Here is a 111149-nt window from a genome sequence, read left to right on the forward strand (position 1 = left end):
CGGAACTGACAAGAGCGTGAAAAAGTTGCAAGCTGCAGGGCCTGAAACCCCCGTATTTGCGGCGGAAAGACGCGCATGTCAGTCCTCCCACCCGTCATCGTCGTCGTCCCAGTCGAATTCAGGCGCCCCGTCCTTTTGGAAAAGCTGCGGGAAATTCGCCTCGGCGCGGGCCATGTCGACGCGCAGCAGCTGGTCATAGCTGGTCGGGTCCAGCGGTCCCACCGCCACGACCTCGCGTCCCAGCAGCCATGACAGGCGCCCGGCATCCAGATTGCCGCGTTCAAAGGGTTCGCCACCGAAATGCGCGATCAGCGCGGCCAGAAAGCCCTCGTCTGCGCGGCGGTCGGCGGGTGCGCGGTCGCGAAACCGTTCACGGGCGACCAGTTTGGTGGCGCCCTTCTTGTTGGCGCGACGGATAATGAATTGGAAATCACTGCTGGGCAAACGGCCCGGAAAACCGCGATGTTTCAGCATGATGCCCCCTTTCTGATGGTCAGGGGGCGGGGGCCGGCGTAAAAGATCAAGGGGCCGGCATCGCGAAGGCGCGGGCCGGAACCTGCCGGCCCACACCCCCTGCGGCGATTACTTGCCGTATTTGCCCTGGAAGACGGGCTCTTGGGTGACGGCCGGCTGAACCATGACCGGCTCGGGCTGTTTGGGTGCGCAGGCGGCGACGAAGGCGACCAGAACGGCGCAGAAGGCGATTTTCTTGGACATGCGAGGATGCTCCTGTTGTGCGGGGCATGGCCCCGGCTGCTCGATTGACGGGCGGATGTCATATCCGCCGCCGCAGGCATCTTACGCTGCCCGCGACCGCCGCCATAGATACCGTCTGGGGCCGCAATCACAAGCCGCCCGCGCTGTGGCGTGGCTGCATCACAGCAAGCATCCGCCGATCGCCGGGCGTCCAAAGCTGTGCGGGTTGGGCCAGCGGGGCGGACGGGCAGGCGGGTCATGCGGCCTCCCACAGGCAGGCGTCCTGACCGGCGGGCAGGTCATAGGCCTCGAATACCTGAACCATCTCGGGGTTGACGGCGCCGAACAGGGTGGGGCGGTCGGCAATGCTGATGACGATCTCCACCGGACGCGGCGCCGGGGCGGCAATACGCGGCAGGGCGTAATGGCGGCACAGCCAGATCATGTCATCCTGAAGCGCCATCAGTGCAGGGTCCGGGGTGTCATCGGCGGGCAGGGCATCGCCGGCGCCCGCGTCCCCGTTACGGGCCAGCGGCAGCGGCGACGCCTGTGGTGACAGGGTCACCGTCACCTCGTCCGGGGCATCGGCCAGCCCGACCTGCCATGTCACCGGGTCGTCCAGAATGGCCATATCCTCATCGCTTAACCGGCTGCCCGGCTGTTGCGCGGGCGCGGGCAACAGATCCGCCAGATGCGGTGCCACGAACCGGAAGCGATAGGTCAGCCCATAGGTGCCGGGCGCGGTATGCACCACGTCCTGCCAATAGACCGTCATGCCCGACGGGACGGGCAGGGCGGTCTGGGTCACGTCCTCGGCGGCGGCTGGTGCCGCCACCATCAGACCCGCCGCCATGGCAAGGCTTGGCGAGAACCGCATCACAACGGAATATTGTCGTGTTTCTTCCACGGGTTGGACAGCTTCTTGGTGCGAAGGCTGGCCAGTGCCCGCGCCACCCGCTTGCGGGTCGAATGCGGCTGGATCACCTCGTCGATAAAGCCCTTTTCGGCAGCCACGAACGGGTTGGCAAAGCGCGCCTCGTAATCGCTGGTGCGGGCGGCGATCTTGTCAGCGTCACCCAGTTCCTTGCGATACAGGATCTCGACCGCGCCCTTGGCCCCCATCACCGCGATTTCCGCCGTCGGCCAGGCATAGTTGAAATCGCCGCGCAGATGCTTGGACGCCATCACGTCATAGGCCCCGCCATAGGCCTTGCGGGTAATCACCGTCACTTTCGGCACCGTCGCCTCGCCATAGGCGAACAACAGCTTGGCCCCGTGTTTGATCACCCCGCCATATTCCTGGCTGGTGCCGGGCAGAAAGCCGGGCACGTCGACCAGCGTCAGGATCGGGATCTCGAACGCGTCGCAAAAGCGCACAAAGCGGGCCGCCTTGCGCGAACTGTCGATATCCAGCACCCCGGCCAGCACCATCGGCTGGTTGGCGACGACACCGACGGTCTGGCCTTCGATGCGGATAAAGCCAATGACGATATTGCCGGCGAAATCCTTCTGGATCTCGTAAAAATCGCCCTCATCCGCGATTTTGGCGATCAGCTCTTTCATGTCATAGGGCTGGTTGGGGTTGTCCGGGATCAGCGTGTCCAGACTTTCCTCGATCCGCGCCGGGTCGTCGAAAAAGGGCCGCACCGGGGCCTTTTCGCGGTTCGACAGGGGCAGGAAATCGAACAGGCGGCGGATCTCGGTCAGGGCTTCGACATCATTGTCAAAGGCACCGTCGGCCACGCTGGATTTTTTGGTATGGGTGCTGGCGCCGCCCAGTTCCTCGGCGGTGACGACCTCGTTGGTGACGGTCTTGACCACGTCCGGGCCGGTCACGAACATATAGGACGTGTCGCGCACCATGAAGATAAAGTCGGTCATCGCGGGCGAATAGACCGCCCCCCCCGCGCATGGTCCCATGATCACGCTGATCTGCGGCACCACGCCGCTGGCCATGACATTGCGCTGGAACACCTCGGCATAGCCGGCAAGGCTGGCGACGCCTTCCTGAATGCGCGCGCCCCCCGAATCGTTCAGCCCGATCACCGGGGCGCCGTTTTGCAGCGCCATATCCATGATCTTGCAGATCTTTTGCGCATGGGTTTCCGAAAGCGAGCCGCCGAAGACGGTGAAATCCTGGCTGAAGACATAGACCATGCGGCCATTGATCGTGCCCCATCCGGTCACCACACCGTCCCCGGCGGGGCGGTCGGCCTCCATCCCGAAATCGGTGCTGCGATGGGCGACGAACATGTCGAATTCTTCAAAGCTGCCTTCGTCCAGCAGCAATTCGATACGTTCGCGTGCGGTCAGCTTGCCACGGGCGTGTTGCGCCTCGATCCGGTGCGCGCCGCCGCCAAGGCGGGCGGCCTCGCGGCGTTGTTCCAGCTGGTTCAGGATGTCTTTCATCACAGCCCCCCATTCGTGATATGGTCGCACAATAGTCACACACTGGCGGCCCGGAAAGCGAAAATGCGAATATTTGCAAAATACCGCGTGGCCTGACGTTGCAAAATGCAAACATGCTAAAATCCGCCGGTCGGGCGCGGCCCCGGTTCTGGGGCCTTGACGCGGTGGCGTCCGGGGGCCAATCCAGACGCCATGACAGACGCAGTGCTTACCATTGATCTTGACGCCATCGCCGCCAACTGGCGCGCGCTGGCCGGTCTTGCCCCCGCTGCCCGTGCCGGCGCGGTGGTCAAGGCCGATTCCTATGGCCTTGGCGCGGCCCGCGTGGCCAGCCATCTTTACGAACAGGGCGCGCGCCACTTCTTTGTCGCGCTGGCCGCCGAAGGGCAGGCGATTCGCCATCATATCGGGGATGACGCACAGGTGTTCGTGCTGTCCGGCCATATGGAGGGCGCGCCCCTTGAAGGGCTGGTGCCGGTGCTGAACAGCCCGCAGCAATATTTCCGCGACCGCGCCACCCGTGCGGGCCGCCCCTTTGCCATCCAGCTGGATACCGGCATGAACCGGCTGGGGTTTGAGCCCGATGAATGGGCGGGCCTGCGCGATGAAATTCTGGGTGCCGGGCCGTCGCTGCTGATGTCGCATCTGGCCTGTGCCGATGCCCCCGGCCACCCGATGAATGCCCGGCAACTGGCCGCGTTTCGCGACATGACCAAGGACTGCGATGTGCCGCGTTCACTGGCGGCGACGGGCGGGGTTTTGTTGGGACCGGATTATCATTTCGATGTCACCCGCCCCGGCATTGGCCTGTATGGCGGGCTGCCTTTTGCCGATGCCCGCCCGGTGGTGACGCTGTCGCTGCCGGTCATCCAGACCCGGATGGTCGCGGCGGGCGAAACCGTGGGCTATGCCAACAGCTGGACGGCGGCGCGCGATACCCGCGTGGCGACGGTCGCGGCGGGCTATGCCGACGGTATTTTGCGGGCGTTGTCCAGTGACGGCCAGACACCGCGCCTGTCGCTGATGGCGGGCGATCTGGCCTGTCCGGTGATCGGGCGTGTCTCGATGGATCTGCTGACGGTCGATGTGACGGCTCTGGCTGACATCCCTGCGGCGCTGGACCTGCTGTCGCCGCATCAGCCGGTGGACCGCGTGGCCGATGCCGCCGGCACCATCGGTTACGAGGTGCTGACCGCCCTTGGCCACCGCTATACCCGCCGCTATGCGCCGTGAGGGTTGACCCGCTGGCCCCTGTCCGCCTGACCGGCCGCGCCACGCTGGCGCTGGTGGCGGGGGGGGGTGCGGTGACGCTGTTCGCGGCTCGCGGGCTGGCCGGGGTGCTGCCGCTTGGCGGGCGGGCCTATCCGCGCGCGCTGGCGGCGCAGTTGCTGCATATCGGCTGGCTGTCGCTGCCGGTGGTGGGGCTGACGGCGCTGTTTACCGGCGCCGCGCTGGCCTTGCAGATCCATTCTGGCGGCGAACGGTTTCAGGCCGCCGATGTGGTGCCCGCCATCGTCGCCATCGGCATGGTGCGCGAACTTGGCCCGGTGCTTGGCGGGCTGATGGTGGCGGCGCGGGTTGCCAGTTCCATCGCGGCGGAACTGGGGACGATGCGCGTCACCGAACAGATCGACGCGCTGGAAACCCTGTCGACCGACCCGATGCGCTGGCTGGTGGCGCCCCGGCTGTGGGCCGCGATGCTGGCGGTGCCGCTGTTGGTCGGGGTGGGCGATGTGATCGGGATTCTGGGCGGCTTTCTGGTCGGCACGCAAAGCCTGGGGTTCAATCCCACCGCCTATCTGTCCAATTCCTGGGCCTATCTGGAACGCTGGGATGTGCTGTCGGGGCTGGTCAAGGGCGTGGCCTTTGGGCTGATCGTGGCGCTGTCGGGCTGTTGGTTCGGGATGCGCGCCGGGCGCGGGGCGGCGGGCGTGGGCCGGGCCACGACGCAGGCCGTGGTGGTGGCGGCGGTGGGCATTCTGGCGGCGAATTTTGCGCTGACGGGGATGTTCTTTTGACCCCTGAATTGCAGATACGCGGCCTGTCGCGCGCCTTTGGCCGCAAGCCGGTGCTGGACCGGCTGGACCTTGACGTGGCGCGCGGCGAAAGCCTTGTCATCATTGGCCAGTCGGGGACCGGGAAATCGGTGCTGCTGCGTTGTATCCTTGGGCTGGAACGCGCCGATGCCGGTCAGCTGCTGTGGCGCGGCCAGCCGCTGACCGGGGCCACGCGCGCCGCTTTCATGGCGCATTTCGGGATGCTGTTTCAGGGCGCGGCGCTGTTTGACAGCCTGTGCGTCTGGCGCAATGTCGCCTTCCGGCTGTTGCAGACGATGCCCGCCGCCCGCGCCCGCGCCATCGCGCTGGACAAGCTGGCCCGTGTCGGCCTGTCCGCCGATGTCGCAGATCTGATGCCGGCGGAACTGTCGGGCGGCATGGCCAAGCGCGTCGGTCTGGCCCGCGCCATTGCCGCCGACCCGCAGGTGATTTTTTTCGACGAACCGACCACCGGTCTGGACCCGATACGCGCTGCGATGATCAACCGGCTGATCCGGGGGATCGTGACCGAAACCGGGGCCACGGCGATCACCATCACCCATGACATCGGTTCCGTCCGGGCGATTGGCGACCGGGTGGCGATGCTGCATCACGGCGCGCTGCACTGGCAGGGCGCGGTGGCACAGATGGACCGGGCGGATGACCCTGAACTGCGGGCCTTTCTGGATGCCGCCGCGGGCGCGGACCTGCCGCCGCGTGGGGATGCTGTGACAGAATCATGAAACTTTTCCCCAGGATCAGGCATTTTGCCTTTGCGCCCTTGTGCGAATCCGTCCGTATTGCCAATTTATCCGCATAAGACCTTGACCGGAGAGTAATTTGGGTTCCACCCCGCCGACCCCCGCCGCCTCTGCCGAAACTCTGATCGAGTTTCCCGACAACCGCCTGCTGATCGACCTGTGCGGTCCCCATGACCGTCACCTTGCCCGGATCGAGGAAGCCCTTGGCGTGCATGTCCTGCGGCGCGGCAACCTGCTGGCCGTTGTGGGCGAACCCGACGCGCAGGCCGAGGCGGCGCAGGTGCTGCGCGGCCTTTACGCCCGGCTTGAGGGCGGGCGCAGCGTCGAGATGCCCGAGGTCGAGGCCGCCCTGCGCATGGGCCCCGCGCCGGTCGCGGATGCCCCCGCCACCCCGACCGAACAGCTGGAAATGTTCGCCGCCGGCCCGATCGAGCTGCGCACCCGCAAAAAGACCATCGAACCCCGGACCGAGGCGCAGAAGGATTACGTCCGCAGCCTGTTTGCCAATGAGCTGGCTTTTGGCATTGGACCGGCGGGGACCGGCAAGACCTATCTGGCGGTGGCGGTCGGTGTGACCATGCTGATCGGCGGCCATGTCGACCGCATCATCCTGTCGCGCCCGGCGGTCGAGGCCGGGGAACGGCTGGGGTTCCTGCCCGGCGATATGAAGGAAAAAGTCGACCCTTATATGCAGCCGCTTTACGACGCGCTGAACGATTTTCTGCCCGCCAAACAGATGGCAAAGCTGATCGAGGAAAAGCGGATCGAGATCGCGCCGCTGGCCTTCATGCGCGGGCGCACCCTGTCCAACGCCTTCGTGGTGCTGGACGAGGCGCAAAACGCCACCACCATGCAGATGAAGATGTTCCTGACCCGGCTTGGCGAAGGCTCGCGCATGGTGGTGACGGGCGACCGCACCCAGATCGACCTGCCGCGCGGCATAGAATCGGGGCTGGTCGAGGCCGAGCGTATCCTGAAGGGCATCAAGGGGGTGGGGTTCAATTACTTTACCGCCTCGGACGTGGTGCGCCACCATCTGGTGGCCCGCATCATTGAAGCCTATGACCGCGACATGGTCCAGAACCCGCGCCCGGTCGAGGGCCAGTATGCCCCCCGCCGCAACCCCGGCAGTTCCGCCCGCGCCCGCGCGGCTGCGGATGCTGTCGCACCGGCACCTGCCACAGCCGGCGATGGGGATGGCAATGCCTGACCTGTCGGCTTTTTTCGATGATGACGACGATGAACCGTCCGGTCCCGTCGATCTGGTGATCGAGGACCCGCGCTGGGACAGCGCCGGGCTTGAGGCGCTGGCACTGGCGGCATCGGCGGCGGTGTGCGGATTTCTGCGGCTGGACCCGGTGCCCTGTGTCGTGATCATGGGCTGTGACGATGCCCGCATCGCGGCGCTGAACGCGCAGTTTCGCGGCAAGGACCGCCCGACAAATGTGCTGTCATGGCCCGCAGTCGCGCATCGGCCGCACGCGCCGGGCGACTGGCCCGATATGCCGCAGGTCGCCATGTTGGGCGATATTGCCATCAGCTTTGACACCTGCCAGCGCGAGGCCGCGCAGCAGGCCAAGCCGGTCGATCACCACGTCACCCATCTGTTGGTTCACGCCATGCTGCATCTGGCCGGGTTCGACCATGAAAACGACCCCGATGCAGAGCGGATGGAAACCGTCGAGCGCGACATCCTGCGCCAGATGGGCATCAACGACCCTTACCAAGAGATCCAGGAATGAACGCCGAGCAACGCGACACCCCCGCCCCCCTTTCAGACGATCAGGCCGGACGCGTGGCGGCCAGCGTTGCCTCGGACCCGGCGGACTGGTCGGATGGGGTGGGGGGCGACGGGCGTGACCTGCCGGCCTCGAAAGGGTTTCTGGGGCGCCTGTTCGGGGCTTTCGGTTCGGGCGAGGACACGGACGCGCAGGTTGAAGACCACCCGCAACAGCCCGCCAGCCCGTCCGGCGCGGTGCCGGGCATGGTCAATCTGCGCCGGTTGCGGGTCGATGACGTGGCCGTCCCCAAGGCCGAGATCATCGCCGCCCCCATTGACGTGAAGCTGCCCGATCTGGTCGAGATGTTCCGCGAACACGGCTTTTCCCGCATCCCGGTGTTTCGCGGCACGCTGGACAGCCCGCTGGGGCTGATCCACCTGAAAGACCTTGCCCTGCGCCACGGTTTTGGTGCCGCCCCGGCGGGCAAATTCATGCTGCGCCCGATGCTGCGGCCCTTGCTGTATGTGCCGCCCTCGATGCCGATCGGGGTGTTGTTGCAGCAGATGCAGCAAAAGCGCAGCCATATGGCGCTGGTGATCGACGAATATGGCGGCGTGGACGGGCTGGTGACCATCGAGGACCTGATCGAGCAGGTCGTCGGTGAGATCGAGGACGAGCATGACGAGATCGAGGGCGGGCTGTTGCAGGCCGAAAAGCCCGGCCAGTGGGTCGTGCAGGCGCGCGCCGCCCTGTCCGATGTCGAGGCCGAGACCGGCCTGCCGCTGACGGATGAAGAGGAAGAGGAAATCGACACCATCGGCGGGCTGATCTTTATGCTGGCCGGGCGGGTGCCGGTGCGTGGCGAGGTGATCGCCCATGAAAGCGGCGCCGAGTTCGAGGTGCTGGAGGCCGACCCCCGCCGCATCAAGCGGGTGCGCCTGCGCCTGCCCGCCACGCCGCAGGGCTGAGCGGGGGCGCAGGCGGCCGCGATTATGCGCAGGGGGGCGGCGCAGGGGGGGCGCGGCACAGGGGGGTGCGGTGCAGGGGCGCTGCCCCTCTGGCCCCTGCGGGGCCATTCACCCCGGGATATTTGGGCCATGATGAAGGCCCGTCAGCTTTGACGATCTGTCAGGTTTCGCGGAAGATGTTGAAGTCACGTTCGATATCGGCGGTCTGACGCGCCCATTCGCTGTTGCGGGTGCGGGCCTGATGGTCCTCGAACGCGGCCTGATCGGTAAAGCGTTCTTTCACATGCCAGATCAGCGGATCGTCGGTTTCGGTGACTTCGAACATTTCGCAGCCCGGTTCGGCGCGGGTCAGGCGGATATGGTCGGGCAGGTATTCCCTGACGCGGTCGGCCTGTTGCCCGCTGTCACAGATCAGACGCCCCGACACGGTGATGGTTTCCGTCGCCGTATCAATGGCGCTGCCAAGTTCCAGATCGTGGTCCACGGGGTTTTCCATCTTCTGTCCCTTTTATGCGTCGGTGCGGCAGAAACGCGCGGCTGTAAAGGAAAACCCCGCCACGGGGGCGGGGTTCCTTGAGGTCATTCCCACTCGATCGTGCCGGGCGGTTTGGAGGTGATGTCATAGGTGCAGCGGTTGATGCCCTTGACCTCGTTGATGATGCGGGTCGCGGTTTCGCCAAGGAAGTCATGGGTGAAGGGGTAATAATCCGCCGTCATCCCATCTACCGAGGTCACCGCCCGCAGCGCGCAGGCATAGTCATAGGTGCGTCCGTCCCCCATCACACCGACCGTGCGCACCGGCAGGATGGCAACGAAAGCCTGCCAGATGTCATCATAAAGCCCGTGCTTGCGGATCTGGTCGATGAATACGGCATCGGCCTTGCGCAAGATCTCCAGCTTGTCGCGGGTGATTTCGCCGGGGCAGCGGATGGCAAGGCCAGGGCCGGGGAAGGGGTGGCGGCCGATGAACTGTTCCGGCAGGCCCAGTTCGCGACCCAGTGCGCGCACCTCGTCCTTGAACAGTTCGCGCAGCGGTTCGACCAGTTTCAGGCCCATCTTTTCGGGCAGGCCGCCGACATTGTGGTGCGATTTGATCGTCACCGAGGGGCCGCCGCTGAAGGACACGCTTTCGATCACGTCGGGGTAAAGCGTGCCTTGGGCCAGAAATTCCGCGCCCTCGATCTGGCCGGCATATTTCTGGAACACGTCGATGAACAGCCTGCCGATGGTCTTGCGCTTGACCTCGGGGTCGCAGACGCCTTCCAGCGCGCCGATGAACAGGTCCGACTCCTGCGCGTGGATCAGCGGGATATTGTAATGCTCGCGGAACATTTTGACGACATCTTCGCCCTCGTTCAGGCGCAGAAGGCCGTGATCGACGAAGACGCAGGTCAGCTGGTCGCCAATCGCCTCGTGGATCAGCACGGCGGCAACGCTGCTGTCGACGCCGCCCGACAGACCGCAGATGACCTTTTTGTCACCGACCTGTTCGCGGATCTTGCGGATCGCCTCGTCGCGATACGAGGCCATGGTCCAGTCGCCGGTAAAGCCCGCCAGCCGGACAAAGTTTTCCAGCATGATGCGGCCATTCGGGGTGTGGTGCACCTCGGGGTGGAACTGGACGGCATAGAAATGGCGCCCGGTATCACCGACAATGGCGAAGGGCGCGTTGGGCGAGGTGCCGATGACCTGAAAACCCGGCGCCAGTTCGGTGACGCGGTCGCCATGGCTCATCCAGACTTCTTCGCGGCCCGAGGCATCCTCGAACAGGCCGGCAAAGATGCCATCCAGACGGTGCCCCTGCGCGGGGCTGACAAAGGCGCGGCCAAATTCGGCGTGATGGCCCGATTCGACGCGACCGCCAAGCTGGGTTATCATCACCTGCTGGCCATAGCAGATGCCAAAGACCGGGATGCCCATGTCAAACAGCCCCTGCGGCGCGCGCGGGCTGTCCGTGTCGGTGACCGAGGCCGGGCCGCCCGAAAGGATGACGGCCTGCGGGGCGAAGCGTGTCAGGAAGGCGTCATCCACCGTGTTGAAAGGGTGGATTTCGCAATAGACGTTCAGCTCGCGCAGGCGGCGCGCGATCAGCTGCGTCACCTGAGAGCCAAAGTCGATGATGAGAAGGCGTTGATGCTGGGTCATGGCTGGCCTTTAGTCGGTGCCGGGTCGCAGGGCAAGGGGGCAGGCGGGGGAAGGGCGTGGTCAGGCCGCCGTGGCGATGGCGCAGGTGGCGTGGCCGGATTTGGGTATTTGGGCAACGAAGAAGGGCGGACCGCGTAACCGGCCCGCCCGCTTGGGAGTTATTTTTCCGGGACCAGCCCGCGCGGGGCAAAGCGCAGTACCAGCAGCAGCACCGCGCCCATGGCGATGAAGCGCATATGGGCCGCGCTGTCGAGCAGGTGATCCTTGAGTCCGCCGGCAGGCAGCGGCGCGGTCAGCGCGGCGATCAGGTTGGGGCCCCAGATTTCGGCCTTGATCCACAAGAACCAGATCAGCAGCGCGCCGATCACCGCGCCCCAGTTATTGCCCGAGCCGCCGACGATCACCATCACCCAGATCAGGAATGTATAGCGCAGCGGGTTATAGCTGGTCGGCGCCATCAGCCCGTCCTGGGTGATCATCATCGCCCCGGCCAGCCCGATGACAGCCGAGCCGATGATGAACACCTGAAGGTGGCGTCCGGTGACATCCTTGCCCATGGCCTCGGCCGCGGTTTCATTGTCGCGGATGGCGCGCATCATCCGCCCCCAGGGCGATTTCAGCGACAGTTCCGCCAGCAGGATCAGCGCGATCAGCACCAGCGTGAACAGCCCGGCATAGCACAGCTTGACCCAGATGGCCGATGCCTCGGCGGCGGAAAAACCCCATGCCTGCGCGCGGGCGACGAAGGCCGGGTCCTGTTGCAGCGCCAGCTCATAGGGGACGGGCCGGGGGATGCCGCTGACATTCTTGACCCCGCGCGACAGCCATTCCTCGTTCTTGAGGACGGCGACGATGATTTCCCCGATCCCCAGCGTGGCAATCGCCAGATAGTCCGAGCGCAGCCCCAGCGCCACCTTGCCGACCGCCCATGCCGCCGCGGCGGCAAACAGCGCGCCGACCGGCCATGCCACCAGCACCGGCAGGCCAAGCCCGCCGATATTGCCGTATTTGGCGGATTGGTTGGCCTCGATCGCGATGACGGCGGGGTCGAAAATCTGGCGATAGATGACAAAGCCCGCGATCAGGATGGCCGCCACGGCCAGCCCGCGACCCTTGGGCAGGCGGCGCCATGCGAAGGCAGCCAGCGCCAGCGTGCCCACACCCGCCGCCAGCGCCAGCAGCACACGCGGCCCGCCCGCAGACCATGCGCCCGGCACCGGCGGGACCGAGACCAGCACCGGGGCCAGCCCGCCAATGGCCAGAAAGCCCACGACGCCGACATTGAACAGCCCGGCATAGCCCCATTGCATATTCACCCCCAGCGCCGTGATCGCCGAGATCAGGCCCATATTGAGGATGGCCAGCGAGGTGTTCCACGAGCCGGAGAACATGCCGTTGCGCACCGTGCCTTCCAGCACGAACAGCACCGCAAGGATGGCAAACAGCACCGGTGCGCGCCAGATGCTGCTGGTTTCGGCCTGACGATTGGTCGCCATGATGGTGCCCTTTCTCAGACGGATTTGCCGCGGAACAGGCCGGTGGGCCGGAACAGCAGGACGGTAATCAGGATGACAAAGCTGACCGCGAATTTGTATTCGGTGGACAGCAATTGCAGCAGGCTGTCGGATTCAAAGCCCAGATATTTTGCCACCAGCTTCCACGGATAGGTCAGCGCGACCTCGGAAAAGGCGACGACAAAGCCGCCGGCGATGGCCCCCAGCGAGCTGCCCAGACCGCCGACAATGGCGGCGGCGAAAATCGGCAGCAGGATCTGGAAATAATTGAAAGCCTTGAAAGATTTATCCAGCCCATACAGCACGCCCGCGATGGTCATCAGCGCGGCGGCAATGATCCATGTCAGGCGCACCACGCGTTCGGGGTCGATGCCCGACAGCAGGGCCAGATCCTCGTTATCGGCATAGGCGCGCATGGCCTTGCCGGCCTTGCTGCGGTTGAGGAACCGAAACAAGGCCCAGACCGTCAGCACCGCGACGACCAGCGTCAGCAACTGGGTGGTTTTCAGGGCCAGCCCCTCGGACAGGCCGGACCATGCCCGGAAATCGCGCACATTGATCACGAACCGGGCGCCATCGGCAAAGCGGATCTCGTCCACGCCGATGACCAGCCGGGTCAGGCCGTTCATCAGGAACATCACCCCGACCGAGGCCATGACCATCACGATCGGCGCCGCCCGCACCCGGCGGTAATAGCGATAGACCACGCGGTCGGTCAGCAGCACCAGCGCCGCCGTGCCCGCAATCGCCACCGGCAGCGCCAGCAGCGCGGTCGGCAGTGGCCCCAGGCTGATGCCAAGCGCGCCAAGGCCCCAGGTCAGCAAAATGGTCAGCGCGGTGCCAAAGGCCATGGTGTCGCCATGGGCAAAGTTCGAAAACCGCAGGATGCCATAGATCAGCGTCACCCCCAGCGCCCCCAGCGCAAGCTGCGCGCCATAGGTGCCGGCGGGAATGACGATATAGTTCAGCATGGCCACAAGGGCGTTGAGGATGTCCATCAGCGGGCCTCCTTGCCGTGGCCGGTCAGTGTTTCATGTTTCATTCACTTACCCCCCCAGGAAGGTGCGGCGCACCTCGTCATTGGCCATCAGCTCGCGCCCCGACCCGGTATGGGCATTGGCGCCCTGCACCAGCACATAGGCCTTGTCGGCAATGGCCATTGCCTGACGGGCATTCTGTTCCACCATCAGCACCGGCAGGCCGGTGCGGGCGATTTCGATGATGCGGTCGAACAGTTCATCCATCACGATGGGGCTGACCCCCGCCGTGGGTTCATCCAGCATCAGCAGGCTGGGGCGGGTCATCAGCGCGCGGCCAACGGCGACCTGCTGGCGCTGGCCGCCCGATAATTCGCCCGCCGCCTGACGCCGCTTGTCGGCCACGGCGGGGAACAGCTCATAAACCTGCGCCATGGTGTCGCGAATATCGTCATCGCGGATGAACGCCCCCATTTCCAGATTTTCCTCGACCGTCATCGACGGGAAGATATTGTTGAGCTGCGGCACAAAGCCCATCCCCGCCTTGACCCGGTCCTGCGGGTTCAGCGCGGTGATGTCGCGCCCGTTCAGGCGCACGCTGCCCGATTTCAGGTCCAGCATCCCGAACAGCGCCTTCATCGCCGTCGATTTACCGGCGCCGTTCGGCCCGACGATGACCGCGATTTCGCCCTTTTCCACCGCGATGGTGCAGTCATGCAGAATGTCGGGGCCTTTGCCATACCCCCCGGTCATTGCCTCACCGATCAGGAACGGGTCGCCCGCATGGCCCGGACCCAGCGGACCCGAGCGGCGGGTGCCGTCGATCTGGGGCTGTTCGCCCTGACGGGTGACGCTGGCATCCTTGTTGCCGCGGCTGTCGAATGTGCCGGTCATGCGCCCACCATGTCCTTGTTTTTCAGGCCGGTGCCCAGATAGGCCTCGATCACCGCCTCGTTTTCCATGATGTGATCGGCGGGCCCTTGGGCCAGAACCTTGCCCTCGGCCATGACGATCACCGGGTCGCACAGCTTGCCGATGAAATCCATGTCATGCTCGATCACGCAGAACGTATAGCCGCGTTCCCTGTTCAGCCGGATGATCGCATCCGCGATGGTCATCAGCAGGGTGCGGTTCACGCCGGCGCCGACCTCGTCCAGAAAGACGATCTTGGCGTCGACCATCATCGTGCGGCCCAGTTCCAGCAGCTTTTTCTGCCCGCCCGACAGGTTGCCGGCCTTTTCATCCGCGACATGGCTGATGGTCAGGAAATCCAGCACCTCGTCGGCCTTGGCGCGCAGGGCGCGTTCTTGATCGGCAATGCGCCTGCGCCCGAACCATGTGTTCCACAGGGTTTCCCCCGCCTGCGCGCCGGGCACCATCATCAGGTTTTCGCGCGACGTCATCGAGGCGAATTCATGCGCCATCTGGAAGGTGCGCAGCAGGCCCTTGTGAAACAGCCGGTGCGGGGGCAGGCCGGTAATATCCTCGCCATCCATGATGACCTGACCCGAGGTCGGCTTTAGCACCCCGGCGATCACGTTGAACAAGGTCGATTTTCCGGCGCCGTTGGGACCGATCAGCCCGGTGATCGAGCCGGTCTCGATCCGCAGGCTGGCCCCGTCAACAGCACGAAAACCGCCGAAATGCTTGTGCAAGTCACGGACTTCGATCATGTATTTCCCTGTCCCTGTCCCTGTCCCTGTCCCTGTCCCTGTCCCTGCCAAAACAGATCAGATCTGTGTCGCAGGATGTTGTTATCGTTCAAAAAGGCGACCCGGCGCAGGGCCGGGTCGCGGTGTTTTATCAGCGGAAGCCGACGACGTCCATCTTGCCGTCCTTCATTTCAATCACCCGATACGTGCCCGAGCTTTCGCCCGGCCCGATCAGCTCGACCGAGGTGGCGCCGACATAGTCGATGTCCTTGCCCTCGGCCAGCAGTTCCAGCCCCTTGGCCAGTTCGCCGGGCAGGATCTTTTCGCCGGGGGCATTGGCGACCTCCATGACCTTGTCTTTGTAAACTTTGCCATCGGTCGATTTCGCCGCCTGCATGGCCAGCAGGATCAGCGCCGCGGCGTCATAGGATTCCCCGGCGAATTGCGAGGTGCCGTTGAACCCGGCCTCTTTGGCCAGCGCCTGGAACTTGTCCTGACCCTCGCCCTCGGCGGCGGGGGACTGGCCAAAGCTGCCGTCGATTTCGCTGCCGAATTTTTCGTCCAGAACCGTGCTGACCATGCCATCGGGCAGCACGAAGGTTTCAAAGGCACCGGTGTCCAGCGCGCCGCGCATCACGCCCGAACCGCCCTGGTCGATGTAACCGGCCACGACCAGCGCATCGCCCCCGGCAGCGGCCAGCGCCGCGACCTCGGCGGAATAATCGGCCTTGCCGTCGTCATGGGCGGTGTTGATGGTGACCTTGCCGCCTTTTTCCTCGAAGGATTTGACAAAGCTGTCGGCCAGACCCTTGCCGTAATCATTGTTGGTATAGGTCACGGCGACGGTTTCGATGCCGTGTTCCCTGACCAGATCGGCCATGACTTCACCCTGACGCGCGTCCGAGGGCGAGGTGCGGAAGAAAAAGCCCTTGTCGTCGATATCGGTCAGCGCCGGAGAGGTCGCAGAGGGCGAAATCATCACGATCCCGTTGGGCACCGCGACCTTTTCCAGCGAGGCGATCGTCTCGCCCGAGCACATGCCCCCGAAAATGCCCTTCACCTTTTCGGCGGTGACCAGACGTTCCACCGCGGCCACGGCGGCGGCGGCGTCGACGCAGGTGCTGTCGGCCTCGACCGGGGTGACGGTGGCGCCATCCAGCAGCTTGCCGCTGTCGCTGACCTCTTTCATCGCCATGACCGCGCCGTTGCGCATGTCGGGCGACATCGATTCCAGCGGGCCGGTAAAGCCCATCGAGACCCCCAGCTTGATCTCTTCACCAGATGCGGCACCGGCCAGCGCGGCAAGGGCGACCGAAGTCATCAGCAGTTTTTTCATGTCAGGCTCCCTGTTGTTGGAACATTGTCCTGACGGAAGGTTAGAAGCCCTGTCCTTAAAAGAAAAGTGCAATTGTCGGTCCGGGACTGGCGCTTTCGACCGTGGTTACGCTGCGTCGCGGCAACAATATTCTGTCGTCGCGCGCGGGCTTTGGCGCCGTGCAGGCGAAAGCCGCCCTGTTTTCAGCAGTTTGCGCCGCATGGCCCGGCGGCCCCCGGATGCCGCGTCGCCGCATGGCGACCGGGCGGCCCTGCTGTGCCGATGGTCCGGCCTTGCCATGACCGCACCCGCGCGGGCCGATGTTTTCGCGGCTTTGGGCGAAAATCGCCTTGAAAGGCGGGGGAAACCACGTCTTTGATGGGTGCTGCATCTGCACGATCGCCGGTGCATCCGACAAGCACGAAAGGGATAGACATGTCGAACCGCCATTCCGCCGCCCCGCAGACGCAAAGCTGGGACAAGGCCGGCTGGCGCGCCTATCCCCGTGTGCAGATGCCCGATTATCCCGACCCGCAGGCACTGGCCGCGGTCGAGGCACAGCTGGCCAAATACCCGCCGCTGGTCTTTGCCGGTGAAACCCGGCGGCTGAAGGCGCAACTGGCCGATGCCGCCGCAGGGCGCGCATTCCTGTTGCAGGGTGGCGATTGCGCCGAAAGCTTTGCCGAATTCAGCGCCGATAATATCCGCGACACCTTCAAGGTCATGCTGCAAATGGCCGTGGTGCTGACCTGGGGCGCACAATTGCCGGTGGTCAAGGTCGGGCGGATGGCCGGCCAGTTTGCCAAGCCGCGCAGCGCCGCCACCGAAACCGCCGACGGGCAGGAACTGCCCAGCTATCGCGGCGACATCATCAACGGCTTTGACTTTACCGCCGAGGCCCGCGTCCCCGACCCGCAGCGGATGCTGTCGGCCTATACCCAAGCGGCGGCCAGCCTGAACCTGCTGCGCGCCTTCTCGACCGGGGGCTATGCCGATATTCACCGGGTGCAGAACTGGATCGCGGATTTCACCTCTGGCCCCGAGGCGCAGCGCTATCGCGATATTGCCGAACGCATCAGCGATGCGATGGCCTTCATGCAGGCCGCCGGGGTGACCTCGGAAACCGCGCATGAACTGGGGCAGGTCGATTTCTATACCAGCCACGAGGCGCTGCTGCTGGAATATGAACAGGCGCTGGCCCGCATTGATTCGACCACCGGCCAGCCGGTCGCGGGTTCAGGGCACATGATCTGGATCGGGGACCGCACCCGTCAGGTCGATGGCGCGCATGTCGAATTCGCCCGCGGGGTGCAAAACCCCATCGGGCTGAAATGCGGCCCCTCGATCAGCGATGACGACCTCAAGGCGCTGATCTGGAAGCTGAACCCGGAAAACGAACCGGGCCGGCTGACGCTGATCGCGCGGTTTGGTGCCGGCAAGGTGGGCGATCACCTGCCGCGCCTGATCCGCACCGTTCAGGCCGAGGGCGCGAATGTGCTGTGGTCCTGCGACCCGATGCATGGCAACACCATCAAATCCGACAGCGGCTTCAAGACCCGGCCCTTCGACCGCGTCCTGCAAGAGGTGCGCGAATTCTTCGCCGTCCATGCCGCCGAAGGCAGCATCCCCGGCGGTGTGCATTTCGAAATGACCGGCAAGGACGTGACCGAATGCACCGGCGGCGTGCGCGCGGTCACGGATGAAGACCTGTCATCGCGCTATCACACCGCCTGCGATCCGCGCCTGAACGCCAGCCAGTCGCTGGAACTGGCCTTCCTTGTCGCCGAGGAACTGCGCCAGCGCCGCACCGGCCCGGCGGGCGCGATGGCCAAGGCAGGCTGACCGGCCCCGTCCCCACCCAAGGCCCCGAAAAAAGGCGGGGCCTTGGGTTGCAGGGGCGCGGGCGCCGCGATCACAAGGCGCCGGCCCCGTTGCGTCCTGACCCGGCGTGGCAGGACGCAATCCCAGCCTCGCGCCCCGCATCGGCTGTGGCCATCAGCGCCCGGCGCCCCCTCGCTTCTGTCCCAAATACCTCGGGGTAAGGGCCGCAGGCCCGAGGGGCAGCGCCCCTGACCGTGGCGGCAGCGCGCGCGGGCAGGCCGGATGGGTATTTGAACAACGAAGAAACCCGGTGGGACGGGGGTCAGTCCGGTCTGGCCCGCGGGGGCGTGATGCAAGCCTCAGCCGTCCTCCGTGGGCTTGGTTGTATCATCGCGGATAATGCGGAACCGGGCGCGGCGCTGTTCGGGCGTGGCATCCGGGCTGATCGGCGGCAGGCGGGGTGACAGCGCCGCCGGGGGGCGCCAGGCGCGGGTATCCTCATCGAAACCGTGGCGCGAGGGCGATGGGGTCAGCACCTTCGCCCCGGTGATGACCGGCGACAAGGCCGTATCGCTGAGGTCAAAGCGGCGGGGTGCGCGGCCCATCTGCCCTTCGGCCACGAGGCAGCCAAGGGCGCGGGTGATGTCGCCCAGATCCGAGCGCAGCGGCAACAGCAACAGCCGCCCGGTCAGCGCCGGTCGCCCGTAATCGGCGGGGCTGTCCAGCATCAGTTCCGCAATCTGCGGCGCCTTGAAAACGCTTTCCAGAATATCGGCCAGCCGCCCGCGCGATGTCGGGTTCATCATCGCGCAAAGCGGCATCCCGCGCACCTCCATCCCCATCAGGTCGACCAGATGCCGCCCCGCCAGCCGGAACCGGGCGGCGCCGGGGGCGATTCGTTCCAGAATGAAGGCATAGTCCAGCAACGGCCGGATGGCCTGAGGCTGAATCTGGCTGCGTTCGGGAACGGCGGCACCCTGACGCAGCCCGCACCAGTGGTCGCGCAGCCGGTTGCAGATGCCCGCCGCGGTTTGCGGGGTCAGTTGCACCACCTGCAACCCCGCACGCCCGTCATCGGGCGCAGCGGGGTCGGCGGGCGTATCGGGGCCACCGGACACCGCACGGTCATTACGCGCGGCATCCGGCAGGTTTTCGCCCCGCACCGCGCGGCCACCCTGTGCCCTGCCACCATCCCAGCGGCCCGCCCTGTCGCGGCCCTGGCCCATGCCGGTCCCTTCCGGCAGATCTTTCGGGGGATCGTCATTGTCCATGATCGTTCCGCGCCACCTTGTTTCGTCCCTGTTGCCGTCCTGCGCAGCCCGGCTGCGCAGGCAAGCGGCCCGCCATCCCGGCCACCGCCGGTTGCCGCGCCCACCGTCATCAGCCGGCAATCGCCTGCTTTTGCCGGTCGGCACGGTCGCCGCGCCCGTTGCACACGGCTGTTTCATCCGCCGCTGTTGCATCCTAACCCATTGTGCGGCTTGAAATGAATGGATTTCTTTTGCTTTGGTTAAAGGAATCCGGTCCACTGCCGGGGCCGCCCGGTGCCGGGGGCGTTGCCTTGGGGGGCGGTCGGACCGCAGGCGGGCAAGGGTCAGGCAGGGGGCTGGCCGGGGGATTGACCCCGCAGCCCCGCCTGCGCCATTGAAGGCGCGGAACAAGACGGAAAGGTGCCATGCCCCATATTGAACGGACCGGTTTGCTGATTATCCTGTCATCGCCCTCGGGGGCGGGCAAGTCGACGCTGGCGCGGCGGCTGATGGACTGGGATGCCGGGCTGTCCTTTTCGGTGTCGGCCACCACCCGTCCGCCCCGCGCGGGCGAGGTTGACGGCACACATTATCACTTTACCAGCCATGATGCTTTCCGCGATCTGGTCAGGCAGGGCGGAATGCTGGAACATGCCGAGGTCTTCGGCAATCTGTATGGCAGCCCCCGCGCCCCGGTCGAGGCCGCCATGCAGGCCGGGCGCGACACACTGTTCGATGTCGACTGGCAGGGCGGCCAACAGATCCGCGCCAGCGCGCTGGGGGCGCATGTGGTGTCGATCTTTATCCTGCCGCCCTCGCTGGCAGAGCTGGAACGGCGGCTGGTGTCGCGCGGGCAGGACGCGCCCGATGTGATTGCCGGGCGGATGCAGAAATCGCGTGCGGAAATCAGCCATTGGGCCGAATATGACTATGTTCTGGTCAATGACGACCTTGACCGGACCGAGGCCCGCCTGCGCGCCATCCTGACCGCCGAACGGCTGCGCCGGGATCGTCAGCGCGGTCTGGGGGCGTTTGTGCAGGATTTGATGCAGGAAGGGGGGGATTGCGCATGATCTGGGAACTGGATGGCCACGCGCCGCAACTGGGGCAGGACTCTTGGGTGGCGCCCGATGCGCAACTGATGGGGCGCGTCGTGCTGGAAAATGCGGCCAGCGTCTGGTGGGGCGCGGTGCTGCGCGGCGATAACGAGGAAATCCGCATCGGGCGCGGCAGCAATGTCCAGGATCTGTGCTGTCTGCATACCGATATGGGCTTTCCGCTGGTCATCGGCGCTGATTGCACCATTGGTCACAAGGCCATTCTGCATGGTTGCACCATTGGCGACGGGGCGCTGGTCGGCATGGGGGCCACGGTGCTGAACGGGGCGAAAATCGGTGCCGGGGCGCTGATCGGCGCGGGCGCGCTGATCCCCGAGGGCAAGGAAATCCCCGCCGGGGCGCTGGTGATGGGGCAACCGGGCCGGGTGGTGCGTGAACTGGATGCGGCGGCGCGTCAGGGCCTGCTGGCCTCGGCCGCGCATTACCGCGACAATGCCGCGCGTTACCGCGCCGGGCTGCGGGCGGTGCAGGGCTGAACCCGCGCGCCGGGGCGCGGGACCAGAACGAGGATAACGGAAACGGGGGGAAGGGCGGATGCGCCATGTCGCGATGCTGTTGCGGGCGGTGCCGATTCCGGCGCTGGCGGTTGATCGCCGGGGCCGGGTGCTGGCCGTCAACCCCGCCGCCGAGGTGATGTTCGGTCCCGACCTGACCGACCGCCCCTTCGTCACCGTAATCCGCACCGCGACCGTGAATCAGGCGCTGGACTGGGTGCTGTCGGACCATCTGTCGCCGCCCCCGTTCAGCCCCGATGCCACCCTGCCGCCCCCGCCCGAGGGCGGGCTGTCGCTGCGCGCCACGTTAAGCGCCCGTGGCGAGGACCGCGCCTGCGAGGTTACCGTCTCGCCGATCTCGGACGGGGCAGTGGTGGTGTTGCAAGACACCAGCGGCGTCGAACATGCCGAGGAAATGCGCCGCGATTTCGTCGCCAATGTCAGCCATGAACTGCGCACCCCGCTGACCGCGCTGATGGGGTTTATCGAAACCCTGCGCGGTCCGGCTCGCGACGATGCCGCCGCGCGTGACCGGTTCTTGTCGATCATGGAACGCGAGGCCAGTCGGATGAACCGGCTGGTGGCCGATTTGCTGTCGCTCAGCCGGGTGGAATCGAACGAAAGGCTGCGCCCGGCGCAGCGCGTCGATCTGGCCGGTATTCTGCGCGGGGCGGTGGCCACGCTGACCCCGGCGGCGCGCGATGCGGGGGTGGCGCTGGTGTTGGACGCCCCCGCCGGTGCGGTCTGGCTGCCCGGTGATTCCGACCAGTTGACACAGGTGTTTCACAACCTGATCGAAAACGCGGTCAAATATGGCGGCAGCGGCGGCGAGGTGCGGCTGCGCCTGTTCCACCTGCCGCACGAGCCGGTGCTGCGTGGCCCCGCCTGGTCGGTCGAGGTCGCGGATCGCGGCGAGGGGATCGAGGCCCGCCACCTTCCGCGCCTGACCGAACGCTTTTACCGCGTCGATACCCACCGCTCGCGCGAGAAGGGGGGGACGGGGCTGGGGCTGGCCATCGTCAAGCATATCGTGAACCGCCATCGCGGCCGCCTGCGCATCGACAGCCAGCGCGGGCAGGGCAGCCGGTTTACCGTGACGCTGCCGGAACGTCAGGACCGCCGCTGAGCCCGCCTGCTGGCGGCACCATCTGCGCTGGCTGAACCCTTGGCGGTTTTTCGCCAGCGCCCGCCAAAAGTGACCGCCGCCGCCCTTGTCAGCAGTGGCTGTCGGTGCGGTGCTGACCGCCGAGGCGATGTATTGCACCCTGCGCGCCCTGCTGCACAGCCATCTCAGCCCTGTTACCTGCCTGTCCTATTGGCGGCTGGGGGCGATAGTGCTGTTGGGCGCGTTTTCCGCCATGACGCTGATCAGCCTGTCGATGGACTGGCTGCTGTCGCGCGATCAGGCCTGACCGGGCCACGCCCCCCCCCCCCACGCCTGACGACCCGCGCTTGCGCCGGACCCGCGCTTGCGCCACGATGGGCCGGTTCCCGCAGCAAGGGGCGCCATGCCTGATTTTCGTCTTGTCAGCTATAATATCCGCAAGGCGGTGGGGACCGACTGGCGGCGCGACCCGGTCCGGGTCCTGAAGGTCATTGCCGAGATGTCGCCCGATATCGCCATCCTGCAAGAGGCCGACCGCCGCCTGCCGCCGCGCCCCTCGGCGCTGCCCCCCGAGGCCATTCACGGCCTGACCGGTCTGGTGCCGCTGCGCCCGCCGGGCCGTGGCCCCAGCCTGGGCTGGCACGGCAATGCCATTCTGGTGCGGCCCGAACTGATCGTGCAGCAGGTCCAGCCCATTGACCTGCCGGGGCTGGAACCGCGCGGCGCGCTGGCCGCCAGCCTGCGCCTGCCGGGCGGGTTGCTGCGGGTGACGGGGGCGCATCTGGGCCTGCTGCGGCGCAACCGCCGCGAACAGCTGACCGCGCTGCTGCACCACGCCGCCGATGCGCCGGAACCGGCACAGGTCATGGCGGGCGATTTCAACGAATGGTCACGGCAGGTCGGGCTGGGGCGGCTGGCGCGACGCTTTGACATCCACGCGCCGGGGCGCAGTTTTCACGCCAGCCTGCCCATGGCGGCGCTGGACCGCATTGCTACGGCTGGGCTGACGGTGGCGGGCGGCGGGGTGCTGGAAACGGCGCTGGCCCGCAAGGCCTCCGATCACTTGCCGATCTGGCTGGACCTCGACTTCCCGCAGCGCCCCGCCTGAAGACCCGGCGAAGCGCGGAACGGCTTGCGGGGCGCGGGCTGCCTGCGGGGCGCAGCGTCTCACGGGGCGCGGGCGGGTTTCTTCGTTGCCCAAATACCCCCGACACCCCGCCAGCCACCGACACCGCGCCCGCGACGGCGCGGCCCGGCATCCGCCGCCCATGCCCACGCCCACGCCTTTACAGGATGATCGGCACCAGCACCTGCGGCTCGATCACATTGACGCCGGGCAAGCCCGCGATCAGCGCCTCGGCGCTTTGTTCCAGCACCGGGAAGGTGCGGTAATGACAGGGGATCACGGTCTTGAAATTGAAATACCGCCGCGCGGCATAGGCGGCGCGCTTCATGTCCATGGTGAAATGGCCACCGGCGGACAGGATGCCGATATCGGGTTTGTGATAATCGCCCATCCATTCCATATCGGCCATGATGTCGGTATCGCCCGACAGATAGATCACATGCCCTTCACCGGCGATCATATAGCCCGATTCGTGACCGGCATAGATCGGCCCCTCGGCCCCGTCGATGGACGAGGAATGGCTGGCATTCACCATCGTCACCATCGCCCCGCCCAGATCGACCGTGCCGCCCTTGTTGAAGCCGACGCCCTCGATCCCGCGATGGGTCTGCCAGAAGGTGATCAGGTCATAGATCCCGACCACCGGCACCTGCATCGCCCTGGCCAGCGACAGCGTGTCGCCGGTATGGTCGCCATGGCCATGGGTCAGCAGGATATGCGTCACCCCCGCGGTGGCCTCGTCATGGCGGTCCTCGGGCATCATCGGGTTGCCGGTCAGCCACGGGTCGATCAGGATCACCGCGTCTTCAATTTCCAGCCGCCAGGCGGAATGGCCAAGCCAGGTCAGTTTCATCGTCTTTCCCCCATTTGCATCTGTGGCCCAACGCGACCGGCGCTGCGGGGTTGCATCCCCGCGCGCCGCGCGTCACCTTCACCGCATCTGAACAGGAGGCGCAGGATGCGGCAAGTCACCCTTGGCCGGCACGGCCCGCAGGTTTCCGAAATCTGTCTTGGCACGATGACATTCGGCAATGAAACCCCGCAGGACGTGGCCTTTTCGCAAATGGACCGGGCGCTGGATGCGGGGATCAGCTTTTTCGACACAGCCGAGATGTATCCCGTCAACCCGGTCAGCGACCAGACCGCCGGCATCACCGAACAGATCATCGGTCGCTGGCTGGCCCGGCGCGGCGCCCGCAACCGGGTTCAGATCGCGACCAAGGTCACCGGGCCGGGCAGTTCGGTCCGGCAGGGCAAGGGCTATGGTCCCGACAATCTGCGCGCCATGGTCGAGGCCTCGCTGCGGCGGCTGGGGGTCGATTGTATCGACCTTTATCAGCTGCACTGGCCGCTGCGTGGCTCGTATCACTTTCGGCAGATGTGGAATTACAACCCCTCGAAACAGGATAAGGCGGCCAATCTGGACCATATCGACGCGATGCTGGCTGTGCTGGCCGACCTGCGCGCCGAGGGCAAGCTGCGCGCCTTTGGCCTGTCCAATGACAGCGCCTGGGGGGTGACGCAATGGGCCACCCGGTCCGAGGCCGGGCAAGGGCCGCGCGTGGTGTCGGTTCAGAACGAATATTCGCTGCTGTATCGCGCCCATGACACCGACATGGCCGAGGCCTGCGTGAACGAGGACGTGACCCTGCTGGCCTATTCCCCGCTGGCGGCGGGGCTGCTGACCGGCAAATATCAGGACGGCGTGCCCGACCCCAGCCGTGCCGCGACCGATCTGGCGCAGGGCGGCAAGGGCAGCCTTGGCGGTCGCCGCACCGACCGCGCACTGGCCGCCGTTGCCGCGTTGCAGGCGGTGGCGCGCGATCACGGGCTGGACCTGCTGACGCTGGCGCTGGGGTTCCTGCGCCACCGGCCTTTCCCCATCGTGCCGATCATCGGGGCCACGACCGACGCACAGCTGGCGGCCCAGATCGCCGCATGGCAGACCGACCTGCCCCCCGAAGCGGTGCGGGCCGCCAATGCCGTCTGGCGCAGCCATCCCTTTCCCTATTGATCGCGGCGGGGCTGCCGCGCAGGCTTGCCCCGGCGGGATGCGGGGGCTAAACCGCCGCTGAACGTGAAAAGGAAGACCCATGTCCATCACCCAGGAAGAGGCCCGCAAGGTCGCCCATCTGGCCCGCATCGCGGTCGACGAGGCCGATCTGCCCGCGCTGGCCGGTGAACTGAATGCGATTTTGCATTTCATGGAACAGCTGAACGAGGTCGATGTCGAGGGCGTCGAGCCGATGACCGGCGTTGAAAAGATGCGGCTGAAGCGGCGTCAGGATGTCGTGACCTCGGGCGATATGCCCGACAAGATTTTGCAAAACGCCCCCGACGCGCGCGAGGGCTTTTTCGCTGTGCCGAAGGTGGTGGAATGAGCAATCTGAACGAACTGACCATTGCGGATGCGCGCGATGCGCTGCGCAGGGGTGAAACCAGCGCGGCTGAACTGACCGATGCCTGCCTTGGCGCGATTGCGGGGGCCGGGGCGCTGAACGCCTTTGTCTCGACCACCGCCGACAAGGCGCGGGACATGGCGGCGGCGGCGGATGCGCGGCTGAAATCGGGCGACGCGCCCGCGATGTGCGGCATTCCCGTCGGCATCAAGGACCTGTTCTGCGTCGAGGGTGTCGAAACCCGCGCCGCCAGCAACATCCTGAAAGGCTTTGTCCCGCCCTATGAATCGACCGTCACCCGGAACCTGTGGGCGGCCGGTGCGGTGATGTTGGGCAAGCTGAACCTTGACGAATTCGCCATGGGCTCGTCGAACGAAACCAGCGCCTATGGCGATGCGGTTAACCCGTGGAAGGTCGATGACCGCAGGCTGACGCCGGGCGGATCCTCGGGCGGGTCGGCATCGGCTGTGGCGGCTGACCTGTGTCTGGCGGCGACCGGCACCGATACCGGCGGCTCGATCCGCCAGCCGGCGGCGTTCACCGGGATTGTCGGGCTGAAACCCACCTATGGCCGGGTGTCGCGCTGGGGCACGATTGCCTTTGCCAGCTCGCTTGATCAGGCGGGGCCGATGACCAAGACGGTGCGCGACGCGGCGATCATGCTTGGCGCGATGGCCAGCGTGGATGACAAGGATTCCACCAGCGCAGACCGCCCGGTCCCCGATTACGAGGCCGCCCTGACCGGCGATATCCGCGGCAAGAAAATCGGCATCCCGCGCGAATACCGCATGGACGGAATGCCGCCCGAGATTGACGCGCTGTGGCAGAAAGGCGCCGATATGCTTCGCGATGCCGGGGCCGAGATTGTCGAGATCAGCCTGCCGCATACCAAATACGCGCTGCCCGCCTATTACGTCATTGCCCCCGCCGAGGCGTCGTCGAATCTGGCGCGCTATGACGGGGTGCGTTACGGCCACCGGGCGACATTGGGCAAGGGTGACGGCATCACCCAGATGTATGAAAAGACCCGCGCCGAAGGGTTCGGTCACGAGGTCCAGCGCCGGGTGATGATCGGCACCTATGTGCTGTCGGCGGGGTTTTATGACGCCTATTACAACCGCGCCCGCAAGGTGCGCGCGCTGATCAAGCGCGATTTCGATCAGGCCTATGCCAGCGGTATCGACGCCATCCTGACGCCTGCCACCCCCAGCGCCGCCTTCGGTCTGGGCGAGATGGCCGAGGCCGATCCGGTGCAGATGTATCTGAACGATGTGTTCACGGTGACGGTCAACCTTGCCGGGCTGCCGGGGATCTCGGTCCCTTGCGGGCTGGACGCCACGGGGCTGCCGCTGGGGCTGCAACTGATCGGGCGGCCCTGGGAAGAGGGCGATCTGCTGAACCACGCGCTGGTGCTGGAACGCGCTGCGGGGTTCACGGCCAGGCCGCAGAAATGGTGGTAAGCAAGCAGGCGCGGGGTCACCCCGCGCCTGTTTTCGCAACAGAAAAGGGGCAAAGATGCGTGGATGGGTGCTGATCGGGCTGCTGGCACTGGCCGGGTGCAATGAAAACGCGGGCTGGAACCCGAATTACACGATGGCGAACACGCCCTATGGCGATTACCAGCGCACGCGCGAGGTGGCGCTGACCGGTGCCGCCCCGGCCCCGGCGGTGATGCCCAGGGCACGCCCGTTCAAGGCCCCCACCGCGCAGGACCTGACCCGGAAGACCCCCGGCAAGGTTGTGGTCGCGACCCCGGTCGCCACTGTCGCGGTGGCCCCGGCCGCGTCCGCGACGGCCCGTCAGCGCTTTGCCGGGCTGGCGCAATATGCCGGGGCGGTGCAGCACCAGCCGGGCACCCGGCTGTACCCCCGCCCGCAGGCCGACCCGGCCCGCGCCGCCAGTGCCTGTCGCGGCTTTGCCACCGCCAATGCCGCGCAACTGGCCTTTCTGGCGCAGGGCGGCCCGGACCGCGACCCCGGCGGGATGGACCCGGATGGGGACGGTTTCGTCTGCGGCTGGGACCCGCGCCTGTATCGCGGCCAGCCGGGGCTATGAGCCTGCCATCGCCCAATCACGGCCCGCGCCGGGATGGGGTGCGGCCCTCGCTGGTGGTGATCCACACCACCTGTATGCCCTGCTGCGCCGCCAGCCGCGCCCGGCTGTGCGACCCGCAGGCACAGGTCAGCGCGCATTGGCTGATCGACCTTGACGGGCGGGCCGAACAACTGGTCGATGAAGGCCAGCGCGCCTGGCACGCCGGGGCCGGGATGTGGCGCGGGCTGGATGACATCAACAGCCACAGCATCGGGATCGAGCTGCAAAATACCGGTGACGCCCCGTTTCCCGAACCGCAGATGGCCGCGCTTGAGGCGCTGCTGCGCGACATCATGGCGCGGTGGTCGATCAGACCGGACGGGGTGATTGCGCATTCCGACATGGCCCCCGGTCGCAAGACCGATCCGGGGCCGCGCTTTGACTGGCGCCGGCTGGCGCGTCAGGGGCTGGCGTGGTGGCCCGTGGACGGGGTGTCGGTGATGACCCCGGACTGGCTGGACAGCGTGGGCTATCCGCCCGTGGAACATGATCTGCGCCGCGCGGCGGCGGTCTTGCGTTTCGGTGAATCCCGGTCAGGCTGACGGGTGGGGCGGGGGCTGTCTGCCCCCAATCGGCTGCGCCGATTTCCCCCGAGGATATTTGTGCCAAGCTGAAAGGGGCGGTCATGTCCGAAACCACGACGATCACCGAAACCACCGGTGCCTGCCATTGCGGCGCGGTGCGTTTCCGCGTCCGGCTCAGCGATGGGCTGAACACCGCGCGGCGTTGCAATTGCAGCTATTGCCGGATGCGCGGCGCGGTGGCGGTCAGTGCGCCGCTGCACGGGCTGACGATCACGCAGGGCGCCGATGCGCTGCGGCTTTACACCTTCAACACCGGCGCGGCGAAGCATTACTTTTGTCGCCACTGTGGCATCTATACCCATCACCAGCGCCGGTCGAACCCGGATGAATACGGGGTGAACGTGGCCTGCCTTGACGGGTTAAGCCCGTTCGATTTCGCCCATGTCGCGGTAATGAACGGGCAGACCCACCCGCGTGATGGCGGTGGCGGGATCGCCGGCTGGCTGCATTATCGGGCCGCGTCCGACCCCCTCGCGCCTGTCCCAAATACCTCGGGGTGAGGGCCGCAGGCCCGAGGGGCAGCGCCCCTGACCGCGCTTTGCCATTGACCGCCGCCGCCACAAGGGCCATATCCGTGCCGCGCGGATGGCCGGATGACCGCGGGGCCTCAGGGCCCCGAGGAAAGTCCGGGCTCCATCGGGACACGGTGCCGGGTAACGCCCGGCGGGGGTAACCCCAGGGACAGCGCCACAGAGAACAGACCGCCCCGGTCCGCCGGGGTAAGGGTGAAACGGTGGGGTAAGGGCCCACCGGGCCGCTGGTAACAGGGGCCGCATGGCAAGCCCCACCGGGAGCAATGCCGAATAGGGATCTTGCGCCGCAAGGCAGGGGTGTCCCGCCCCCAGAAGATCCGGGTTGGCAGCTTGAGCGTATCAGCAATGATACGCCCAGATGAATGGTCATCCATGGGGGGGCAACCCCCGGGACAGAACCCGGCTTACAGGCCATCCGCGCAGATGACCTGCTTTTGCCCCGCAAATGCGGGATTCGCGCTTGACTTGGGCTGCAAAACCGATAGAAGGCGGGCTTCCAAAGGAATTTTTGGGGTGTTTGCGGTCCGCGCGGCCGGTAACCCTGCTGGCTAGGAGCAAGGACAAATGGCGAAGCCGACGACGATCAAGATCCGTCTGAACTCGACGGCCGGGACCGGGCATTTCTATGTGACCAAGAAAAACGCCCGCACCATGACCGAAAAGATGACGGTCAATAAATACGACCCGGTTGTGCGTAAGCATGTCGAATACAAGGAAGGCAAGATCAAGTAAGATCGCGCCAGCCTGACAGATTGAACGCCGTCACCTTCGCGGGTGGCGGCGTTTTTTCTGTGCTGTGGCCCTGTCGTTGTGGCCCTGTCGCTGGCCTCGGGCATCACTTTGCCGCCCGCAAGCGTGGCGTGACCGCACCCGGAACGGGCATCAGCGGCCTGTCCGCAGGGCGGGTGCTAAAGGTCTGAATTGCAGGGGAAAGTCTGATGGTGCTGCGAGTGAGGATTGAACTCACGACCTCACCCTTACCAAGGGTGTGCTCTACCACTGAGCTACCGCAGCGCCGGTGTGGAGCGTCGTTTAACGGCCCTTTCCGACATGCGCAAGGGGGTTTGTGGGAAAATCTCGCATCGCGCGCGCTGGACGGCACGCGATGCCAGCGTTAACAGGGTTTTCATGACCAAAGAAACAACCGAACGCGGCGCTGGCCGCCCCGCGAAACCGCCCGCATCCGGCGCCTCGGCGCGCGAGGAACGACTGCGCGCGGCCTTGCGGGCGAATCTGCAACGGCGCAAGGCACAGGCCCGCGACCGGGCGGCTGGCGCGGATTCGGATAACGCGACCGAGGAATAAGAGCATGGACCAGATTATTGTTCGCGGCGGCGGCCCGCTGCATGGTGAAATCCCGATCGCGGGGGCCAAGAATGCCTGCCTGACGCTGATGCCGGCCACGCTGCTGACCGATCAGCCGCTGACGCTGACCAACGCACCGCGCCTGTCCGACATCCGCACCATGACCGAATTGCTGCAAAGCTTGGGGGCCGAGGTCGCCAGCCTTCAGGACGGTCAGGTGCTGGCCATGTCCAGCCACGCCCTGACCAGCCACCGCGCCGATTATGACATCGTGCGCAAGATGCGGGCCTCGATTCTGGTGCTGGGGCCGATGCTGGCGCGGGACGGTCAGGCGGTGGTGTCGCTGCCCGGCGGCTGTGCGATCGGCGCGCGGCCGGTGGACCTGCACCTGCGCGCGCTGGAAGGCATGGGCGCCGATCTGGAACTGCGCGACGGCTATGTCCATGCCAAGGCACCGGCGGGCGGTCTGAAAGGGGCGGTGATCGAGTTTCCGCTGGTCTCGGTCGGGGCGACGGAAAACGCGCTGATGGCTGCGACGCTGGCCCGTGGCACCACGGTGCTGAAAAACGCCGCGCGCGAACCTGAGATCGTCGATCTGGCCGACTGCCTGCGGGCGATGGGCGCCCAGATTGAAGGCGACGGCACCGACACCATCACCATTCAGGGCGTGGACAGCCTGCATGGCGCCACCCACCCCGTGGTCACTGACCGGATCGAGCTGGGGACCTATATGCTGGCCCCCGCGATCTGCGGCGGCGAGGTCGAATGCCTTGGCGGCCGGGTCGAGCTGTTGCAGGCTTTCTGCGAAAAACTGGACGAGGCCGGCGTCAGCGTCACCCAGACCGCGCGCGGCATCAAGGTCAGCCGCAAGAATGGCCGCGTCCGTGCCGTCAATGTCCGCACCGAACCCTTCCCCGGTTTCCCCACCGACCTTCAGGCCCAGATGATGGCGCTGATGTGCACTGCCGAGGGCACCAGCGTGCTGGAGGAAACCATCTTCGAAAACCGCTTCATGCACGCGCCCGAACTGGCCCGCATGGGCGCGCAGATCGAGGTTCACGGCGGCCACGCCACCGTCCGCGGCGTCGACAGGCTGCGCGGCGCCCCGGTGATGGCCACCGACCTGCGCGCCTCGGTCAGCCTGATCCTGGCCGGGCTGGCCGCCGAGGGCGAGACCGTCCTCAGCCGCGTCTATCACCTTGATCGCGGCTATGAACGCGTGGTGCGCAAGCTGCGCGCTGTGGGCGCCGATATCGAACGCGTGCGCGAGGGCGATCAGGGGGCGCGTCACGATGACTGATGCCAGCTTTCGCGATGCCGATCCCGATCAGCCGCTGGCCCTGCGCGCCGAGGATGGGCAGGATCTGCGCATCCTGTCGGCGCTGGTGCAGGACGCGGTGCTGACGGTTGACGACCTCAGCTATGACCCGCGCGCGCGCCGCTTTGCCGCGCTGATCAACCGCTTCCGCTGGGAGGATGCCGACCGCGCCCAAAGCGAACCCCGCGCGTTCGAGCGGGTGCGCAGCCTGCTGGTGGCCTCGGACGTGACCGGGGTGCGCAGCGATGGCATCGACCGCAAGGACGCATCGCTGGTGCTGTCGCTGTTGCAGATCGGGTTTCAGGAACAGGCCGATGGCACGGGCCGGTTGCTGCTGGATTTCTCGGGGGACGGGACCATCGCCATCGACGTGGAATGCGTCAATGTCGATCTGCGCGACGTGACCCGGCCCTATCGCGCGCCTTCGGGACAGATGCCCCGGCACGGCGACTGACCGGCCTCGCTTCTGTCCCAAATACCTTCGGGGGAACCGGCGCAGCCGGTGGGGGCGGACAGGCCCCTCCCCACACACACGCCGCATCCAGCCGCATCCAGCCGGGTCGCGCGCCCCGTTCCGGCCCGTTCCCGCCCCGCGCGCCATCGCGCTTGTGAGCCGGCGCCACAGCCGCTAACAATCGCCAGACACCAGACAGAAAGCCGCCGCCATGCCGCAGATCCTGACCAGCACGGACCCCGATTTCCCGACCCGCCTTGCCGCCATCCTGTCGGCCAAGCGCGAGGATTCGGTCGATGTCGGTGACGTGGTGGCCGGGATCATTGCCGATGTGCGCCAGCGTGGCGATGCCGCCGTGGTGGAACTGACCGCCCGCTTTGACCGGCTGGACCTGACCCCGCAGACGCTGCGCTTTACCCGGTCGCAGATCGACGACCTGACCGCGCAGGTCACGCCCGAGGACCGGGCCGCGCTGACGCTGGCGGCCTCGCGCATCCGGGCCTATCACGCCCGGCAGATGCCGCAGGATCAGCGCTGGACCGACCCCGAAGGCGCCGATCTGGGCTGGCGCTGGACGCCGGTTTCGGCGGCGGGCCTGTATGTGCCGGGGGGGACGGCCAGCTATCCGTCCTCGGTGCTGATGAATGCGGTGCCGGCACGGGTGGCCGGGGTGGAACGGCTGGTGGTCTGCGTGCCGACGCCGGGCGGCGTGGTTAACCCGCTGGTGCTGCTGGCCTGCGATCTGGCCGGGGTCGATGAAATCTATCGCATCGGCGGCGCGCAGGCGGTGGCTGCGATGGCCTATGGCACCGACACCATCCGCCCGGTCGACAAAATCACCGGCCCCGGCAATGCCTATGTTGCCGCCGCCAAGCGTCAGGTTTTCGGCCGCGTCGGCATCGACATGATCGCCGGCCCGTCCGAGGTGCTGATTATCGCGGATGCGGCCCAGAACCCGGAATGGCTGGCGCTGGACCTGCTGGCACAGGCCGAACATGACGCCGATGCGCAGTCGATCCTGATCACCGATTCGGCGCAGATGGCGCAGGATACCATCGCCGCCGTCCAGCGCCTGATCCCGACGCTGCCGCGCGCCGATATCGCCGGGGCCAGCTGGCGCGATCACGGCACCGTGATCGTCACCCGCGACCTGGCCGAGGCCGCCGCCCTGTCCGACCGCATCGCGCCCGAGCATCTGGAACTGTGCGTTGACGACCCCGAGGCGCTGATGGCCCGGACCCGCCATGCCGGGGCCATTTTCCTTGGCGGCTATACCCCCGAGGCGGTGGGCGATTATGTCAGCGGTCCCAACCACGTCCTGCCCACGGCACGGTCTGCGCGGTTTTCCTCGGGTCTGTCGGTGATGGATTTCCTGAAACGCAGCACAATCGCGCGGCTCAGCCCCGCTGCGCTGGCGACGATCGGTCCTGCGGCGGCCCGGCTGGCCGATTCCGAAGGTCTGGACGCCCATGCACGTTCGGTCCGCGCCCGTCTTGACGCGATCAACCAGAAGGAGCCCGAGGCATGAGCAACAGCCACCGCCTGACCCGCGTCGAGATCGACGAATCCTCGCTGGCCCCGGCCTCGCCCGAGATCGGGCAGGAACGCCGAGTCGCCATTTTCGACCTGCTTGAAGATAACAGTTTTACCTTGCCCGACCGCCCCGGACAGCCCACCCCGGACGGACCTTTCGGTCTGGATCTGGCGGTGCGCGACGGACGGCTGGTCTTTGCCGTCAGCGACGAAGCCACCGCGCCACTGGCCGAATTTCACCTGTCTTTCGGCCCGTTCCGGCAGGTGGTGAAAGATTATTTCCAGATTTGCGCCAGCTATTTCGAGGCCGTCAAGAAGCTGCCCCCCGCCCAGATCGAGGCCATCGACATGGCCCGCCGCGGCATCCATAACGAGGGCGCCCGCGTCCTTCAGGAACGGCTTGAGGGCAAGGCCGATATTGACATCGACACCGCGCGCCGGCTGTTCACGCTGATCTGCGCGCTGACCCCGGCGCGGTAAGGCCGTGGCCGGGGATTTCCCTCAGTCGGTGCTGTTTTGTTGCGACCACAATGCAACGCGCTCGCCCATGGCCGAGGGGATGATGAAAAAATTCTATGGCCGCCGCGCCTATGTTCAGTCGGCGGGGGTCAAGAATGACATGGAAATCGACGGGTTTGCCGTCGCCGTTTGCCGCGAAATCGGAATCGAGCTGGAAAATCACCGCTCGCGCAGTTTCGACGAGATGCGCGACTGGGGCGATGACCTGTCCAGTTTCGATCTGGTGGTGGCGCTGTCGCCGGCCAGCCAGCGTCAGGCGCTGGATCTGACGCATATTTATCATCTGGATGTCGAATACTGGCCGATTCTGGACCCGACCGGTCTGGTCGATGGCCGCGAGGCGCGTCTGAACGCCTATCGCGCCACCCGCGACCAGATCCGCGACCGCATGATCGCCCGTTTCGGGCCGCCAAACGATAAAATCTGAATTATTTTTTGGTTTGATCGGGGTTGATCCCGGTTTCGGGTGAACGGTTTGTTAGGGATTTCCCGCTAGACCGTGGTCACAGTCCCGCAAAAAGGTTTTGACCATGCCAGACACCAGCTTTACCCATCCTGACCTTGTTCAGGCCATGACGGCCATTGAAGAGGTCCAGTGCATCCTGCGGCTTGATCTGAACGGTCGGATCACCGCGGTGAATGATAATTACCTCAGGCTCTCGGGCTATGCCCGCGATGAACTGATGGGGCGCGACGTCTCGATGCTCAGCGATCCGTCCCAGCCCAACCCCGCCCGGTCCGAGGCATTCTGGAACGCCCTCAAGCGGGGCGAACCGCAGACCGGCGATTTCAAGCGAATCAATAAGTCGGGGCAGACATTCTATATCAACGCGCTTTACACGCCGGTATGCGATGCCAGCGGTCAGGTGACCGAGGTGGTGGCCTTTGCGGTCGACATCACGCAGGCAAAGCGGCAGGCACTGGATGCGCAAGCCAAGCTGCAGGCGATGTCGCAATCGCAGGCGATGATCGAATTTACCCCCGACGGCACGATCCTGGACGCGAATGAGAATTTCCTCAGGACCATGGGTTATCGGCTGGATGACATCAAAGGCCACCATCACCGCATGTTTGTCGACCCCGATGAACAGCGCAGCGCCGACTATCAGGCATTCTGGGCGGCCTTGGCGCGGGGCGAGGCACATGGCGGCGATTTCCGCCGTATCGGCAAGGGCGGGCGCACGGTCTGGATCTTTGGCTATTACAGCCCGGTGCGGGACGATATGAACAATGTGGTCAAGGTGGTCAAATATGCGTCCGACGTGACCGCCCGTGTCGATGCGGTGCGTGAACTGACCGCCGGGCTTCAGGCGCTGGCCGGGGGCCAGTTGCGCCATCGCATCAGCGATAAGGTCCAGGGTGAATTCGTTGAACTGCGCGACAGTTTCAACAAATCCCTGACGGTGTTTGCCGATCTGGTGGCCCAGATCCGGTCGCGCGCCGGCATCATGAAAAGCGAAGCGACGGAAATTTCGCGCGGGGCACAGGATCTGGCCCATCGGGGCGAAAGTCAGGCCGCCGCGCTTGAAGAAACCGCCGCAGCGGTCGAGGAAATTTCCGGCAATATCACCATGACCAGCGAATCGGCACAACAGGCCGATGGCGCGGCACGCGATGCGCAACAGGTGGTGCTGCGCGGGGCTGAAATCGTTGGAAAGGCGATCGAGGCGATCGAACGCATCGACGAACACACCCGGCAGATGGGCGAATTCACCCGCGTTATCGAAAGTTTCGCCTTCCAGACCAACCTTTTGTCCATTAACGCCGCGGTCGAGGCCGCCCGCGCCGGCGAGGTGGGGCGTGGTTTCGCAGTCGTCGCAAACGAGGTGCGCAACCTGGCGCAACAATCCGCGAAAGCGTCGCAAAATATTGGTGAGCTGATCTCGAAAAGCGAGAACGAGGTCAAGATGGGCGTCAAACTGGTGCGCGATGCCGGCACGGTGCTGGACCAGATCCGCACCGCTGCGGGCGGCGTGGTGGAAAATATCACCGGCATCGCCCACGCCACGACCGAGCAATCGACCGGCGTGCGTGAGGTCTCGACCTCGCTGTCCCAGCTTGACAGCGTCAATCAGGCCAACCTTGCCATGTCCGAGCAATATGCAACCGCCGCCGGCGCCCTGTCCGAACAGGTGGCAGAACTGAACGCGATGCTGGACCGGTTTGACGTCGACAACGCCCAAATTGCGGACAAACCGGCAAAGCCAGCCCGCAGCGCGGCCTGAGATGGCGAAAAGCAGTGGCGTGGCCCGCCGCGCCGCGTCAGACCACCACTGCGGCCCCGCTGGTTGCGGGGCCGACATGGCCACGGAACGCTGCAAACAGGTTGCGCCCGTGAATTGGGGGCAACACGGGTGCGGGGGCGGCATCGCGGTTTTCCACACCCTCGGTCAGGCAATCCAGCCGCCCGGACGGCGCATCCAGACACAACAGGTCGCCATCGCGCAGCCTGGCGATCAGCCCCCCCTGCGCGGCCTCGGGGCTGAGGTGGATGGCGGCGGGGATTTTCCCCGAGGCCCCGGACATGCGCCCGTCGGTGACCAGCGCCACCCGCAGGCCGCGTTCCTGCAACACCGCCAGAACGGGGGTCAGGGCGTGCAATTCCGGCATCCCATTCGCGGATGGGCCCTGAAACCGCATGACAAGGATCATGTCGCTGGTGAATTCATTGCGCGCAAAGGCCGCCCTGACCTCGGCCTGATCGGTAAAAATGCGGGCAGGGGCCTCGACCACCTGATGCTGTGGCTTGACGGCAGAGACCTTGATCACCGCCTGCCCCAGATTGCCGGTCAGCCGGCGCAAGCCGCCGGTCGGTGCGAAGGGGTCGCTGACCGGCCGCAGGATCTTGTCGTTCAGGCTGTCTGCGGCATGGGGTGCCCAAACAAGTTCGCTGTCGGGGCCAAGCCGCGGCTCTTGGCAATAGGCGTCCAGCCCCGTCCCGCAGATGGTGGTGACGTCGTCATGCAGCAACCCGGCCTGACGCAATTGCGCGATCATAAAGCCCAGCCCCCCGGCGGCGTGGAAATGGTTCACATCCGCCAGCCCGTTCGGATAGACCCGCGCCATCAGCGGCACCGATTGCGAGATTTCGTCGAAATCCTCAAGCTCAAGTATCACCCCCGCCGCCCGTGCCATCGCAGGCAGATGCAGGACGTGGTTGGTCGACCCGCCCGTCGCCATCAGCCCGACAATGCCGTTCACGAAGGCGCGTTCATCAAGGATCTGCCCAACCGGGGTATAGGCGTTCCCCAGCCGGGTAATTGCCGCCGCCCGCGCCACGCCCGCATCCGTCAGCGCATCGCGCAGTGCCGTGCCGGGCGTAACAAAGCTGGAACCGGGCAGTTGCAGACCCATGAATTCCATCAGCATCTGGTTGGAATTGGCGGTGCCGTAAAAGGTGCAGGTGCCGGGGCTGTGATAGCTGGCCATCTCGGCCTGCATCAACGCTGCGCGGTCGACCTCTCCGGCGGCGAATTTCTGGCGCACACGGGCCTTTTCGTCATTGGGCAGCCCCGACGGCATTGGCCCCGAGGGCAGGAACACCGCCGGCAAATGCCCAAAACTGGCCGCCGCCATCACCATACCGGGCACGATCTTGTCACAAATGCCCAGAAACACCGCCGCGTCGAAGGTGTCATGCGACAGTGCCACCGCCGCCGACAGCGCAATCACATCACGCGAGAACAGCGACATCTCCATCCCGGGGCGGCCTTGCGTGACCCCGTCGCACATGGCCGGCACCCCGCCCGCGACCTGCGCCGTGGCCCCGACCCGCGCCGCCGCCGCCTTGATGTGGGCCGGATAGTCCGCATAGGGCTGATGCGCCGAAAGCATGTCGTTATAGGCCGTCACAATGCCGATATTTGGCCCCTGCCCATCGGCCAGCGCCTGCTTGTCCGCCATCGCGGCATAGGCGTGCGCCTGATTGCCGCAGGACAGATGCGCCCGCCGCGGCCCGGTTTCGGCCATGCGGGCAATCCCGTCAAGATAGGCGGCACGGCTGCCGGCCGAGCGTTGGCGGATGCGTTCGGTGACTTTGGCGATGCGGGGATCCAGCGGCATGGCGGGCTCCTTTCGGTGGCTGGCGGGCATGTTAGGCCGTTAGCGATAACTGCGCAAGCGCCGTGCCTGCCGCCAACCGCCGCACCCCTTTGCCCCCCGTTGCCGTTGCCCCGTGGTCATGCGACAAGCGCCAAAAGACCAGAGGTTTTCCATGTCCAGCCCGTTGCCCGTCATCCGTCTGCGCCCCAAGACCAAACCGCAGGCCATTCGCCACGGTTTCCCGTGGGTTTTTGCCGACGAGCTGGTCACGGATCGCCGCACCCGCGCGCTGGAACCCGGCAGTTTCGCCGTTTTGGAGGATGCCGAGCGCCGCCCGCTGGCGCTGGTCACGGTCAACCCCAATTCGCGTATTATCGCGCGGGTGATGGATGCCGATACGCAGGCCGTGATTGATCGGGACTGGTTGCAGGCGCGGCTGGCGCGGGCCTTGCAGATGCGTGAACGGCTGTTTGACCAACCCTTTTATCGCCTGATCCACGCCGAAGCCGACGGTCTGCCCGGTGTCATTATCGACCGCTTTGGCGATGCCGCTGTGATCCAGCCCAATGCCGCCTGGGCCGATGCCATGGCCCCCCATATCGCTGATGCCCTGCGCGCGGTGACCGGGGTGCAGACCGTGGTGCTGAACGGGCAGGGCCGGGCGCGCGGGCTTGAGGGGCTGGCCGAACGGATGGAGGTTCTGTCCGGCACCACCCCCGACCCGATCGAGGTGCCGATGAATGGCGCCATCTATCTGGCCGACCTGATGGGCGGGCAAAAGACCGGGCTGTTTTACGACCAGCGCCCCAATCACGCCTTTGGCCAGCGGCTGGCATCGGACGCGCGGGTGCTGGATGTGTTCAGCCATGTCGGCGGTTTCGGGCTGGCGGCGCTGGCCGCCGGCGCGGTGCAGGCGACCTGCGTCGATGGCTCGGCCCCGGCGCTTGATCTGGCGCGGCGCGGGGCGCAGGCCATGGGGGTTGCCGACCGTCTGGTGCTGCGCCAGGGCGATGCCTTTGATCAGATGGAACAACTGGCCGCCGAATCGGCCCAGTTCGATCTGGTCATCTGTGACCCGCCCGCCTTTGCGCCGTCGAAACCCGCGCTTGAGGCCGGGTTGCGCGCGTATGAGAAAGTGGCGCGGCTGGCGGCGCCGCTGGTGGCGCCGGGGGGGTATCTGGGGCTGTGTTCATGCAGCCATGCCGCCGATCTGACCGCTTTCCGCAATGCTTCGGCGCGCGGGGTGGGTCGGGGCGGACGGCGGATGCAGCTGATCCATACCGGGCAGGCCGGTCCCGACCACCCGACGCTGCCGCAACTGGCCGAAACCGGCTATCTCAAGGCGCTGTTCTTCCGGCTGGATGGCTAGGATGCGCGCGGTTCTGGATGCCTGCGTCCTGTTCCCCACCATCCTGCGCGAGATCCTGACCGAGACCGCGGCATCCGGTCTGTTCCGGCCCCTGTGGTCGCAACGCATTCTGGACGAATGGACCGGGGCCGCGCTGCGCCTTGGTCCCGATCAGGCCCGCATCGCCGGGGTCGAGGCCGCGCTGCTGGCCCGCCGCTTTCCCGATGCCACCATCACCGGCGGGGACGAGGCCGCCCTGCGCGGGCTGGACCTGCCCGATCCTGCGGATGTGCATGTGCTGGCCACCGCGCTGGCCGGTGGGGCGGGGGTGATCGTGACCGCCAATCTGCGCGATTTTCCGCGCCGGGCGCTGGCGGCTGTGGGGGTGCGGGCCATCCATCCCGACCCGTTTCTGCTGGACTGTCTGGCGCGCGATCCGCAGGCGGTTCAGGAAGCCGTGGCGGTCACCCATGCGCGGGCGCTGGCGGCCGGTGGGCGGATGGAGGTGAAACCGATGCTTAAGCAGGCGCGTTTGCCCCGTCTGGCGCGGGCGATCTTGCCGTTAGCGCAAACATAAGTTACACGGGGTCGCCAGATGCTGAAGGACACCACCATGGTTTCACGCGTCATCCCGGTCGAAGATTTCGATCTGGTCGTTTTCGGCGCGACCGGCGATCTTGCACGGCGCAAGATCATGCCGGCGCTGTTCCGGCGTTACCTTGCCGGGCAGGTGCCCGAAGGGGCGCGAATCATCGGCTCGGCCCGCACGGGTATGGACGATGCGGCTTTTCGCGACGATATGCGCGCCGCGATCACCGAATTCAGCACGGTTGCCGACCCTGCGGCGCTGGACGGTTTTCTGAACCATCTGGGCTATGTCACGGTCGATGCGCGCGGCGATGGCGGCTGGGACGATCTGCGCGCACGGCTGCGTCCGGGGGTGGTGCACGCGTTCTATTTCTCGGTCGGGCCGGCGCTGTTCGGGGATCTGGCGCAGGGGCTGTCGCGGCATGGCATGGCGGATGATCAGGCGCGGATCGTGGTGGAAAAGCCCTTTGGGCGCGACCTTGGCTCGGCCCGCGCGCTGAACCAGGTGCTGGCGCGGCATTTCGACGAAAGCCAGATTTACCGCATCGACCATTACCTTGGGAAGGAAACGGTTCAGAACCTGATGGCGGTGCGCTTTGCCAATATGTTGTTCGAGCCGCTGTGGAATGCGCAATATGTCGATCACGTCCAGATCACTGTGGCCGAAACGGTCGGGGTCGGCGGTCGCGGCGATTATTACGACAAATCCGGCGCCATGCGCGACATGATCCAGAACCACATGATGCAGCTTTTGTGTCTGATCGCGATGGAGCCGCCCTATCATTTCGACCCGGATGCGGTGCGCGACGAAAAGCTGAAGGTGATCCGCGCGTTACAGCCGGTTGCCGCGCAGGATGTGGTGCGCGGCCAGTATCAGGCGGCGGATGGTCAGGCGGGCTATGCCCAGGATGCCGGTGACGCCGCCAGCCGCACCGAAAGCTTCGTGGCGATGAAGGTCGGCATTTCGAACTGGCGCTGGACCGGGACGCCGTTTTACCTGCGCACCGGCAAGCGGCTGCGCGCCCGCACCAGCGAAATCGCCGTGGTGTTCAAGGAACCGCCGCATTCCATCTTTGACGAGGCCGAACAGCCCCGCGCCAATGAACTGGTCATCCGCCTGCAACCCAATGAGGGGATGAACCTGAAGGTGATGATCAAGGAACCGGGGCCGGGCGGGATGCGGCTGGTGCAGGTGCCGCTGGATATGTCCTTTGCCGAGGCGCTGGGACCGGACGGCACCGATATGCCCGACGCGTATGAACGGCTGATCATGGATGTCATCCGCGGCAACCAGACCCTGTTCATGCGCGGCGACGAGGTCGAGGCCGCATGGCACTGGATCGACCCGATCATTCGCGGCTGGGAAGACAGCAGCGCCGCCCCCGAACCCTATGATCCGGGCACCAGGGGCCCCGAGGAATCGCTGCGGCTGATGCATCGCGACAATCGCCGCTGGCGGGAGATCCGGTCATGAGCGACGAATTCATCACTTATCCCGACCGCGAGATGCTGGCGATTTCGCTGGCCGACCGCATTGCCGGGCAACTGGCCCAACATCTGCGCACACAGGACCGCGCGACGCTGTGCGTGCCCGGCGGCACCAGCCCGGTTCAGGTGTTCGAGACCCTCTCGGGGGCGGATCTGGACTGGCAGCGGGTGACGGTGCTGCCCGGCGATGAACGGTGGGTGCCGGGCGGTCACAAGCGCTCGAACGGGCGCCTGCTGCGCCGGCATCTGCTGAAAGACAGGGCCGCGGCTGCGCGGATGGTCGATCTTTATGACGCCATCGCCACACCGCAGGACGCCGCGCCGGTGCTGTCGGACCGGGTCCAGCCCCTGCTGCCGCTGACCGTGACGCTGTTGGGGATGGGCCATGACATGCACACGGCCAGCCTGTTTCCCGGCGCACCGGGTCTGGCGGCGGCGCTGGCCCCCGACGCCCCGGCGGTTCTGCCGGTGACAGGCGCCAACACGGACGAGCCGCGCATCACCCTGTCGGCGCGGGCCTTGCGCGATTCGATCAGCACCCATCTGCTGATCTTCGGCCCCGAGAAACGCGCCGCGTTCGAGGCCGCCGCCAGCCTGCCCCCGACCGACGCACCGATCCGCGCGGTCATGGGCAATCTGGTGGTGCATTGGGCGGAATAAGGAACAGGGCATGACATTGCGTAACATCTGGCAAAACCTGCGCGACCATCGCGCGGCCACGCAATCGCAGGGTATCCGCGCGCTGTTCGCCGCCGACCCGGACCGTGCGGCGCGGTTCACGCTGCGCGCCGGGGGACTGGTTCTGGACTGGTCCAAGACCGCCATCGACGACGCTGCCCGCGATCTGTTGCTGACCCTTGCCCGCGACGCCGGGGTCGAGGCACGGCGGGACGCGATGTTTTCCGGCGCCCGCATCAACCAGACCGAGGACCGCGCCGTGTTGCACACTGCCTTGCGCGCCGCGAATGGCCCGGTGCTGGTGGATGGTCAGGATGTCATCGGACCGGTCCACGACACGCTGGCGGCGATGCGGCACTTTGCATCGGGGCTGCGCGACGGGCGCATTGCCGGTCAGGGCGGGCGGTACCGCGATGTGGTCAATATCGGCATTGGCGGGTCGGATCTGGGACCGGCGATGGCGGTTCGGGCGCTGGCGCCCTTTCATGACGGACCGCGTCTGCATTTCGTCAGCAATGTCGATGGTGCCGATATTGCCGATACGCTGGACGGTCTTGACCCGGAAACGACGCTGGTGATCGTGGCGTCCAAAACCTTTACCACCACTGAAACCATGACCAACGCCCAGACCGCGCGGCGCTGGATGGCGGCGCGCGTGGCCCAACCGGCGCGGCAATTCGTGGCGTTGTCCAGCGCCGCAGACCGGGTGGCCGACTGGGGCATTCCCGACGATCAGGTGTTTGGTTTTGCCGATTGGGTGGGCGGGCGTTATTCGGTCTGGGGGCCGATCGGGCTGTCGCTGATGATCGCCATCGGCCCGGATGATTTCGACGCGTTTCTGGCCGGTGCCCGCGCCATGGACGACCATTTCCGACAGGCCCCGCTGGCTGCGAATTTGCCGGTGGTGCTGGCGCTGGTGGGGATCTGGCATCACCAGATCTGCGGCTATCCGACCCGCGCGGTGCTGCCCTATGATAACCGGCTGGCGCGGCTGCCCGCCTATCTGCAACAGCTTGAAATGGAATCGAACGGCAAAGCTGTGGCGATGGATGGCAGCGATCTGTCCATGCCCGCAGGTCCCATCGTCTGGGGCGAGCCGGGGACAAACGGTCAGCACGCCTTTTACCAGTTGATCCATCAGGGGCGGCAGGTGGTGCCCTGCGAATTCATCCTGCCCGCGCGCGGCCACGAACCGGCGCTGGATCATCATCACCGTTTGCTGATGGCCAATTGTCTGGCGCAGGCGCAGGCGCTGATGCTGGGGCGCGATCTGACGGCGGCGCGGGCGCTGATGCAGGCCGCCGGGTTGTGCGGTCCCGAGCTGGAGCGGCAGGCGCGGCACCGGGTGTTTCCGGGGGACCGGCCCTCGACCCTGCTGCTGATCCCGCGGACCACGCCCTTCACGCTGGGCCAGATCATCGCGCTGTATGAGCATCGTGTTTTCGTCGAAGGGGTGATTCTGGGCATTAACAGCTTTGACCAGTGGGGGGTCGAACTGGGCAAGGAACTGGCCATGCGGCTGGAACCGCTGCTGGATGGGCAAGAGGTTCCGGGGCAGGATGGCTCGACCCGGCTGCTGGTGCGTGAAATCCGCACCATGCGCGCCAATCCTGAAGGGGGCGCTGGCGGCGACGCCTGACCGCCCGAGGTTCCCACCGGAGATCACTGGGCCGCAGGCCGTGGGCGCGGCACATCCGGGGCCGCCGTGATCGCAAAGCGCCGGGGCAGTCCCATCCGCCGCAATGGGCGTTTAGAAACCGTCAAGGGCGACCTGCGCCCTGCCGCTGCCAGCGCGTGTTGGTGGCTGACGGGCATAAGATAACGAAAGCTGGCCGCAGATGCCCACAGCCCTGAAAGGGGCCGATGATCAGTCGTGAAGAAATTTTTTCAAGGGCCAGAGGGTGTTAGGCGCGGTGGCCTTGAACGGGTGCCTGACGGATCATTCCCGCGGCAGACCGGGGCACCGCCCGCAGGCCGCCCTGCCTGACCGCGCGTGACGGACAGGCAGGGGGCAAGCGGCCTCAGGCCTCCATCGCTTCCAGCTCGTCGATGAAGCCTTCGATCATCGACAGGCCCTTGTCCCAGAAAGCAGGGTCGCTGGCGTCAAGCCCGAACGGGGCCAGCAATTCGCGGTGATGCTTGGACCCGCCAGCGCGCAGCATGTCGAAATATTTATCCGCAAAGCCTTCGGGGGCGGCCTCGTAAGCGGCATAAAGCGCGTTCACCAGCCCGTCGCCAAAGGCATAGGCATAGACATAAAACGGCGAATGCACGAAATGCGGGATATAGGTCCAGAAGGTTTCATATCCGGGCATATATTCGAACGCATCCCCCAGCGATTCATGCTGAACCTGCATCCACAGCGCGTTGATATCCTCGGGGGTCAGTTCCCCCTCGGCGCGGGCGGCGTGCAGGCGGCATTCGAAATCGTAAAAGGCGATCTGGCGCACGACCGTGTTGATCATATCCTCGACCTTGCCGGCCAGCAGGGCCTTTCGCTGAACCGGGTCGGTGGTGTGGGCCAGCAGCTTGCGGAAGGTCAGCATTTCACCGAACACGCTGGCGGTTTCGGCCAGCGTCAGCGGTGTCGATGCCAGCAATTCCCCCTGCGACGCCGCCAGCCGCTGATGCACGCCGTGGCCCAGCTCATGCGCCAGCGTCATAACGTCGCGCGGTTTGCCCAGATAGTTCAGCATCACATAGGGATGCACATCGGTCACGGTCGGGTGGGCAAAGGCGCCCGGCGCCTTGCCCGGCGTGACGCCCGCGTCGATCCAGCCGCTGGTGAAGAAGGGCTGTGCAAGATCGGCCAGACGCGGGTCGAACCCGGCATAGGCCGACAGCACGGTATCGCGCGCCTCGTCCCAGCCAATATCGCGCGGGGTTTCGGTCGGCAGCGGGGCGTTGCGGTCCCAGACCTGCAACTTGTCCAGCCCCAGCCATTTGGCTTTCAGCCGGTAATAGCGGTGCGACAGGCGCGGATAGGCCTTGGTGACGGCGTTGCGCAGGGCCTCGACCACCTCGGGTTCGACATCATTGGACAGGTGGCGCGCCGTCTGCGGGGTGGGCATTTTGCGCCACTGATCCTCGACCGCCTTTTCCTTGGCAAGGGTGTTGTGGATGCGGGCAAACAGCTTGACCGTCTTGCCAAACCCCTCGGCCAGGGCGCGGGCGCCGGCCTCGCGCCGGCTGCGGTCGTGATCCGACAGCAGGTTCAGCGTGGCCTCGATCCCCAGATCCGCGCCATCGACATTGAAGGTCAGGCCAGCGGTGGTTTCGTCAAACAGCTTGTTCCACGCGCTGGCGCCGACAACGGAATTGTCGTGCAAGAACTGCTCCAGCTCATCCGACAGTTGATAGGGGCGCATGGCGCGCATCCGGTCAAAGACCGGCTTATAGCGCGCCGGGCCGCCCTGTGCGGTAAAGACCGCCCTGTAAGTTTCATCAGGAATGCGGTTGAATTCCAAAGAGAAAAACACCAGTGGCGTGGTAAAGCGGGTGATCTTGTCCTGAAGGTCCGACAGCATTTTGGCGCGCGCGCCATCGGTGGTGTTCTGGTAATAGCGCAGACCGGCATAGGACATGATGCGCCCGCCGATCAGGTCGATGTCCTCGTATCGGGTGACGGCGTCCAGCATCTGCGCGGGTGTCAGATCGGCCAGTTTGCCCTGATAGTCGCGGGCGAAATCGGCGCAGGCCACCTCGAGCCGGGTCAGATCGGCGGCCAGTTCCGGCGCATCGGGCGCGGCATAAAGATCGGTCAGATCCCAGACCGGCAGATCAGCGGGGGCGGCTGGCGCGCTGTGCGCGGCCTCGGGTGCGCGGGTCGGCTGGGGGGCGGGGGCCAACGGGTGGCTCAGTGCATTCAGCATGTCTTATCCTTTCGTTAACCCCGATCTGTCAGTTGCCCTGTCGCTGTTCAAGGCGCGTGCAAGAAAATGTGTCAGGTATTCATCCGCCATGGCGCCCAAACAGATCCAGCGCGGCGTTCAGGAACAGGTCGCGCCGGGCGGGGGTGTCAAACAGCACCTCGTGCCGGGCGCCGTCGATGCTGACCAGCCTTGCGCCGGGCCAGTCCGCGATGCGCTGGCGAATGGCGGGGGGGCTGACGATCTGTTCGTCCGAACCAAGCGAGGCCAAGGCCGGCAGGTCAGGTGCGGGCAAGTGCGACAGCCGCGCCGATTCGGCCAGCGCGGTGGCGACCCAGCCAAAGGTCGCCCCGCCAAGCGTCAGATCGGGCCAGAAGGCGGCCTCGGTCACCAGACGGGACCAGTTTGCGGGGCAGGGGGTCAGCAGGTTATCAGCAAAGCCAGCGGACAGAACATAGGTCTGCTGACCCCGCCCGCCCGAGCCCGGAACCGTCCGCCTGCGCAGCCCGATGGCCGAGGCGGCCGCGGCAACCCCCTGCGCCAGCACCGGCGGCAGCGGGTTGCGGATCCCCCACATCGGCGCCGAAAACGCCGCGCTGACGACCGGCAGGCCGTCATGCAGCGCCGCCAGCCCGATGGCCCCGCCCATCGAATGGGCCAGCAGATGCCAAGGCTGCGGCAAAGACAATTTCTGGGCGGCGACGATCAGTTCGACGACATCGCGCTGATAATCGGCAAATGCCGCGACATGGCCGGGGCGCGGGTCATCCAGCAGCCGGTCGGACGCGCCCTGACCGCGCCAGTCGATCCCCAGAACCGCGAAACCGGCGGCCAGCAGATCGCGGGCCACCCGGTCGTATTTTTCCAGATATTCGGTCCGGCCGGGGAACAGCAGCACCGTCCCCCGCGCCGGCGGGCCGTCGGGCGCGCGCCACAGCGCCGCCCGCAGCCGCACCCCGTCATCGGCCCGCAGCCAGAAGGCGCGCGCCGGCGATTCGGCATCGCCGTCAAGCCGATGGAACGGGGCCGCCTGCATCGCCTCAGGCCAGCGCGGCGGCCAGCTTCATCGCGGTGCCCATGGCACCGTCCAGCTTCAGCTTGCCGGTCATGAACGCGGTGGTCGGGTTGACATTGCCTTCCAGAATGCCCTGAAACGTCTCGCGGCTGGCGGTCAGGGTGACGTCGGTCTCCTCGTCCCCGGCGCGGGCGCCGGACTGGTCGATGACGATGGCGCCTTCGCCCTCGATCACGAATTTCGCGCTGCCGTCAAAGCTGGAAATCTTTTTGTTCAGCGCCTCGACCGCGCCATTGATCACGTCACTCATATCCATTCCTCCTGTTCAAGCGACGGCTGGCACCTGCCCGCCGCCTTGGTTACAACCGTGACCATGACGAGGCGCAGCCCCCTTTACCATCGTGTCGTCGCGGCATTTAGCACCGCGCTGGTTACGATTTGGTTAATGATCGCGCTTTTTTCCACAGCATTTGCCGAAAATGCGCAAGACCCCGCGCGCGATCCGCTGGAAAGCCGCTTTCGCGCACTGGCTGAACCGCAGGGCGAGGGCTGGCGCATCGCCGAGGCCGACATCCTGCGGGCATGGGCGCAGTCGGGGTCAGCGGCGATGGACCTGCTGCTGCAACGTGGCGAGGCCGCGATGGACGAGGGCGACGCCATCACCGCCATCGGCCATCTGACCGCGCTGACCGATCACGCCCCCGGTTTTGCCGAAGGCTGGCGCGCACGGGCCGAGGCCCTGGCCCTGACCGGCCGCAGCGGTCCGGCGCTGGCCGATCTGTGGCGCTGCCTGTCGCTTGAGCCGCGCCATTTCGCCGCGCTGACCCGGCTGGGGGCGATTTTGGAAGACACTGGCAAGGACGATGCCGCGCTGGCCGCCTATGACCGGTCGCTGGCCATTCACCCGCACCAGCCCGAGGCGCTGGATGGCCGCGCCCGCATCTTGCAACGAAAACAGGGGGTGGCCCTATGAGCCGCGTGACCGCCGTTCTTGGCCCGACCAATACCGGCAAGACCCATTACGCGGTCGAACGGATGCTGGCCCACCGCACCGGGGTGATCGGCCTGCCGCTGCGCCTGCTGGCGCGCGAGGTTTACGACCGCATCGTCAAGGCGCGCGGCCCGTCGGTGGTGGCGCTGGTCACCGGCGAGGAACGTATCGTCCCCAACCGCGCCCAATACTGGGTCGCCACCACCGAGGCGATGCCCGAAATCGCCGCCGATTTCGTCGCCATCGACGAAATCCAGATGTGCGCCGACCCCCAGCGCGGGCATGTCTTTACCGACCGCCTGCTGAATATGCGTGGCCTGCACGAAACCCTGTTGCTGGGGTCCGACACCATGCGATCGGCCATTGCCGCGCTGGTGCCGGGGGTGCAGTTTTTGCGCCGCGAACGGTTTTCCACCCTGACATGGGCGGGGTCGAAAAAGCTGTCGCGAATGCCGCCGCGTTCGGCCATCGTGGGGTTCAGCGTCGATGACGTCTATGCGATGGCGGAACTGCTGCGCCGCCAGAAGGGCGGCTGTGCGGTGGTGATGGGGGCGCTGTCGCCGCGCACGCGCAATGCGCAGGTGGCGATGTATCAGGCGGGCGAGGTTGACTATCTGGTTGCCACGGATGCCATCGGCATGGGGCTGAACCTCGATATCCGCCATGTCGCCTTTTCCGCCACGCATAAATTCGACGGTCGCCGGATGCGGCCGCTGTTTCCGCATGAACTGGGCCAGATCGCGGGCCGCGCCGGGCGCCACACCGAACCGGGCACCTTCGGCGTGACCGGCGATGCCGAGATCCCCGAAGAAGGCGTGATTGCCGCGATCGAGGAACACCGCTTTGCCCCGATCCAGCGCCTGATGTGGCGCAATGCCGCGCTGGAATACGGCACGCTGGACCGGCTGGTCACCAGCCTCGAGGCCGCGCCCGCCAGCGAATGGCTGACCCGTGGCCGCGAGGCCGAGGATATGGCGGCGCTGAAGGCGCTGCGCGACCTGCCCGAGATCCGCGACCGCATTGCCGGTCCCAAAGATGTGCGTCTGCTGTGGGATGTCTGCCGCATCCCGGATTTTCGCGGCATTTCGCCGGCTGAACATACCGGTCTGCTGGCGCGGATCTTTGATTTTTTGCATGATCGCGGACAGGTGCCCTCGGACTGGCTGGCGGGTCAGGTTGACCGCATCGACCGCACCCATGGCAATATCGACGCGATTTCGCGGCGATTGGCATTTATCCGCACATGGACCTATGTGGCGCAGCGCCCCGGCTGGGTTCAGGACGAAAGCCATTGGCGCGACGCGACGCGCGCTGTAGAAGACCGATTGTCGGATGCGCTTCACGCGGCTCTGACGCAAAGATTCGTGGACCGGCGCACTTCGGTTTTGCTGCGGCGGCTCAAGCAGAAGGAAGCACTGGTGGCCGAGGTTAACGACAAGGGCGAAGTGGCGGTCGAGGGCGAATTCGCCGGCCGTCTTGAGGGGTTCCGGTTCAGGGCCGACCCGGCGGCGGCAGGGGATGAGGCAAAGATGCTGAACCGCGCCGCCTATGAGGCGCTGCGCCCCGAATTTCATCTGCGCGCCGACCGCTTCTATAACGCGCCCGATACCGAGCTGGATTTCACCGAACAGGGCGGGCTGATGTGGGGCGATGCCGCGGTCGGCAAGCTGGTCAGGGGTGACGAGCCGCTGAAACCCCGCGTTCAGGCCTTTGTCGATGACGAAGCCGGGGCCGAAATTGCCGACAAGGTGACGCGCCGTCTTCAGCATTTCATCGACCGCAAGATCGCGGCGGGCTTCGAGCCGATGATCGCTATGCAAAAGGACGAGGCCCTGACCGGTCTGGCCCGCGGCTTTGCCTTCCGTCTGGTCGAGGCGCTGGGGGTGCTGCCGCGCCAGCAGGTCGCCGCCGAGGTCAAGGATCTTGACCAAGAGGCCCGCGGCGCGCTGCGCAAGCATGGCGTGCGTTTCGGCCAGTTCACCGTGTTCATGCCGGCGCTGCTGAAACCCGCGCCGACCCGGCTGCGGCTGGTGCTGTGGTCGCTTACCGAGGGGCTGGACGAATTCCCCGAAAGCCCGCCCCCCGGTCTGGTCACCATCCCCAATATCAAGGACGTGCCGGAAGGTTATTATACGTTGTCCGGCTATCGCCCCGCGGGGGAACGCGCCATTCGCATCGACATGCTGGAACGTCTTGCCGATATGCTGCGCAGTCAGGACAGCCGCGCGGGTTTCGAGGCCAATGCCGACATGCTGTCGATCACCGGCATGACGCTGGAACAATTCGCGGATCTGATGCAGGGGCTTGGCTATCAGGCGCAGCGCGGCCTGCGTGAAAAGACCCGCCCCGCCATTGCCGAACCCGCGCCACAGCCCGGGGCTGACACCCCCGGCGACGCCCCCCTGACCGAGGAGGAACCGGTTCTGGCAGCGCAGAAACGGGCCGAATGGGACGCCCAACAGGCCGCCGCCAAAGCCGCCGCCGATGCCGGGGCCGAAGCCGGGGCCGATGCCCCCGCAGCTGAGGGTGCTGAGGGTGCTGAGGGTGCTGAGGGTGGCGAAGCCGCCGCGCCCGAGCAAGAGGTGTTTTACACCTTCACATGGGCACCGCGTCCGCGTGCCGGCGGCAACCGCCGCCCGCGTCAGGATGGCGACCAGCCGCGCGAGGGGCGTCAGGGCAAAGGCCCGCGCCGCGACCGCACCAGTGACGAAACCGGTCGTCCCAAGGGCAAGAAGGGCAAGCCCGGTGGCAAACCGCAGGGTGCCAAACAATTCAGCGCCCGCCCGCCCAGGGCCGATAAGCCCATCGACCCTGACAACCCCTTCGCGGTTCTGGCGGCGCTGAAAAACAAGTCGTGACGCAAGGTCGCAAACCCGCGCCCGCCATCGCCGGACAGGCCGATGGCGGGCGTATTCGTCTGGACAAGTGGCTGTTCCATGCGCGGTTTTTCAAAACCCGCGGGCTGGCCTCGGACCGCATTGCGGCGGGTGGGGTGCGGGTCAACGGCCAGCCCTGCCGCAAACCGGGGCGGTTTGTCATGCCCGGCGATCAGGTCACGGTTTCGGTTCAGGGTCACGTCCGGGCGGTGCGCGTTCTGGCGCCGGGAACCCGGCGCGGTCCCGCCCCCGAGGCCGCCTTGCTGTATGACGCGCTGTCGCAGACCCCGTCCGAACCCCTTGAATGATGCCGCGCAGCCCGCTAGGTGACAGGGCGCAAGTAACGCGAATGGGGTTCAGGCAATGACTTACGTCGTCACCGACAACTGCATCATGTGCAAATACACCGATTGCGTCGAGGTGTGTCCGGTCGATTGCTTTTACGAGGGCGAAAATACGCTGGTCATCCACCCCGATGAATGCATCGACTGCGGTGTGTGCGAGCCTGAATGCCCGGCTGACGCCATCCGCCCCGATACCGAACCGGACATGGAACCTTGGGTGGAATTCAACCGGAAATATGCCGATCAGTGGCCGGTGATCACCCGCAAAAAAGACCCGATGCCCGGTTATCAGGAAATGGATGGGGTTCAGGGCAAGCTGGAAAAATATTTCAGTCCCGCGCCCGGTGAAGGCGACTGATTCGCTTCACAACCGCGTGCAACAGCTGCCCCGATAACGGCAAATTGCTGTTTTTCATGGGGGTTTGGTTGCGATTGTGGCAATGTTTGCGCTGAACAGGCCGCTTTTTCAGCGGCCTTTTTTGTGATATATTATCGTTACATTCGTGGACTGGCCGGACCCGGCGCTGTCATTTGCCGGGCCGGTTCTGTCTGTTTTCCCGCGCCGTCTGCCCGGCGTGGCAAGGATAAAGATTAACAGGACGCGCCATCCGGCCCTTGGGTCGGGCGGGTCTGAACGTGTCGAAAGGCACCAACTGGAGAGCATCATGGCCAAAGCCAAGACCCCCGATTTCCGCCCCGATGACTTTGTCGTATATCCCGCCCATGGCGTCGGCAAGATCGTCTCGATCGAAGAGCAGGAAGTCGCCGGCATCAAGCTGGAAATGTTCGTCATTTCCTTTGAAAAGGACAAGATGACGCTGCGGGTGCCGACCCAGCGCGCGACCGAGATCGGGATGCGCGGTCTGTCCTCGCCGGATCTGGTCGAACAGGCGCTGACGACACTGAAAGGCAAGGCGCGGGTCAAGCGTGCCATGTGGTCGCGTCGCGCGCAGGAATATGAACAAAAGATCAATTCGGGCGATCTGCTGGCCATTGCCGAGGTGGTGCGCGACCTGCACCGCAATGACGAACAGCGCGAACAATCCTATTCCGAGCGTCAGCTTTACGAGGCCGCGCTGGACCGCCTGACCCGCGAGGTCGCAGCCGTCAGCGGCGTTGACGAGGCCAATGCCCAGGCCCGCGTCGACGAGGTTCTGACCAGCCGCGCGGCCTGAGATCGCGGACCGAAAGATAAAATCCGATGTAAAAAAGCGCCCTGCGGGGCGCTTTTTTCTGGCCTGTTAACCGGATGGAAAGCTTCGCGGGCGCAAACAGGGGGCATGATTGGTCTGTTCGCCCTGATTCTGTTCTGCCTATGCCTCCGGGCTGCTTTGGCGCCGTGCGGCGTCGCGCCCGCCGGGGCGGCTGTCCATCAGTCCGTGTTCCGGCTCTGCATCGTTTTCCGCGATCGGGGCGGCGGCGGGGCCGTGGCTGAACCGCTCGATCAGGGCGTTTTCCAGCACTTTGTTCAGGTCCTGACTGCGGCGGATATATTCGGGGTTTTCCTCGGTCGGCACCCCCGGCCGCCAGACATCCGCCAGTTCGCGCAGATTGGCGCGGTCAAGCCGGTAAAAGATCTTTTCCAGCTCGGACGCCTCGTATTCCGACAGGCCGACATTCTCCAGCACATAACGCCCGGCGCGCAGGCTGCTGTCGAACATTTCGCGCACGATATGATTGGCCCCGGCGGCGTAAAGGTCATACACGCCCACACGGTCGCGGGCACGGGCGATGATCACCAGATCAGGGCGCTCTTGCCGGACGTAACGCACCAGTTTCAGGTTCGCCTTGGGGTCGTCCAGCGCCGCCACCAGCACCCGCGCCTCGGCCAGACCTGCTGCGGTCAGGATCTCGGGGCGGGTGGGGTCACCGAAATAGCCCTTGAAGCCAAAGCGCCGCATCAGCTGGATGACCTTCAGGTCATGGTCCAGAACCGTTGTGCGAAAGCCCGACAGGGTGACCAGCCGGTTCACCACCTGACCAAAGCGCCCGACCCCGGCGATGATGATCGGTTCCTGATGCTCGATCTCGTCCGCCTCGGGGCCGCTGCGCGCCTCGGTCATGCGCCTGACGACCACGTCATGCAGGATGAACAGCATCGGCGTTGCCAGCATGGACAGGGCGATCACCATCAGGAACACCTGTGCCGATGTCTGGTCGAAAATGCTCAGCGACACGGCGTAGGAGATCAGGACGAAACCGAACTCGCCCGCCTGTGCCAGCGACAGCGTAAACAGGGTGCGTTCGCGCGCGGCCATTTTCATCAGCCGGGCGACGGAAAACAGAATGCCGGCCTTCAGCCCGATCAGCGCAATGGTCAGGGCCGGCACCAGCATCGGGTTTTCCGCCAGAATGCCGAAATTCATCCCCGCCCCCACGGTGATGAAGAACAGCCCCAGCAGCAGCCCCTTGAACGGCGCGATCTGGGCCTCCAGTTCGTGCCGGAACTCGGACCCCGCCAGCATCACCCCGGCCAGAAATGTGCCAAGCGCCGGCGACAGCCCGACAAGGTTCATCAGCGAGGCAATGCCAACCACGATCAGCAGGGAAAACGCAGTGTCCAGTTCGTTCAGCTTGGCGGCGTGAACGAAGCGGAACACCGGGCGGATCAGATATTGGCCGATCAGGATCACCACTGCCACCGCCGCCAGCGTGATCAGCGCCGCGCCCCAGCCCGGCAGGCTGGCCATCAGCGCGTGGCTGATATTGCCGTCATGTTCCCCCGGCATCGTCCCACCCGACAGGCCGGCCCCCGCCAGCAGCGGCAACAGGGCGATCATCGGGATCACCGCGATGTCCTGGGTCAGCAGAACCGCAAAGGCGTTGCGCCCGCCCGGTGTCTGCATCAGGTTCTTTTCCGACAGGGTCTGCACCACGATGGCGGTCGAGCTGAGGGAAAAGATCATCCCCAAGGCCAGCGCGACCCGCCAGTCCTGCCCCAGCAGCAGCATCAGCGCCGCGATCAGGAACATCGTTGCGGTCACCTGCAACCCGCCCAAGCCCAAAAGGCGATGGCGCATATTCCACAGCGCGCGGGGTTCCAGTTCCAGCCCGATCAGAAACAGCATCATCACCACGCCGAATTCGGCAAAATGTTGCAGGTCCGCCATTTCGCTGCCGGCCAGTCCGGTGACCGGCCCGATGACGATGCCGGCCATCAGATAACCCAGAACCGATCCCAGCCCCAGCCGGGCCGAGATCGGGACCGCGATCACCATGGTCATCAGATAGATTGTGGCCAGCAGCAGAAAGGTTTGCATTATCGTCCGTTCAGAATGGTCAATTGATAGGCGCGTCCGCTTTTCACATACTGCACCCGTCCATCGCCGATGGCATTGATGGTGCCCCCGTCGATCCGGTCGCCGATGCGCACCGTCACCACCTTGCCATTGCGCAGGCGGATCAGGCCACGGCTGGCCTTGCCGGCGCCAATGACCCCGATCAGCTGGGTGCGGCGTGTGTCCATCGCCCGGTTCTGGGTTGCGGCCCTGGCCACGCTGCCCGATGCCGCGACACCTTCTGCGCCCCGGATTTCGGGCTCGTTATCCAGCTCTTGCGGGACATAGGTCTGGTTGCGGGCCGCTGCGGCGCGTTCCTCGGCGGCGGCCTGTGCGCGGGCGCGGGCTTCGGCGGCGGCACGGGCCTGGGCCTCGGCCTTGGCGTCGGCGGCGGCGCGGGCACGGGCGCGGGCCTCGGCCTGGGCCTGAAGCTGTTCGTCCTGACGCAGCCGCGCCGCCAGTTCGGCCGGGCTTGGGTCGTCAGGGTCAGCCGGTGCTGCCGCGCCGGTGCCGGCCCGGGCCGGGGGCGCGGCGGTTTCGGGCTGGGTCGCGGCAGGCGGGCTGACCCGGCCCGAGCGTCGGGGCGGGATCGGGGAAGATGCCAGAACCTGGCTGGCGCTGTTGCCGGGGGACAGGGCGGTATCGGCAATGGCGGCGGCTATGGCGCCTTCGACTGCGCTGCCGGACAGATTGGCGGTCGAGGGGTTTCCGGCACCACCGGCCCTTGCCGCGCCCTGACCCCGCCGCGCCGGTCGCGCCGATACGCGAAGCCCGCCCGAGGTCGTCAGGGCGGGCGTGGCGGGGCTGTCGGGAAGGGCGGCGGTGCTGCCGGTGGCGCGATGCGTTGCCGGGGGGCGCTCGGACTGGTCCATTGCCTGCGTCAGTGCGCTGTCAATGGCACGGCTTTGGCCTGCGGAACCGGCGCGATCCGGGGCCGGGGCGGCGGACTGTCGCGGTTTGCGCGTGGGCCGAACCTGCGCCAGCACCACGGGCGCCGCCTGCTGGCCAAACATCATTGCGGTGTCCAGCAGCGCGGCATGGCGCGGGGCATCATCGGCCACACGCGCCAGCCGCAGCGGGTCATAGCTGCCGCCCGGCAAGGCCCGGCGCGCCAGATCCGTGCCGATGCTGGCGGTCAGGGCCAGCACCGGTGCCTGATCCGGTACCAGCGCGCCCTGACGAGCGGGCCGGGACTGGGGCCGGGGCGATCTGTTCAGTTGCGGGTCGGTTGCGGGCTGCGGGGCTGCGACCGGTGGCGCGGCAGGGGCGGCCCTCTGCGTGGGGCTGGTGGTGCCGGGGCGTTGTCTGGGGCGGCTGCCATCGACGCGCGGGGTGGGGGTGCGGCTGGCCTCGAACGGCAGCGGGTTTTGCGGCACGCTGGGGGCCGCATCGCGGGCTGCGGCGGGCGCGGCGCGGCTGGGGGCAGCACCCGGCCGGGCCGAGCGTGTCAGCCCGGTCGCGTTGCGTGGCGCGGCAGTGACGCCGTCCTGATCGGGCGCGGCAGTGCCGCTGGCCGCAGGGCGGGGGCCGGGGCGGCTGGCGGGCCGGACAGGGCTGCGCGGCGGTGTTGCCCCGGCCGTGGCTGCGGGCGGCTGGGTCGGGGCGGGGGCTGTGGTCCCGGACGGTGTGGTCTGGGCCGTGCCATCCGTTTGCGGGCTGTCGGCGCCGGCCTGTGCGGCGGGGGCGGCGCGGCGCTGTGCCTGCGGGATCGGGGCGGGCGGCACGGCGGCGCCGGTGGCGGTTGTCAGCGGCGAAATGGCGGCCGTGGCGCGCGGTGCGCTGGCGGTGGCGGGCCGGGGTTGGGGTGCCTCGGTCGCGGGGGGCGGTGCGGTGGTCGCGTTTGTGCGCGGTGCTGTCACCGCTGCGCGGTCAGGCTGTGCCGGGTCGGGGGCGGGTGACCCCGGCGCAAAGATCCAGACCGCAAGGATCGCCACCACCAGACCGGCCAGCAGCGGCAGGATGGCAGGCAGATCGCGGCGCGCACCGGCTTTGGCCGGGGCGGCGCTGTGGGGCGCGACGGACTTGACCGCGCGGGCCGCCGCGGCGCGGTCCAGCACGGCCTGCGCGCGGGCGGGCAGGGGTTTGACGGCCTCTGCGGGCGCGCTGGCGGGCGCGGCATGGCGGATCACCGCCCGGGTGGCGGTGGCATTGTCGGTTTGCGGGGGCTGGTCGGGCGCGGTGTCGGCCAGTGGCAGCGGAATGCTGGCAGCGGTGACGCCAGCCGCATCGCCGGGGTCTGGCAGGGCTTGGGTCGCCGCTGGCCCGCGCCCGTCAAAGCCGCCGATTTTGAGGGCGGTCGGTGCGGCGTCGGGGCGTTGCCGGTCAGCGGTGGGTGGCAACGGTGTCATCGTCGGTTCGGGGCTGGTGCCCGCGTCGGTCTTGGCGGCTGTGGCGGACGGGGCGATGTAATGCGGCGGTATGGCACTGATGGGCGCGGGCAGCGCGGCGTCATGTGCCGGGACCACCGGCGTCGGGGCCTTGGCTGGCGCAGCGACGGGCACAGCGGGCGTGGCGGCGGGGGCCGTGGGCCAGTCCGGCGCGTTTCCGGGTGTCAGGGTAAAGACCGGGGGGCGCGGGAACTGCTGCGGTTCGGGTGTCGCGGTGAAATCGCTGATGGCAAAGCCGTGACGGGTAACGAAATCGCGCGCCTCGTGCAGGGTCTGGCGCACCAGTGCGGCGACCTGCACCCCGGTGTCATCGGGCTGCCAGTCAAAGGCCAGATCCGCCACCGGATAAGGGGTCAGCCCGACCAGCGCGTCGCGCACCGCCTGGGGGCGCGGGGCCACGGTCAGCCGGGTATACAGCAACTGATCGGGCGGCAGGATCACCGTCACCGCCGGGTCGCTGCCATCGGCGGGGGCGATGGCGCGGCGCAGGGTTGCGACCTGTGGCGCGTCAAAACCGGCCTGTGCCACGGGCAGCCAGCGCCCGTCACGCCACACGTTCAGATGCACGGCGTCATCGGTAAAGGACAGGGCGTGGTGCCCGCTGTCGGTCTGCTGCATCGAATTGCCCTCGGGGGTGCCGGGGGTTGGCCGCCCGGTTGTGTTGTTGTGCTTAACCGACAGCTAACCCAAATCGGCTGATGAGGGAAGCATCACGCCAAAGTGTGATGAACGATTTCGCCCCTGCCGCGTTGATCCGCGACCCCGTTCCGATGGAGACGTCCACCATGTTCGACCCCCGCAAACCTGCCCTGATCGCCCTGCTGTCCATGGCCGCCGTTCCGGCCATGGCGCAGCAGGCCCCCGGCACCATGCCGCCCGCCGCCTATGACCATCAGGCCCCGGCACGCCTGACCGTTACCGGCATGGCCGAGATCCGTCAGGCCCCCGATCTGGCCATCCTCAGCGTTGGTGTCAGCGCGCAGGCCGACACGGCGCAGGCGGCAATGGCCGATAATGCCAAACGCCTGTCGCAGGTGATCGGCAAGCTGACCGAGGCCGGCCTGCAAAAGGCCGATATGCAGACCGCAGGCCTGTCGCTGTCGCCGCGTCAGGATTATTCGCAAGAGGGCAAGCCCCCCCGGCTGGTGGGATATGAGGCGCGCAATATGCTGGTGCTGCGGATCACCGATCTGGACGGGCTTGGCGCGGTTCTGGACAGTCTGGTCGCCGCCGGCGCGAATGAGATCAACAATATCCAGTTCGCGCTGAAAGACCCGGCCAGCGTGATGGATCAGGCCCGTGATGCGGCGGTGCGCGACGCCATCCACCGTGCCGGTATTCTGGCCGCTGCCGCCGGTCAAAAGCTGGGACCGGTGGTGTCGATCACCGAACAGGGCGACAGCCTGTCGCCGCCGATGCCGGTGATGCGTGCCATGGCCGCCGAGGCCGGGGGCGCAACCCCGATCGAGGCGGGTGAGGTCGCGCAGCAGGCGGCAGTTCAGGTGGTTTTTGGCCTGATGCCCGATGACGCCGATCACAAGGCGATTCCGCAAATGGGCCACCAGCCCGAACCGGGGGCGGCGGACCCCGCCGCTGGCCCGGCAACCGATGCGGGCGCGGATAATGCTGGCACGGATGTGGATACAGACACCGCCCCCGCGAACTGACGGCTGATGCCGGGCGATGTCCCGGAAAGGATTGCCCCGCGCCACGCTTTGCCGGCGCGGGGTTTTTGATGGCTCAGCCCGCGGCGGCGGCCAGCGCCTGATCCAGATCCGCGATCAGGTCGGCGGCGTCCTCGGTGCCGATGGACAGGCGCACCACCTCGGGTCCGGCCCCGGCGGCGCGCTGCTGATCCTCGGTCAGCTGGCGGTGGGTGGTCGACGCGGAATGGATCACCAGCGACCGCGTATCGCCCAGATTGGCCACATGGCTGAACAGCTTCAGCGCCTCGACAAAGCGCACCGCCGCGTCATAGCCGCCCTTGATTTCAAAGGTGAACAGCGCCCCGGCCCCCTTGGGACAGATGCGCGCCACGCGGTCGGACCACGGCGAATCCGCCAGCCCGGCATAGGTCACGCGGGCAACGCCCGGATGCGCGGCCAGATGCTGGGCCACCTTTTGCGCGTTTTCGACATGGCGCTGCATCCGCAGGGGCAGGGTCTCGACCCCCATCAGCGTGTAATGCGCCGCTTGCGGGTTCAGCGTCATCCCCAGATCGCGCAGCCCGATGGCAATGCCGTGGAAGGTGAAGGCAAGACTGCCGAAGGTTTCGTGGAATTTCAGCCCGTGATAGGCGGGTTCCGGGGCCGACAGGCTGGGGAATTTATCACTGGCCGACCAGTCGAAGCGCCCGGAATCGACCACCACGCCGCCGGTCACGGTGCCGTTGCCGGTCAGGTATTTGGTCAGCGAATGCACCACCAGCGTGGCGCCATGTTCGATCGGGCGGCACAGCCAGGGCGTGGCCAGCGTGTTATCCACGATCAGCGGAATACCGGCCTCGTCCGCGATTTTGGCCATCGCGTCCAGATCGGTGACATAGCCGCCGGGGTTCGAGATCGATTCGCAGAAAATCGCGCGGGTGTCGTCGTCGATTGCCGCGCGCACCGCGTCGGCGTCATCCAGATCGACAAAGCGCGCCGACCAGCCAAAGCGTTTGATGGTCTGGCCGAACTGGGTGATGGTGCCGCCATAAAGCCGGGTCGAGGCCACGATGTTCAGCCCCGGCCCCATCAGCGGGAACAGCGCCATGATCTGGGCCGCGTGCCCCGAGGAACAGCACACCGCCCCGGCGCCCCCCTCAAGCGCGGCAATGCGGTTTTGCAGCGCCGCCACGGTGGGGTTGGTCAGCCGGGAATAGATATAGCCGACCTCTTGCAGGTTAAACAGTTTCGCGGCGTGGTCGGCATCGCGGAACTGGTAAGCGGTGGTCTGATAGATCGGCACCTGACGGGCGCCGGTGGCGGGGTCGGGCGCGGTGCCCGCGTGAATGGCAGCGGTGTCAAAGCCCCAGTTATCGGCCATGGTTTGTCCTCCTCGGTCTGTCGCATTGCCGCGCAGGCTAGGGCGGGGCGCGCTGCGGCGCAATGCCCCGGTGCCCGGCCGTGGCCTGTTTGCGCGGCGACTGGCGGTGGCAACAGCGCATGGCTTCCCCCGCCCGGCACCGCGACGCGGCGGTTTTTCTGTGCCTGCTGCGTCCGGGGGAAAACAAATCCCCGGCTGGCCGGGGCGGGCACCGGATGCGCCATAAAAAAAGGGGCCTTGGAACAGGCCCCTTTCACCGGCGATGGGGCGGGTTATTCCTGAATGGTGACGCGCGCCATATAGTCGGGCTTGTCGACCGCGCCATTGGCGGCGGCATTGCCCTTCTTGACCGCGTTCAGCACGTCCCAGCCCTCGATCAGCTGGCCGACAACTGTGTATTGGCCGTCCAGAAACGGCGCCGGGGCCAGGTCGATAAAGAACTGGCTGTTGGCGCTGTCGGGGCTTTGGCTGCGGGCCATGCCAACGGTGCCGCGCTGGAACGAGACATCGTTGAATTCCGCCTTCAGGTCGGGCATTTCCGACCCGCCCATGCCGGCCATGCCGGTATCGCCGCCCTGACGGCCATATTGCACATCGCCGGTCTGGGCCATGAAACCGTCGATCACGCGGTGAAACACCACGCCGTCATATTTGCCGGCCTTGGCCAGTTCGACCAGACGGGCAACGTGGTTGGGGGCCTTGTCGGCGTAAAGATCCAGAACGATCTGACCCTTGGCCGTGCCATCGGCGGCGGCGACCTCGATCACCATGTTGGGGCCGGGGCCGTCGGTGACACCGGGCAGGCCCCCGGCCTGCGCCATGCCTGCCAGCGACACCAGCGCCGCACCCAGAACCAGCTTACGCATCGGCGGCCACCTTGACGCTGATCATGCGGTCGGGGCTTGCGGGCGGCTCGCCACGGGCGATCTTGTCGACATGCTCCATCCCCGCGATCACGCGGCCATAGACGGTGTACTGGCCGTTCAGAAAGTGGTTGTCCTTGAAGTTGATAAAGAACTGGCTGTTGGCGCTGTTGGGGTTCATAGACCGCGCCGCCCCCAGCGTGCCACGGTCATGCGGCAGCTTGGAAAATTCCGCCGGCAGGTCGGGCAGGTCGGACCCGCCGGTGCCCGCGCGCGACGGGTTCCAGCCGCTTTCCATATTGGCATGTTCCACATCGCCGGTCTGGGCCATGAAGCCGTCGATCACGCGGTGAAACGCAACATTGTCATAGGCGCCTTTGCGGGCCAGCTCCTTCATACGTTCGGCATGCTTGGGGGCCACGTCGGGCAACAGCTCGATGGTGACAGGACCATCCTTCAACTCGATGATGATGGTGTTTTCGGGGTCTTTGATCTCGGCCATCGCGGGCTCCTTCCTCGGGATGTTGCTTGGCGCCGGACGCTATGCGCGGCGCGTCGGAAAGGCAACGCCCCACCGATATGAAAGGTCCGTGACACCGCTGCGAGTTGACGAAAAGTTCATCATCCGCGATTACTGCGCCCCAGGAACATATCAACCCCGATACACAGCAAAAGGACCGGCCCCATGGCGGATTTCAACACGATCGACGATCTGGATCTGGACGGCAAGGTCGTGCTGGTCCGGGTCGATATCAACGTCCCGGTCGCGGACGGGCGCGTCACCGACGCCACCCGGATCGAAAAGATCGTGCCCACGGTCAAGGATATTCAGCAAAAGGGCGGGATGCCGGTGCTGCTGGCGCATTTTGGCCGCCCAAAGGGCCAGCGTGTCGACAGCCTCAGCCTGAAACAGGTGATCCCCGCGCTTGAGGCCGCCTTGGGCCAGCCCGTCGGCTTTGCCGAGGATTGCATCGGCGGTCCGGCCAAGCGCGCGGTCGCGGCGATGCAGCCGGGCGATGTGGTGCTGTTGGAAAACACCCGCTTCCACGCGGGCGAGGAAACCAATGACGCCACCTTTGCCGCCTCGATCGCGGCGCTGGGGCAGGCCTATGTCAACGACGCCTTTTCCGCCGCCCACCGCGCCCATGCCTCGACCGAGGGGGTGGCGCGGCTGCTGCCCGCCGCCGCCGGCCGCCTGATGGAGGCCGAACTGAAGGCGCTGGACGCGGCCCTTGGCAACCCCGAACGCCCGGTCTGCGCGGTGGTCGGCGGGGCCAAGGTCTCGACCAAGCTGGAACTGCTGTCGAACCTGATCGAGAAGGTCGACCATCTGGTCATTGGCGGCGGCATGGCCAACACATTCCTGGTCGCGCAGGGGGTCGAGGTCGGCAAATCGCTGGCCGAACGCGACATGGCCGATACCGCGCGCGACATTCTGGCCAAGGCGAAATCGGGCGGATGCCAGATCCATCTGCCGGTCGATGTGGTTGTGGCGCGCGAATTCGCCGCCAATGCCCCGTCCGAGGTGGTGCCCGCCAATGCCTGCCCTGCGGATGCGATGATCCTTGACGCCGGCCCGCAAAGCGTCGAGGCGATCCGCGCCCTGTTCGCCAATTGCCGGACGCTGATCTGGAACGGCCCGCTTGGCGCCTTCGAGATCGCCCCCTTCGACGCCGCCACCAATGCCGCCGCACAGGCCGCCGCGGCGCTGACCCGCGATGCGCAACTGGTCTCGGTCGCCGGGGGCGGCGATACGGTCGCGGCCCTGAACAAGGCGGGCGTTGCGGATGATTTCACTTATATTTCAACCGCTGGCGGTGCTTTCCTCGAATGGATGGAGGGCAAGGACCTGCCCGGCGTCACCGCCCTGATCGAGGCCCGTCGCTGAACGGACGCACCCGACCGGCCCTGCGCGGCGGTTCGCCCGCCCGCGCGATGAAGCCGCGATAAAAATGCCCCGCCCATTCGTTGGGCGGGGCATTTCCGTTTCCGAAACAACCGGGCGGGGCGGCTGGTTATTGCGCCGGGGCCGGGCTGTCATCGGCTGTCGGCACCTCGGGGGCGGCGGGGGCGGTGCTGGCCGGGTCGGCCGGTGCCGGAACCTGTGCCGAGGCCGGGTCCGACGTGGCGCGGGTGGCGTCACCCGGCGGCGGGGCATCGGCGGTGAACCACAAAAACGCCGCGGCGGCGACGCCAAGGGCCACCAGAATGGCAATGATCGCAGGCCAGTGGTTACTGGCGGCGCGTGGCGGGACCGGGTCGTTATGGGACATGCGGGCTTCCTTTCGCGGCGTTACCCGACCACAACCGCCCGCGCCCCGGCCCGGTTCCGCCCACCGGGGGGCAGCGGCGGCGAAAAACCGCCCCCACGGCGCCGATCTGCCAAGCCTCACAGGACGTTAGCGCGATCAGGATTGCGATGCGCGGGCAGTCTGCTAAACCCCCCGCCAAAGCGACATGCCAACCACCTGAAAGCGGAGTATCCGATGCAGATGACCGATACCGTCAAGAAAATCCTCGCCAATTACGAGGGTGAAAACCCCGGCGTGAAAGGCAATCTGGCCCGGATGCTGATGACCGGCAAGCTGGCTGGCACCGGCAAGATGATCATCCTGCCCGTCGATCAGGGCTTTGAACACGGCCCGGCCCGCAGCTTTGCCCCCAACGCGGCGGGTTACGACCCGCATTATCACTATCAGCTGGCGATCGACGCGGGCCTGAACGCCTATGCGGCGCCGCTGGGGATGCTCGAGGCCGGGGCAGACACCTTTGCCGGCCAGATCCCGACCATCCTGAAATGCAACAGCGCCAACAGCCTGATGTCGGGCACCGCTGGCAAGAACCAGGCGCTGACCGCCTCGGTTCAGGATGCGCTGCGCCTTGGCTGTGCGGCCATCGGCTTTACCATCTATCCGGGTTCGGACATGGCGCTGGATATGTTCGAGGAAATCGCGGAAATGCGCGCCGAGGCCGCCTCGGTCGGCATCCCGACGGTGATCTGGTCCTATCCGCGCGGCGAGGCGATCAGCAAGGACGGCGAAACCGCCATCGACATCGCCGCCTATGCCGCCCAGATCGCGGCGCTGCTGGGGGCGCATATCATCAAGATCAAACTGTCCACCGACCATCTGGAACTGCCCGAGGCCAAAAAGGTCTATGAGGATCAGCAGATCGACATCAGCACCATGGCCAGGCGCGTGCAGCACTGCATGGATGCGTCCTTTGGCGGTCGCCGCATCGTCGTCTTCTCGGGCGGGGCCAAGAAGGGCGCCGACAGCGTTTACGACGATGCCCGCGCCATTCGCGACGGCGGCGGCAATGGCTCGATCATCGGGCGCAACAGCTTCCAGCGCTCGCGCGAGGATGCGCTGGCCATGCTGGACAAGCTGGTGGGCATCTATCAGGGCAAGGAATAAGTGGCGCCTGAGCGCCCGGCTTTGGCCTGAAACAGAAAACCCCGCGTCACTGGCGCGGGGTTTTTGCTTTGCTGTGCGCTGTGCTGCGCGGGGTGGGGCGGCTGGTCAGATGCCGAAACCGCTGAACGGCATGTATCGCACCGGGTCGCCGGGCCGGATGTCGCAGGCGGCGTCGGGCAGTTCGACCAGACCTTCGGCCCATGAAATGCCGCTGATCCGCCCCGACCCTTCCGAGGCAAAGACCTGCACCCGCCTGTCATCGCCCATCCGCGCCCGCAGCCATTCGCGCCGCCCCGGTTTCTTGCGCTTTGCAAACCCGGCAGGCAGGACAAAGACCTGAGGCCGCAAAAACCCCCCGCCGCCCATCCGCGACAGTGCGGGCCGGGCAAAGATCAGCGCGCAGACAAAGGCCGCGACGGGGTTGCCCGGCAGGCCGATCACCGGCGTTCCGCCCCAGTTCGACAGCGCAAGCGGCCGCCCCGGCTTCATCGCGATGCGCCAGCTTGTCAGCGTGCCGTGTTGCGTCAGCAGCGCCGAGATGTGGTCCTCGTCCCCCGCCGAGGCCCCGCCCGAGGTCAGGATCACGTCACAGCTTTCCGCCCCGCGATCCAGCCCGGCGGCAATGGCCTGCCGGTCGTCGCGAATATGGCCCAGATCGACCGGCACACAGCCCCAGCGCGCCGCCAGCGCCAGCAACATCGGGCGGTTGGCGTCCCAGATCTGGTGCGGATATGCCGCCTGCGCGGGGTCGGGCAGCAATTCATCCCCGGTCGAGATAACCCCGACCCGCAAGCGCCGGAACACCGTCAGCGCGTCCACGCCCACCGCCGTGGCCAGCGCCAGATCGGCGGGGGTCAGGCGACGACCGGCGCGCAGCACGGGCAGGCCGGCCTCGACATCCTCGCCGGCGGGGCGGGTGTTGGCGCCGGGTTTGGGCAGCGGCGACAGGGTGACGCTGTTGCCGTCAAGGGTGGCGTCTTCCTGCATGGCGACGGTGTCGACGCCCTCGGGCAGGATGGCGCCGGTCAGGATGCGCAGCGCGTGACCGGCGGGCAGGACGCCGTCAAAGGGCTGACCCGCCGCCGCGCGCCCCGCCGCCAGCGGCAGGGTGGCATGGGCCGCGCCTGATGGCAGGTCGGCGGCGCGATAGCCATATCCGTCCACCGCCGCATTCGGTTGGGGCGGGTTGGCCCGCCGCGCCAAGGCATCCGCCGCCAGAATGCGCCCGTCGGCGCGGGCAGGGGGCAGGGCCTCGGTCGTGGTGACGGGGTGCAGCATGGCGTTCAGCCGCGACAGGGCCTCGTCCACGGGGATACAGTCGACACCGGCGGGCATGGCGCTGTTTTGCGCGGCCTGTGGCGGGGTGTCCTGCGGTGTGGCCGGGGGCGGCGGGGTCAGGATGTCGCGCAGCGTGGCCTCGTGGCCGACGCCAAGGGTCCAGCCCTCCTCGGCCAGCAGCTGGTCCGATGCCGAGGGCGCGAAAAGCGGCGCCAGCGCATCGCCCTGCGACAGCGCGAACAGCGCCTGCGCCATGCTGCGGGTCTGGGCCTCGTCCCGGCACAGGCCGTCGCGTTCGACCCGCGCCCGCGCATCCCCGTTGACCAGCGTGTGATAGGTTTCGGCAATCACCACCGGGGCATTGCCGGTATCGTCAAAGGGCCAGACCGCCACCTGTCCGGCATAATCGCGGCGCAAGCGGGCCAGCACCGGAATGCCGGTCAGCGCCTGCGCGCCCACCGCGCCCGCCCCGGTCAGTTGCCGCAGCGGCTTGGGGTTCAGCCCCGCCGCTTGTGCGGCCCGTTCGGTGGCGCGCAATTCCGCCAGCCCCTGTGGCAGGGGCGGGCGTTTGCGTGGCAGACCGTCGATATCCTGCCCGGTGCCATTGCCCCAGAACGGGCCGTCGCCCGCAAAGGCAGCATTGGCCTGCGCCGCGATATGCAGGTGGTTGGACCCGGTGTCATCATCGCGGATGCGGTCCGACAGCCAGTCCCACAGCGCCAGCGCATCGGCCTGACCGGTCAGCGCCGCCGCCATGCCGCGCGGCGCGGCAAAGTTGAAATCGGCCACGATCAACAGCCGCTGACCGGCGTCCAGCGCCGCGTCGATCAGCGCCCGCAGGCGGGTTTCGGCCCCGGCGCGGCTGACCGGGTTTTCGGCCTGCGTGCCCTGACGGTCAGTCACCGCCAGCCAGATCGCATTGGCCCCCTTGCCCGGTCGCGCGGCGGCGGACCAGTCCAGCGCGATAATGCGGTCAAAACGCATCGGCGGCCTCGCGCAGGACGAAATCGGCAATGGCGCTGACCTCGTCAATGCCAAAGACCGGGCGGTCGGCGGCCAGATCCTGCGGCATCGGGTGGTCGGTGGCATAGGCGCGCACCCAGTCGCTGTCTTGCCCCATCGGCGGGCGGGTGGCGGTGTCGATGCGGCGGCATTCGATCTTGGGCAGCGGGTCGGCCTTCCAGCCCTCGACCAGCACGATGTCGACCGGGTCCAGACGCGCCACCAGATCGCGCAGCTCGGGTTCGGGGGCGCCGCGCAATTCGGTCATCAAGGCCCATCTGTCGGGCGTGGCCAGCACCACCTGCCGCGCGCCGGCCTCGCGGTGGCGGTGGCTGTCGGTGCCGGGCTTGTCGGTTTCGGCCTGACAATGCGCGCGCTTCAGGGTCGACACCGCCAGCCCGCGCCGCGTCAGTTCCGTGACCAGCTTTTCGGTCAGCGTGGTCTTGCCGCTGTTTTTCCAGCCGGTAATGCCAAAGATCTTCATGTCAGACCTGCCATTTCGTTTGCCCGGTCCAGATCATCGGGCGTGTTGACGTTGAAAAACGGGTCATAAGGGTCGGATGGCCAGCCCGCCAGCCCGGCCTGATGTGCCTCGGTCCAGATCACCACCTTGCGCAGCCCGCTGTTCAGCGCCGCGCGCAGGTCGTCGCGCAGCGCCACCGGCCACAGGCCAAAGGTCGGCTGGCGGCGCATCACCCCATCCGCATCGTCCGACCCCGCCAGCGCCAGCCCCTTTGGCCCCGCCGCGGCGTGCAGGCGCCGGGCCAGATCGGGCGGAAAGAAGGGCGTATCGGCCGCCGCCGTGACAATCGCGTCAAAGCCTTGCGCGGCGGCCCAGTCCATCCCCGCCAGCACCCCGGCCAGCGGGCCGGGATGGTCGGGCAGGCTGTCGGGCAGCACCGGCAGGCCAAGGTCGTCAAACCGCGCCGCATCGCCATTGGCGTTCAGCGCCAGCGCCTGCACCTGCGGCGCCAGCCGGGCGATCACCCGCGCCAGCATCGGCTGGCCGCCAATGACCAGCCGGCCCTTGTCGCCGCCGCCCATGCGCCGCGCCAGACCGCCCGCCAGAATGACCCCCGCACATGCCGTGTCAGTCATCGCCACGCGCGCCCTTGCGCTGATGGCGCGGGTCTTCGCGCAGGCCGGGTTGCAGCCGGGCATCGCGGATCAGCCGGTCCTCGCCGGACAGGCAGACAAAGCGCTGGCCGCGCAGCCGCCCGATCAGCGTCAGCCCCAGCTGGCGGGCAAGGTCCACCCCCCATGCCGTGAATCCCGACCGCGAGGCCAGCACCGGAATGCCCATCCGCGCGCATTTCAGCACCATTTCACTGGTCAGCCGCCCGGTCGTATACAGCATCTTGTCCGCGCCCCCGGTGCCGGTGGCAAACATCCAGCCGGCGATTTTGTCGACGGCGTTATGGCGGCCCACATCCTCGGTATAGATCAGCACCTGATCGCCCCGGCACAGCACCGTGCCGTGAATGGCACCAGCCTCGAGATACAGCGAGGGCAACTGGTTGATGCGCGCCGCCAGGGCATACAAATCGCTGCTGCGCAGGGTCGATGGCGGCAGGGTGACGCCTTCCAGCCCCTCCATCATATTGCCAAAGACGGTGCCGACCGCACAGCCCGAGGTGCGCGTGGCGCGCGCCAGCCGGGCCTCGTGATCGGTGGGGGTGGCGGTGCGCACAATGACCGAATCCGTTTCCGCGTCGACATCGACCCCGGTGACCCGGTCGGTATCCGACAGCATCCCCTGATTGCGCAGAAACCCCAGCGCCAGCCAGTCGGGATGATCGCCAATGGTCATGGCAGTCACGATTTCGCGGCTGTTCAGCCAGATGGTCAGGGGCCGTTCCTCGACCACCGACAGGGTGACGGGGGCGCCGGTCTGGTCGTGACCCTGAACGCGCCGCGACAGGCGGGCATCGGACGGGTCGGGCAGGATGGGCAGGGGCAGATCTTGGGTCATGCCCGCCAGTTTGGCCCGCCGGCCCGACCGGCGCAACCGCCCGCAGCACCGGCTTTCGCGGTTTCCCAAAATGTCGCAGGCTGTTATGCGCAGGGGGTGACGGCCAAGGGGGGGGGGGATGTGAACGAAATCGGGCAGGGGCTGGCCGAGGCCGCGCGGCTGATCGCCACGCTGGACGCCGATCTGGTCCAGATCACCGGGCTGTCGCTGCGGGTGACGCTGGGGGCGACGCTGGTTGCCTCGGCCATCGGGCTGCCGCTGGGGGCGTGGCTGGCGCTGCGGCGGTTTCGCGGGCGGCGGCTGGCGATTGCGCTGCTGAATGCGCTGATGGGACTGCCGCCGGTGGTGGTGGGGCTGGTGGTTTATGTGCTGCTGTCGCGGGCCGGGCCGCTGGGGGTGCTGGGGCTGTTATTCACCCCCGCCGCGATGGTGATTGCACAGGTAATTATCATCACGCCGCTGATCGCCTCGGTCGCGCATCAGGCGATCCGGGAATTATGGTCAGATTACCACGATCTGCTGATTTCGCTGAACACGACGCGCTGGCAGCGGATGCAGGCTTTGCTGTGGGACGGGCGGCGGTCGCTGATCACCGCCTCGCTGGCCGGGTTTGGCCGTGCGATTGGCGAGGTCGGCGCGATCATGATCGTCGGCGGCAATATCGAACATCACACCCGCGTGTTGACCACGGCGATTGCGCTGGAAACCGGCAAAGGCGATTTCGGGCTGGCGCTGGCGCTGGGGTTTGTGCTGATCGGGCTGGCGATCACGGTTAATCTGGCGGTGCATCTGATCGGGCGCACCGAACGCGAGGGGCGCTGGTAATGTCGCAACCCATCCTGCCCGCGCGCCTGCGCGGCGCTGTCGTGATCCGTCAGGGCCGCAGCATTCTGGGGCCGCTGGACCTGACGCTGGAACCGGGCGGGGCCATTACCGTGGTGATCGGTCCCAATGGCAGCGGCAAGACCACGCTGTTGCGCGTGCTGCACGGGCTGGAGCGGATGCAGCAGGGCAGCCTGCGCTGGTCGGCCCCGCAGGACATCGCGCGCGCCGCGCAGGGCTTTGTCTTTCAGACGCCCACGATGATGCGGCGCAGCGTGATCGACAGCATCGCCTATCCGCTGCGGCTGCTGGGGGTGGGGCGTCGCGCCGCCCGCGCGCAGGCCGCGCAGCAGGCCGTTGCCGCCGGGATCGGCCATGTGCTGGACAGCCCCGCCCCGGCCCTGTCAGGCGGCGAGAAACAGAAGCTGGCGCTGGCACGGGTGCTGATCCGCCGCCCGCAGGTGTTGTTTCTGGACGAACCCTGCGCCAATCTGGACGGCAGCGCCACCGCCGCGATTGAGGCGCTGTTGCAGACCTGCCGCCGCGAGGGCACCCGCATCGTGATGTCGACCCATGACATGGGTCAGGCGCGGCGGCTTGCTGACGATATGCTTTTTCTGCATAACGGACGTATCGCGGAACAGGCCCCGGCAGACCGGTTTTTCGCCGCGCCCGCCAGCGCCGCCGCCCGCGCCCATTTGCGAGGAGACCTGTTACCATGATGAAACTGACCCGCCTGACCCGCGCCGCGCTGTGTTCGGTTGCGCTGATATCCTTTGGCGCCGCAGCCCAGGCCGAGGAGATGAAAATGGCCGTCACCACCAGCTTTGCCAATTCCGGCCTGGCCGAAGTGCTGTTGCCCGAGGTGAAGAAGGATCTGGATATCGACGTGCAATTGCTGATCGTCGGCACCGGGCAGGCGCTGACGCTGGGGGCGAATGGCGATGTCGATGCGGTGCTGGTTCACGCCAGATCCGCCGAACAGAAATGGCTGGCCGAGGGCAACGGCCCCCATCGCACCCCGTTCATGTATAATGATTTCATCCTGATCGGGGATGAAAGCGACCCGGCAGGTATCGCGCAGGCCGAAAGCGCCGTCGATGCGTTCCGCCGGATTGCCGGGGCCAGGGCCGATTTCGTCAGCCGGGGCGATGACAGCGGCACCAACAAGAAGGAACTGGCGATCTGGAAAGATGCCGGTATCACCCCGGGTGGCGATTGGTACAAGGCGGTCGGTCAGGGCATGGGCGCGGCGCTGAACACGGCCGCGGGCATGGGCGCCTATATCATGTCCGACCGGGCGACATGGCTGAAATTCGCCAATAAAGCCTCTCTGAAACTGGAATATGAGGGCGACCCGGTGCTGTTCAACCAATATGCCTATCTGCCGGTTTCGGGCGATAAGGGCGGCCATATCAAGACCGATGCGGCGGCGCGGCTGGAGGCGTGGCTGATCTCGGACCGGGCGAAGGCGCTGATCGAGGGGTACCAGATCGACGGCCAGCAATTGTTCGTCTTCAACTATGACCCTGCAAAGGTCGAAACCGCCGAACAGGTCAAAGCCACCAACACCAATGCCGCCCCGCAGGGCAAGGCGGTGAAAACCGCGCCGTAAGGGCAGGCCGGACCGGGGCGCTGCCCCGGACCCCGGGGTATTGGGACAACGAAGAAGGGCGTCGCCATCTGGCGGCGCCTTTTTCAGTCGTCGGGGCTGGCGTGAATGGCGAACTGGTCCAGTTGGGCGGCCTGTGCCCGGATGGCGTGATAGGTTTCGCGCACCCCGGCGGGGGTCAGTTCGCGGGCGACGGCCAGCACCGTATTGGGGTCGTGATCGGCGCACAGATCGGCCATATGGGCCAGCTCGGCCTGCGCGGTTGGCAGGGCGACCGCGCGGTCGGGGGCGCCATAGAAGGCGACGAAATGATCGGCCAGCGCGGTTTCAAGTGCTGCATATTCGTCAGGCTGGATGCGGGTGACCGCGATAAAGGTGGCACGGCCCCAGCTTTCCAGCCCCAGCCAGCCATTGGCAAAGGCCTGTCGCGGCTTGCCGGTCAGGTCGGCCTGTGTCCAGTTGGAAAATTCCCAGCCCCCCGAAATCGCCCATTCCCCGGTGCGGGCGGGGCTGGCAAAGACGTGGCGGTCGCTGTCGTCGACATGAATGACGCGGGCAAGCAGCATATCAGACCCTGTTGATCAATGTGGTCAGCGCCAGCGGCGCCTTGCCGGGGCGGATCAGCGCCATGTCCTGATCAAGCCCCAGCGCCTGCCCGCTGGAAATGTCGTGGATCAGCCCGTGCCAGTTGCGGGCCAGTTCGACACCCCCGCGCGGATCGTCAAGGTTATGAAGGTGAAACAGGCCGTGGCGCGCCCATGCCGAGAGCAGGTCAACGGGTGACAGGCTGGCGCAGCCTTCCTGATCCAGCGCGGTGTCCTGCGGGCGGTGGCCGGGTTCGGGACCTTCGGGCAGGGCGAAGGTCAGGTCCAGCAGGACGATCAGCCATGCGCCGTCATCGGGGGCGTGCAGGCCGATGCGCCCGCAGCGCCCGCCATTGGCGCGGATGGCCCCCGACCAGTCGAAGGTGATGCCGACCTCGGACGGGATCAGCACCCCCATCGCGTCGCGCAGCGCCACCGCGCAGGCGGGCAGGGCGCGGGCCGGGGCGGGGTCGCCGTCATCGGGGGCCAGCACCAGTGCCGCCCGCAGCGCCCGTCCGTCGCCATCGTCGATGCGCCAACAGATCAGCCCGGCATCGACCCCCTGACGGGCGGCGCGGATGGCCGCCGCCAGCGGGTCGCCGGGGGTCTGCCGGCCGGTCATCAGCGCGGGCAGATCGGGCTGGGTCATGCCACGCCGGCCTCGATCAGGCCGCGCGCGATATGGCGGAATGCCTGTGCCTGCGGGCTGTCGGGCTGGCTGACCACCACCGGCGCGCCGCCGTCACCGGCCAGCCGGATGTCCAGATGCAGCGGGATTTCCCCCATCAGCGGGGCACCCAGCTTGCGGGCCTCGGCCTTGACGCCGCCATGACCGAAGATGTGTTCCTCGTGGCCGCACTGGCTGCAGATATGGGTGGACATGTTTTCGATCAGGCCAAGGATCGGGACGTTCAGCTTCTGGAACATGTCGATGGCCTTGCGCGCATCCAGCAGCGCCACGTCCTGCGGGGTCGAGACGATGATCGCCCCGTCGACAGGGGTCTTCTGGGCCAGCGTCATCTGCACATCGCCGGTGCCGGGCGGCAGATCGACGATCAGACAGTCCAGCGCCCCCCATTGCACCTGAAACATCATCTGTTGCAGCGCGCCCATCAGCATCGGGCCGCGCCAGATCACCGCCTCGTCCTCACGCGTGAGCAGCCCAAGCGACATCATCGTGACGCCGTGGTTGCGCAGCGGCAGGATGGTCTTGCCATCGGGCGAGGCCGGGCGCCCCGACACCCCCAGCATCCGCGGCTGGCTGGGTCCGTACACATCGGCATCCAGCAGGCCGACGCGCCGCCCCTCGGCGGCCAGTGCGGTGGCAAGATTGGCCGAGACGGTCGATTTGCCGACCCCCCCCTTTCCCGAGGCCACCGCGATGATATGCGCCACGCCGGGAATGGGCTGCGGGCCTTGCGGTTTGGGATGGCCGCCGATCTTCAGGTCGGGCGGCGCCTTTTTCGGGCTTTCCGCCGTCATCACGATCTGGACATCGCGCAGGCCGGGCAGGGCCGACAGCGCCGCCTGCGCGCGGTCGCGCAAGGCTTTCATCGCCTCGGCCTGCGCGGGGTCGATATCCATCACAAAGCGGACCCGCCCGTCATCGACCGCCAGCGCCCGCACCAGCCCGGCATCGACCATATCGGCCCCCGAAGGCGTCGCCAAGCCGCGCAGCGCGGCCAGAACCTGATCGCGGGTAATGCTGCTGCTGCTCATTTTGCCGGCCCTTCGATGCTGCCGCTGACCTCGTGCGTCAGGCCGATTTCGGGGATACAGACCGTGGCGCGGGCGGTCAGCGTCTTGCCATTGGCCCCGGTGCCGGCCTTGCGCACGGCCTCCTCTATTGCCTGTTGCGAGGTCACGCCGACCTGTTTCAGAAACTTGCGCAGCGACATGTTGAAATCATCATCCATTTTCGGGCTTTCCTTTCCTGCCGCTTGTTTTTGAATATTTTATTGATCGCGGCGATAATCGTCGGTGGTGCGCGTGCGGGTCTTTCCGGGCTGTGCCATCGGCCCGGCCATCGCCGCCTGCGCGCGCACCCGGCAGTCGCCGCACATCTGGATCATCCGCGCCTGCGGACCCGAGGCAAAGGCCGGGTGCTGACCAGCCAGTTGGGTCACGATGCGCCGGACCGTCGATTTCACCCCGAACGGGGTGCCGCATTCGATACATGGGAAGGGCTCTTCCTCGTTCAGCACCTGCTGGCGCAGCGCATCATCGGACGGGTCAAGGCGCGGCACCAGCGTAATGGCATCTTCGGGGCAGATATGGGCGCAAAGGCCGCATTGCAAACAGGCATCCTCCTGAAAGCGCAATTCCGGGCGCTCGGGGTTGTCGCACAGCGCGCCTGACGGGCACAGCCCGGCGCAGGACAGGCACAGCGTGCAGGCGTCGCGGTTCAGCCGCACCGCGCCATAGGGCGCGCCCGCAGGCAGCGGCACCGGGCGGTCATCGGGCAGCAGCGCCCGCGCCGCCAGCCGCGCCACCTGACGCGATGCGCCCATGGCCAGCACCGGGCGCGCGGTCACCGGCTGGCGCGGCAGGTCGTAAAGCCGGTCGGACAGGGCGTCGGGGTCGCCGGTGTCGATGACCGTCACCCGCTGGCCCGCGCCCATCGCCTGTGCCAGCGTGACCTGAAAGCCGATCTGGTCGCTTTCCGACCGCGGCGCCGGCAGGATCGCCACCCCGGCAAAGCCCGCCGCCAGCGCCGCCAGCATCACTGCGTGGCTGACCCCGGACAGCGCCGGCACCTGCAACGGCAGCGTGTCAGCGGGCAGGCCGCGCCCGTGACGGGCCGCCAGCGCGATCATTTGTGCGCCGTGGTCGTCATGGATCAGCAGCACCGGGTCGCGCCCCCCCGCTGCCGTAAAGCTTTGCGCCAGCAGGCGGATCTGCGCCAGCAGGTGGTCCTGCGGCGGCGCGTCAAAGCGAATGGCCGAGGGCGGGCACAGCGCCGCGCAAACCCCGCAGCCTGCACAGATCAGCGGGTCGATGGCCACGTGATCGCAAGCGGGGGTGATGGCGCCGGTCGGGCATGCGTCAAGGCAGCGGCTGCACCCGGTCTGACCGGCGCGGGAATGGGCGCACAGCGCCGGGTCCAGCGTCACATGCAGCGGCTTTTCAAAGGTGCCGATATGCTGCGCGGCCTGAAACAGCACCTGCGCGACCTGCGCCGGATCGCCCGGATCGGCGCGCAGATAGCCGTCGCGTTTATGCGGTGCGGCAAACAGCGGTGCGGCGCCCGACAGATCCACGATCACGTCGCACTGGCTGGCCGCGCCATCGCGCGGGTCGGTAAACCCCGGCGTTCCGCGCCCGCCGCGCTGCGCGATCTGCAAGCGGTCAAAGCGCAGGCCGAACTGGCCAAGGCTGCCGGTGGCGGCGGTGATGCGGCCCCGGATCACCTCGATCCCCGGCTGACCGGGCAGCGGGTCGGGCGGCGGCGTGTCATCGGTCAGCAACAGCGTCACCGCCAGCGTCCCGGCCAGCTGTGCGGCGGCATCCAGCGCCATCTGGCCCGCGCCGATCAGCAGGCACGCCCCGCCCGAAGTCACGTCACGGGTCTTGACCGGCGGCGCCGGCATTTGCCCCAGCGCCAGCAGCGCGGCCATTTTCGGCCCCGCCTGCGCGCCCTGGTCGGACCATCCGGCGCGGTCGCGGATGTCAATGCACAGCGGTTCGGGCAGGTCCAGATCCTGTGCCAGCGCGGCAAAGCGGTCGGCCTCTTGCCCGCAGGCAATGATGGTATCGCCCGCGGCCAGCGCCTGCTGAACGCGCGGCAGGCCGGTCATGCACAGCGCATCGTGACAGCCCCCGCAGGACAGCCCGGTTGCGGCGGCCAGTGCGGCCGGGTCGGGGGACAGGGTGTTTTCACAACGGCACAGCAAAAGCTGGGTCGGGATGTTGGCTGGCATCTTGCTGGCATCCTTTCACGCGCCGGAACGCTGGTCCGGGTCGCCTTCAGACCACAGATAGGGACGCAATGTCCATAATGCCATGCTTTGGGGTCATGTCGGGGGGCACGGTCGGGGGGATGGCGGGGGCTGGTCAGCGCGGCGGTTTTGCGGCATCCTTGGCCCCCGCCGCATCGCGGACCCGGCCCTTCGCCCCAACCACCACCTGACCCGAGTTGCCATGACCATTGCCACCGCCTCGATGCCGATCGGAATTGTCGTGCGCCGCACGCCGGGGGTGACGCGGTGGGCGAAATGGGCCTGGACGGTCAGCGGCATCCTGCCCGGTGCCGGTCCCGCCGACTGGCAGCTGCTGCGCCGCGATGGCGAGGCGGTCGAATACCACGCCTGCACCCTGCCGCTGGTGCTGTATTCCAGCGATACCGAGGCCTATCTGGTCACCCTGTCCGGCGCCACGCCCGGCCTGATTGTCGTCCTGCGCGAGGCCGGGGGCGCGGCTGATCGCCCGTGGCAGCCGCATCTGGTGACGGCCTCGGCCTATGACGGGCAGGATTACATGGATTCCGGGGCCTCGCTGGTGGCCTATGTGCCGATGCCGGCGGCGCTGGCGGGCTGGGTGCAGGCGTTTTGCGACCGCCATCACGTCGACGAAGTTTTCGTCAAGCGCAAGCGCGACCGCAAGCGTGTCGATCTGGTCGAGGACGGGCGCGGCGATCCGCGCATCGCGCAGGCGGGCGATGTATACCGCGCCCCGCGCCCGGCACGGCGCCGCGATCCGGGGGGGCATGATGTCTGATCCCGCAGGGTTCTGGTCCCGCCGCCGCGCCGCCGTCGCCGCCGAGGAACGCGCCCGCCGCGCCGCCGACGAGGCGCAGCAGCAGGCGCAGCAACAGGCCGCGCTTGAGGCCGAACTGGACACCCTGCCCGAGGCGCAGCTTCTGTCCCGCCTTGGCCTGAAACCCCCCGAGGATCTGACCGCCGGGGATGATTTTTCCGCCTATCTGGCCCGCGCCGTCCCGCAATATCTGCGTGACCGGGCGCTGGCGATGTTGTGGCGCAGCAACCCGGTGCTGGCCAATCTGGACGGGCTGGTCGAATACGGGCTGGATTACACCGACAAGGCGGTGGTCAGGCCGGGCATGCAGACCGCCTATCAGGTCGGCAAGGGCATGACCGCGCATGTTCAGGCGCTGGCCGAAAAGGCCGAGCGTCTGGCGCAGGCCGCCGCCGAAGGGCAGGGGGCCGCCCCCGGTACTGCGGGCGCGGTGGGCAATGCGGCTGGTGGTGATGCGGTTGCGGTGGGCGCGGCGGGGAAAGATGCGGTTTCTGGCGATGCGGTTTCCGGCGATGCTGCCTTTGGCGATGCTGCATCCGGCAATGCGGTTTCCGGTGATCGGGCGCCGTCGTCATCTGTGATGCTGTCGCGCGGTGGTGACGGGGCGGGACCGGCCGCCGCGACCGACTGGACCACCGCGACTGCCGCACCCGGCCAACCCTTGCCCGACACGACACCCGACACCACAGCCGCCAAGGGGGTCGCGCCTGTTGCCGCCGACAGGCCCGACCCGGCCAGCCCCGCGACCGGCGCCCATGCCGACCCCGTTCCGCGCCATATGCGCTTTACCTTCCCGTCCAAGGAAAGCTGATGTCCGATTGCCCCGCTATGTCTGATACCGCCTCCAACGCTGCCCCGCCGCCCGCCCCCGAGGATTCGCTGCGGGCCGATATGTATGGCTTTCTGGCCGCACTTCTGCGCCAGCCGCCCGATGCGGCCCTGCTGGCGCGTTGTGCCGGGCTGCGCGGCGACGATTCCGGCATCGGGCAGGCGGTCACGGCGCTGGCCGCGCAGGCCGCCGCCACCGACCCGGCAAGGCTGCGCGCCGAATATGACGCGCTGTTCATCGGTCTGGGCCGGGGCGAGCTGTTGCCCTATGGCAGCGTCTATCTGACCGGGTTCCTGAACGAAAAGCCGCTGGCGCTGTTGCGTCAGGACATGGCGCGGCTGGGTCTGGCGCGGCAGGACGGCGTCCCCGAACCCGAGGATCACATCGCCAGCCTGATGGAAAGCATGGCCGCGCTGATCACCGGGCGCGTGGGCGCGGGCGCCGATCTGGCCGGGCAGGCGGGGTTTTTCGCCCGCCACATCGCCCCCTGGGCGCCGCATTTCATGGCCGATCTGGCAGCGGCCAGCGCGGCGCGCTTCTATGCCCCGGTCGGGAAACTGGGCGCGGCCTTCATGGCGGTCGAGGCGCAGGGCTTTCGGCTGGGGTGACGCGCCGGCAGGAAAAACTTGAAAAACCGGCATTCGGGGCGCTAAGGTGGCGGTTAACGCATAACAGGGAACGCATGATGACAACCTCTGGCACGTCCCGCGCCGGGACACATCCTGACATATCCCGCAGCGGGACCGTGGGCGCGGATACCGCCCCGCAAAATGCCGGTCGCCGCGCGCTTTTGAAGCTGGCTGCCGCGGGCGCGCCGCTGGTCGCGATGGCGGGGGCGGCACAGGCCGCGCCGGTGGAAGCCGACGCGCCGGTGCAGGATGGCGTCCTGCGCGACACCGAACAAACCCGCGCCTATTACGCCGCCGCGCGGTTCTGACCGCGCAGGCGGGCCGCGCCCGCCCCTGATGCGGCCCCGCACTGACCCCCGGCCCCTGTTGGGCGGGGTGTCCCCCGGTCGCCGGACCCAGCCCCCGGTGCCCCGCCAATGACCCAGCCCGCCGGCCCGTCCGGCGACAGCAAGGAAACCGATCATGCTGAAGAAAAAGACCAATGGCGCCCCGCGCGCCGCCAACCGTCCCGCGCTGCTGGCCGCGGTGTCGGACCGCCAAGTCGATCGCCGGGCTTTCCTGCGTGGTTCCGGTCTGGCGGTGGGGGGCTTGGCCGGGTTCGCGGGCATGGGCGGCATGGTCACGCAGGCCCGCGCCGACGCGGCGGCCAGCGTCGGGCAGATCAAGACCGTCAAATCGGTCTGCACCCATTGTTCCGTCGGCTGCACCGTGCTGGCCGAGGTTCAGGACGGGGTCTGGATCGGTCAGGAACCGGCCTATGACAGCCCGTTCAACATGGGCAGCCATTGTGCCAAGGGCGCATCGGTGCGCGAACACGCCCATGGCGAGCGGCGGCTGAAATACCCGATGAAAAAGGAAGGCGGCGTCTGGAAGCGCAAAAGCTGGGACGAGGCCATCACCGAAATCAGCGACCGGATGCTGAAAATCCGCGAAGAAAGCGGCCCCGACAGCGTCTATTGGCTGGGCTCGGCCAAGCACAGCAATGAACAGGCCTATCTGTTCCGCAAATTCGCCGCCTATTGGGGCACCAATAACGTCGACCATCAGGCCCGGATCTGCCATTCGACCACGGTGTCGGGGGTGGCCAATACCTGGGGCTATGGCGCGATGACCAACAGCTTTAACGACATGCACAGGTCGAAAAGCTTTATCATCATCGGCGGCAACCCGGCCGAGGCGCACCCGGTCTCGCTTCAGCACCTGCTGAAGGGCAAAGAGGAAAACCACGCCCCGCTGATCGTCTGCGACCCGCGCTTTACCCGCACCGCCGCCCATGCCGATGAATATGTCCGCTTCCGCCCCGGCACCGATGTGGCGCTGGTCTGGGGGATCTTGTGGCACATTTTCGAAAACGGCTGGGAGGACAAGGACTATATCCGCACCCGCGTGTTCGGCATGGACGAGGTCCGCGCCGAGGTCGCCCGCTGGACCCCTGCCGAGGTCGAGCGCGTGACTGGCGTGCCCGGCGCACAGCTGGAACATGTGGCCCGCACGCTGGCGCATAACAAGCCCGGCACGCTGATCTGGTGCATGGGCGGCACCCAGCACCATAACGGCAACAACAACACCCGCGCCTATTGCATCCTGCAACTGGCGCTGGGGAATATCGGCGTTGCCGGGGGCGGCACCAATATTTTCCGCGGCCATGACAATGTGCAGGGCGCCACCGATGTGGGCGTGTTGTCGCATGACCTGCCGGGCTATTACGGGCTGACGCCGGGCGCGTGGTCGCATTGGTCGCGCGTCTGGGGCGAGGATCTGGACTGGCTGAAATCGCGCTTTGTCACCATCAGGGGCGATGACGGGCAGGACAAGCCGCTGATGAACGAAAACGGTATTCCCGTCAGCCGCTGGATTGACGGCGTGCTGGAGGATGCGGCCAATATCGACCAGCCCGAAAACGTCCGCTGCATGGTGCTGTGGGGTCACGCCCCGAACAGCCAGACGCGGATGACCGAAATGAAAACCGCCATGGAAAAGCTGGATATGCTGGTCGTTGTCGACCCTTATCCGACGGTGTCGGCGGTGCTGCATGACCGCAGCGACGATGTCTGGCTGTTGCCTGCGGCGACCCAGTTTGAATGCCATGGCTCGGTCACGGCGTCCAACCGCTCGATCCAGTGGCGCGATCAGGTGGTGGCGCCGCTGTTCGAGGCCAAGATGGACCACGAAATCATCAAACTGTTCGCGGATAAATTCGGCTTCAGCGACCGGCTGCTGCGCAATATCCGGGTCGAGGGCGACATCCCGGTGATCGAGGATATCACCCGCGAATTCAACCGTGGCATGTGGACCATCGGCTATACCGGCCAGTCGCCCGAACGGCTGAAGGCGCATATGGCCAATCAGCACACATTCGACCGCACCACCCTGCGCGCCGTGGGCGGGCCGTGCGATGGCGAATATTACGGTCTGCCATGGCCCTGCTGGGGCACGCCCGAGATGAAGCACCCCGGCACCCCGAACCTTTACGATATGTCGCTGCCGGTGTCGCAGGGCGGGCTGACCTTCCGGGCGCGTTTTGGCGTGGAATACGAAGGTCAGAACCTGTTGGCCGAAGGGGTGTATTCGAAGAATTCCGAGCTTAAGGACGGCTATCCCGAATTCACCTATGAAATGCTGGTTCAGCTTGGCTGGGACCGCGAACTGACCCCGCGCGAACGCTATTGGATCGCCCATGTGGCGGGCATCGAAGGGTTCGAGCGCAACTGGGAAGAGGTGGGCGAGGCCGAGGGCATGGCCTATCCGTCCGATTTCAACGCCCGTGCCAGCGCGATCAACTGGAAAACCGACCTGTCGGGCGGCATTCAGCGGGTGGCGATCGCGCATGAATGCGCCCCCTTCGGCAATGCCAAGGCGCGCTGCATCGTCTGGACCTTCCCCGACCCGATCCCCATCCACCGGGAGCCGCTGTATACCGACCGCCGCGATCTGGTGGCCGATTACCCGACCTATACCGACCGCAAGATGTATCGCCTGCCGACCCTGTATCAGTCGATTCAGGTCAGGGATTTCAGCAAGGATTTCCCGATCATCCTGACCTCGGGCCGGTTGGTCGAATACGAGGGCGGCGGCGACGAAACCCGGTCCAACCCCTGGCTGGCCGAGTTGCAGCAGGAAATGTTCGTCGAGATCAACCCCCGCGATGCCGGCGATCTGGGCATCCGCGATGGCGGTCAGGTCTGGGTCGAAGGCCCCGAGGGGGGCAAGGTCCGGGTCAAGGCAATGGTCACCGAACGCGTCGGCAAGGGCGTGGCCTTCATGCCCTTCCATTTCGGCGGCTTCTATCAGGGGCAGGATCTGCGCGACAAATACCCCAAGGGCGCCGACCCCATCGTGCTGGGGGAATCGACCAATACCGCACAGACCTATGGCTATGATTCCGTGACCCAGATGCAGGAAACCAAAGCCACCCTGTGCAAGATCAGCGCCGCGTAAGAAGGAGGTATCATCATGGCCCGCGTCAAGTTCCTGTGTGATGCCGACCGCTGCATCGAATGCAATGCCTGCATCACCGCGTGCAAAAACGAACACGAGGTTCCCTGGGGCATCAACCGCCGCCGCACCATCACCATTGGCGATGGCAAGCCGGGGGAACGCACCATTTCGGTCGCCTGTATGCATTGTTCGGACGCGCCCTGCATGGCGGTGTGCCCGGTGGATTGTTTCTATCAGACGCCCGACGGGATTGTGCTGCATGACAAGGATCTGTGCATCGGCTGCGGCTATTGCTTTTACGCCTGTCCTTTCGGCGCGCCGCAATATCCGCAGGCCGGCAATTTCGGCAGCCGGGGCAAGATGGACAAATGCACCTTCTGCGCCGGTGGTCCCGAAGAAACCAATTCGCAGGCCGAGTTCGAGAAATACGGCCGCAACCGCATTGCGGAAGGCAAGCTGCCGATCTGTGCGGAAATGTGTTCCACCAAGGCGCTGCTGGCCGGCGATGGCGACATGGTGTCCGAAATTTACCGCGAACGGGTGATCGCGCGCGGATTTGGTCAGGGTGCATGGGGCTGGGATCAGGCCTATAAGGATGCCAGCGGCACCGGCACCGCCAGCTATGCCACGCAGGCGCAAACCCAATGAGGCCGGTCATGCGACAGATGCTGACAGCGGCCCTGATGGTCGGGCTTGGCGGGGCGGCGCTGGCGCAGGACGCGCATCCGCCGCTGCCCATGCCCGATGCGGGGCCGGTCGCGCAGGCGCCGTCATCCTCGGTCCGGCTGGATCAGGCGGGCGAAGTGCTGGTCCCCGCCGCGCCGCATTCCGCGCCCGCCGCTGCGGGGGCGATGCCGGGGCGGGTGATCTCGGCCACGGGCAGCTCGGGTCCGGTGGGGGGGTATGGCGCGGATGCGCTGGCCTCGTCCTCGGTGCGGCTGGATGACGGGGCCAGCGCGTTTCAGGGCGCGCCGACCCGCGATCAGGTCAGGGGCCGCGCCGATGCGGTTCACGGCAGCAATCTGGATCTGGTCAGACAGATCCTGTTTGGTGCCAATATCGTGCCGCGTCAGGCCGGGCCGGGACCGGTCGACCCGATGGGACGGGCCAGCAATGCCGACCCCTGGCGGGCGATCCGCATGGGCGATGAGGATCTGCGCATCTCGGCCCGTGGTCCGCAGGCGCAGGCGGTGATTCAGACCAGCGGCATGGAATGGCTGGCCTTCCGCAAGGGACCGCTGGCGCATTGGGGCGGCTGGCTGTTGCTGGGGACGCTGGCGCTGCTGGCGGTGTTTTACCTGATCCGCGGCAAGATCAGGATCGACGGCGGCAAAGCGGGCACCACCATCCAGCGCTTCGATTTCATCGAACGCTTCAGCCACTGGCTGATGGCCGGGTCGTTCCTGCTGCTGGCCGTGACCGGCCTGTTCCAGCTGTTCGGGCGGCTGTTCATTCTGCCGCTGATCGGCGGGGCGTCTTTTGACCGCATCTATGTGCCGATGTCGGCGGCGGGGAAATGGGTCCATAACAATGTGTCATGGGCCTTCATGATCGGTCTGGTGCTGACCTTTGTGATGTGGGTGGCCCATAACATCCCCAACCGGCTGGACTGGCAGTGGATCAGGCAGGCCGGGGGGCTGTTCAGCAAGAACCTGCATCCGCCCGCGCGCAAGTTCAATGCCGGGCAAAAGCTGATCTTCTGGTCGGTGGTGCTGCTGGGGGCGTCGGTCTCGGCCTCCGGGCTGGAGCTGCTGTTCCCGATGCAGCTGCATATCTTTGGCCACACCTTCGATTTCCTGAACGCCACCGGCCTGCCGCAGCTTCTGGGTCTGGGCGAATTGCCCGGCACCGCGATGCCGTGGCAGCAGGAAATGCAACTGGCGCAGGCGTGGCACGCCATCGTGGCGATGCTGTTCATGGCGATCATTCTGGCCCATATCTATATCGGCTCGGTCGGGATGGAAGGCGCCTTTGACGCCATGGGCAGCGGTCAGGTCGATGAACAATGGGCGCGCGAACACCACAGCCTGTGGTATCAGGACGCCAAGGACGCCGAGGCCCAGGCCCACCACCCCGATGCGCATCGCGCACCAGCCGAATAAAGGGGACCGGAATGAACGCCATGTACAGCGCCTTTATCGCCATTGCCGTGTTTGCCGTTGCGGCGTGGTTGGGGCTGCATCAACTGCCCCTGACCACGGCCGATGTCACATCGGCCCCGGACTCGGTCAGGCTGGACCCGCCCGCCAGCCATTAATGCCCGGCATATCAGTCAGTATCAGGCCCCGCCTTGGCGGGGTCTTTTTCTTTGCCACGCCTGCCGCATATGAAAAAGGGCCGGGGAAAACCCGGCCCTTCTGGTGTCTGCCTGGTCCGCGGATCAGTCGCGGTTGCCCATGAATTGCAGCAGGAACATGAACAGGTTCAGGAAGTCCAGATACAGCTTCAGCGCGCCCATGATGGCCGATTTGCCAAGGAAGTCGCTGTCCGAATGCGCCAGTTGCAGATAGGTGTTCTTGATGCTTTGCGTGTCATAGGCGGTCAGCCCGGCAAAGATCAGCACACCGATCACCGAAATGGCGAATTGCATGGCGCTGGATTGCAGGAAGATATTCACGATCGAGGCCACGATCAGCCCGATCAGACCCATCATCAGGAAGGTGCCCAGACCCGACAGGTCGCGTTTGGTGGTGTAACCATACAGCGACAGACCGGCAAAAGCGATGGCCGTCACCAGGAAGGTCTGCACGATCGAGAAGGAGGTATAGGCCGCAAAGATCCAGCTGATGGAAATGCCCATCAGCGCCGCAAAGCCGTAAAACAGCAGGGTCGCACCCTGAACCGACAGCCGGTTCAGCGCCGCGCCAAAGGCAAACACCACCAGCAGCGGCGCAAACATCACCACCCATTTCAGCGGCGACAGATACAGCGTCTTGCCGAATTCGGTCAGATAGTGGCCATTGCCAAGCGCATAGGGCGTCGGGTCCGCCGACAGCGCCAGGGTCGAGATCCCCCAGGCGGCCAGCGCGGTCACCAGCATCCCCACGGCCATCAGACCGTAAACCTTGTTCATATAGGCGCGCAGGCCCATGTCGATCTCGGCCTGACGGGCGGATGTGCCCGTGCGCGGGATCGTGTTGAAGTCAGCCATCAAAGCCTCCCCGTTAAGTGGTCGTTACCGGCCCCGGACAGGGCGTTCCGGGCAGATATCGGCAGGGCAGAGGGCATTTTCAATGCTGTTCCCGCCGATATAACAGGTTTTTTATAGGGTAATGACCACCTTGCCGGTGCTGCGCCGCTGCGCCAGCGCGTCATACCCCTCGGTCAGGCGGTCCAGCGGCAGGACAAGGCCGCTATGCGGGCGCAGCTTGCCCTGCGCATATAAATCAAACAGCTCGGTCAGGCTGTCGCGCAGCAGCGCCGGGTCAAGGTCGCGATAGCCGCCAAGGTAAAAGCCGTGAATGGCGATATTCTTGACCAGCGCATGGTTCAGGGGCAGGGCCGGGGGCGTGCCGCCCGCAAAGCCGATAACCAGAAACCGCCCGCCCCGCCGCAACGCGCCAAAGGCCGCCAGCCCCGGCGCATCGCCCACCGGGTCATAAACCACGTCGATGCCGCCCGCGTCCCGCAGCGCGGCTTTCAGGTCGGGGGTGGTGTCGCTGTCGATCACATCGGTCGCGCCGGCCTGCCGGGCCAGCGCGCATTTATCGGCGCCCCGCGCCACTGCGATGACCTGCGCCCCCAGCGCCGCGCCGATTTCCACTGCCGTCAGCCCAACACCACCCGCCGCGCCAAGCACCGCCAGCCGGTCACCGGCGCGCAGCCCGCCGCGCCGGGTCAGCGCCATGTGGCTGGTGCCATAAGCGACCTGAAACCCGGCCCCATCCGCGAAAGACATCGAATCGGGCATGGGGATGCAGTGGTCCTGCGCAAACACCGCCTGTTGCGCCAGCGTGCCGCGCGACCAGACGCTGACACGAGTGCCGGGGGTCAGCTGACAACCGGGGCCTGCGGCCTCGACAATGCCGGCGCCCTCGATTCCGGGGATGAACGGATAGGGCGGCGTTTCCTGATATCGCCCCTCGCGCATCAGCAGATCCGCGAAATTCAGCGCCGCCGCCTGCATCCGCACCCGGACCTGCCCTGCGCCGGGCTTCGGGGGCGGGGCATCGGCGGGCGCGGTCTGTAACAGCGGGCCTTGGCCGGGGGCGGGAATCAGGGCATTCTGCATCTGGTCGGTCATCCTGGCTGCGTGTCAGGGGTGTTGGCGGCGAAGGTTTCGCAATTCGGACCGCTTGTCCAGTTCCAGACCTGTCTTTTTAGCTAGGTTTTGAGCAATTAACCCTCTCTGTGCTCGCAAGGCGAATGGAACTGGTTTATACGACCTTTGATTGTATGAGGGGGTGGCTATGACCCATGTTGTCGATATTCATGTCGGAAAGCGGATCCGGCACAGACGCTGGCTGATCGGGATGACCCAACAGCAACTTGCTGAAAAGGTCGGGATCAAGTTCCAGCAGATTCAGAAATACGAAACCGGGATGAACCGGGTTTCGGCCTCGCGTCTGTGGGATATTGCCCACGCGATGGAGGTGCCGGTCAGCTTTTTCTTCGATGGCATCGAAGAGGTCCCGGCCACCACAGCGGCACCCGACCACGACATTCTGGCCGATAAAGAGGCGCTGCAACTGGTCCGGGCCTATTACGCCATGCCCGAAAGCCAGCGTCGCCAGATCTTTGAACTGGCCCGCGTGCTGTCCTCGGACGCCGCCTGAGGCTGCACCCGGCCTGCCCCGGCGCCGTCCGGCTGCCGCGGGTGCTGGCCTTGCGCCCGTATCCGGTCTATGACCGCGGGTAAATGGTCATCGGGGGCAGGCATGATCTCAGCCGCTGAACTGCTTGATATCCGCCGCACGGCCCATGCCCTGGCGGATGCGGCCCGCGCACAGGCGCTGGCCCTGTTCCGCACACCGGGGCTGGGGGCCGATAACAAGGCCGCCGCCGGGTTCGACCCGGTCACCGCCGCCGACCGCGCGGCCGAGGCCGCGATGCGCCGCATCCTTTCACAGCACCGCCCCGATGACGCCATCTTGGGCGAGGAATACGGCCCGCAGGACGGGCGATCCGGTCTGCGCTGGGTGCTGGACCCGATCGACGGCACCCGCGCCTTTATCAGCGGCGCCCCCACATGGGGTGTCCTGATCGCGCTGGAGGATGGCACCGGCCCGGTCTATGGCCTGATCGACCAGCCCTATATCGGGGAACGGTTCGAGGGCGGGCCGGGTCTGGCCGAACTGTCCGGACCGCATGGCACCCGCGCGCTGGCCACCCGCGCCACGGCGGATCTGGCGCAGGCCACGCTGATGACCACCTTTCCCGAAATCGGCACCCGGGCCGAGGCCAGCGCCTTTGGCCGGGTGCGCGACCGGGTGCGGCTGACGCGTTATGGGCTGGACTGTTATGCCTATGCGCTGTTGGCGATGGGGCATGTCGATCTGGTGATCGAGGCCGGGCTGCAACCCTATGACATCTGTGCCCCGATCGCGGTCATCCGCGCCGCCGGGGGGGTGGTGACCGACTGGCAGGGCGGCCCGGCGCATGGCGGCGGGCAGGTGCTGGCGGCGGCGAACCCGGCGCTTCACGCACAGGCGCTGGCACTGTTGCAAAACCCGGGACCGGGCGGGCAAATTGGTTGAAAAGCGCGCGGTTAGCGCCTAAACAACGCCGGTAACGCCCGCAGTCAGGGGACCGCCGATGACCGACGACAGCCAGCGCCGCGACCCCGAGGCCGAGGACGATTTCACCCATTCCCCCGAGGTATTCGACCAGATCGTCGAGGCCATCGACGACAAGGACCAGCCAGCGCTGGACGAATTGCTGGAACCGATGCATCCGGCGGATATTGCCGATGTCATCGAACAGCTTTCGGCCTCGGACCGGCGCGAATTCCTGACCCTCTATTCCGGCGAGATCGACGGCGAGATCCTGTCCGAGATCGACGAATCCATCCGCGAAGAGGTTCTGGACCAGCTGCCCCCCGAGGTGGTGGCCGAGGCCGTCCGCGAAATGGACAGCGACGATGTCGTCGACCTGATCGAGGATCTGGAACAGCCCGAACAGGACGCGATTCTGGCGGCGCTGGACGAATCGGACCGTGTCGCGGTGCGCCAGTCGCTGACCTATCCCGAATATTCCGCCGGCCGCCTGATGCAGTCCGAGGTCGTGGTCGCCCCCGAACACTGGAATGTGGGCGAAACCATCGACTTTCTGCGGTCCGAGGACTGGCTGCCCGAACAGTTCTATCACGTCATTCTGGTCGATCCGCGCCAGCACCCGGTGGGCTATGTGACGCTTGGCAAGCTGCTGGCATCGCCGCGCTCGGCCCGGTTGCGCGACCTGACCGAGGACAGTTTCCGCACCATCCATGTCGCGCAGGACGAAGGCGACGTGGCCTTTGCATTCAACAAATACCACCTGATTTCGGCGCCGGTGGTCGATGATCACGACCGTCTGGTCGGGGTGATTACCATCGACGACGCCATGTCGGTTCTGGACGAGGAACACGAAGAAGATATCCTGCGTCTGGCCGGTGTCGGCGAGGATTCCAGCATCTCGGACACGGTGCTGGAAACGGTGCGCCAGCGTCTGCCATGGCTGGTGGTCAATCTGGGGACGGCAATTCTGGCCTCGATGGTGATCGCGCTGTTCGAAGGCACGATCAGCCAGCTGGTCGCGCTGGCGGTGCTGATGCCGATCGTGGCCTCGATGGGGGGCAATGCGGGCACGCAGACGCTGACCGTGGCGGTGCGCGGGCTGGCGACCAAAAGCCTGACCTCCAGCAATGTCTGGCGGATCGTCCGGCGCGAAGGGATCGTCGGCCTGATCAATGGCGCGGCCTTTGCGCTGGTGATGGGGGCGGTCGCCTGGTTCTGGTTCGAAGGGGTGTCGCTGGGGGCGGTAATCGCGGTGGCGATGGTGGTGAACCTGTTCATCGCCGCGCTGGCGGGCATCCTGATCCCGCTGGGGCTGGACAAGGTGGGGGCCGACCCGGCGCTGGCATCGGGAACATTCGTGACCACGGTGACCGATGTGGTCGGGTTCTTTGCCTTTCTGGGGCTGGCGTCATGGATGCTGCTGTAAAACAGGCGCTGCGCCGGCAGGCGGCGCAGGCCCGGCAGGCGCGGGGCGATCAGGCGGCGGCGACGGCGCGGCTGGCCGGGGTTTTGCAGGCCTATCGCGGGCTGGTGCTGGCCGGATACTGGCCAATGGGCGACGAAATCGACCCGCGCCCGGCCATGGCCACGCATCGCGGGCCGGTCTGCCTGCCGGTGGTGGCGGGCAAGGGGCAGCCGCTGATCTTTCGGCGCTGGCGCCCCGGCGACGCGCTGGAGGCCGGCAGTTTCGGCACCAGCCACCCGCGTCCTAACGCCCCGCAACTGCGCCCGCAGGTGCTGATCGTGCCGATGCTGGCCTTTGACGATCAGGGCAACCGTCTGGGTTATGGCGGCGGGTTTTACGATCGCACGCTGATGCGTCTGCACCGACAGCAGCCGGTGACCGCCATCGGCTTTGCCTGGGGGGTTCAGCAATTCCCCGCCGTCCCATCGGGGCAGCACGATGTCGAGATGGACATCATCGTCACCGATTCGGGTCTGTGGCGATTCTGAAGCTGCCCGGTTAATCAGAAGTTCAGGTTTGGTTTTTCATCCTGCGGTTGCTGCGGCCCTGCCGCGCCTGCGACAAATTATTTCCGCCCGGCCCGGTGCGGATCTGCGAATCATCAGATAGTCGCGCTAACCCCCCAGATTACCTGCGCGAACCCGCCCCGCGCCGCACAAGGGGCTGTGGCGGGCGCTGGCATCGGAACGCTGTCAAGAAAACTCTCTGCTTGCCGGGGCGGGATTCTGGCGTCAGCTTGTAGGGCATTGGGAAAAAAACACCACATATAGACGACCCGGCCACACGTCGCGGCAACGGGGGACAGCACAGGGGGATGGCTATGCGGATCGAACGGCGTTTCACCACCGTCGCGGGCGGCGCCTATGACGAGGTCGCCTTTACCACCACCAGCAGCGAGATCCGCAACCCGGACGGCACCGTGGTGTTTTCCAACAGCTCGGTCGAGGTGCCAAAGGGCTGGTCGCAGGTCGCCAGCGATGTCATCGCACAGAAATATTTCCGCAAGGCCGGTGTCCCGGCGGCCCTGAAACGGGTCAGGGAAAAGGGCGTGCCAGAGTTTCTGTGGCGGTCGGTGCCGGATGAAAAATCCATGGCCGGCCTGCCCGAAGATGCCCGTTATGGCGGCGAAACCAGTGCCCGTCAGGTGTTTGACCGTCTGGCCGGGGCATGGGCCTATTGGGGCTGGAAAGGCGGGTATTTCAGCACTGAAAACGACGCCCGCGCCTATTACGACGAAATGCGCTTTATGCTGGCCCGCCAGATGGCCGCGCCCAACAGCCCGCAATGGTTCAACACCGGCCTGCATTGGGCCTATGGCATTGACGGGCCGGGGCAGGGGCATTTCTATGTCGATTATCAGTCGGGCAAGCTGGTCCGCTCGGACAGCGCCTATGAACACCCCCAGCCCCATGCCTGTTTCATCCAGTCGGTGCGCGACGATCTGGTCAATGAAGGCGGCATCATGGACCTGTGGGTCCGCGAGGCGCGGCTGTTCAAATATGGCAGCGGCACCGGCACCAATTTTTCCAGCCTTCGCGGCGAGGGCGAGCGCCTGTCAGGCGGCGGCAAATCCAGCGGCCTGATGGGGTTTCTGAAGATCGGGGACCGCGCGGCGGGGGCGATCAAATCGGGCGGCACCACGCGCCGCGCCGCCAAGATGGTGATCTGTGACATGGATCATCCCGATATCGAGCAGTTCATCAACTGGAAGGTGATCGAGGAACAAAAGGTCGCCAGCCTTGTCGCCGGGTCCAAGATGCACGAGGCCCGCCTGAACGAGGTCTTTGCCGCCATTCGCGGCTGGGACGGCGATATGGCCGATGCGACCGACCCGGCCAGCAACCCGGCGCTGAAAACCGCCATCCGCGCGGCGAAAAAGGCGATGATCCCCGAAACCTATGTCAACCGGGTGCTGCAATATGCGCGGCAGGGTTTCGACAGTATCGAATTCCCGACCTATGACACCGACTGGGACAGCGAGGCTTATGTCAGCGTCTCGGGTCAGAACAGCAATAATTCGGTGCGGGTGACGGATGCGTTCCTGCGCGCCGTGCGCGACGATGCGCCATGGGAATTGCTGCGGCGCACCGATGGCGGCGTGGCCAAAACCATCAGCGCGCGCGACTTGTGGGACCAGATCGGCCATGCCGCATGGGCCTGTGCCGACCCCGGCATTCAGTTCCACGACACCGTGAACGCCTGGCATACCTGCCCAAAGGACGGGGCCATCCGCGGGTCCAACCCGTGCAGCGAATATATGTTTCTGGACGACACGGCCTGTAACCTGGCCTCGATGAACCTGCTGACTTTTTTGCAGGACGGGCGCTTTGATGCGGGCGGGTACATCCATGCCACGCGGCTGTGGACGCTGACGCTGGAAATCAGCGTGCTGATGGCGCAATTCCCCAGCAAGGAAATCGCGCAGCGCAGCTTTGACTATCGCACGCTGGGTCTGGGTTACGCCAATATTGGCGGGCTTTTGATGAATATGGGCCTGGGTTACGATTCCGCGCCGGGGCGGGCGCTGTGCGGGGCGCTTAGCGCGCTGATGACCGGCGTCGCCTATGCCACCAGCGCCGAAATGGCCGGCGAGCAGGGCGCTTTCGCCGGCTATCGCCGCAATGCCGACCACATGCTGCGGGTGATCCGCAACCACCGCGCCGCCGCCCATGGCAGTGGTGCCTATGACGGGGTGAACGTCGCCCCGGTGGCGCTGGACGCCGCCAATTGCCCCGACCCCATGCTGGTCGATCTGGCCCGCAAGGCCTGGGACGAGGCGCTGACCCTTGGCGAGGAACACGGCTTTCGCAACGCCCAGACCACCGTCATCGCCCCGACCGGCACCATCGGTCTGGTGATGGATTGCGACACCACCGGGATCGAGCCGGATTTCGCGCTGGTCAAGTTCAAGAAGCTGGCAGGCGGCGGTTATTTCAAGATCATCAACCGGTCCGTGCCCGCCGCGCTGGAAAAGCTGGGTTACGGTTCCGCGCAGATCGAGGAAATCATCGCCTATGCCGTCGGTCATGCCAGCCTTGGCAATTGCCCGGCCATCAATCACACCAGCCTGACCGGCCACGGATTTGGCCCGCGCGAGCTGGAAAAGCTGGACGCCGCGCTGGCCAGCGCCTTTGACATCCGCTTCGTCTTTAACCAATGGACCCTGGGCGAGGCCTTTTGCCGCGAAACCCTTGGCATCCCGGCGCAGAAGCTGAACGATCCGTCCTTTGACCTGCTGCGCCATCTGGGCTTTACCCGCGCCCAGATCGAGGCCGCCAATGACCATGTCTGCGGCACCATGACGCTTGAGGGCGCACCGCATCTGGACCCGGCCCATTACGCCGTGTTCGACTGTGCCAATGCCTGCGGGAAAAAGGGCAAACGCTATCTGTCGGTCGAGGCCCATATCCGCATGATGGCTGCTGCGCAGTCCTTTATCAGCGGCGCCATTTCCAAGACCATCAACATGCCCAATTCCGCCAGCATCGCTGACGCGCTGGCCGCTTACGAACTGTCATGGTCGCTGGGGATCAAGGCCAATGCGCTGTATCGCGACGGCAGCAAGCTGTCGCAACCGCTGGCCAGCGCGCTGGTCGAGGATGATGACGAGGCCGCCGACCTGCTGGAAACCGGCAGCCCGCAGGAAAAAGCCGCCGTGATTGCCGAAAAGGTGGTCGAAAAGATCATCGTCAGGGAAATGGTCCGCAGCCACCGCGAAAAGCTGCCCGGCCGGCGCAAGGGCTATACCCAGAAGGCGGTCGTGGGCGGGCACAAGGTCTATCTGCGCACCGGCGAATATGACGACGGCACCCTTGGCGAAATCTTTATCGACATGCACAAGGAAGGTGCCGGTTTCCGCGCGATGATGAATAATTTCGCCATCGCGGTGTCGGTTGGCCTGCAATACGGGGTGCCGCTGGACGAATTTGTCGACGCCTTCACCTTCACCCGCTTTGAACCGGCGGGCATGGTTCAGGGCAATGACAGCATCAAGAACGCGACCTCGATCCTTGACTATGTGTTCCGTGAACTGGCGGTCAGCTATCTGGACCGCACCGACCTTGCGCATGTCAAACCGCAGGGCGCGCGTTTCGACGATATGGGCGGTGGCGAGGCCGAGGGCCAGCCGCAACTGGTCCCGGTCTCCGAAGAAAAATCGCGCAGCATCGAGATGCTGAAACAGATCAGCAGCACCGGCTATCTGCGCAAGCGCCTGCCGCAGGATCTGATGGTGCTGCAAACCAGCACTTCGGCCCGCGCGCTGGACAGCCACGGCGAACAGGCGGTGGCGGTCGATACCAGCACCGTGGCTGTCGGCATGGATGCGCGCGCACAGGCCCGGATGCAGGGATACGAGGGCGACCCCTGCGGCGAATGCGGCAATTACACGCTGGTGCGCAACGGCACCTGCATGAAGTGCAATACCTGCGGCGCGACCAGCGGTTGCAGTTAAGACCGGGCGCGGCGGCCGCCGCGTCCTGACCCCCCATCGCCCGGCCTGCCGGGCGGCGGAAGCCTGTCCGAGCAGGGAACGCGCGACAGACGCGACCGAAAAACGGCCCGCTTGCGGTTCACCGCAGGCGGGTTTTTTCCTGCCCGACCGGCCCGCAATCAAAGGATCACCCCGTCATTGCGTCGGGAAATGGCGATCAGAAGGTCGGCGGGGTCACGGCGCTGACGATGACGCAGGGCACATCCCCGATATTGCGGAACCGGTGCGGCAGGCGGCTGTCGAACAGATAGCCATCCCCCGCGCGCAGGATCTGGACCTGATCCCCGACGGTCACTTCCAGCTCGCCCTCGATGATGATGCCGCCCTCTTCGGCGTCATGCTGGTATGGCTCGCCGGTATCGGCGCCGGGGGCATAGGTTTCATGCATGATTTGCAGCATGTTACGTTCCGCCAGCCCCAGCAGCCGGATCGACAGCCCGTCCACCGGTCCCCCCGTCGGCCCGTCATGCATGGCCGAGGTGCGCACCAGCCGCAATTGCTGGCGGGTGAAAAACACCTGCCCGGCCTCGGGGGTGTCATCGGTGAAAAAGCTGGCCAGCGACAGCGACATCGCATCCAGCAGCTTTTTCAGCGTCGAGATCGAGGGCGAGGAATTGTTCTGCTCGATGGTCGAGATCATGCCATTGGTGACCCCCGCCAGCGCCGCAAGCTGACGCTGCGAGATCCCCCGCTCGGTGCGAAGCTGTTTCAGGCGGCTGCCGACATCGAAATCACTCATGCCGATGTTCTGGGTCATTTCCACGCAAAAGGAAAGGGGGCGGGTCCGGGTCGTGCCCCGGCCGCCCCCCGCCTTCAACCGGCATAGACATAGCTGGTCTTGACCGCGGTATAGAATTCCGCCGCGTAACGCCCCTGTTCGCGCGAGCCATAGGACGAGCCTTTGCGCCCGCCAAACGGGACATGGTAATCCACCCCGGCGGTGGGCAGGTTGACCATCACCATCCCCGCCTGCGCGCCCTGCCGGAAGGCGCGGGCCTGCGACAGGCTGGCGGTGCAGATACCGGCGGACAGGCCGAAATCGCTGTCATTGGCCAGCGCCAGCGCATGGTCGAAATCATCCGCCACGATCAGGCTGGCACAGGGACCAAAGATTTCCTCGCGGCTGGAGCGCATGTCATTGCGGGCGTTCAGGAACAGGGCAGGGCGCTGATACCAGCCTTCGGTGGCGGCATTGACGCGCTGTCCGCCGATCACCTCGCAGCCCTCGGACCGGGCCAGATCGACATAGGACAGGTTGCTGTTCAGCTGACTTTCCGACACCACCGGCCCGATCTGCGTCTGCGGGTCCAGCGCATTGCCAACCCGCAGATCCTGCATCCGCGCGGCCAGCTTGTCGGCAAAGGCCCCGGCCACCGGGCGATGCACGATCAGGCGCGACGAGGCCGTGCAGCGCTGACCGGTGGAATGGAAGGCGCCGTTCAGACAGGCCTCGACCGCCAGATCCAGATCGGCATCGCCCATCACCACCATCGGGTTGCGACCGCCCATTTCCAGCTGAACCTTTTTCAGGCTGGCCCCGCAGGCAGCGGCAATCCCGCGCCCGACGGGGACCGATCCGGTAAAGGAAATCGCGTCGATACCGGGGTGGTCGACCATCGCCTGACCGACAGTGCGGCCCCGGCCCATGACCAGATTGACCACCCCCGCCGGGGCACCGGCCTCGTGGATCAGGCTGGCCAGAACATGCGCGCAACCCGGCGTCAGGTCAGCGGGCTTGATCACCACGGTATTGCCGTAACACAGCGCCGGGGCCAGCTTCCACGCCGGAATGGCGATGGGAAAATTCCACGGCGTGATCAGCCCGACCACACCCACCGGCTCGCGCGTGACGGTGACATCGACACCGGGGCGCACCGACGCCAGCGCATCGCCCGCAACCCGCAGCGCCTCGCCGGCAAAAAAGCGAAAGATCTGCGCCGCCCGCACGGTTTCGCCAATCCCCTCGGGCAGGGTCTTGCCCTCTTCGCGCGATAACAGCCGCCCGATCTCGTCCTTGCGGGCCAGCAGGGCCTGCGCCACGCGTTCCAGCAGGTCGGCACGGACCTGCGGTCCCGCCGCCGCCCATCCGGGCAGGGCCGCCCGCGCCGCCGCCACGGCCTGATCGACCTGCGCGGCATCACCCTGCGCATAGAGGCCGATCACATCCGCACCATCCGAGGGGCTGATATTCTGAACCGCCTCGGGGCCTTCGACCCATTCGCCGCCGATCAGATTGTGAAACATGGTCATGTCGGGTTCCTTGCAAAACACGGCAAGGCGCTGTCGGACAGGGCGCAGCGCCGCTGTCATCGCCTTGGCACAAATATCCTCGGGGGTGTGGGGGCAGACAGCCCCCACCCGCCATGGCCTGACACAGGCCGCGCCATCGCGATGGCAAAGGGCGGGAAGGGCGATGCCGGGGGCAGGACAGGCCGCCCCCGGTCAGGAAGGTTTAATAAAACGCCTGCAAACCGGTAATGGCGCGGCCCAAAATCAGGGCGTGCACGTCATGGGTGCCCTCATAGGTGTTCACGGTCTCAAGGTTGACCATGTGGCGCATGACCTGGAATTCCTCGGAAATGCCGTTGCCGCCATGCATGTCACGGGCGACGCGGGCGATTTCCAGCGCCTTGCCGCAATTGTTGCGCTTGATGATGCTGATCATCTCGGGCGCGGCTTTGGCGTCGTCCAGCAGGCGACCGACGCGCAGGCTGGCTTGCAGACCCAGGGTGATCTCGGTCAGCATATTGGCCAGCTTCAGCTGATGCAGCTGGGTTTGCGCCAGCGGCTTGCCGAACTGCTTGCGGTCCAGACCGTATTGGCGGGCGGCGTGCAGACAGAATTCGGCCGCGCCAAGCGCGCCCCAGCTGATGCCATAGCGGGCGCGGTTCAGACAGCCGAACGGCCCTTTCAGCCCCTCGACATTGGGCAGCAGCGCGTCTTCACCGACCTCGACGCCTTCCATCACGATCTCGCCGGTGATGCTGGCGCGCAGGCTCAGCTTGCCGCCGACCTTGGGCGCCGACAGCCCCTTCATGCCTTTTTCCAGCACAAAGCCGCGGATCTTGCCGCCATGGGCCTCGGATTTGGCCCAGACCACGAACACATCCGCGATCGGGCTGTTCGAGATCCACATCTTGGTCCCATTCAGCACATAGCCGCCATCGGTCTTTTTCGCCGTGGTCTTCATGCCGGCGGGGTCGGACCCGGCATCGGGTTCGGTCAGGCCGAAACAGCCGATATATTCCCCCGAGGCCAGCTTGGGCAGATATTTCTGGCGCTGCTCTTCGCTGCCATAGGCATAGATCGGATACATCACCAGCGACGATTGCACCGACATCATGCTGCGATAGCCGCTGTCAACGCGCTCGACCTCGCGGGCGATCAGGCCATAGGCGACATAGGACGCGCCGATCCCGCCATATTCCTCGGGGACGGTAACCCCCAGCAGGCCCATTTCGCCCATTTCGCGAAAGATTTCGGGGTCGGTGACCTCGTCGCGATAGGCGGCGATGACACGCGGTTGCAACTTGCCCTGCGCATAGGACCGGGCCGCGTCGCGCAGCATCCGTTCCTCTTCGGTCAACTGGTCCTCCAGCAGGAAGGGGTCTTCCCAGCCAAAGCGGTTCAGGTCGGGGGCGTCTTTGGGTTTCAAAGCCATGGGGTCCTCACTTGCGGGCGTCGATGGCAGCCTCGACCGAGGCTTCGATAATGTCCAGTGCCTCGTCCAGCTGTTCCATCGGAATGGTCAGCGGCGGCAACAGGCGGATGACGTTATAGCGGGTGCCGCAGGACAGCAGGATCAGCCCGCGCTTTTCCGCCTCGGCCACGATGGCGGCGGTCAGGGGGGCGTCGGGGGCGTTGCTGTCGCGGTCGGTCACCAGCTCGAACGCGTTCATGGCGCCAAGGCCGCGCACCTCTCCGATGGCCTCCATCCCCTGACGGTTGGCCAGCTGGGTCAGTCGGGCGCGGATCGTGTCACCGATCTGGGCCGCACGGGCGCACAGGTCTTCGTCCGCGATCACGTCCAGAACGGCATTGGCCGCCGCCACCGCCAGCGGGTTGCCGGCATAGGTGCCGCCGACGCCGCCGACGCCGGGCGCGTCCACGATTTCGGCCTTGCCGGTCACCGCCGACAGCGGGAAACCGCCCGCCAGCCCCTTGGCCATGGTCACCAGATCGGGGATCACGCCGCTGTGCTGGATGCCATACATCTTGCCGGTGCGGGCCATGCCGGCCTGAACCTCGTCCGCGATCAGCACGATGCCATGCTGGTCACAGATTTCGCGCAGCTTTTGCAGGAACCCCTGCGGCGCAATGGTGAAACCGCCTTCGCCCTGAACCGGTTCGATAATGAAAGCCGCGATGCGTTCCGGGTCGACCGAGGTGGTCAGAATGCGTTCCAGATGGCTGATCGCCTCGGCCTCGGATACGCCATGGAAAGCGTTGGGGAAGGGGGCGTGGATGATCTCGGGCGGCATGGCGCCGAAGCCCTTTTTATAGGGCGCGACCTTGCCGGTCAGCGCCATCCCCAGCAGGGTGCGGCCATGGAAGGCCCCGGAAAACGCGATCACACCCGACCGCCCGGTAAAGGCGCGCGCCATCTTGACGGCGTTTTCGACCGCCTCGGCGCCGGTGGTGACCAGCATGGTTTTCTTGGCGAAATCACCCGGCGTCAGCGCATTCAGCCGCTCGGCCAGGGTTAGATAGTTTTCATAGGGCGCGACGTGGAAACAGGTATGGGTAAAGGCCTGCGCCTGATCGGCCACGGCGGCCATCACGCGCGGGTGGCGGTGGCCGGTATTGTTCACCGCGATCCCGGCGGCGAAGTCAAGGAAACGCCGGCCATCGGCATCCCACAACTCGGCATTTTCGGCGCGCACGGCATAGATGCCGCGGGTCGACACACCGCGCGCCACAGCGGCGTTGCGACGGTCGAGCAGGGCTGCATTCGACATGATCTGGACCTTTCCTGATTCGGCTGACGGGCAGGATATCCGTGCCGTTCAATATATCAATCACTTTGTTTAACGGGGCGCGGCACCGGCGCCCCGAAGATGGCTCAGAACAGCTTTTCGGGCAGCCACAGCGCGATCTGCGGGAACATCACCACCAGCGCCAGACCGACGATCTGCAACAGCACAAAGGGCAGCGCCGCCCAATAGATGTCATAGATCGACACCTCGCGCGGGGCGACCGAGCGCATATAGAACAGGTTATAGCCGAATGGCGGCGTCAGATAGGCGGTCTGCATCGACAGCACGAACAGGATGGCGAACCACACCGGGTCATAGCCCAGATCGCGCACGATCGGCAAAAACAGCGGCACGGTGATGAACAGGATGGCGAAATCATCCAGGAACATACCCAGAATAAAGAAGGTCGCCAGCATGATCACGATCACCGCCATGCCCGAAAGCTGAAAGTCGTCAATCAGGTCCGACACGATGGCACCGGCGCCAAGCCCCAGATAGATCTTGGAAAAGAACACCGCCGCGATGGTGATCCAGATCAGCATCCCGATAATCTTGGTGGTGTTCATCAGCGCATAGCGCAGCGTCGGCCAGTCCAGCCGCCGCCGCAGCCCGGCCAGCAGCATCGCCCCCGCCGCGCCAATGGCCGAGGCCTCGGACGGCGAGGTAATGCCGCCCACGATACAGCCCAGAACCGTGGTCACCAGCAATGCCGGCGCCACCAGAAACCGCAGCGAGGCCAGCTTTTCACGGGCCGAGGCGCGTTCCTCGGGCGGGGCGGGCGGTCCCATTGACGGGTCGATGCGACAGCGGATCAGGTTATACAGAATATAGATCCCCGCCAGCATCAGCCCCGGCATCACCCCCGCGGCGAACAGTTTGCCCACCGATTCCCGCGCCAGAAACGCATAGATGATCATCAGAACCGATGGCGGTATCAAAAACCCCAGCGCGCCCCCGGCCATGATCGTGCCGGTCACCAGCCGCTTGTCATAGCCGCGTTTCAGCATCGAGGGCAGGGCGATGATCCCCAAACTGACCGTGGCCGCGCCCGACACCCCGGCCATGGCCGCGATAATGGCACAGATCAGCACCGTGCCGACCCCAAGCCCGCCGGGAACGCCGCCCATCAGCTTGTAAAACATCTCGAACAGGTCGTCGGTAATCCCCGACCGTTCCAGCACCAGCCCCATGAAGATGAACATCGGCAGCGCGACCAGCAGGAAATTGTCCATCGAGCCATAGACCGAGGCCAGCAACAGGTCCAGCCCCCCGCCGCCATACAGCAGATAGGCGCTGCCCATCCCCGAAATCATCAGCGCCCAACCCAGCGGGGCGCCCATCACGATCAGCACCAGCATCGAGGCGAACATGATCCCCGTGATGGCCAGCGGATCCAGATCTGCCATGGCAGTTCCTTCCTGTCGGATTTTATCGTTGACGCCCGCCCGGCCCGCAGCCGGAGGGGCGGGCCTTACGCGTCAGGGCGCGCGGCGCTGTCGGTCAGGGGCGCGTCGTCGTCTTCGTCCAGATGCACCTCGCGCGGGTCGTCCAGCGGCAGGTTCAGCACCTTGGCAACCGCGCGCACCACCTCGGCGACGCTTTGCAGCATCAGCAGGGCGATGGCCAGCGGGATCAGCGACTTGATGTAATACAGCGGCGGCTGCCAGACGCTGCGGTTGGAAAACTCGCGCGTTTCCCATGACCGCTGTGCAAAGTCGATGGACTGCCAGAACACCACCGCCAGCACCGCCAGACCCAGCGTGAACACGATCATGTCGCAAAACGCCTGAAGCCGCTCGGGCATGGCACCCCAGACGACCTCGCTGCGGACATGGGCCTGTTCGCGCAGGGTATAGCTGGCCCCAAGGATGGCAAAGGCGCCAAACACCATGGTGGTGAATTCATGCGCCCAGATCGTTGGCGAACCAAGGAAATAGCGCATGACCACTTCGTAAACCAGCACCCCCACCATCACCAGCACCAGACCCGAGATGACCCGCCCGACAAGCTCGGACAGGCCATCCTGGATCAGCAGATAACGCCGGATTGCCGTCACTTCAGGCGGCCCTTTTCCCTGGCATTGGCGGTCAGGATGTCGACCGCCTGCTTGTTGCGGTCCGATTTCGCGGCTTCTTCCTGCCAGACCACCTGCGCGGCCTCGGTCAGACGGGCCGAATCTTCGGCGGGCAGCTCGGCAAAGTCGAATTTTTCGCCGGCGTCGATGATGGCCTGATTGCCGTCTTCCAGCCACTGGTGGATGTCGCGGGCATATTGGTCGATGCCCTCGGCCAGCACCTTGCGCTGTGCGTCATCCAGCTTGTCGTCCCAGAATTTTTCATTGGCGATCGCGGTTTCGATCCAGCCGGGATTCAGCAGGTTCAGGAAGGTGTAATTCTTGCCGGTCTCGTTCAGCTTCAGCTCTTCATATTCCATCGGGCCGCCATAGATGGCGCCGTCGATCACACCGGTTGACATGCCGATATACAGTTCCTGCGCCGGCAGATAAACGGTCGCGATGCCGACGTTTTGCAGCATCTTGGCGATCTGGCTGGTGGCGCGGATCTTCATCGACTTGAGGTCGTCCAGCCTGGTCACCGGCGATTTGGTCAGCAGGTCGTAATCGCTGCCATAGCCGCGCCCGACCACCTTGACCCCATGTTCGGCATAGGCCTGCGCGACCAGATCGCCAAGGCCCTTGTTTTCGAACACGTCACGGGCCTCTTCGGTGCTGGTCCACGCGCCGGGCAGTCCGGCTTCGATATTGCCGATCTCGACCGTGCCGGGCCAATAGCTGCCGACGCCATAGGCGATATCGACGGTGCCGCGCGACACGCCCTCGACCATCTGGTCGCTGGCGACCATCTCGCCGCCGCGGAAATACTGGATCTTGACGCTGCCGCCGCTGGCTTCCTTGACGTAATCCTGAAACTTCTTGGCGATATCGTCGATCTCGGTGCCATAGAAGGTCTGGAAACGGACCCGCACCGTATCGGCGCTGGCGGCATCGACGATGAACATGGCGGCCAGGGCCGGGGCGACGTATTTCAGATAGCGCATGTATCCTCCCTTTCGTTGTTCTTAGATGTCCCCCGTTGCAGGACAGCCTGCCGCAGGTGACACCGTGCGGCGCAGCCCCTCTGCCTGCGCCGGTCTGCCTTGATCAGAACGCATAGGTGTTCAATTTGTCAATCAAACTTTTAAAAAATCATTCACCTGCGCCGTGATCTGCCCGTTTTTTCGGCAGCACGCACAGCATTTCATATAACAGATTCGCCGCGATCATGGCGGTGTTGCCCGACGGGTCATAGGGCGGCGAGACCTCGACCAGATCGCAGCCCACAAGGTTCAGCCCGGCACAGCCCCGCACGATTTCCAGCGCCTGAATCGTGGTCAGCCCGCCCATTTCCACGGTCCCGGTGCCGGGCGCGAAAGCCGGGTCCAGCGAATCGATGTCAAAGGACAGATAGACCGGCGCATCCCCGATCCTGTCGCGTATCTGCTGCATCAATGGGGTCAGCGACCGGTGCCAGCATTCCTCGGCCGGGACCACGGTCCAGCCCTGCTGACGGCCCCAGTCGAAATCACCGGCGGCATAGCCGGTGCCGCGCAGCCCGATCTGAACCACCTTGTCATTTTGCAGACAGCCCTCTTCCCACGCGCGGCGGAAGGGACAGCCATGGGCCTCAGCTTCGCCAAACATGTGTTCGTTGGTGTCGGCATGGGCATCGACATGGATCAGCGCCACCGGCCCGTGCCGTTCCGCCATCGCCCGCAGGATCGGCCAGCTGAGGGTGTGATCGCCCCCCAGCGTCAGCGGGATCGCCCCCTGCGCCAGCACCTGACGGTAATGACCCGCGATCAGCCCCACCGATTTCTTCAGATCGAAGGTATTGATCGCCACATCCCCGATATCAGCAACCTGCATCCGGTCAAAAGGGGCGGCGCCGGTGGCCATGTTATAGGGGCGGATCATCCGGCTTTCATCGCGGATCTGGCGCGGTCCCAGCCGCGTGCCGGGCCGGTTCGAGGTGCCGATATCCATCGGAACCCCGATGAAACAGGCATCCAGCCCCGCCGCGCTGTCAGCGGCGGGCAGCCGCATCATCGTCGCAGGCCCCCCGAAACGCGGCATCTGGTTGCCCCCCAGCGGCTGATTGAACCCTGCCATCCCTGCCTTCCCCACGGTCACGACAGCACCAGCCTGTCGGGTCAGGGCCGCCGGGTCAAGGCGGCTCAGCCGCTGGGGGTCAGCATCCGGCGATACATCTGGGTCAGATAGGCCTCGGCCTCGGGGAACAGGTTCTTTGCCTTGTGGGGCGATAATTCCTCGATCTGGATCTTGAAATCAGCGTAATGCTGGGTCGTTGCCCAGATCGAATAGAACATGTGATAGGGGTCGACCGGCGCGATCCGGCCATCGTTGATCCATTGTTCGACCAGCGCGATCTTGCTGTCGAACACCGAACGCAGCGGGTCGAACACCTGCTTTTGCGCGCGGGGCACACCCATCAGCACCTCGTTGGCAAACAACCGGCTTTCGCGCGGAAAGTTCTGCGAGATTTCCAGCTTGCGGCGCACATAATCACAGATCTCGGCAATGGGGTCGTCATTGTCGCGCATCATGTTCAGCGGCCCGATCCACAGCAGCAGGGTGCGGGACATCAGCTCTTTGTGGATCTTTTCCTTGCTGCCGAAATAATACAGCAGCGATGGCGTCGACATACCCGCATGTTCCGAGATCTTGTTGATCGACGCCCCCCGGAACCCGTCACGGGCAAAGATATCCAGTGCGGCGTTCAGAATGATTTCGGTCTTTTCGCGCTGGATGCGGGTCTTGCCGCGCTTGTCGGATGAGGGGGGCATACGGGTCTTTTGGGGCTGGCTGCGGCGACACCATGGCGCCTGCGCCCCCATAGCCCAGTCCGCGCCGGGATGGAACGCCCTGCGGCAAAAAGGCCGGGCCAAGGGAAGGCCCGGCAGGTTGGGAAAGTCGTGTGCTGACCTCAGGATTTCCAGTGCGGGATGATCTTTTCGCCGTAATCCGCGATGATCTTTTCCTCGTTGCCGCTGTCCAGATAGATGTTGAACTGGGTGACGCCCGCGGCCTCCAGCGCCTTCAGTTTGGCGATATGTTCGTCGACCTCGCCCAACACGCAAAAGCTGTCGATCACGTCATCGGTGATGAAATCAAGATAGGGGTTATCGCTTTGACCGTGCTTGGAATAGTCATAGCCCTTGCGGTCCTTGATATATTCGGTCAGCGATTTCGGGATGTCCTGACGCTCGGTGCCGTATTTTTCGACGATATCGGCGACATGGTTGCCGACCATGGCCGGGAACCAGCGGGTCGCGGCGCGGCCCTCGGCACGGTCGCCGGTCCATGCCGGCGCGGCGGCCTGAATCTGAAAGCCCGACATATCGCGCCCCGCCGCCTGACCGGCGGCTTTGGCCTGATCGCCAAGCCATTTACAGATTGCCGGCTCGCCGACCTGCAAGATGACCCCGTCGCCCACGCGGCCCGCCGTGTCCAGCGCCTTGGGACCATAAGCCCCGATCCAGACCGGCAGGTCATAGCCGGTGGCCCAGGGAAATTTCACCGGTTCGGGGCAGTCGCCGTAAATCGCCTCGTCGCCGCGCACCAGGGCCTTGACGACGCTGGTGAATTCCTCGACGCGGGCCAGCGGCGCGGGTTTTTTGCCCATCACCCGGACAGCGCTGTCCCCGCGCCCCAGCCCGATCAGGAAGCGCCCGCCCGATTGATGCGCCAGCGATCCGAATAGGCTGGCGGCCTGTGACCAGTCGCGGGTGTTGGGGTTGGTCACGCAAGGGCCGAACATCATCTTTTGGGTGTGCTCCATGCACATCGCCATCGCCGGATAGGATTCGCGCCACAGGATGTGGCTGTCGTAAAACCAGCAATAGGTAAAGCCCGCGTTTTCGGCCTGCCGGACCAATGCACGGGCGCGGTCAGGCTGAACGAAGCCCTTGAAGGTAATGGCGAAATCCATAATCTGTCTCCCTGTTTTTTTGATGTGTCCGGTCAGTGATCCGGCGCGCAGATGCGGATGCCGGCATGGGTAAAGGGCACCGCCTTCGAGATATTCAGCCGGATCAGGATGGGGGTGATCGCCTCGATACAGCGGGCCGCGCGCGCGTCACCGGCATTATAGGCGGTGACATCCAGCCTTTCGCACAGCGCCATGACCTGTTGCCGCGCGGCCAGATCGTTGCCACAGACAAGAATGTCGCAATTGATCGCGGCATCCGTATCGTTCAGCACCTTGGCGGACACGTTATGCAGCGCGCCGATGACCGCGATGTCAGGCCCCAGCAGCGCCTGCGCGGCCTCGGTCGCAGAGCCTTCGGCCGGCATGGTGACCGATTTCGGGTCGCCCTCGGTCAGTGGCACGACAATATCGACGACGATCTTGCCGGTCAGATGTGGCCTCAGGGCGCGCAGCGTGGCCTCATGCGCGGCAAAGGGCACTGCGATGATGACGAAACTGTCGGCGGCGGCGACGGCGGCGGCGTTATCATGGCCGCTGACCGGGGCGGCACCCGCGGGCAGGCCGGCGCTGATCTGCGCGGCAATATCCGCCGCGCGGGCCGCCTCGCGCGAACCCAGCGCAACGGGCAGGCCTGCGCGGGCAAAGCGTTTGGCCAGCCCCTGACCTTGCGGTCCGGTGCCGCCGATAATGGCAATGGTCATCTGAACGTATCCTCCTTGACGGGTCGTAAAAGGTCGCGGGCGCGGGCCTGCGGGCGGGGCTGCCAGTCCAGCCCCCGCACCACCACCACGGGCGTTTTGGCCGCTTTATGCATGACCAGCCCGGCAGCGGCGGCGATCTCGTCCGCGAGGGCGGGTTCGGTCACGGCCAGCTTGCGGCCCCAGGCGTCTTCCTGACCCTGTTCGCGCCGGGTGGCAGGCAGTTGCGACAGGCCAATGGCGACATTGACCTGCCCGATCCGCCATGGGCGCCCGAACGTGTCGGTCATCACCACTGCCAGCGTCTGGCCAAAGCGCGCCTGCAACGCCGCGCACAGGCTGGCGGCGCTGGCATCGGGGTCCTCGGGCAGCAGGATCACCGTATCGGGCGTGTCGGTATTGGATTCGTCCACCGCCGCATTGGCGCAGATAAAACCCAGCCGGTGCTCGCAGATCATCGTGCCGCTGTCCTGTCCGGGGTGGCGAAAGGCGCGCACCACCTGACGGCTTTCGCGCAGCACGGCCTCGACCTTGCGGGGGTCCTTGTTCAGTTCCGCACCATAGCGGCGGGCACTGCGCGAGGGGCGGATATCGGCCAGCGCCAGCACCCGGCCTTCGGCCTTGGAAAACACTTTCTGCGCCACGCAGATCACATCGCCCGCGCGCGGCGGGGCGTGCCGGTCCAGGGCATCGCCGATAATCGCGGCCAGATCGTCGCCGGGGCGAATGTCAGGGATGCCGGGCAGGGCGCGGATGGTGACGCTGTCCATTCAGCCCCCCTTTTGCAGCCGGGGCAGGTCGGCAGCGGTGTCGACATCGTGACGCAGGCTGGCAAAAGGCAGCACGACCGGCCTGATCCCGCGCTGCATGGCCCGGCGGTAATGACGCAGGAAGGACCGCGGCCCAAAGCCGAAATCCAGCACCTGCGGCGGGCTGATCATCAGCGCGTTGGTCCCCAGATCATGTGCCGGGCACAGCCCGACCGCCGCGCCATCGGGGCGCCACGCCAGCAGCCGGTGCAGATCGTGCAGGCCGGGGGCTGCCAGATCGCCGGGCAGGATGCACAGCCGCCGCCAGCCGCCCGCCACGGCACAGGCGGCGGCGCAATGGGCGGCGGCGTTCAGGCCGCGTGCTGCGCCTTCGGGAATGATCTGTGCGCCCTGCGCCCGCGCCAGCGCCGCCATATCGGGGCTGGCCGTGACCACGGAAATGTCAAAGAACGGCATCTGCCCGCGCAGTTGCACCAGCTGTTGCAACAGCCCGGTCAGCAATTGCCGTGCCAATGCGGCCCGCGCATGATCAGACAGCACCGGGCGCAGCCGCGTCTTGGCCAGCGCGGCATCCTTGACCGGAATGGCAACCAGAAGATCGCGCATCACGCTGCCCCCCGCTGCGCCGCCAGCCGCTGGCCAAGGGCGATGATACCGCCTGCCAGCCGGGCCTTTGCGGCTAGATCGGGCATCAGAATGTCATCGGGGATGGCGGCTGGTCCCTCGGCCTCGATCAGCGGGGTCAGGTGGGCATCCAGCCTGTCGATCACCAGCGCATCGGCCAGATCGCGATATTGCCGCGCCACGCCCACCGCATCGGCACGCAGCCCCAGATCCGTCATCATCCGGTCCGCAGGGCCTTTGACGACCTTGCCCGCGATAAACGGGCTGACCGCGATCACCGGTGCCGCCGCCCCGGCGATGGCCGCGGCAATGCCCGCAATGCCAAGGATCGGTGCAATGCTGACCAGTGGGTTCGAGGGGGCAATGACGATCAGATCTGCATTGGCGATCGCCTCCAGCGCCTCGGGGGTGGGGCGGGCGCTGTCGATGCCGTCAAAGGCAATGCGCCGGATGCGCGGCGCACAGCGCTGGCGCACGAAATAGTCCTGAAACCCGATCCAGCCCGCATCGGTCAGCACCCGCGTCTGCACCACGTCATCCGAGGGCAGAACGATACGCTGCCCCACCCCCAGCGCGCGGGCGATATCGGTCGCGATATGCTGGGGACGGTCACCCTGCGCGCGGCGCTGACTGCGATAGATATGCACCCCCAGATCGCGGTCGCCAAGCGACATCCAGACCGGATTTCCCAGCCGCTCCAGCATGTCCAGCGCGCGGTGCCCCTCGTCAGCGACACCCCAGCCCTGATTGCGGTCAATCAGCCCGGCCAGGGTATAGGTCAGCGTGTCGATATCGGGCGAAACCCACAGCCCGTGAAAGGCCGCGTCATCCGCGATATTGCCGATCACGGTCAGGTCTGTGCCGGGGCAGGCGGCCAGCCCTTCGGCCATTCTGGCGCCGCCGACACCGCCCGCCAGCAAGGTAACAGCCAGCGGGGCAGGCTGTGATCTTTGGGCAGTGGGGGTCATGCGCGTGCCCTTTCGGGAAACATGGTCAGAAAATCCAGCGGCGCGGCGCCGGCGCGGTCGACCAGCGGGGCAATCTGCTGCGGGTCGTGGTCGGTGTAATCCTCGATCAGCGCATAGGTGGTGCTGCGCCGCACCGGCACCCGCCCGGCCGACCGGATGAGGTGCACCATTTCCGCCGCGGTGATTTCCTGCCCGAACCCCGCCCCAGCCGCGCGCGAGATGCTTTCATTCATCAGCGTCCCGCCAAGGTCATTGACCCCGCGCGACAGCATCTGGCGGGCGCGTTCCGGTCCCAGTTTGGTCCACGAGACCTGAATATTGTCGATGAAACCGTGCAGCATGATGCGCGACACGGCATGCATCTTGTCGACCTCGTCCACGCTGGGGCCGGGGCGGACATCGCCCTGCGCGCCCTTGTAAAGCGGCGATTCGGTGTGGACGAAAGACAGCGGCACCAGTTCGGTAAACCCGCCTGTGTCGCGCTGAATATCGCGCAGCAGGGCGATATGGGCGGCCCAATGCTGTGGCCCGTCGATATGGCCATACATGATTGTCGCCGTGGTCGGGATGCCGGCCTGATGCGCGGTGCGGATGATCTGAACCCATTTTTCCGCGCTCAGCTTGTTGCGGGTCAGGCGGCGGCGGATGTCGGTGTCCAGAATCTCGGCTGCGGTGCCGGGCATCGACCCCAGCCCGCATTCGCGCAGATCGGCCAGAAAATCGGCATAGGACATGCGCCTTTTGGCGGCGCCATACCAGATCTCGAAGGGGGAATAGGCGTGGATATGCATATCGGGCAGGGCAACTTTGATCGCCAGCAGCAGGTCGCGGTAATAGGTGCCGGGCAGGTCGGGATGCAGCCCGCCCTGAATACAGACCTCGGTCGCGCCCCGGTCCCAGGCCTGCTGCGCCCGCGCCACCACCTGGCTGGTGGACAGCCATTCCGCGCCGGGCTGTTCGGCCCGTTTGGCAAAGCCGCAGAATGTGCAGCCCATGTAACAGATATTGGTGAAATTGATGTTGCGGTTCACCACAAAGCCGACGCGGTCGCCATTGGCCCGCGCCCGCAGCCGGTCGGCCACCGCATAGATGGCGGGCAGGTCGGCGCCCTGCGCGGCAAACAGGGCGCGGCCCTCGGCCTCGGTGATTGGGCGCCCCTCAAGCGCGCGGTCCAGAATGCGGCGAATCGCGGGGCTGGTGGCAAAGCCGTGATGCAGGGTCATGGTCAGGCTCCGATGGCTTGGTGGGCGGCCAGACCGTCGGGGCGGGCCATGCCGGTGATGCGGGGCTGAAGCGCCGGGTCGACAAAGCCGCTGCCGGGGCGCAGATAGGCCGGATACAGCGGCAGCCGCTCGGTCAGGGCAAAGCCCGCGGCGGCACAGTTATCCGACAGGGCGCGCAGCTGTGGCCAGTCATGCTGGGGGTTGATAAAGTCGATGGTGACGGGCGAAATCCCGCCCCAGTCATTGATGCCCGCGCGCAGGTAATCCATGTGCCGCGCCGACAGGTTGGGCGGGGCCTGAAGGCTGATCCCGGCGGGCAGGATCAGCCGCGCCACGGCAAGGGTGCGCAGCATATCGGCCAGCGACGGTTCGGGGTGGCTGGCCATCGCGATATCCGGCTTGCGCTGGAAATTCTGGATAATGACTTCCTGAATATGGCCATGCTGGCGGTGGCTGGCGGCGATGGCCTGAAGGGCCTCGATCCGGTCGGCCCATGTCTCGCCGATGCCGATCAGCAGGCCGGTGGTAAAGGGCACCTGCTGCGCCCCGGCGCGGTCCAGTGTGCGCAGGCGCTGCACCGGCATCTTGTCGGGGCAGCCATGATGCGGGCCGCCCTTGCGGGTCAGCACCCGGCTGACGGTTTCCAGCATCATCCCCATCGAGGCCGAGACCGGACGCAGGCTGGTGATTTCGGCCTCGGTCAGGGTGCCTGCATTGACATGCGGCAGCAGCGGGGTCTCGGCCAGCACCATGGCGCACATATCACGCAGATAGTCGGTCATCCGCGTATATCCCAGCCGCGCCAGTGCCGCGCGGGCCTGGGGATAGCGCGCCTCGGGCCGTTCCCCCAAGCTGAACAGCAGCTCTTTACAGCCCTGTTTTTCGCCGCGCCGGGCGATGGCCAGCACCTGCCGCGGGGTCAGAATGCGGGCATCGGGCGAATCGGGATGCTTGACGAAGGTGCAATAGCCGCAAGTGTCGCGGCACATATTGGTCAGCGGCACGAAAACCTTGCGCGAATAGGTCACCACGCGGCCCCATTGGGCGTCGCGCACCGCCGCCGCGCGGGCCATCAGGCCGGACAGGTCGGCATGTTCAAACCAGGCTGTGTCGCTGTTCGCAGTCATCACGGTCCCCTTTTCGCAAACGCTGGCGCAAAGCAGGGCAGGCTGTCAATAATTTTTTATTAGCTGGTAAAATAAGCATAGGAAGGCAGCAGAAAGCACCTTATTTGCGCAGCGCAGAAAAACAGCGCTGCAAAGCGGCGGAAAATATTCTTGACTGGTTGATAAAATATTTTCCACGTTAACCCTGTGCATATGCGACCCGCATAGGCCGCGATACCGGCAGGCACCGCAATGACGGCTGCCACAGACAGGGACGGGAAGACCATGACGACCGACCGCAATCCGAATGACCTTGGGGCCTGTTGGATGCCCTATACGGCCAACCGGCATTTCAAACGCAACCCGCGCCTGATCACCGGCGCACAGGGGCTGTATTACCAGACCAGCGATGGCCGGCAGGTGCTTGATGGCACCGCCGGGTTGTGGTGCGTCAATGCCGGCCATGCCCATCCCCATATTGTCGCGGCGGTTCAGCGGCAGGTGGCACAGCTTGACTATGCCCCGGCCTTTCAGATGGGCCATCCGCAACAGTTCGAACTGGCCTCGCGAATCGCGGAACTGGCACCGGGCGCGCTGAACCATGTGTTCTTTACCAATTCCGGCTCGGAATCGGCGGATACGGCGCTGAAAATGGCGCTGGGGTATCACCGGGCGCGCGGCGAGGGCCAGCGCACCCGGCTGATCGGGCGGGAACGTGGCTATCACGGGGTCAATTTCGGCGGCATGTCAGTGGGCGGCATCGTCGCCAACCGGCGTATGTTCGGCGCGCTGCTGGCGGGGGTGGATCACCTGCCGCACACGCATCTGATCGACCGTAACGCCTTTACCCGTGGTCTGCCGGAACATGGCGCGGAACTGGCCGACGATCTGGAACGGCTGGTCGCGCTGCATGGCGCGGAAACCATCGCCGCCGTCATTGTCGAGCCGATGGCAGGGTCCGCCGGGGTCATCCTGCCGCCCAGGGGATACCTGCAACGCCTGCGCGAGATCACCCAAAAGCACGGCATCCTGCTGATCTTTGACGAGGTGATCACCGGGTTCGGTCGTCTGGGCCATGGCTTTGGCGCCGATTATTTCGGCGTTCAGCCCGACATCATCACCTGCGCCAAGGGCCTGTCGAACGGGGTGGTGCCGATGGGCGCGGTGATCGTCAGCGACGCGGTCCATGACGCCTTCATGACCGGGCCTGACCATCTGATCGAATTCTTCCACGGCTATACCTATTCCGGCCATCCGCTGGCCTGTGCGGCGGCGCTGGCGACGCTGGATGTGTATCGTGACGAAAACCTGTTCCAGCGTGTCACCGATCTGGCGTCATATTGGCAGGAGGCACTGTTTTCGCTGCGTGATCTGCCCCATGTCATCGACATCCGCGCCATCGGCCTTGTCGGTGCGGTCGAACTGGCGCCGCGCGCGGACGCGCCGACCAGACGTGCGCTGGATGTGTATCTGCGCGCCTGGGAAAAGGGCAGCCATCTGCGCACCACCGGCGACATTATCGCCATGTCGCCGCCGCTGACCATCGGCAAGCCGGAAATCGACCGCCTGATCTCGGATCTGGCGGCGGCGATTCGCGACACCGACTGACGAAAGGGGGCAAACGTGACCGAGCAATTTTCAAATATGCGCATTGATGGCGCCCGCCTGTGGGACAGCCTGATGCAGATGGCAAAAATCGGCCCCGGCCTGCGCGGCGGCAATAACCGCCAGACCCTGACCGATGCCGATCGCGCCGGGCGTGACCTGTTCGCGCAATGGTGCCGCGATGCCGGCATGACCATGGGGGTCGACAGCATGGGCAATATGTTCGCCCGTCTGGAGGGCACGCAGCCCGATCTGGACCCGGTGATGATGGGCAGTCATCTGGACACCCAGCCCACGGGCGGCAAATATGACGGCGTGCTGGGGGTTCTGGCCGGGCTGGAGGTCGTGCGCACCATCCGCGACCGCGGCATCCGCACCCGTCGCCCGATCGTGGTCGTGAACTGGACCAATGAAGAGGGCACGCGCTTTGCCCCGGCGATGCTGGCCTCGGGGGTGTTTGCCGGGGTGCATACGCAGGACTGGGCCTATGCGCGCAGCGATGCGCAGGGCAAGCGCTTTGGCG

Annotated in this window: 107 protein-coding genes, 1 tRNA gene and 1 other RNA gene (1 of these 109 cut by a window edge); 58 read left to right on the top strand and 51 right to left on the bottom strand. The window is 66.1% G+C overall.

All coding sequences use genetic code 11. The features are described 5' to 3' along the window. Positions 1-78: 78 nt before the first annotated feature. From ACFXP9_RS02535 to ACFXP9_RS02550, 4 genes are all read right to left on the bottom strand, one after another. Complete coding sequence (locus tag ACFXP9_RS02535; protein WP_397205555.1) at positions 79-474, bottom strand: hypothetical protein; 396 nt, start codon at positions 472-474, stop codon at positions 79-81. A 108-nt stretch (positions 475-582) separates the two neighbouring features. Beyond that, complete coding sequence (locus tag ACFXP9_RS02540) at positions 583-717, bottom strand: hypothetical protein (RefSeq protein WP_397205553.1); 135 nt, start codon at positions 715-717, stop codon at positions 583-585. 235 nt (positions 718-952) lie between these two features. Beyond that, positions 953-1573 carry a DUF6497 family protein gene (locus ACFXP9_RS02545; RefSeq protein WP_397209956.1) on the bottom strand — a complete coding sequence of 207 codons (621 nt, stop codon included), beginning with the start codon at positions 1571-1573 and terminating at the stop codon, positions 953-955. Continuing rightward, positions 1573-3105 (bottom strand): acyl-CoA carboxylase subunit beta, encoded by a 1533-nt coding sequence (locus ACFXP9_RS02550; RefSeq protein ID WP_397205550.1) that lies wholly within the window; start codon positions 3103-3105, stop codon positions 1573-1575. Before ACFXP9_RS02550 ends, ACFXP9_RS02545 begins: the two co-directional genes overlap by 1 nt. A 192-nt stretch (positions 3106-3297) precedes the next feature. Between ACFXP9_RS02550 and alr the strand changes: the two genes are divergently transcribed. The 6 genes from alr (at position 3298) to ACFXP9_RS02580 (ending at position 8591) form a co-directional block, all read left to right on the top strand. Continuing rightward, on the top strand, positions 3298-4338 hold the full coding sequence (gene alr / locus ACFXP9_RS02555; protein WP_397205549.1) for an alanine racemase: 1041 nt from the start codon (positions 3298-3300) through the stop codon (positions 4336-4338). An 11-nt stretch (positions 4339-4349) separates the two neighbouring features. Then, entirely contained in the window at positions 4350-5123 is a 774-nt protein-coding gene (locus tag ACFXP9_RS02560; RefSeq protein ID WP_397205793.1) for an MlaE family ABC transporter permease, read from the top strand. Beyond that, positions 5120-5884 (top strand): ABC transporter ATP-binding protein, encoded by a 765-nt coding sequence (locus ACFXP9_RS02565; protein ID WP_397205548.1) that lies wholly within the window; start codon positions 5120-5122, stop codon positions 5882-5884. The genes ACFXP9_RS02560 and ACFXP9_RS02565 overlap by 4 nt, the downstream gene beginning before the upstream one ends. A 97-nt stretch (positions 5885-5981) precedes the next feature. Continuing rightward, the gene (locus ACFXP9_RS02570) at positions 5982-7112 is read left to right on the top strand and encodes a PhoH family protein (RefSeq protein WP_397205546.1); all 1131 of its coding nucleotides are present in this window, start codon (positions 5982-5984) and stop codon (positions 7110-7112) included. After that, positions 7105-7644 carry an rRNA maturation RNase YbeY gene (ybeY, locus tag ACFXP9_RS02575; RefSeq protein WP_397205544.1) on the top strand — a complete coding sequence of 180 codons (540 nt, stop codon included), beginning with the start codon at positions 7105-7107 and terminating at the stop codon, positions 7642-7644. Before ACFXP9_RS02570 ends, ybeY begins: the two co-directional genes overlap by 8 nt. Next, positions 7641-8591, top strand: a complete 951-nt coding sequence (locus ACFXP9_RS02580) for a transporter associated domain-containing protein (RefSeq protein ID WP_397205542.1) — start codon at positions 7641-7643, stop codon at positions 8589-8591. The genes ybeY and ACFXP9_RS02580 overlap by 4 nt, the downstream gene beginning before the upstream one ends. 160 nt (positions 8592-8751) lie before the next feature. Here the strand turns inward: ACFXP9_RS02580 and ACFXP9_RS02585 are convergent, their stop codons facing one another. The 7 genes from ACFXP9_RS02585 to ACFXP9_RS02615 all read right to left on the bottom strand — a co-directional run bounded on the left by ACFXP9_RS02585 (position 8752) and on the right by ACFXP9_RS02615 (position 16215). Continuing rightward, complete coding sequence (locus tag ACFXP9_RS02585; RefSeq protein WP_397205540.1) at positions 8752-9087, bottom strand: putative quinol monooxygenase; 336 nt, start codon at positions 9085-9087, stop codon at positions 8752-8754. An 83-nt stretch (positions 9088-9170) separates the two neighbouring features. Beyond that, positions 9171-10736: a glutamine-hydrolyzing GMP synthase gene (guaA, locus tag ACFXP9_RS02590; RefSeq protein ID WP_397205538.1), complete on the bottom strand. Its 1566-nt coding sequence runs from the start codon at positions 10734-10736 to the stop codon at positions 9171-9173. A gap of 158 nt (positions 10737-10894) precedes the next feature. Then, the gene (locus ACFXP9_RS02595) at positions 10895-12232 is read right to left on the bottom strand and encodes a branched-chain amino acid ABC transporter permease (protein ID WP_397205536.1); all 1338 of its coding nucleotides are present in this window, start codon (positions 12230-12232) and stop codon (positions 10895-10897) included. A gap of 14 nt (positions 12233-12246) precedes the next feature. Continuing rightward, positions 12247-13248 carry a branched-chain amino acid ABC transporter permease gene (locus ACFXP9_RS02600; RefSeq protein ID WP_397205534.1) on the bottom strand — a complete coding sequence of 334 codons (1002 nt, stop codon included), beginning with the start codon at positions 13246-13248 and terminating at the stop codon, positions 12247-12249. Positions 13249-13296: 48 nt separating this feature from the next. Next, positions 13297-14121: an ABC transporter ATP-binding protein gene (locus ACFXP9_RS02605; protein WP_397205532.1), complete on the bottom strand. Its 825-nt coding sequence runs from the start codon at positions 14119-14121 to the stop codon at positions 13297-13299. Further along, a complete protein-coding gene (locus ACFXP9_RS02610; protein WP_397205530.1) occupies positions 14118-14900 on the bottom strand; it encodes an ABC transporter ATP-binding protein in 783 nt (260 codons plus the stop codon). The genes ACFXP9_RS02605 and ACFXP9_RS02610 overlap by 4 nt, the downstream gene beginning before the upstream one ends. Positions 14901-15030: 130 nt before the next feature. Then, positions 15031-16215: an ABC transporter substrate-binding protein gene (locus ACFXP9_RS02615; RefSeq protein ID WP_397205528.1), complete on the bottom strand. Its 1185-nt coding sequence runs from the start codon at positions 16213-16215 to the stop codon at positions 15031-15033. 414 nt (positions 16216-16629) lie between these two features. Here ACFXP9_RS02615 and ACFXP9_RS02620 point away from each other — a divergent pair, with 414 nt between their 5' ends. Further along, a complete protein-coding gene (locus ACFXP9_RS02620; protein ID WP_397205526.1) occupies positions 16630-18036 on the top strand; it encodes a class II 3-deoxy-7-phosphoheptulonate synthase in 1407 nt (468 codons plus the stop codon). Positions 18037-18374: 338 nt separating this feature from the next. Here ACFXP9_RS02620 and ACFXP9_RS02625 read toward each other — a convergent pair whose 3' ends face one another. Next, positions 18375-19286, bottom strand: a complete 912-nt coding sequence (locus tag ACFXP9_RS02625) for a PAS domain-containing protein (RefSeq protein ID WP_397205524.1) — start codon at positions 19284-19286, stop codon at positions 18375-18377. A 404-nt stretch (positions 19287-19690) separates the two neighbouring features. Here ACFXP9_RS02625 and gmk point away from each other — a divergent pair, with 404 nt between their 5' ends. From gmk to ACFXP9_RS02650, 5 genes are all read left to right on the top strand, one after another. Further along, positions 19691-20338 (top strand): guanylate kinase, encoded by a 648-nt coding sequence (gmk, locus tag ACFXP9_RS02630; RefSeq protein WP_397205522.1) that lies wholly within the window; start codon positions 19691-19693, stop codon positions 20336-20338. Next, complete coding sequence (locus ACFXP9_RS02635) at positions 20335-20859, top strand: gamma carbonic anhydrase family protein (protein ID WP_397205520.1); 525 nt, start codon at positions 20335-20337, stop codon at positions 20857-20859. The genes gmk and ACFXP9_RS02635 overlap by 4 nt, the downstream gene beginning before the upstream one ends. A gap of 58 nt (positions 20860-20917) precedes the next feature. Then, positions 20918-22003, top strand: coding sequence for a sensor histidine kinase (locus ACFXP9_RS02640; RefSeq protein WP_397205518.1), 1086 nt, complete (start codon positions 20918-20920; stop codon positions 22001-22003). Between the two features lie 85 nt (positions 22004-22088). Further along, positions 22089-22289, top strand: coding sequence for a hypothetical protein (locus ACFXP9_RS02645; RefSeq protein WP_397205516.1), 201 nt, complete (start codon positions 22089-22091; stop codon positions 22287-22289). A gap of 96 nt (positions 22290-22385) precedes the next feature. Beyond that, a complete protein-coding gene (locus tag ACFXP9_RS02650; RefSeq protein ID WP_397205514.1) occupies positions 22386-23090 on the top strand; it encodes an endonuclease/exonuclease/phosphatase family protein in 705 nt (234 codons plus the stop codon). A gap of 178 nt (positions 23091-23268) precedes the next feature. On the opposite strand, the gene ACFXP9_RS02655 is transcribed toward ACFXP9_RS02650, so the two are convergent. After that, positions 23269-23961, bottom strand: a complete 693-nt coding sequence (locus ACFXP9_RS02655) for a metal-dependent hydrolase (protein WP_397205512.1) — start codon at positions 23959-23961, stop codon at positions 23269-23271. Between the two features lie 105 nt (positions 23962-24066). Here ACFXP9_RS02655 and ACFXP9_RS02660 point away from each other — a divergent pair, with 105 nt between their 5' ends. From ACFXP9_RS02660 to rpmG, 8 genes are all read left to right on the top strand, one after another. After that, entirely contained in the window at positions 24067-25122 is a 1056-nt protein-coding gene (locus tag ACFXP9_RS02660) for an aldo/keto reductase (RefSeq protein WP_397205510.1), read from the top strand. Positions 25123-25201: 79 nt separating this feature from the next. Further along, positions 25202-25489: an Asp-tRNA(Asn)/Glu-tRNA(Gln) amidotransferase subunit GatC gene (gatC, locus tag ACFXP9_RS02665; RefSeq protein ID WP_397205508.1), complete on the top strand. Its 288-nt coding sequence runs from the start codon at positions 25202-25204 to the stop codon at positions 25487-25489. Then, the gene (gene gatA / locus ACFXP9_RS02670) at positions 25486-26967 is read left to right on the top strand and encodes an Asp-tRNA(Asn)/Glu-tRNA(Gln) amidotransferase subunit GatA (RefSeq protein ID WP_397205506.1); all 1482 of its coding nucleotides are present in this window, start codon (positions 25486-25488) and stop codon (positions 26965-26967) included. Before gatC ends, gatA begins: the two co-directional genes overlap by 4 nt. 55 nt (positions 26968-27022) lie before the next feature. Beyond that, complete coding sequence (locus tag ACFXP9_RS02675; protein WP_397205504.1) at positions 27023-27562, top strand: hypothetical protein; 540 nt, start codon at positions 27023-27025, stop codon at positions 27560-27562. Beyond that, entirely contained in the window at positions 27559-28143 is a 585-nt protein-coding gene (locus ACFXP9_RS02680; protein ID WP_397205502.1) for an N-acetylmuramoyl-L-alanine amidase, read from the top strand. Before ACFXP9_RS02675 ends, ACFXP9_RS02680 begins: the two co-directional genes overlap by 4 nt. Before the next feature lie 83 nt (positions 28144-28226). Further along, positions 28227-28685: a GFA family protein gene (locus ACFXP9_RS02685; protein WP_397205500.1), complete on the top strand. Its 459-nt coding sequence runs from the start codon at positions 28227-28229 to the stop codon at positions 28683-28685. Positions 28686-28766: 81 nt separating this feature from the next. Next, positions 28767-29141: RNase P RNA component class A (rnpB, locus tag ACFXP9_RS02690), an RNA gene on the top strand. 141 nt (positions 29142-29282) lie between these two features. Next, on the top strand, positions 29283-29450 hold the full coding sequence (gene rpmG, locus ACFXP9_RS02695; protein WP_011750518.1) for a 50S ribosomal protein L33: 168 nt from the start codon (positions 29283-29285) through the stop codon (positions 29448-29450). A gap of 207 nt (positions 29451-29657) precedes the next feature. Here rpmG and ACFXP9_RS02700 read toward each other — a convergent pair. Beyond that, positions 29658-29732: transfer RNA gene (locus ACFXP9_RS02700), tRNA-Thr, on the bottom strand. Between the two features lie 114 nt (positions 29733-29846). Here ACFXP9_RS02700 and ACFXP9_RS02705 point away from each other — a divergent pair. The 7 genes from ACFXP9_RS02705 to ACFXP9_RS02735 all read left to right on the top strand — a co-directional run bounded on the left by ACFXP9_RS02705 (position 29847) and on the right by ACFXP9_RS02735 (position 36072). Next, positions 29847-30023 (top strand): hypothetical protein, encoded by a 177-nt coding sequence (locus ACFXP9_RS02705; RefSeq protein WP_397205498.1) that lies wholly within the window; start codon positions 29847-29849, stop codon positions 30021-30023. A 4-nt stretch (positions 30024-30027) separates the two neighbouring features. Continuing rightward, on the top strand, positions 30028-31323 hold the full coding sequence (murA, locus tag ACFXP9_RS02710) for a UDP-N-acetylglucosamine 1-carboxyvinyltransferase (protein ID WP_397205497.1): 1296 nt from the start codon (positions 30028-30030) through the stop codon (positions 31321-31323). Then, positions 31316-31795, top strand: coding sequence for a DUF2948 family protein (locus ACFXP9_RS02715; protein WP_397205495.1), 480 nt, complete (start codon positions 31316-31318; stop codon positions 31793-31795). The genes murA and ACFXP9_RS02715 overlap by 8 nt, the downstream gene beginning before the upstream one ends. Positions 31796-32006: 211 nt before the next feature. Further along, positions 32007-33323, top strand: a complete 1317-nt coding sequence (gene hisD, locus ACFXP9_RS02720; protein WP_397205493.1) for a histidinol dehydrogenase — start codon at positions 32007-32009, stop codon at positions 33321-33323. After that, a complete protein-coding gene (locus tag ACFXP9_RS02725; RefSeq protein WP_397205491.1) occupies positions 33320-33808 on the top strand; it encodes a UPF0262 family protein in 489 nt (162 codons plus the stop codon). The genes hisD and ACFXP9_RS02725 overlap by 4 nt, the downstream gene beginning before the upstream one ends. Positions 33809-33812: 4 nt before the next feature. Further along, positions 33813-34274 carry an arsenate-mycothiol transferase ArsC gene (locus ACFXP9_RS02730; protein WP_397205489.1) on the top strand — a complete coding sequence of 154 codons (462 nt, stop codon included), beginning with the start codon at positions 33813-33815 and terminating at the stop codon, positions 34272-34274. Between the two features lie 103 nt (positions 34275-34377). Continuing rightward, positions 34378-36072 carry a methyl-accepting chemotaxis protein gene (locus tag ACFXP9_RS02735; protein ID WP_397205487.1) on the top strand — a complete coding sequence of 565 codons (1695 nt, stop codon included), beginning with the start codon at positions 34378-34380 and terminating at the stop codon, positions 36070-36072. Between the two features lie 37 nt (positions 36073-36109). On the opposite strand, the gene edd is transcribed toward ACFXP9_RS02735, so the two are convergent. Continuing rightward, a complete protein-coding gene (gene edd, locus ACFXP9_RS02740; protein ID WP_397205485.1) occupies positions 36110-37909 on the bottom strand; it encodes a phosphogluconate dehydratase in 1800 nt (599 codons plus the stop codon). A gap of 151 nt (positions 37910-38060) precedes the next feature. Here edd and ACFXP9_RS02745 point away from each other — a divergent pair, with 151 nt between their 5' ends. From ACFXP9_RS02745 to pgi, 5 genes are read left to right on the top strand one after another with little or no spacing between them, the layout of a single operon-like run. Beyond that, positions 38061-39257, top strand: coding sequence for an RSP_2647 family RNA methyltransferase (locus tag ACFXP9_RS02745; RefSeq protein WP_397205484.1), 1197 nt, complete (start codon positions 38061-38063; stop codon positions 39255-39257). Position 39258: 1 nt separating this feature from the next. Then, positions 39259-39813, top strand: coding sequence for an RSP_2648 family PIN domain-containing protein (locus ACFXP9_RS02750; RefSeq protein WP_397205482.1), 555 nt, complete (start codon positions 39259-39261; stop codon positions 39811-39813). 36 nt (positions 39814-39849) lie between these two features. Continuing rightward, positions 39850-41298, top strand: a complete 1449-nt coding sequence (zwf, locus tag ACFXP9_RS02755; RefSeq protein WP_397209982.1) for a glucose-6-phosphate dehydrogenase — start codon at positions 39850-39852, stop codon at positions 41296-41298. Next, on the top strand, positions 41295-41972 hold the full coding sequence (gene pgl / locus ACFXP9_RS02760; RefSeq protein ID WP_397205480.1) for a 6-phosphogluconolactonase: 678 nt from the start codon (positions 41295-41297) through the stop codon (positions 41970-41972). The genes zwf and pgl overlap by 4 nt, the downstream gene beginning before the upstream one ends. Positions 41973-41988: 16 nt before the next feature. Beyond that, entirely contained in the window at positions 41989-43629 is a 1641-nt protein-coding gene (gene pgi, locus ACFXP9_RS02765; RefSeq protein ID WP_397205789.1) for a glucose-6-phosphate isomerase, read from the top strand. Between the two features lie 382 nt (positions 43630-44011). On the opposite strand, the gene ACFXP9_RS02770 is transcribed toward pgi, so the two are convergent. The 3 genes from ACFXP9_RS02770 to ACFXP9_RS02780 all read right to left on the bottom strand — a co-directional run bounded on the left by ACFXP9_RS02770 (position 44012) and on the right by ACFXP9_RS02780 (position 47184). Next, a complete protein-coding gene (locus ACFXP9_RS02770) occupies positions 44012-45862 on the bottom strand; it encodes a M3 family oligoendopeptidase (protein ID WP_397205479.1) in 1851 nt (616 codons plus the stop codon). A gap of 79 nt (positions 45863-45941) precedes the next feature. Further along, positions 45942-46895: an alpha/beta fold hydrolase gene (locus ACFXP9_RS02775; protein WP_397205477.1), complete on the bottom strand. Its 954-nt coding sequence runs from the start codon at positions 46893-46895 to the stop codon at positions 45942-45944. Positions 46896-46899: 4 nt separating this feature from the next. Beyond that, on the bottom strand, positions 46900-47184 hold the full coding sequence (locus ACFXP9_RS02780; protein ID WP_397205475.1) for an SCP2 sterol-binding domain-containing protein: 285 nt from the start codon (positions 47182-47184) through the stop codon (positions 46900-46902). 135 nt (positions 47185-47319) lie between these two features. Between ACFXP9_RS02780 and ACFXP9_RS02785 the strand changes: the two genes are divergently transcribed. The 5 genes from ACFXP9_RS02785 to ACFXP9_RS02805 all read left to right on the top strand — a co-directional run bounded on the left by ACFXP9_RS02785 (position 47320) and on the right by ACFXP9_RS02805 (position 52260). After that, positions 47320-47847, top strand: a complete 528-nt coding sequence (locus ACFXP9_RS02785; protein WP_397205473.1) for a tetratricopeptide repeat protein — start codon at positions 47320-47322, stop codon at positions 47845-47847. Then, positions 47844-50723, top strand: coding sequence for a helicase-related protein (locus ACFXP9_RS02790; RefSeq protein ID WP_397205471.1), 2880 nt, complete (start codon positions 47844-47846; stop codon positions 50721-50723). The genes ACFXP9_RS02785 and ACFXP9_RS02790 overlap by 4 nt, the downstream gene beginning before the upstream one ends. Next, positions 50720-51049 (top strand): RNA-binding S4 domain-containing protein, encoded by a 330-nt coding sequence (locus ACFXP9_RS02795; protein ID WP_397205469.1) that lies wholly within the window; start codon positions 50720-50722, stop codon positions 51047-51049. The genes ACFXP9_RS02790 and ACFXP9_RS02795 overlap by 4 nt, the downstream gene beginning before the upstream one ends. A gap of 55 nt (positions 51050-51104) precedes the next feature. After that, positions 51105-51443: a ferredoxin FdxA gene (gene fdxA / locus ACFXP9_RS02800; RefSeq protein WP_397205467.1), complete on the top strand. Its 339-nt coding sequence runs from the start codon at positions 51105-51107 to the stop codon at positions 51441-51443. Between the two features lie 307 nt (positions 51444-51750). Then, positions 51751-52260 (top strand): CarD family transcriptional regulator, encoded by a 510-nt coding sequence (locus ACFXP9_RS02805; protein WP_397205465.1) that lies wholly within the window; start codon positions 51751-51753, stop codon positions 52258-52260. Between the two features lie 138 nt (positions 52261-52398). On the opposite strand, the gene ACFXP9_RS02810 is transcribed toward ACFXP9_RS02805, so the two are convergent. Then, positions 52399-54345, bottom strand: coding sequence for a monovalent cation:proton antiporter-2 (CPA2) family protein (locus ACFXP9_RS02810; protein ID WP_397205463.1), 1947 nt, complete (start codon positions 54343-54345; stop codon positions 52399-52401). After that, positions 54345-57368: a hypothetical protein gene (locus ACFXP9_RS02815; RefSeq protein WP_397205461.1), complete on the bottom strand. Its 3024-nt coding sequence runs from the start codon at positions 57366-57368 to the stop codon at positions 54345-54347. Before ACFXP9_RS02815 ends, ACFXP9_RS02810 begins: the two co-directional genes overlap by 1 nt. Positions 57369-57475: 107 nt before the next feature. On the opposite strand from ACFXP9_RS02815, the gene ACFXP9_RS02820 reads away from it, so the two are divergent. Continuing rightward, positions 57476-58417, top strand: a complete 942-nt coding sequence (locus tag ACFXP9_RS02820) for an SIMPL domain-containing protein (RefSeq protein ID WP_397205460.1) — start codon at positions 57476-57478, stop codon at positions 58415-58417. A gap of 73 nt (positions 58418-58490) precedes the next feature. On the opposite strand, the gene ACFXP9_RS02825 is transcribed toward ACFXP9_RS02820, so the two are convergent. From ACFXP9_RS02825 to ACFXP9_RS02835, 3 genes are all read right to left on the bottom strand, one after another. Further along, entirely contained in the window at positions 58491-59777 is a 1287-nt protein-coding gene (locus ACFXP9_RS02825) for an O-acetylhomoserine aminocarboxypropyltransferase/cysteine synthase family protein (RefSeq protein WP_397205458.1), read from the bottom strand. 272 nt (positions 59778-60049) lie between these two features. Then, entirely contained in the window at positions 60050-60643 is a 594-nt protein-coding gene (locus tag ACFXP9_RS02830) for a peptidylprolyl isomerase (protein ID WP_397205456.1), read from the bottom strand. Then, the gene (locus ACFXP9_RS02835) at positions 60636-61142 is read right to left on the bottom strand and encodes a peptidylprolyl isomerase (RefSeq protein ID WP_397205454.1); all 507 of its coding nucleotides are present in this window, start codon (positions 61140-61142) and stop codon (positions 60636-60638) included. Before ACFXP9_RS02835 ends, ACFXP9_RS02830 begins: the two co-directional genes overlap by 8 nt. A 183-nt stretch (positions 61143-61325) precedes the next feature. Here ACFXP9_RS02835 and ACFXP9_RS02840 point away from each other — a divergent pair, with 183 nt between their 5' ends. After that, entirely contained in the window at positions 61326-62528 is a 1203-nt protein-coding gene (locus ACFXP9_RS02840; protein WP_397209959.1) for a phosphoglycerate kinase, read from the top strand. Positions 62529-62655: 127 nt separating this feature from the next. Here ACFXP9_RS02840 and ACFXP9_RS02845 read toward each other — a convergent pair whose 3' ends face one another. After that, on the bottom strand, positions 62656-62913 hold the full coding sequence (locus ACFXP9_RS02845) for a hypothetical protein (RefSeq protein ID WP_397205450.1): 258 nt from the start codon (positions 62911-62913) through the stop codon (positions 62656-62658). 213 nt (positions 62914-63126) lie between these two features. Between ACFXP9_RS02845 and ACFXP9_RS02850 the strand changes: the two genes are divergently transcribed. Next, positions 63127-64056 carry a class I fructose-bisphosphate aldolase gene (locus tag ACFXP9_RS02850; protein ID WP_397205448.1) on the top strand — a complete coding sequence of 310 codons (930 nt, stop codon included), beginning with the start codon at positions 63127-63129 and terminating at the stop codon, positions 64054-64056. Between the two features lie 105 nt (positions 64057-64161). Here the strand turns inward: ACFXP9_RS02850 and ACFXP9_RS02855 are convergent, their stop codons facing one another. The 4 genes from ACFXP9_RS02855 to ACFXP9_RS02870 are packed head-to-tail and all read right to left on the bottom strand — an operon-like array spanning position 64162 to position 68308. Beyond that, entirely contained in the window at positions 64162-66318 is a 2157-nt protein-coding gene (locus tag ACFXP9_RS02855; RefSeq protein WP_397209961.1) for a molybdopterin-binding protein, read from the bottom strand. Then, positions 66308-66820 (bottom strand): molybdopterin-guanine dinucleotide biosynthesis protein B, encoded by a 513-nt coding sequence (mobB, locus tag ACFXP9_RS02860; protein ID WP_397205445.1) that lies wholly within the window; start codon positions 66818-66820, stop codon positions 66308-66310. Before mobB ends, ACFXP9_RS02855 begins: the two co-directional genes overlap by 11 nt. Then, on the bottom strand, positions 66817-67434 hold the full coding sequence (gene mobA, locus ACFXP9_RS02865) for a molybdenum cofactor guanylyltransferase MobA (RefSeq protein ID WP_397205443.1): 618 nt from the start codon (positions 67432-67434) through the stop codon (positions 66817-66819). Before mobA ends, mobB begins: the two co-directional genes overlap by 4 nt. Then, complete coding sequence (locus ACFXP9_RS02870) at positions 67427-68308, bottom strand: formate dehydrogenase accessory sulfurtransferase FdhD (protein ID WP_397205441.1); 882 nt, start codon at positions 68306-68308, stop codon at positions 67427-67429. Before ACFXP9_RS02870 ends, mobA begins: the two co-directional genes overlap by 8 nt. A 120-nt stretch (positions 68309-68428) precedes the next feature. Here ACFXP9_RS02870 and ACFXP9_RS02875 point away from each other — a divergent pair, with 120 nt between their 5' ends. From ACFXP9_RS02875 to ACFXP9_RS02885, 3 genes are read left to right on the top strand one after another with little or no spacing between them, the layout of a single operon-like run. After that, positions 68429-69133 carry an ABC transporter permease gene (locus ACFXP9_RS02875; RefSeq protein ID WP_397209963.1) on the top strand — a complete coding sequence of 235 codons (705 nt, stop codon included), beginning with the start codon at positions 68429-68431 and terminating at the stop codon, positions 69131-69133. Beyond that, a complete protein-coding gene (locus ACFXP9_RS02880) occupies positions 69133-69852 on the top strand; it encodes an ATP-binding cassette domain-containing protein (protein WP_397205437.1) in 720 nt (239 codons plus the stop codon). Before ACFXP9_RS02875 ends, ACFXP9_RS02880 begins: the two co-directional genes overlap by 1 nt. Beyond that, on the top strand, positions 69852-70745 hold the full coding sequence (locus tag ACFXP9_RS02885; protein ID WP_397205787.1) for an ABC transporter substrate-binding protein: 894 nt from the start codon (positions 69852-69854) through the stop codon (positions 70743-70745). Before ACFXP9_RS02880 ends, ACFXP9_RS02885 begins: the two co-directional genes overlap by 1 nt. Positions 70746-70828: 83 nt before the next feature. Here ACFXP9_RS02885 and ACFXP9_RS02890 read toward each other — a convergent pair whose 3' ends face one another. The 5 genes from ACFXP9_RS02890 to ACFXP9_RS02910 are packed head-to-tail and all read right to left on the bottom strand — an operon-like array spanning position 70829 to position 75246. After that, positions 70829-71308 carry a DUF6505 family protein gene (locus ACFXP9_RS02890; protein WP_397209965.1) on the bottom strand — a complete coding sequence of 160 codons (480 nt, stop codon included), beginning with the start codon at positions 71306-71308 and terminating at the stop codon, positions 70829-70831. A 1-nt stretch (position 71309) separates the two neighbouring features. Next, positions 71310-71975 carry a biotin/lipoate--protein ligase family protein gene (locus ACFXP9_RS02895; protein ID WP_397205433.1) on the bottom strand — a complete coding sequence of 222 codons (666 nt, stop codon included), beginning with the start codon at positions 71973-71975 and terminating at the stop codon, positions 71310-71312. Further along, positions 71972-73045 (bottom strand): Mrp/NBP35 family ATP-binding protein, encoded by a 1074-nt coding sequence (locus ACFXP9_RS02900; protein WP_397205432.1) that lies wholly within the window; start codon positions 73043-73045, stop codon positions 71972-71974. Before ACFXP9_RS02900 ends, ACFXP9_RS02895 begins: the two co-directional genes overlap by 4 nt. After that, complete coding sequence (locus ACFXP9_RS02905; protein ID WP_397205431.1) at positions 73042-73242, bottom strand: DUF6494 family protein; 201 nt, start codon at positions 73240-73242, stop codon at positions 73042-73044. Before ACFXP9_RS02905 ends, ACFXP9_RS02900 begins: the two co-directional genes overlap by 4 nt. A gap of 39 nt (positions 73243-73281) precedes the next feature. Then, positions 73282-75246 (bottom strand): 4Fe-4S binding protein, encoded by a 1965-nt coding sequence (locus ACFXP9_RS02910; RefSeq protein ID WP_397205429.1) that lies wholly within the window; start codon positions 75244-75246, stop codon positions 73282-73284. Between the two features lie 220 nt (positions 75247-75466). Between ACFXP9_RS02910 and ACFXP9_RS02915 the strand changes: the two genes are divergently transcribed. The 8 genes from ACFXP9_RS02915 (at position 75467) to ACFXP9_RS02950 (ending at position 83234) form a co-directional block, all read left to right on the top strand. Continuing rightward, positions 75467-76042, top strand: coding sequence for a DUF3305 domain-containing protein (locus ACFXP9_RS02915; protein WP_397205428.1), 576 nt, complete (start codon positions 75467-75469; stop codon positions 76040-76042). Beyond that, complete coding sequence (locus ACFXP9_RS02920) at positions 76035-76892, top strand: DUF3306 domain-containing protein (protein ID WP_397205426.1); 858 nt, start codon at positions 76035-76037, stop codon at positions 76890-76892. The genes ACFXP9_RS02915 and ACFXP9_RS02920 overlap by 8 nt, the downstream gene beginning before the upstream one ends. Continuing rightward, positions 76892-77518: a TorD/DmsD family molecular chaperone gene (locus tag ACFXP9_RS02925; protein WP_397205424.1), complete on the top strand. Its 627-nt coding sequence runs from the start codon at positions 76892-76894 to the stop codon at positions 77516-77518. The genes ACFXP9_RS02920 and ACFXP9_RS02925 overlap by 1 nt, the downstream gene beginning before the upstream one ends. Before the next feature lie 74 nt (positions 77519-77592). Further along, positions 77593-77847, top strand: a complete 255-nt coding sequence (locus ACFXP9_RS02930; protein WP_397205422.1) for a twin-arginine translocation pathway signal protein — start codon at positions 77593-77595, stop codon at positions 77845-77847. 154 nt (positions 77848-78001) lie between these two features. Continuing rightward, positions 78002-80977, top strand: a complete 2976-nt coding sequence (locus ACFXP9_RS02935; RefSeq protein WP_397205420.1) for a formate dehydrogenase subunit alpha — start codon at positions 78002-78004, stop codon at positions 80975-80977. A gap of 15 nt (positions 80978-80992) precedes the next feature. Beyond that, positions 80993-81625, top strand: a complete 633-nt coding sequence (fdh3B, locus tag ACFXP9_RS02940; protein ID WP_397205418.1) for a formate dehydrogenase FDH3 subunit beta — start codon at positions 80993-80995, stop codon at positions 81623-81625. Between the two features lie 8 nt (positions 81626-81633). After that, the gene (locus ACFXP9_RS02945; RefSeq protein ID WP_397205416.1) at positions 81634-83079 is read left to right on the top strand and encodes a formate dehydrogenase subunit gamma; all 1446 of its coding nucleotides are present in this window, start codon (positions 81634-81636) and stop codon (positions 83077-83079) included. A gap of 11 nt (positions 83080-83090) precedes the next feature. Further along, entirely contained in the window at positions 83091-83234 is a 144-nt protein-coding gene (locus ACFXP9_RS02950; protein WP_397205415.1) for a hypothetical protein, read from the top strand. 123 nt (positions 83235-83357) lie between these two features. On the opposite strand, the gene ACFXP9_RS02955 is transcribed toward ACFXP9_RS02950, so the two are convergent. After that, on the bottom strand, positions 83358-84128 hold the full coding sequence (locus ACFXP9_RS02955) for a Bax inhibitor-1/YccA family protein (RefSeq protein WP_397205413.1): 771 nt from the start codon (positions 84126-84128) through the stop codon (positions 83358-83360). A 111-nt stretch (positions 84129-84239) separates the two neighbouring features. After that, the gene (locus tag ACFXP9_RS02960) at positions 84240-85220 is read right to left on the bottom strand and encodes an NADPH:quinone oxidoreductase family protein (protein WP_397205411.1); all 981 of its coding nucleotides are present in this window, start codon (positions 85218-85220) and stop codon (positions 84240-84242) included. Between the two features lie 166 nt (positions 85221-85386). On the opposite strand from ACFXP9_RS02960, the gene ACFXP9_RS02965 reads away from it, so the two are divergent. The 5 genes from ACFXP9_RS02965 to ACFXP9_RS02985 all read left to right on the top strand — a co-directional run bounded on the left by ACFXP9_RS02965 (position 85387) and on the right by ACFXP9_RS02985 (position 92609). Continuing rightward, complete coding sequence (locus ACFXP9_RS02965; protein ID WP_397205409.1) at positions 85387-85752, top strand: helix-turn-helix domain-containing protein; 366 nt, start codon at positions 85387-85389, stop codon at positions 85750-85752. Positions 85753-85854: 102 nt separating this feature from the next. Further along, positions 85855-86673 carry a histidinol-phosphatase gene (hisN, locus tag ACFXP9_RS02970; RefSeq protein WP_397205407.1) on the top strand — a complete coding sequence of 273 codons (819 nt, stop codon included), beginning with the start codon at positions 85855-85857 and terminating at the stop codon, positions 86671-86673. A gap of 58 nt (positions 86674-86731) precedes the next feature. Continuing rightward, positions 86732-88117 (top strand): magnesium transporter, encoded by a 1386-nt coding sequence (gene mgtE / locus ACFXP9_RS02975; RefSeq protein WP_397205405.1) that lies wholly within the window; start codon positions 86732-86734, stop codon positions 88115-88117. Beyond that, complete coding sequence (locus ACFXP9_RS02980; protein ID WP_397205403.1) at positions 88102-88644, top strand: 5-formyltetrahydrofolate cyclo-ligase; 543 nt, start codon at positions 88102-88104, stop codon at positions 88642-88644. Before mgtE ends, ACFXP9_RS02980 begins: the two co-directional genes overlap by 16 nt. Before the next feature lie 332 nt (positions 88645-88976). Beyond that, positions 88977-92609: a vitamin B12-dependent ribonucleotide reductase gene (locus ACFXP9_RS02985; protein ID WP_397205401.1), complete on the top strand. Its 3633-nt coding sequence runs from the start codon at positions 88977-88979 to the stop codon at positions 92607-92609. A 196-nt stretch (positions 92610-92805) separates the two neighbouring features. On the opposite strand, the gene ACFXP9_RS02990 is transcribed toward ACFXP9_RS02985, so the two are convergent. The 16 genes from ACFXP9_RS02990 to cofG all read right to left on the bottom strand — a co-directional run bounded on the left by ACFXP9_RS02990 (position 92806) and on the right by cofG (position 109042). After that, positions 92806-93387, bottom strand: coding sequence for a cupin domain-containing protein (locus ACFXP9_RS02990; protein ID WP_397205399.1), 582 nt, complete (start codon positions 93385-93387; stop codon positions 92806-92808). Between the two features lie 74 nt (positions 93388-93461). Beyond that, positions 93462-94898 (bottom strand): aldehyde dehydrogenase family protein, encoded by a 1437-nt coding sequence (locus ACFXP9_RS02995; RefSeq protein WP_397205397.1) that lies wholly within the window; start codon positions 94896-94898, stop codon positions 93462-93464. A 202-nt stretch (positions 94899-95100) separates the two neighbouring features. Continuing rightward, positions 95101-96309 carry an acyl-CoA dehydrogenase gene (locus ACFXP9_RS03000; protein WP_397205395.1) on the bottom strand — a complete coding sequence of 403 codons (1209 nt, stop codon included), beginning with the start codon at positions 96307-96309 and terminating at the stop codon, positions 95101-95103. Positions 96310-96316: 7 nt separating this feature from the next. Beyond that, positions 96317-97606 carry a 4-aminobutyrate--2-oxoglutarate transaminase gene (gene gabT / locus ACFXP9_RS03005; protein WP_397205393.1) on the bottom strand — a complete coding sequence of 430 codons (1290 nt, stop codon included), beginning with the start codon at positions 97604-97606 and terminating at the stop codon, positions 96317-96319. A gap of 104 nt (positions 97607-97710) precedes the next feature. Next, complete coding sequence (locus ACFXP9_RS03010; RefSeq protein ID WP_397205391.1) at positions 97711-99030, bottom strand: TRAP transporter large permease; 1320 nt, start codon at positions 99028-99030, stop codon at positions 97711-97713. A gap of 65 nt (positions 99031-99095) precedes the next feature. Beyond that, a complete protein-coding gene (locus ACFXP9_RS03015; protein ID WP_397205389.1) occupies positions 99096-99680 on the bottom strand; it encodes a TRAP transporter small permease subunit in 585 nt (194 codons plus the stop codon). After that, a complete protein-coding gene (gene dctP / locus ACFXP9_RS03020; RefSeq protein ID WP_397205388.1) occupies positions 99677-100681 on the bottom strand; it encodes a TRAP transporter substrate-binding protein DctP in 1005 nt (334 codons plus the stop codon). The genes ACFXP9_RS03015 and dctP overlap by 4 nt, the downstream gene beginning before the upstream one ends. Before the next feature lie 148 nt (positions 100682-100829). Then, positions 100830-101792, bottom strand: a complete 963-nt coding sequence (speB, locus tag ACFXP9_RS03025; RefSeq protein ID WP_397205386.1) for an agmatinase — start codon at positions 101790-101792, stop codon at positions 100830-100832. Positions 101793-101857: 65 nt separating this feature from the next. Further along, positions 101858-102487, bottom strand: coding sequence for a TetR family transcriptional regulator C-terminal domain-containing protein (locus tag ACFXP9_RS03030; protein WP_397205384.1), 630 nt, complete (start codon positions 102485-102487; stop codon positions 101858-101860). A 140-nt stretch (positions 102488-102627) separates the two neighbouring features. Further along, entirely contained in the window at positions 102628-103632 is a 1005-nt protein-coding gene (locus ACFXP9_RS03035; RefSeq protein WP_397205382.1) for a TIGR03842 family LLM class F420-dependent oxidoreductase, read from the bottom strand. Positions 103633-103664: 32 nt separating this feature from the next. Beyond that, the gene (npdG, locus tag ACFXP9_RS03040; RefSeq protein ID WP_397205380.1) at positions 103665-104333 is read right to left on the bottom strand and encodes an NADPH-dependent F420 reductase; all 669 of its coding nucleotides are present in this window, start codon (positions 104331-104333) and stop codon (positions 103665-103667) included. Next, positions 104330-105100 carry a coenzyme F420-0:L-glutamate ligase gene (cofE, locus tag ACFXP9_RS03045; RefSeq protein WP_397205379.1) on the bottom strand — a complete coding sequence of 257 codons (771 nt, stop codon included), beginning with the start codon at positions 105098-105100 and terminating at the stop codon, positions 104330-104332. Before cofE ends, npdG begins: the two co-directional genes overlap by 4 nt. After that, positions 105101-105706, bottom strand: a complete 606-nt coding sequence (cofC, locus tag ACFXP9_RS03050) for a 2-phospho-L-lactate guanylyltransferase (RefSeq protein ID WP_397205377.1) — start codon at positions 105704-105706, stop codon at positions 105101-105103. Further along, a complete protein-coding gene (gene cofD / locus ACFXP9_RS03055; RefSeq protein ID WP_397205375.1) occupies positions 105706-106692 on the bottom strand; it encodes a 2-phospho-L-lactate transferase in 987 nt (328 codons plus the stop codon). The genes cofC and cofD overlap by 1 nt, the downstream gene beginning before the upstream one ends. Continuing rightward, positions 106689-107915: a 5-amino-6-(D-ribitylamino)uracil--L-tyrosine 4-hydroxyphenyl transferase CofH gene (gene cofH, locus ACFXP9_RS03060; protein ID WP_397205373.1), complete on the bottom strand. Its 1227-nt coding sequence runs from the start codon at positions 107913-107915 to the stop codon at positions 106689-106691. The genes cofD and cofH overlap by 4 nt, the downstream gene beginning before the upstream one ends. 2 nt (positions 107916-107917) lie before the next feature. Continuing rightward, complete coding sequence (gene cofG / locus ACFXP9_RS03065; RefSeq protein WP_397205371.1) at positions 107918-109042, bottom strand: 7,8-didemethyl-8-hydroxy-5-deazariboflavin synthase CofG; 1125 nt, start codon at positions 109040-109042, stop codon at positions 107918-107920. 264 nt (positions 109043-109306) lie between these two features. Here cofG and aptA point away from each other — a divergent pair, with 264 nt between their 5' ends. Together aptA and ACFXP9_RS03075 are read left to right on the top strand one after the other, a co-directional pair. Continuing rightward, a complete protein-coding gene (aptA, locus tag ACFXP9_RS03070) occupies positions 109307-110629 on the top strand; it encodes an omega-aminotransferase AptA (protein ID WP_397205369.1) in 1323 nt (440 codons plus the stop codon). A 36-nt stretch (positions 110630-110665) separates the two neighbouring features. Next, on the top strand, positions 110666-111149 hold the beginning of the coding sequence (locus tag ACFXP9_RS03075; RefSeq protein ID WP_397205785.1) for a Zn-dependent hydrolase. Its footprint extends 746 nt past the window's final position; only the first 484 of its 1230 coding nucleotides appear in the window; its start codon is at positions 110666-110668; the stop codon falls past the right edge of the window.

Source organism: Paracoccus jiaweipingae, from assembly GCF_044335505.1.
In the GTDB taxonomy this organism is placed as follows: domain Bacteria; phylum Pseudomonadota; class Alphaproteobacteria; order Rhodobacterales; family Rhodobacteraceae; genus Paracoccus.

Excerpts from the sequence above, each read along its gene's own strand:
- ACFXP9_RS03035 (WP_397205382.1), bottom strand. The coding sequence starts at position 103,632 with ATGGATTTCGCCATTACCTTCAAGGGCTTCGTTCAGCCTGACCGCGCC.
- ACFXP9_RS02825 (WP_397205458.1), bottom strand. The coding sequence starts at position 59,777 with ATGGCCGATAACTGGGGCTTTGACACCGCTGCCATTCACGCGGGCACC.
- ACFXP9_RS02750 (WP_397205482.1), top strand. The coding sequence starts at position 39,259 with ATGCGCGCGGTTCTGGATGCCTGCGTCCTGTTCCCCACCATCCTGCGC.
- ACFXP9_RS02845 (WP_397205450.1), bottom strand. The coding sequence starts at position 62,913 with ATGTCCCATAACGACCCGGTCCCGCCACGCGCCGCCAGTAACCACTGG.
- ACFXP9_RS02605 (WP_397205532.1), bottom strand. The coding sequence starts at position 14,121 with ATGACCGGCACATTCGACAGCCGCGGCAACAAGGATGCCAGCGTCACC.
- edd (WP_397205485.1), bottom strand. The coding sequence starts at position 37,909 with ATGCCGCTGGATCCCCGCATCGCCAAAGTCACCGAACGCATCCGCCAA.
- ACFXP9_RS02725 (WP_397205491.1), top strand. The coding sequence starts at position 33,320 with ATGAGCAACAGCCACCGCCTGACCCGCGTCGAGATCGACGAATCCTCG.
- ACFXP9_RS02885 (WP_397205787.1), top strand. The coding sequence starts at position 69,852 with ATGAAACTGACCCGCCTGACCCGCGCCGCGCTGTGTTCGGTTGCGCTG.
- ACFXP9_RS02550 (WP_397205550.1), bottom strand. The coding sequence starts at position 3,105 with ATGAAAGACATCCTGAACCAGCTGGAACAACGCCGCGAGGCCGCCCGC.
- ACFXP9_RS02545 (WP_397209956.1), bottom strand. The coding sequence starts at position 1,573 with ATGCGGTTCTCGCCAAGCCTTGCCATGGCGGCGGGTCTGATGGTGGCG.
- ACFXP9_RS02930 (WP_397205422.1), top strand. The coding sequence starts at position 77,593 with ATGATGACAACCTCTGGCACGTCCCGCGCCGGGACACATCCTGACATA.
- ACFXP9_RS02925 (WP_397205424.1), top strand. The coding sequence starts at position 76,892 with ATGTCCGATTGCCCCGCTATGTCTGATACCGCCTCCAACGCTGCCCCG.
- ACFXP9_RS02625 (WP_397205524.1), bottom strand. The coding sequence starts at position 19,286 with ATGGACAATGACGATCCCCCGAAAGATCTGCCGGAAGGGACCGGCATG.
- gabT (WP_397205393.1), bottom strand. The coding sequence starts at position 97,606 with ATGTCGAATGCAGCCCTGCTCGACCGTCGCAACGCCGCTGTGGCGCGC.
- gatC (WP_397205508.1), top strand. The coding sequence starts at position 25,202 with ATGTCCATCACCCAGGAAGAGGCCCGCAAGGTCGCCCATCTGGCCCGC.
- ACFXP9_RS02585 (WP_397205540.1), bottom strand. The coding sequence starts at position 9,087 with ATGGAAAACCCCGTGGACCACGATCTGGAACTTGGCAGCGCCATTGAT.
- ACFXP9_RS02610 (WP_397205530.1), bottom strand. The coding sequence starts at position 14,900 with ATGATCGAAGTCCGTGACTTGCACAAGCATTTCGGCGGTTTTCGTGCT.
- ACFXP9_RS02935 (WP_397205420.1), top strand. The coding sequence starts at position 78,002 with ATGCTGAAGAAAAAGACCAATGGCGCCCCGCGCGCCGCCAACCGTCCC.
- ACFXP9_RS02735 (WP_397205487.1), top strand. The coding sequence starts at position 34,378 with ATGCCAGACACCAGCTTTACCCATCCTGACCTTGTTCAGGCCATGACG.
- gatA (WP_397205506.1), top strand. The coding sequence starts at position 25,486 with ATGAGCAATCTGAACGAACTGACCATTGCGGATGCGCGCGATGCGCTG.
- ACFXP9_RS02835 (WP_397205454.1), bottom strand. The coding sequence starts at position 61,142 with ATGGCCGAGATCAAAGACCCCGAAAACACCATCATCATCGAGTTGAAG.
- ACFXP9_RS02780 (WP_397205475.1), bottom strand. The coding sequence starts at position 47,184 with ATGAGTGACGTGATCAATGGCGCGGTCGAGGCGCTGAACAAAAAGATT.
- ACFXP9_RS02855 (WP_397209961.1), bottom strand. The coding sequence starts at position 66,318 with ATGCGTTTTGACCGCATTATCGCGCTGGACTGGTCCGCCGCCGCGCGA.
- ACFXP9_RS02995 (WP_397205397.1), bottom strand. The coding sequence starts at position 94,898 with ATGACCATGTTTCACAATCTGATCGGCGGCGAATGGGTCGAAGGCCCC.
- ACFXP9_RS02770 (WP_397205479.1), bottom strand. The coding sequence starts at position 45,862 with ATGCTGAATGCACTGAGCCACCCGTTGGCCCCCGCCCCCCAGCCGACC.
- ACFXP9_RS02705 (WP_397205498.1), top strand. The coding sequence starts at position 29,847 with ATGACCAAAGAAACAACCGAACGCGGCGCTGGCCGCCCCGCGAAACCG.
- npdG (WP_397205380.1), bottom strand. The coding sequence starts at position 104,333 with ATGACCATTGCCATTATCGGCGGCACCGGACCGCAAGGTCAGGGGCTG.
- ACFXP9_RS02900 (WP_397205432.1), bottom strand. The coding sequence starts at position 73,045 with ATGAGCAGCAGCAGCATTACCCGCGATCAGGTTCTGGCCGCGCTGCGC.
- ACFXP9_RS02965 (WP_397205409.1), top strand. The coding sequence starts at position 85,387 with ATGACCCATGTTGTCGATATTCATGTCGGAAAGCGGATCCGGCACAGA.
- aptA (WP_397205369.1), top strand. The coding sequence starts at position 109,307 with ATGACGACCGACCGCAATCCGAATGACCTTGGGGCCTGTTGGATGCCC.
- zwf (WP_397209982.1), top strand. The coding sequence starts at position 39,850 with ATGGTTTCACGCGTCATCCCGGTCGAAGATTTCGATCTGGTCGTTTTC.
- mobA (WP_397205443.1), bottom strand. The coding sequence starts at position 67,434 with ATGACTGACACGGCATGTGCGGGGGTCATTCTGGCGGGCGGTCTGGCG.
- ACFXP9_RS03030 (WP_397205384.1), bottom strand. The coding sequence starts at position 102,487 with ATGCCCCCCTCATCCGACAAGCGCGGCAAGACCCGCATCCAGCGCGAA.
- ACFXP9_RS02600 (WP_397205534.1), bottom strand. The coding sequence starts at position 13,248 with ATGGACATCCTCAACGCCCTTGTGGCCATGCTGAACTATATCGTCATT.
- ACFXP9_RS02745 (WP_397205484.1), top strand. The coding sequence starts at position 38,061 with ATGTCCAGCCCGTTGCCCGTCATCCGTCTGCGCCCCAAGACCAAACCG.
- ACFXP9_RS02990 (WP_397205399.1), bottom strand. The coding sequence starts at position 93,387 with ATGAGTGATTTCGATGTCGGCAGCCGCCTGAAACAGCTTCGCACCGAG.
- mgtE (WP_397205405.1), top strand. The coding sequence starts at position 86,732 with ATGACCGACGACAGCCAGCGCCGCGACCCCGAGGCCGAGGACGATTTC.
- gmk (WP_397205522.1), top strand. The coding sequence starts at position 19,691 with ATGCCCCATATTGAACGGACCGGTTTGCTGATTATCCTGTCATCGCCC.
- ACFXP9_RS02945 (WP_397205416.1), top strand. The coding sequence starts at position 81,634 with ATGCGACAGATGCTGACAGCGGCCCTGATGGTCGGGCTTGGCGGGGCG.
- ACFXP9_RS02790 (WP_397205471.1), top strand. The coding sequence starts at position 47,844 with ATGAGCCGCGTGACCGCCGTTCTTGGCCCGACCAATACCGGCAAGACC.
- rpmG (WP_011750518.1), top strand. The coding sequence starts at position 29,283 with ATGGCGAAGCCGACGACGATCAAGATCCGTCTGAACTCGACGGCCGGG.
- ACFXP9_RS02915 (WP_397205428.1), top strand. The coding sequence starts at position 75,467 with ATGACCATTGCCACCGCCTCGATGCCGATCGGAATTGTCGTGCGCCGC.
- ACFXP9_RS02840 (WP_397209959.1), top strand. The coding sequence starts at position 61,326 with ATGGCGGATTTCAACACGATCGACGATCTGGATCTGGACGGCAAGGTC.
- ACFXP9_RS02540 (WP_397205553.1), bottom strand. The coding sequence starts at position 717 with ATGTCCAAGAAAATCGCCTTCTGCGCCGTTCTGGTCGCCTTCGTCGCC.
- ACFXP9_RS02920 (WP_397205426.1), top strand. The coding sequence starts at position 76,035 with ATGTCTGATCCCGCAGGGTTCTGGTCCCGCCGCCGCGCCGCCGTCGCC.
- ACFXP9_RS02675 (WP_397205504.1), top strand. The coding sequence starts at position 27,023 with ATGCGTGGATGGGTGCTGATCGGGCTGCTGGCACTGGCCGGGTGCAAT.
- ACFXP9_RS02640 (WP_397205518.1), top strand. The coding sequence starts at position 20,918 with ATGCGCCATGTCGCGATGCTGTTGCGGGCGGTGCCGATTCCGGCGCTG.
- ACFXP9_RS02615 (WP_397205528.1), bottom strand. The coding sequence starts at position 16,215 with ATGAAAAAACTGCTGATGACTTCGGTCGCCCTTGCCGCGCTGGCCGGT.
- mobB (WP_397205445.1), bottom strand. The coding sequence starts at position 66,820 with ATGAAGATCTTTGGCATTACCGGCTGGAAAAACAGCGGCAAGACCACG.
- ACFXP9_RS02910 (WP_397205429.1), bottom strand. The coding sequence starts at position 75,246 with ATGCCAGCCAACATCCCGACCCAGCTTTTGCTGTGCCGTTGTGAAAAC.
- ACFXP9_RS02980 (WP_397205403.1), top strand. The coding sequence starts at position 88,102 with ATGGATGCTGCTGTAAAACAGGCGCTGCGCCGGCAGGCGGCGCAGGCC.
- ACFXP9_RS02650 (WP_397205514.1), top strand. The coding sequence starts at position 22,386 with ATGCCTGATTTTCGTCTTGTCAGCTATAATATCCGCAAGGCGGTGGGG.
- cofH (WP_397205373.1), bottom strand. The coding sequence starts at position 107,915 with ATGACCCTGCATCACGGCTTTGCCACCAGCCCCGCGATTCGCCGCATT.
- ACFXP9_RS02580 (WP_397205542.1), top strand. The coding sequence starts at position 7,641 with ATGAACGCCGAGCAACGCGACACCCCCGCCCCCCTTTCAGACGATCAG.
- cofE (WP_397205379.1), bottom strand. The coding sequence starts at position 105,100 with ATGGACAGCGTCACCATCCGCGCCCTGCCCGGCATCCCTGACATTCGC.
- guaA (WP_397205538.1), bottom strand. The coding sequence starts at position 10,736 with ATGACCCAGCATCAACGCCTTCTCATCATCGACTTTGGCTCTCAGGTG.
- ACFXP9_RS02955 (WP_397205413.1), bottom strand. The coding sequence starts at position 84,128 with ATGGCTGACTTCAACACGATCCCGCGCACGGGCACATCCGCCCGTCAG.
- ACFXP9_RS02805 (WP_397205465.1), top strand. The coding sequence starts at position 51,751 with ATGGCCAAAGCCAAGACCCCCGATTTCCGCCCCGATGACTTTGTCGTA.
- ACFXP9_RS02535 (WP_397205555.1), bottom strand. The coding sequence starts at position 474 with ATGCTGAAACATCGCGGTTTTCCGGGCCGTTTGCCCAGCAGTGATTTC.
- fdh3B (WP_397205418.1), top strand. The coding sequence starts at position 80,993 with ATGGCCCGCGTCAAGTTCCTGTGTGATGCCGACCGCTGCATCGAATGC.
- cofC (WP_397205377.1), bottom strand. The coding sequence starts at position 105,706 with ATGCGCGATCTTCTGGTTGCCATTCCGGTCAAGGATGCCGCGCTGGCC.
- murA (WP_397205497.1), top strand. The coding sequence starts at position 30,028 with ATGGACCAGATTATTGTTCGCGGCGGCGGCCCGCTGCATGGTGAAATC.
- ybeY (WP_397205544.1), top strand. The coding sequence starts at position 7,105 with ATGCCTGACCTGTCGGCTTTTTTCGATGATGACGACGATGAACCGTCC.
- ACFXP9_RS02820 (WP_397205460.1), top strand. The coding sequence starts at position 57,476 with ATGAACGATTTCGCCCCTGCCGCGTTGATCCGCGACCCCGTTCCGATG.
- ACFXP9_RS02660 (WP_397205510.1), top strand. The coding sequence starts at position 24,067 with ATGCGGCAAGTCACCCTTGGCCGGCACGGCCCGCAGGTTTCCGAAATC.
- ACFXP9_RS02985 (WP_397205401.1), top strand. The coding sequence starts at position 88,977 with ATGCGGATCGAACGGCGTTTCACCACCGTCGCGGGCGGCGCCTATGAC.
- ACFXP9_RS02775 (WP_397205477.1), bottom strand. The coding sequence starts at position 46,895 with ATGCAGGCGGCCCCGTTCCATCGGCTTGACGGCGATGCCGAATCGCCG.
- ACFXP9_RS02960 (WP_397205411.1), bottom strand. The coding sequence starts at position 85,220 with ATGACCGACCAGATGCAGAATGCCCTGATTCCCGCCCCCGGCCAAGGC.
- cofG (WP_397205371.1), bottom strand. The coding sequence starts at position 109,042 with ATGACTGCGAACAGCGACACAGCCTGGTTTGAACATGCCGACCTGTCC.
- hisD (WP_397205493.1), top strand. The coding sequence starts at position 32,007 with ATGCCGCAGATCCTGACCAGCACGGACCCCGATTTCCCGACCCGCCTT.
- ACFXP9_RS02655 (WP_397205512.1), bottom strand. The coding sequence starts at position 23,961 with ATGAAACTGACCTGGCTTGGCCATTCCGCCTGGCGGCTGGAAATTGAA.
- ACFXP9_RS02715 (WP_397205495.1), top strand. The coding sequence starts at position 31,316 with ATGACTGATGCCAGCTTTCGCGATGCCGATCCCGATCAGCCGCTGGCC.
- pgl (WP_397205480.1), top strand. The coding sequence starts at position 41,295 with ATGAGCGACGAATTCATCACTTATCCCGACCGCGAGATGCTGGCGATT.
- ACFXP9_RS03000 (WP_397205395.1), bottom strand. The coding sequence starts at position 96,309 with ATGGCTTTGAAACCCAAAGACGCCCCCGACCTGAACCGCTTTGGCTGG.
- hisN (WP_397205407.1), top strand. The coding sequence starts at position 85,855 with ATGATCTCAGCCGCTGAACTGCTTGATATCCGCCGCACGGCCCATGCC.
- ACFXP9_RS02595 (WP_397205536.1), bottom strand. The coding sequence starts at position 12,232 with ATGGCGACCAATCGTCAGGCCGAAACCAGCAGCATCTGGCGCGCACCG.
- ACFXP9_RS02950 (WP_397205415.1), top strand. The coding sequence starts at position 83,091 with ATGAACGCCATGTACAGCGCCTTTATCGCCATTGCCGTGTTTGCCGTT.
- ACFXP9_RS02635 (WP_397205520.1), top strand. The coding sequence starts at position 20,335 with ATGATCTGGGAACTGGATGGCCACGCGCCGCAACTGGGGCAGGACTCT.
- ACFXP9_RS03010 (WP_397205391.1), bottom strand. The coding sequence starts at position 99,030 with ATGGCAGATCTGGATCCGCTGGCCATCACGGGGATCATGTTCGCCTCG.
- ACFXP9_RS02685 (WP_397205500.1), top strand. The coding sequence starts at position 28,227 with ATGTCCGAAACCACGACGATCACCGAAACCACCGGTGCCTGCCATTGC.
- ACFXP9_RS02880 (WP_397205437.1), top strand. The coding sequence starts at position 69,133 with ATGTCGCAACCCATCCTGCCCGCGCGCCTGCGCGGCGCTGTCGTGATC.
- ACFXP9_RS02680 (WP_397205502.1), top strand. The coding sequence starts at position 27,559 with ATGAGCCTGCCATCGCCCAATCACGGCCCGCGCCGGGATGGGGTGCGG.
- ACFXP9_RS02815 (WP_397205461.1), bottom strand. The coding sequence starts at position 57,368 with ATGCAGCAGACCGACAGCGGGCACCACGCCCTGTCCTTTACCGATGAC.
- ACFXP9_RS02870 (WP_397205441.1), bottom strand. The coding sequence starts at position 68,308 with ATGACCCAAGATCTGCCCCTGCCCATCCTGCCCGACCCGTCCGATGCC.
- alr (WP_397205549.1), top strand. The coding sequence starts at position 3,298 with ATGACAGACGCAGTGCTTACCATTGATCTTGACGCCATCGCCGCCAAC.
- ACFXP9_RS02890 (WP_397209965.1), bottom strand. The coding sequence starts at position 71,308 with ATGCTGCTTGCCCGCGTCATTCATGTCGACGACAGCGACCGCCACGTC.
- cofD (WP_397205375.1), bottom strand. The coding sequence starts at position 106,692 with ATGACCCCCACTGCCCAAAGATCACAGCCTGCCCCGCTGGCTGTTACC.
- ACFXP9_RS02620 (WP_397205526.1), top strand. The coding sequence starts at position 16,630 with ATGTCGAACCGCCATTCCGCCGCCCCGCAGACGCAAAGCTGGGACAAG.
- fdxA (WP_397205467.1), top strand. The coding sequence starts at position 51,105 with ATGACTTACGTCGTCACCGACAACTGCATCATGTGCAAATACACCGAT.
- dctP (WP_397205388.1), bottom strand. The coding sequence starts at position 100,681 with ATGCGCTATCTGAAATACGTCGCCCCGGCCCTGGCCGCCATGTTCATC.
- ACFXP9_RS02830 (WP_397205456.1), bottom strand. The coding sequence starts at position 60,643 with ATGCGTAAGCTGGTTCTGGGTGCGGCGCTGGTGTCGCTGGCAGGCATG.
- ACFXP9_RS02785 (WP_397205473.1), top strand. The coding sequence starts at position 47,320 with ATGATCGCGCTTTTTTCCACAGCATTTGCCGAAAATGCGCAAGACCCC.
- ACFXP9_RS02810 (WP_397205463.1), bottom strand. The coding sequence starts at position 54,345 with ATGCAAACCTTTCTGCTGCTGGCCACAATCTATCTGATGACCATGGTG.
- speB (WP_397205386.1), bottom strand. The coding sequence starts at position 101,792 with ATGGCAGGGTTCAATCAGCCGCTGGGGGGCAACCAGATGCCGCGTTTC.
- ACFXP9_RS02850 (WP_397205448.1), top strand. The coding sequence starts at position 63,127 with ATGCAGATGACCGATACCGTCAAGAAAATCCTCGCCAATTACGAGGGT.
- ACFXP9_RS02895 (WP_397205433.1), bottom strand. The coding sequence starts at position 71,975 with ATGACCCAGCCCGATCTGCCCGCGCTGATGACCGGCCGGCAGACCCCC.
- ACFXP9_RS02905 (WP_397205431.1), bottom strand. The coding sequence starts at position 73,242 with ATGGATGATGATTTCAACATGTCGCTGCGCAAGTTTCTGAAACAGGTC.